Below are 115343 nucleotides of genomic sequence, written 5' to 3'. Positions count from 1 at the left end.
TTGGAGCGCGCCGTCGGAGAGGCCGCAGTCGGCGTAGCCGCCGCCGACGTCGCAGTGCGCGCCGGGGAACCAGAGTTGTTTCACGCGGGCGGGGCCGGCGGGCGTGTCGGGTTCGTTGAGGATGTTGTCGTTGGCATCGGTCCAGAAGGTGGGCGTGAAGCTGGCGCGGACCTCGTCGATGGCGACGGCGTGGCGGGCGAAGCGGACGTGCGCGCCGAGCGTGGTGTCGTGGAATTGCCACTTCTGCGGGTTGTCGAAGAGGTTGAGCACGGCGAGGTCGTCAGGGATGCCGAGCGCGCCGACGGTGTCCCACACGCCGACGAACTGGATCGGCACGCGGCCGGTGGCGGGATCGACGGCGTGGAAGGCCCAGCCGGCGGGGATGCTGCCGGATTTCTCGTAGGCTTTTTCGTAGACCTGCTCGACGCGTTCCCAGGCTTCGGAGTGGGGCAGGCCGGTGAGGTCGAGGAGGCCGCAGCGACCGATGAAGCCGCCGAGGCTGCGCGCCGTGAACGCGCCGCGGCTGAAGCCGAGGAGGTAGATCATGTCGCCGTCGGCGTAGTGGTTCGCGAGCCAGGCGTAGGCGCTCATGATGTTCTTGCTGATGCCGGAGCCGTAGGCGCCGCCGGCGACGCGTTCGAGCTTCGAGCCCTCGGTGCCGACGCCGGTGTGGTAATACTTGCGCTGTTCGTTGCCGGCGGCGTCGGTTTTCGCGAGCGCGTTGTGGAAGCGGACGACGTTGGTGGGTGCGGGGATGTCGTTTTGGCGCTGGTCGGGAGTGTTCCAGGTGCCGTCGCAGCAGACGATGAGTTTTGTCATGGGCGGAGGGGGTTGGCGGAGTGAGCGCGAAACGGAGACAGAAAGGCAGGCGCGACGTGCGGTGCCGGTTTCGCAGGGAGGGGTATCGTGGTGTGGCGTTTGGCCCGGTGACGCCGGACCTGAACATCCTCGTAACGCGGGGAGACGCGAGAAACTTTCGGGAATCCACGCGTCAGCCGTGCGTAAATCGGTCCCGAAGGAATTTCCGTTGACCGAGGCGCGGCCAGTGCACTTAGTCCACCTTCCCTTGGTCACTGGAGAGGTGGCAGAGTGGTCGAATGCGCGCGCTTGGAAAGCGCGTATACCGCAAGGTATCGGGGGTTCGAATCCCCCCCTCTCCGCCACTTTCAATTGTTAGCGAACCAAGCGGCCGATCATTCAAATCGGCGCAAGTCTCTGGAATAGAAAGGGCACGCGAGTAAGTGCGTTTCAGCGGACCTGACCGAGGTTCGGTTTTTCGTGGAAAAACGAGATAGAAAATCGCACGCGCGCGAGCGCAGTGTGCGCTGCCGTTAAAATCCTTCCGTTGATTTTCGCGCAGGCTCTGCGAAGATTTTCCGCAGCAAAACGTCGCTATCAAACCGGATCAGGCCGCCGGTTTCCCGACGAGAAAAGGAGAACCCAATATGCCTGCAATCTCAGCCCCTGTTACGTCCGTTTCCACCGGTTCACTGCCCGTCGGAATCTATGCCCGCGTCTCAACCTTCAACCAAGTCGGTGGGCGCTTTGACTCCTGCGAAAGCCAGGCGGTCATGTGCCGGGATTACCTGAACAAGCACGTCGCCGTCGAAGGCTGGCACGAATTCATCACCCTTACCGACGCCGCCTACTCGGGTGCCAACCTGAACCGCCCAGGGATGCAGGCGCTGATGCAGCACATCGAGAGTGGTGCCATCAAGGTGGTGCTGATCTTCAAGCTCGAACGGGTGCTGCGCAGCACCCACGAGTGGGTGCCCTTCCGGGCCTTCCTCCGCAAGCATGGCTGCCGGCTGGTCAGTGCCACGGAGGACATTTCGGACGAGACGCCCTCGGGCCGGCTCAAGAACAACATCGTGATGAGCGTGAACGAGTATGAGCGCGACAACACCTCCGAGAAAATTCACCTGAAGCTGGTCGAGCAGGCCAAGCGCGGGATGTGGACCGGCGGCAACGTGCCCTACGGCTACACCTACGATGCCGAATTGCAGGGCTTGAGGCCGCTGCCCGAAGAGGCCGCGGTGCTCCGCCGCATCTACGAGCAGGCGGCGCAGCTCGTCTCGCTGACGGACATCGCCAACGCCCTCAATGACCAAGGCCTCCGCACCCGGGCGCGCATCCGCCAGCGCCGGGACGGCACCAAGTATGCCATCGGCGAAAAGCGCTTCCGCACGGACATTCTGCGTCGGCTGATCATGCGCCCGCTTTACGCCGGCCGGGTGCGGATGCACGGCATCGAATACCCCGGACAGCACGAGGCCATCGTGGGCCAGGAGCTGTGGGAGCGGGCCAACGCGGCGATCACCCAGGCGCTCCAGCCGGCCCGCTGCCGGCTGCGCGCGCGGGACAAGAATTTCCATGTGCTCAAGGGCATCGCGGTCTGCGGGGGTTGCGGCCGGGCAATGGTCCCGAATGCCAGCGGCAAGAGGGACCCCTCGGGCCAGCTCTACCGCTACTATACCTGCGGCCACGCCCACAAGGAACGCGGAGACGCCCGCTGCCCGGTGCGGCATGTCTCAGCCTCCGCCCTCGAATCCGCCGTCATCGGCTTTCTTGCGGAGTGCAGCCAGCACCCCGATGTGCTGCGCACGACCTCCCTGCAATCCCAACGTCGGGCCGAGGCGGAGCGCACTCCCCTGCGGGCGAAGCTGACTGAGTTTGATCACTCGCTCGCCGATCTGACCCAGCAGTTGCGGCATTGCGCGCAGGCCATTGCGCGCGGCGGCATTGATTTCCTCGGGGACGAACTGCGGCAGGAAGCCGCGGTCCTGCACCAGAAAAAGCAAACTCTCATGGTGGAGCGCGAACAGGCTCGGCAGGACCTGGCGGCCTGCGAACAGCGCTCCCTCGACCCGGAGCGGGTCCGCCGCTCGCTCGCCCGGTTTGGCGAACTGATGCCGACCTTGTCGCCCGAACAGCAGCGGGATCTCCTCTTGCTCTTCCTGGAGCGAGTCGAGGTGCGGCCGGCGGTCAAGCCCGCGCCGGATGCCTGTGCGCGGCACATCGAGCTGCGGCTCAAGGTGCGCGTGCACCGGCTGATCGAGGGCATGGAGGAGCGGCTGGTCATTGACGCTGGCGACCGCGGGGCCTTGCCGACCGTTGCGGCAACCCGGCCGCTGCTCCTGCAAACCGAGGTGGCGGTGCGGCAGGCCGGCGGCGTGGCACTCCTGAGCCCCTTTGCCCGGACGCTTCTCACGTCCAAACGGGCGGCGGCCCCCAAGCCTGCCCCGTCGCCGGTCCAGCACCCGCTGCACCGCGCTCGGGCGTGGCAACGCCGGTTGGAGGCCGAACCGAAGCTCAAACGGATCGAACTGGCGGCAGCTGAGGGACTGACGCCGGGGGCGATCACCCATTGCATGAAGCTTCTGCAACTGGTGCCCGCCATTCAGGAGCGGCTGCTCAATCTGAGGACTCCCGCGGAAATGCGCCGCTTCAGCCTGAATCAGATGAAGGCCCTGGCGGAGCTTCCCCCGGACGAACAGCTCCTGCGCTTCGCCGTGTTGGAGAACGCCTCTTAATTCGCGCTGAATTCGGACCGCAGCCGGTAACACGCCGGGCGGCTGCGGTCCTCGACCCGGCACAAGCCCGCGGCGCACAACCGAGCGAGCTTTTGGGCGGCGACGGATGTGCTCACTCCAAGGGACGTCGCTGCCTCGCGGGCATTTGTGCTGCCGGCCACGCGCAGGTGCATGATAATCCGCGCCTCCAGCGGATCGGTGACGAGTTGGGTGAGATCAAGAGCCGCGAGGTAGGGATCACGGACCGATGCGCCCTGCGATGTGCTGACCGACACCGCGAGCTGCCGCTGCTGCTGCTCACGGCGGCCGATGGCGATGGCGAGCAATGTGCCGATCCGGTCCAGCACCTCCTCGTCGCTCAGACGGTCAAAGCGTTGGGTGTCGAGATAAGGCACCTTCCGATTGCCACCGTCCGAGTTCACAGGCTCATCCGCGGACCCTGACGCGGTGTTGGAGTGGATGGGGATTGCTCCGGTGCGTGGCCCATCTGGGGCGGCGGAACGGTGATCTTCCGGCCCGTCGTCAGGATTTCTTTTTGGTCAGCGAGAACCGTCTTCACCTCCGCCGCCTTCTCCGCAGAGACGCCCGCTTGCTCGGCATAATACGGCCAGAGCGTGATGGCCTGCGCCACCTGCTCGGTCACGGCGCGGACCACGCGTGCCTCAAGACCGGCATCCTGCGCCACGCTATGCAACTGGGTCCAGCCGGGGGTGCTCCACACGCCCGCGACCGCCATGCCGCGCATCGACTGCCTCTGAGGCGAAACGAAGGTGACATCAAAGGCCGGCGACAGCGTCCACTGGCCGTTCCGATACAGGAAGGCGTGGTTCTTGCCATGGTCGTCGCGGTTGCTGGCCACGACGTTGAACACCATTCGCCGGAAAGCCTCCGTGACCTGCGCCATGTCGCGGGTGAGGGTTTTGGTGATGAGCAGCAATTCGCGGTAGTCTCCCTTGTCGGGGTCGCGGTGGGTCACCCCCGCGTAGGAATGGACATGAATCGCCTCGTCTCCGTCGCGGTCAAAGCGCCTGACCCCGAAATGCCGCCGGAACCCGCCGGCCTGGTCGTAGACGGTGAAGAGTCGGGTTTCCGGCATCGCAATGCCGGCGGCGCGCGCCATGGCGGCATACGCCTGCTCCAATGGCGCGACAATGTTCTGCTCGCTCAGATCGAACTTGATCAGCCAAGGAGTGTAGCCGGCCGGATAGCGGTTGCCCCCGTAGACCACCTCGTTGGCGGCCTGGTCATTGACGCCGACCAGGACCTTGGGGTGCGCCCCGCCGGCCGTGCCGCCGGCCTCGAGCAGATGCGGCAGCACCTTGCCGGCAGCCCCCGCGACCGCCTCGCGGGTCTCGCGTTCGAGCACGAGAAGTTTGGTCTGCTGCACGGCCGGCCGAGGATCCGCCTCGGGCCAGGACGGCTCGTAGGTCAGGGCGCCGATGCCCCGCTGTCCGACGTAAGCCAGACGCATCAACCGGGTGACGTCTTTCGGTTTGATGCCTTTTTCTGCAAAACGCAGCTCCATCAGCCTGGCCCCCCACGAATCAGGCAATGAATCCCAAAAAAGCCCGGGCAGGCCATCGAAGGCCTTGCCGTGATGGTAGAGCGTGCCGGGCTTGCGGGCCAGATGCAGCGGGGAAAGTTCATGACCATTCACGAGCCAAGCGGGGTCATACACGAAGTAGACCCGGCCGTTGCCCTCGTCCAGTTGGCCGACCCGCTGTCCGTGGTAGGATACGTTAAGCATGTTTGGTTTTTCGGGCACGCTGCCGCTTCGGCACATGCAATTCGGCTAGCGTGCGCGGTGCGTCACTCGGCGCGCACACGAGGTCAAAGTCCTGCAGATGATCCAGGATGGAAAGCACGCGCAGCAAGCGGATCAGGGCAATCTGACCAGTCTGTTCAAACAGCCGATAGGTAGCCGGGCGCAGTCCGGCCCGCCGGGCCAGTTCGTTCTGTGACCAGCCCAGTTGCAGCCGCGCATCGCGGATGCGTGCGGCCAGTTCGCGGGCAACCTCCAGCTCTGTTTTTAATGCTAACATATTGGTAGTAGAGTCAAATTAATTGGTATATCAAACAAATAGTTAGCAGTTATTGATTCAATTTGGGTCACCTTGGCCCCGGGGTTAAGGCAGTTGCATATTTTGCCGTTGGATCGGGTTCAGGCGAGCACGCACCGCGAACACTCCAGGCAGGAGTTGTGCGCTAAATCCACCGGAGGTGGCTTGTATCTGGCTCCACCGAGTCCCTCGCCTCAAGGTGGCTCTTGCGCGAGGAGGTATTTCTCCAACGCAACAGCAAGCGGTTGCAATTCCTGCTGGGCGATGTTCCAGACCGTCGGGAAATCGACCCGGCCGTCGGGATGAGCCATGCGGCTGCGGAGGCTCCGAGCCTGCTGGATTGAACCAGCGGGCATGTTCGCCACTGTCGCCGGGGCCAACTTCTGGGCAAAGTCGTCGATCATCGTGAGCCGGAGAACGACCGCATCCTGAGTTCTGGGATCATCCAAGAATTGGACCAGCGTCAGTCCCTGCAAATAGTTGTCGGCCAAGCGGGCCGATTCCAGCAGGTCATGCACATAGGCTCGGTCGTCTTTGGGCGATCTAGCTTTCATAGATGATACGGCGGTCGCGTTGAATCGATGCCTTGCGATAGGGGTTCGTCATTTCTGCTATGGTTTCGTATGTCAGCAGGTGCACCGGAACGCCCAGCAGCTGGGCGCATTCCTCCTCCATGGAAACAATCTCCAGGCCGGGGTGATGGGCGAAAGTGGCGATCAAGTCCACATCGCTGCCCACCGCGGCATCACCGCGGGCCACGGAGCCGAAAATCTCGAGCCGGGTGATGCCATGATTCCGGCAGAATGGTGGCACGTGGCGAATGATCTCTGCCAGTGGTGGGGGTGCGACCTGTCCTCGTGCCTGCGGCGGGACCGGCGGTGGCAATACCAAGTCACCGGCACGTTGGATGCGGGGAGGAGACTCAGGCTTGGGGTTCGAGCGAGGCATGAGCGAAAGGGATGGTCTGCGCTGGCGCTGAAAATCACAGCACCTGCACCGGCCAGCGGCCGGCCCGTTCCGTGACCCACGTCACCGTGCCGGTCGCCGTGTCGATGATGATGTGATTTGGGATCGCGGCCTGTTCGTCAAAGGTAGGGTTGAGCGACCAGGACGGACCGCACCGGCCTCGCCATGATTTCGGTTTGTGCAGGTGTCCCGACAGGACGATCCACGGTGGCCGGGCCGCGGTGGTCAGCGCTCCGGCCAACAGCCGGCAGCCGTTGTCGTTCCCACCGGTCCCACCCATGCCGGTCGCCGCCAAAGCCGGCGGAACATGGTGCAACAGAATCCATTTCCCTTGAGGAGCCTGCGGCCAGACCGGCGGGAACCTGAAGGGATGACAGAAAATGTAGTAGTCGCCGCAATAGGCCCCCTGGCCGTCGACCGTGACCTCAGGCCGCCCCATCTTGTCCAGCCAGCCGCAATGCGCATCCGTGTCCACGATCCCATCCGCGTCCCACCAGTCATGATTGCCGGAGCAGACGAACAACCGGCCGGGAAATTCCCGCAGCCAGTCGCGCACCCAATTGGCCTGGTGCCGCAAAGGGGTTTTCGCGGTGCCGAACATGTCCAGCAAATCACCCGACAGGCAGACGGCATCGTATCCGCAAGCCTGCGCCGCCACCCACTTGAACCAGTGGGTGCGATAATGCAGATCGAGACGTGCAGCAGTTTCATGGGGACGGGGGCAGACCTCGGGCGTCATCAGCCGGTTCCAAGCGGTCAAAATCTCGGGTTACCAAGCTGAGGGTCCAAGACGTTGGCGAGGCGCGGGAGCAAGCGCGTGACTCACTTCCGCCGCCTTGAGTATCGGCACCTGCGCCTGGTCCGCGAATTCCCGCCAACGGGCGACACTGGCCCGGACTTGCTCGATAATGCCCTCGGCCTGGCGCTGGGCGAGGCCTTCGTTTTTGGCCAACGCCAGCAAATGCTCCACCCCGGCGGCCCGGCGCTCGCCTTGGATTGCCATGCCCCGCTCGGGCAGTTGCTGGGCGCTGGAGAAAGTCAGGTCATAGGCGGGTCCGAGCTGCCATTTTTTGCCCCGATACAGAAACCCATGGTTCTTGCCATGATCGTCGCGATTGCTGGCAAGCACATTGAACGCGGCCCGCCGGAACGCGCGCCAGACTTCGCCCTCGTCCTGCGTGAGGCGCCGCGCGACCCGCAGAAAAGTTTCATAATTCAAATCGCCGCCGCCCACCTGCAGCATGGCGGCGAGGGTGTGGTGATGGATGCGCTCCGCGCCCTCGCGGTCGAAACGCTTCACCGTGAAATGCCGCCGCACATTGCCGTCCTGCTTGGTTTCGAGGAGCCGCGTCTCGGGCATCTCGACACCGGCCGCCCGCGCCATCAGGGCATAGGCTTCCTCCATCGGTCCATGCGCATTGTCGGGGCTGGTGTCGAACTTCACGAGCCAGGCGTCATGGGTTGTCGGCACCTCCCCGGCGCCGGCGAGCGTGCGAGCCGAGCCTTTCCGCGACAGTGCGATCAGCGCCTTCGGCCGGGCACCGCCGGCGGACGAGCCCACTCCCGCCAAGACGTTCAGGTCGATTTCTCCGGCCTGCTCCGCCCGCATGGCCGCCGCTTGCAGCGCGTCCAAGGACACGGCGGTCCAGGGATGCTCGGAGGCGTCCCGCGCCGGTTCATAGGTCAACGCCCCCATGCCGTGGGCGCCGACAAAGGCGAGCATCGCGAGTGGCGTCACCTGGTGCTCGGCGGTCCCCTGCTGCCGAAACCACTCCAGCATCACGCGCCGGCCCCACGCATCGGGCAGGGAATCATCAAACAATCCGGGCAACTTCTGGCCGCCCCGGGTTTGGACGCCCGGCCGCAACGGCAGATTGAACGGGGACAGTTCGTGGCCGGTGGCGATGAAGCCGGGATCGTATTCAAACGCCAGGCCAGCCGACGTCTCCGCCAGACGGCCCACTCTTTGCCCGAGATACCTGACAGTGATCTGGCTCATGGGCGTTTCCGGCTGCCCCGTTGCCGCGTCGGTTTCACTAATTCAGCGAGCGTCACGGTGGACAAATCCGGCTCACGCGCGATGCGGTCGAACTCTTCCAGCAGGCCCAGCATGTCGAGCACCTTCAAAAGCCGGAGGAGTGAAATCTTGCCCGTGCGCTCGAACAGGACATAGGTCGCCTCCCTGATCCCCGCCCGCCGGGCCATTTCCGCTTGGGTCCAGGCGCGCTGCAAGCGCCGCGCTCGAACCCGTTGGGCGAGTTCAGCGGCGACTTCCGGAGCGCTTCTTAGCGATAACATAGCAGCGACTATCGTCATATTATGCCGTTAGTCGATATTATATTACCGTTTCTTAATCGCTAGTGAGACCCACTGAATAGAGCCCCGGCCGTGAAATTCAGCTTCCCCGGCCGCCGTATCGATGACGATGTGATTCGGCTCCAGCGCCTGGAAATCCACGCCCGGATTGAAACACCACGCCGGGCCGAGGCGGTGGCACCAGCGCTTGGGATCATGGATGTGTCCCGAAAGAACGAAGCTTCCGGCCGGCAGCTTCATGACGGCCGCAGTCACTTCGGGATCGCCCGCCTCGTGGCCCAAATCGGAGGACAGCGGTGTGCCCAGTGGCGGGGCGTGCACGAGCACCACGGCGGGTTCGGAGCCGGGAACCACCGGAACCCCAAACCAAGGGCAGCAAACGAAACGATACCCTTGGAAGATTTCCGACGTGCCATCGACGCGCACCTTCGGGCCGGCGGCCTTCTTCAGCCAACCGCCCTGCGTATCGTTGTCGCTGACGTGCTCCTGCGGCGGCCACCAATCGTGGTTACCGCTGCACACATACATCCTCCCGGGAAAATTCCCGAGCCAAGTGCGCATCCATTTGCACTGTGCTCGAAGGCCGATGCTCGCGTTCGGGAAGACATCCAGCAGGTCTCCACTGAAGCACACGGCATCGAATTGCGCCGCCTGCGCTGCCACCCACTCGAACCAGTGGACGCGGAAATGCAGATCGGAAACGTGCAGCAGTTTCATGGTCGCCGCCATGACAGTATCCTTTGGGCTCGGGTTCAAATCTATCAGCTGGCGCGAACATACAGTGCGTGGAAAAATAGGCCCGGGGCTGGGGGCGGCCCGAGCCCCCAGATAGGTGTGCCGGCCTCGAGGCCGGACACACCGTAGGCAGCGCATCGGGAGCCGATGCGCGGAGCTCCGGCGACTCCCTGCAACGCCCGCCCACTCCCCGAACCAACCCCGTCCCCAGCAACAAAGAAGCGACGAATACGGCCAAAAGCCGCGACGAATACGGCCAATCTCCGCCAAGTTTATTTTCCGACAGCATTGACCATTATCACTGGCTATTGCTGTCACAAAAATAGGCCACCACGGCTCCTCGTGCGGAGATGAGCATAAACCCGCCACGCTTCATGTCAGGGCGGCTAAGGCGTTTCCGTCGCGGTGACCGCGCTCCATGCTCAGAACAGCCGCAGGCGTTAGGCGGCACAGCAACTCAGTTTTTTCACATCCTTGCCGAAGGAAAGCGCCGCGAGTTTGATGCCTTCGCCGAGCGTCAGATAGGGATGAAACGCCGTGGCGAGCGATTGCACGGTCAGGCCGTGGCGGATCGCCAGGGCGACTTCCATGAGCAGTTCGCCGCCTTCGGGAGCGAGCACCCGTGCCCCGAGGACCTGATCGGTCTCGGGGTTCCGAATCAGTTGGATGAATCCGCGGGTATCGCGCGCGGCGATGGCCCGCGGCACTTGGGCGAGTGGCAGGGTCACCGCCTCGGCCGGAATCCCCTGCTTCCGGGCTTCCGCTTCGTCGAGACCGACGCCCGCGACCTGGGGATCAGTAAAGACCACCCAAGGCAGCGCGGTGTAGTCGCGGGTGCGCCCGGCACCAGTCAGGGCGTTCTCCGCCGCGAGCGCGCCCTCGTAGGCCGCTGTATAGACAAACATGGGTTCGCCGATCACGTCACCGGCAGCGAAGACTCCCTTCGCGGGTGTAGCCAACATGTCGTCTACTTGCACAAATCCGCGCTCGTCGGTGAGGACGCCCACGGCGGGCAGTCCGAGGCTGTCGATGTTGGGCTGGCGGCCCGTCGCCAGGAGGAGCCGTTCGGCGCGAAACTGCTCGGACTTGCCTCCGACGGTCGCCTCGAAAACGACCTCGCCGTTCTGCTCGGCCACCCGTTGCGACTGCACTCCGGTGACAACGCGGATGCCCTCGGCTTCGAGGTAAGCGGTGAGCGCGTTGGTCAACTCCGGCGATTGATCGGGCAGGATCCGCGCAGAGCGTTGCAACACGGTCACCCGGGTGCCGAGCCGGGCGAACAACTGGGCGATTTCCAAGGCGATGTAGCGACCGCCCAGCACGAGCAGTGAAGCCGGCAAAGCCGTCATCTCGAAGGCCGATTCGTTCGTCAAATAGGCGACCTGCGCAAGGCCGGGGATGGCGGGAATGGCGGGCCGCGCGCCGGTTGCGATCAGCACGGCATCGCCGTGGAGGTGCTCGCCATCCACGCTGACCGTGCGGTTATCAACCAGTTTGCCCCGCCCGCGCCGAAAGGTGATATTCGGATCGTCGCCGATCACGTCGGCGTATTTGGCCTGGCGGAGCTGCTCGACCAGCTCGCGCTTCTGCCGCATGACCGCGGAAAAGTCTTCGAGCCGGCCCGACGTGCTGATGCCGGCGAACGGCGGTGGGTGTTGCGCGCGATGCAGCGACTCGGCCGCGCGCAGGAGCGTCTTGGACGGCACGCACCCGACGTTGACGCAGGTGCCGCCCATGGGCAGTCCGTCGTTGATGATCGTGACTCTGGCCCCGAGGCTGGAGGCCTTCAGTGCGGCAGCAAAGGCGGCTCCGCCTCCGCCCACGATTAGCAGGTGTTTGCCCTCGGCGCCCGAGCGGCCGGTGCCGCTTCCCTGCGTCGGGGAGGTTCGTTGGGTTGAGCAGCAGTCGGACATGGTGAGATTATTTGATGGAAGAGCGCTCGGCTTGGAATCCGGTGGCGTCGATCCGGGCGAGCAACTGGTCGCGGCTGGTGACAGCGGGATCGTAAGCTATGACCGCCCGTTTGCTGTCAAAATCAACGGTTGCCCGCTTTACGCCCGGAGCGCGTTGTAGGTTGGCTTCGATCCCGGTGGCGCAAGGCGGGCAATCCATGGACGGAATCGAAACGCTGAAGCTGGCGTCCCCGGCCGCCACCGCCGCCACAGTCGGCCGATGGGCTGCGGGCAGCGCGGGGTAGATCGCCGCCGCCAGGGCAATCAGCGTGCCCAGCCACAGGCTGAGCCGCGCCGCCTTGCCGGGCGGTCGGGCACAGGAACCGTCCGCACAGTCGGTCTTTGGCCGACGGTAGGTCAGATACCAGGCGAGTCCCAGCAGGGCGAAGGTGAGCCCGAGAAATACCGGCCGCCATTGTGCGAACCAGGCCGACGCCGCGAAACTACCCAGCCCCAAGCCGAGCGACACCAGCGGCCCCACGCAGCAGAGGGACGCGGCGAATCCGGCGAGAAGACCGCCGGCTAGGGTCCAGGAAAAACGCGACTTTTGCATGGCGACACTTATACACCCTGTAGTATGGTATAAGGTCAACCGCCCCCTTCATGACCATTGGAGAACTCGCGAAATCCGCCGGAGTGAACGTGCAAACCATCCGTTTTTACGAACGCGAGGGCCTGCTGCCCGATGCGCATCGCTGGCCGGACTCGGGATACCGCGACTTTGACGACGAGGCCCTGCTCCGGCTGCGCTTTATCCGGTCGGCCAAGGAACTCGGGTTCACCCTGCGGGAAATCCGCGAATTGCTTGACCTGCGGATTTTGCCAGGGGAGTCGTGCGCGGAGATGAAGCACCTGCTGGAGTTGAAGCTCACGGACCTCGACCGGCGGATGCAGGAGATGCGCCGCCTGCGGCGGGTGCTGAGCAAACTGGTTGTCGCCTGCCAGCACCGGCAGAAGAGAACAACCTGCCCGGCGCTGTGGGCCATCGAACGATGATTCCGGACGAGGCAAGAGACCTCACAAGGCTTCGAGAATCGCCAGCAGGCAGGAGTCTTGCGCGTCACGTCGAAGTCAGGGCGAAGCAACCTCCTCTAGCTGTCCATATAGATCAGCTGGCTGGCTGTGCATAATGAACCGCGTAGCATAGCGTGGTCGGACCGGTCGGGAAAGCGATGGCGGGTTGCTGGAGGCGGGGTCAACTCCCCGGTAAGGACAAACCGACCGGACGACCCTACACGCCGTTGAACAAGGTCTGAATAGGCACTTTCAGAGCCCGGGCAAATGCGGCCACCTCGAAGTCGCGCAGGGGCCTCTGGCCGCTCTCGATCTTCGCAATCTGTGGCTGGGATAGCTATAGGCCGTGTCGGGCTTGGCGACCTGCCATGTCGTCATGGGTGATCTTGGGCTTGGCCGCCATCCGGATGCGGTGGATATTCTGACCGGTCACGTTCTTCAGACGGCGGGGTGACGTGAAAGGCGCTGATATCTTCGTCACCGATCAATCTATTTCCAGCTCGTTGGCGACTGCGGCCATGAACCGATCCACTGGAACTTCAAAGATTTCACAGAACTGAAACACGGTTTCCAAGCTCGGGCCTCTCTCCCCTCGTTCAAGCATACCGATCATGTTGATATGAAGGTCCGCCTTCTCCGCCAACTGTAGCTGGCTCCATTTTCTGCGCTCCCTGTGGGAACGCAGGACGCGACCGAATGCTCTGGGTATGGTCTGACGCAAGCGTTCATCGTAACGAAAAAGCACATATCTATATACACACTGTGAGTGTGTTTTTGCTTGCGCCACACCTTGTCCCAAACGCATATCACCTCCGCAAATCCGGTGATTTATGATAATGAGTGTTTCAGAACCCCAAAAACGACTGCTCCACATCCTCTGCGCCGAAGACGACCGCTTCTTCCGTGAAGCGGTCACGGGCCTGCTGGAGTCGGCGGGGCACCGGGTGTGCGCGGCGGAGAACGGACACGCAGCCTGGGACATCCTGCTCGAGGAAATGGACCGCATCGACGTCGTCATCACCGACCATCGGATGCCCGGATTCACCGGGCTGGAACTGGTCCAGCTTCTGCGCCAGACGACCTTTCGCGGGCGGATCTACGTCTATACGTCACTGCTGAAACCGGAGGAGGAACATGGCTATCGTGGCCTACGCGTGGACGGCATATTCTCCAAGAACATCGCGCTGGCGGAACTGCTGCGGGCAGTCGAAGATACCCGGCCGGCGGTCCCCTCAAAAATTCTCCAACCGATCTCCCGCACCCAGCCCTAACCTTCCCCTGATCTTCCTCCTTTGCGGTTGATTCCGATTGGTTCAGCCGGAAACTGCCGACACCGCACGCGCCGGGCCAGCGTAGTGTGGTGTTCCCCAAGATTGTCATGGCCCAAAATAATCGTCCCCCAAACCCCTCAACCGGAGATGGCCCTCTACAGGCCATGATCGGGGAACCGCAACCCGCCGTCGGGACCGACGGTAGCGGAGTGCCACCAAGAGCAGCACCGCCCCGGACCCTGTTGGTGGTGGACGATCTATCTTCGGTCTGCATCTCGGTCGCCTATTACCTGGAGGTCTGCGGTTACCGGACCTTCAAGGCCGATTCGGGCCTGGCGGCATTGGAAACTTACCGCCGGGAGCAGATTGATGGTGTCCTGCTGGATATCCAGATGCCGGGGATGAACGGCTTTCAGACCTGCGCCCAATTGCAGGCGGTCGCACGGGAGACGGGCCGACAGCTCCAGGTCTGGTTCATGACCGGCATTCATTACCGGGAACTCGATGAGGACTGCGCCAAAGCGGGCGGGAGGATGGTCTTCCACAAGCCTTTTGAGTGGACGCAACTGTTGGCTGAACTTGAGCAGGGTCTTGCCCTGCTCCCGCCGCGCACGGGACCTGACGCGGAAGCCCGGTCACCCTCGTCCTGATGCCATCGTCTCGCGACGCGCGCACAACGGGCCGGCCGTCCCGGGGAGCGCCCCCGGGGCGGCCACAATTTCCCGGCGTGATCGTGCGGCTGCCTTTCGATCTGTTGTCTCATCTGGAAGGAACGGGAATCGCCACCGGTTTTGGCCTGCGGTCTTGCAGCGTCAAACAGCACACGGTCGTCGAACTGGGGAGGAGCGAGGCGGAGGATCTGCTGATCTTGCTCCAGGCCTTGGCTGACGAGCTTCGGTTGCGGTGCGAGCAATGGCGCAAGCATGCGTCCAAATCGCCGATCCCGATCAAGCGGCGCACCGCCACGGAGCAGAGGATGCAAGGAATCGATGCCGCCGTTCGGTTGATCAGCGTCGCATTGGTGGAATCGCCGCCCCACAAGAAACAGGGCTAACGTGTTCTCCAGTCGGCGGACTCAGGTCGGCGCGGTCCTGCTGGTCCGGCCAGCCTTTTGTGGCTGAGTTTATCGTCGCGTTCACTCCGTCGAGCGTGCGGCAGGTCAAAGGTTTAGTCAGGCGCTCATGCGTTCGCTTCCCGGAGGATTTCGCGTCCACCGTGCAGGACCACCGCGGCAATCGCGGTGCCCACGATGAGGTCCGGCCACCGCGAGTCGGTGACCGCCACCAGCACACCGGCCAGGATGACGCCGGCGTTCGCGATCACGTCGCTGCGGGAGAATATCCAGCTTGCCCGCAGGTGCACTTCGCCGTTCCGATGCTTCGAGAGCAGTTTCAGGCCGTAAGCGTTCGCTGCCAACGCCACCATGGAGACGGCCATCATGAGCGTCGAATTCGGCTCGCTCCCGTAAATGGCCCGCCGCGCCACTTCGACGAGGATGGAACCGGCGAGCACCACTTGGAAGATGCCGCTCCAAAAGGCCGCCCGGTGCTTGGTCATGGCGGACCGCCCGATCGCGTAGAGTCCCGTGCCGTAGACCAAGGCGTCGGCCAGCATGTCCAGTGAGTCAGCCATGACGCCCGTCGAATGGGCCAGCAGTCCGACCACCATTTCCGTCACGAACATCGTGCCGTTGATCGTAAGCAGCCGCATCAGCACTTTCCGTTGCTCCGCGTCGCGTGCCTCGAAACTGCATCCGCAATCGCTCATATTCGAGCGTCTAGCTCCGCTGCTTAATCAACGCTGTCAATGGCCTTATTATCTACCAAATGCAGCCTCGCAGAGCCGTGCGTATGGATGCTCCCACCCGGGCAAACTGCGGGTGGTCGGGGTCGGCCGCGCCCACGCGCCGCAGGTGCGGTGGGCGCGAGCGCCAGCGGGCCGCGCCCCGACCTCCCGCAGTCGTTCCCGGCCATCGCCGGCCGTGAAAGGAACACGCTCCCGGAGGACGGAGAGCGCTCGCGCGGAGTCCGACGGGAGGGTGTTCCCAGTGCCGGCCCGCACCGCCGCTGGCGAAAATCGCCTCCTGTGGTATAATACCGGTCTTTTGCAACCCAAGATGCCCAGAGGATTCAACTCCTGGACCCAAGTCCTTTCGGATTGGGCGGTGAGCCGCGTTTGGCGGGCTACGAAGATTCCGCCCTGCCTTGAAGGCCGTCCGGAGCTGGCGGCACCCTTCGTCACCGAGATCAGCGCGGCAATTCGTCATCGGCAACTCCACCGCTGGGTCGGCCGGCTTGACTTCGCCCAAGAGCGAGTGACTGAACCCGCCTTCGAGAAGGCTGGCGGCCCGGCCTATCAGTCGCTCCGGGACGAAATGGAGTCTGCCCAGCACGCTTATTTCTCAGAACGGCGCGCCCAGTGCCCAGGAGGCGCCGATGAATCGGAAACCGTCGTGACGCTCCGCAACAGGATGGAACAATTACAGGCCGCCTTCGTTGAAACGCAGCGCCAGCACAAATCTCATGTGGAGGATATCCGGCGTAAAACAGCCAAGGCCTTTTGGGCGACACGCGACCCACGCGTGATCACGGACACCTGTTTTGCCGATGAACCCACGCACGCGGTGGCCGCACGTCTGGCGCGCATCCATCCGCCGTGGTGGGGTGCCTTTCACCGTCGGCTGCAACAAATCTTCCTGCACGGTCATCCGGCCGAGGGGTATCTGCTCGACGCGCTGCCCGGCCTTCGCCGCGAGGGCACCAGACGGTCCAAACTGAAGTTGGAAGGAACCGTGGCCCTTTGGTGGGAAACCAACCAACACCGCTGGGGGTGGTATGCCGCGAAGGAGCCACACTACCGGATGCTGGCGAAGCGAAGCCGTAAGAAGATCCGTGAGCTGGTCCGCTGGTTCAACTCGACAGCCCCCGGCTACCTGTCTGACCAATCCGTGCGGGTCTCGCTTCATGCCGCCCTGACGGAACGGCTCCGCGAAGCCGATCCATGGTCCGTGCCGGCCCCGGATGGCCGATCCATGTTCGCCTGGAGCGAACACGGATTGAACTGATGTTCGCTGTGCGCGCTCCTCCTGGGGTTCGTGTCCGTTAGGCTGGTGGGGTGACGATTACCTTTTCCTGTCCGCTCTCCGTTGCTGCGCTCGTGTTACAGGTCCCAGCTCCTGCCTCGGCCTGCCGCCGGCGCCAGGCTTCCAATGGCGTTTCGCCTGGGCGGATAAACCTCGTGCCTTGTGGCACCGGATCATTGGCGCCACCGCGTGCCGGGCCGGGGTGCGGCGTGGGCGTGGCGGCTGGAGATGCCGGGGAGGCAGCGACCCGATCCGCTGGTGCTACCGGGGCCAAAACTGGCCCTGCGGCAACCGGGTTCGTCGGCGTGGAGATGGCCCCGATTCGCGATCCTCTCACCGGCTTTTGCCGCCGGGACCGCTTGGCCGGTCTGCGGCCTAATTCCCGTTGGAGCCACCGCCGCATGGTTTCGCGGCCGATCTCGATACCGATCAACCACAGGCCGCCGACCAGCGACTCGGCCGATTCGCCGGCTTGGGCCAACCGCAGCAATTCCTCGCGATGCGGTTCCAACTGGGCGGTCGCGTGGTTGCGCGGGTGTCGCGCCTGGGCCACGGCTTGGGACAGCGTGGTGGGTCGAGTGGTGGCAAGCGGGGAGTGGATGGGCAGCGACATGGTGGTGAATGGGTCACTGTATGCGTGGTGCTTGGGTAGCGCAAGGGGAGCGCCTCGGGCGCAATCTAAGCGGCAACGCTTGGACGTTGGTGTCATTCCTCATTGTTTTCTTTTGGTTTTGGTCGGTCAGTGGTCTGGTTATTCAGGTTTCGTTGTTGATGTGAGTTTCAGATGGATGAGTTGGTGGAATGTCTTCGTTGCTTCATCGTGTGAGTGTTTTGTCTTCGGTGAGTGTTTGGAGTGGTTGAGTTCAGGTGTTTTGAGCGATATTTGTTCGATCAGTTCGGGTTGGGTTTCCGGAGGTGGGGGATGCTGACGATTCGTATGGTGAAAGGCTTCGGCAAAGCCCTGGGGGAATACCTCCGGCAAGCCGACTACTATGCCCAAGGCATGAAGGTGGAGGGCCACTGCCAGGGGCGGCTCTGCGCCGCCGTGGGGCTCGCCGAAGGAGCGGCGATCACTGATGAGGCGTTCGAGCGTATTGCCGCCAACCGCCACGCTCTGACGGACGAACAGCTCACCGAGCGCATGGCCGCCGGCCGGCGGGCCGGTTACGATGCCGTGTTTAACGCCCCCAAGTCGGTCTCGATCCAAGCCTTCATCGGGGGAGATGACCGGCTGATCGCTGCCCATGAAACCGCGGTCCGGAAGGCTCTCCATGAGCTGGAATCCTTCGCCCGGCACCAGACCGGTCGGGGCCTGAACAAGCGTCATGTCGCCTCCGGTGGCATCGCCGCTGCCGTCTTCCGCCACGGCGAAAGCCGGGCGCTGGACCCGCACCTGCATTCCCACTCCTTCGTCTTCAACGTGACGGCAAGTGAGACAGGCCGACTCATGGCCTTGGAAAGCTCGGCCATCTTTGAAAACACCCGTTACCTGACGGAGGTTTACCGCAATGCCCTTGCTCGGGAAGTCCAACGGCTCGGCTATGCCATCGAACGCAGGGATCACGGCTTCGAACTGGCCGGTGTATCTTCAGATTTACTCGAACGCTTTTCAAAACGGGCGCAGCAGCGCGATGCCGCCATCAAGGTCCGCGAGGTCGAACTTGGCCGCGAACTTTCCCGCGATGAAATTGCCCTCCTTGTTCGAGAAAACCGCGCGGCTAAGCAATATGAGCTGACTCCGGATGAGGTGCGCCAAGGCCAATTGGCCCAAGTGAACGAGGGTGAATTGGCGCAGCTCCAGGCCCTCAAAACCGGAGCCCTTTGCTCCGGGCCGCCCGAGAGGCTTGCCCTGAGCGAAGCGATTGCGCGCGCGGCCGAACATCTGTTCGAGCGCCGCACGGTCGTTTCCGAGCAGGAATTCACGGCCACTGTGCTCCGGGAGGCTTACGGCCAGCACTCATTGGAGGAGGCAAAGGCGGCCATTGCGGTCGATGATCGCCTACTACGGGCGGAGGGGCAGGTTTCCACGCAGGCGGCCTTGGACCTCGAACGCAGCCTCGTGGACCGGCTCAATGCCGGGGTTGGTCGTCATGACAGTGGCTTCGGGTTTGTGGCCTACGCCGAAGGCGGCCATCTCACACGCGAACAGCGGCAAGCCGTGGAGCAGGTGCTTGATTCGAGGGACGTGGTCACAGTCCTCCGAGGCCGGGCCGGCACAGGCAAGACCCAGACTTTGGCCACCCTGATCGAGGGCGTCACCCGGTTTGACTGCAGGATGGCCTGCTTCGCCCCAAGCACCCAGGCCGTGACAATCCTGCACGAGGACGGCCAGCGACAGGGCGCCGCCGGTCATTCCGGCGCGGGCCATGTCTTGGGCGGTGCGCACACCGTTCAGCGATTGTTGGTGGACGAGAGCCTTCAGCAATCACTCAAGCGCAGCGTGTTGGTGGTTGACGAATACGGGCTGCTTTCCGTCCGCCAGTTGAAGCAATTGGTGGACATCGCCGAGAAGCAGCAGGCCCGGTTGCTCCTCGTGGGCGATTCCGCCCAGCACAAGAGTGTCGAGGCTGGGGACGCCGCCCGGATCATCGAGCGGGAAACGAGGGTCCGGGTTGTGACCTTGAGCGAGGTCCACCGACAGGCCGTCAACCCCGCCTACAAGGCCGCGGCGGAGGATCTGGCCGCCGGTCGGGTGGCGGCCGGACTCAAGCGACTGGACCGCATGGGAGCCGTGGTCGAAATCGAAAATCCCGCGCTCCGCCGCGAGCACATGGTTCGCGAATGGTTTCAAGCCACGCTGGAAACGAAGTTGGTGCGCACGGCTACCGGACAGGCTGAGCGCGCCAAGACGGCCTTGATGGTCGCGCCCACCTGGACCGAAATCGACCAACTGAACGTCATCGCCCGGCACCGCCTGCGAACCAATGGACAACTCACGGGCGAGGACCAGAAGTTCGTGGCGCTGCGGGCGAAGGACTGGACCCACGCCCAGCAGAAGAACATTCGCAACTACCGGCCGGGTGACGTGCTGGTGGCGCACAAGGACACCAAGCATTTTTCGCGCGGCGACGAATTGCGCGTGCTTCGCAAAGAAAAACGTCGGATCATTGCGACGCGCGGCACCACTGAGCTGTCGCTATCTCCCTGCCAATCCGGACTCACGTGGACGGTGTGCGAAGAGCGTCCCAATCCTGTCACGGCCGGCGACCGGCTGCGGCTCCGCTCCATCGCCCGCGTTGAATCCCCATCTGGGCAGATTCGTCGGTTGGCGAACGGAGCCGTGGTGATGGTTCAGTCCGTCAATGCCGCCGGTCAGATCGTGCTGCAGGACGGCTCCACCCTGCATACCCGGCAGGTCGCCTACGGCTACGCGCTAACATCGCACGCTTCCCAGGGCGTCACCGTGGATAAGGTCTTCCTCGCCGGCGCCGCTTCCCGTGAGGGTCTTTATGTCGCTGCTACCCGCGGTCGTGAATCGGTCCGAATCTTCGTGCCTGATCGCGAAGATTTTCTCGATGCGGCGGGCCTGCGATCTGAAGCTCGCACGAGCGCGTTGGAATTCACCAGATCATTCCGTCCCGATCTACGGACCCATTTGGCCCGCGCTTGGAATTACCTACAACAGGTGCGTGCGCAAGTCGTCGATTATCTCGTTGCCCAACCGGATGTCCGATTTCTGCCTCCGCCAGAAATCCATCGCATCCCGGTGCGGGCCGTGGAGCGGGTTTGTTCCCATGCGTCGGAGGACTATTCACCGGGTCACCGCCATTCCGAAGCCCCCGACCAAGGCATGCGCATGCGCTTATGAGCGGACTAAAACCCAAATTCCCGGGCGCAGACCAACCCCGCAATCCCGGTTGTCTTGTCACCCAGGATGTCCCCGCCGTTTGCTTGCGCCTGAAGTCCCACCGTCAGCAGATCGCTCTGCCCTATGCGCTCCTGCTTCGCGCCGAATTATCCGAGGACGAGACAAATTGTGTGGTCGTTTTCGCTGCCCACGAAGTCAGGGTGCGCGGCCACCACCTAAATGCGGTCTACCTTGCGGTCAGCCAAGGCCTGGCCGCGCAGATCAGCATCGGAGATTCCGCCAGGTTTGCGGAGGGTGACAAGTTTCTCGGGCCCCTTGTTACCGACGTTCGGGTTGAGCCGACCGATGAGTCGGGCCGTGCTTGCAGATAGCTAGGGGTGTGTTTGCAAAATGGCGGAACCGGTAATGAGGACAGGAGTCAGAGCGGGACCATGTTCTGTTCAGATCGTCGGATGATCCCGGAGCCGCGGTGGGCGCGGCTAAAAAAATTGATCTGATCGCAGTCGTCGCGCGACTGCTACAAAATGTCCCACTCGACGGCGACGACGGGGTCGACCACCGAAGGACGACCGGCTGATGCTCAGCGCTATCCTCTTCGTGTTGCGCACCGGTCTGCCGTGGCGGGATCTGCCTGAGCGTTACGGACCGTGGTCCTCGGTCTATGCGCGTTACCGACGCTGGTGTGCCAGTGGGCTGTTCGCCCGGATGCTCGCGGTGCTGGCCAAAGACGCCGCGGGCGAGTTGCGGCAGAAACCGGTGTTGTTGGAGGAACGCGCCCCACTCGTCATCCAAGAGGACACCGTTGGTCTGAAAGGCGTTCTCGATGGTCTTCCCGTTGGCGTATTGGGCCTGCAGGGCGGTAGCGGTGCGAAAGAAGTCTACTCCGAGCAGCGTCGGTTCGCCGCCCAGCCAGGCGAAGCTGACGACCGGGCCAGGCTGTGCGGCGATGTAATCCCGGACATACGTTTCCAACCCCTCGGGCTTCATGCGCATTCCGCCGACGTCGGTGTAGAGTTTTTCCCTCTCTAGATAGAAACAATAGCTGCAGTCGAGGTTGCCCCGCGACCCAATGGGCTTGGTCATCAGGTGAAAAGGTGCCTTGGCCTTGGGCGGGGGCGGACCGGGCTGCGTTGAAAGTGACATGGGAAGAGGCGACGAGAGACGGTCGTCTACGGAGCGGCAGCGGATCGTTGATAAAAGACTCGGAGGTCGGGTTTGACGCCAATGAGATCTTGGGCGCGCTGAAGGGCCTTTTTGGTGGCCATCGTGGAGTTTTCCTCGGCGGGGAAGAGATTGTCCAACCCGATCTTGGCGTGCAGGCCGCTACGCTTGAGCACGACGGCCACATCGCCGTGGACCCCGGAGATGAGCAGATGCCGGTCCTGCGATTGCAGGTAGTCGAGCAACTGGCCCAGCGCCATGACCGTTGTCGCGTCGAGATGCCGAGCGTTTTTCATCCTCAGGATGAATACGCGGATGTTCGGGTCCTCGGCGAGCCGTCGGACGCCTTCCTGGAAGAGGTCCGCCGCTCCGAAGAACAAATCGCCTTCCACGTGCACAATAGAGACCTGCGGGTGATTGCGCTCGGCAGGAGCGTCGATCTGCGACAGCTGGCCCTGTTCGTCGAAGGCGTGCTCCAGCAAAGTGGGCGCACTGGCCTTTTGCAGGAACAACACCAGGGAGATGCCGATGCCGGTGTAGATGGCGGTGTCGAGTTGCAGGAAGAGGGCGGCGATCAGTGTGACCCAGAAGACCATGGCGTCGGCGCGCGTGGAGCGGCGGACGATGAAGATCTGCGCAGGTTGGAAGAGCCGGATAGCGATGACGATCAGGTAGGCGGCGATGGCGGCAATAGGGATATAGGCCAGTAACGGTGCGAGCAACAGAACGAGCAAGAGCACCACGGCGCTGCCAGTGATCACGGCCCACTGGGTGCGCGCCCCGGCTTGGAGGCCGGCGGCGCTGCGCAGGAAGGAGGCGGAGCCGGGCATGGCGCCGAAACCCGCGCCGATCAGATTACCCAGTCCCATGCCGATGAGTTCCTGATCCGGATCGATGCGCTGGCCCGTTTTGGTTGCGAGGCTCTTGGCGATGGTGACCGACTCGAGCATGCCCAGGACGGCGGCCGCAATCGCGACGCTGGTGATACTTGGCAGCAACGCGAGGCCGTCGGCATTGAGCGGAAAACCGGTGAAGAAAGGCACGCCGCCCGAAATCTCGCCCAAGTCGCGCACGACACCCACACCGTGTTCATCGAGATGCAAGGCCCATGAGGCCAATCCTGCAAGGATCAAGGTGGGCAGGCCGTCGGGCCAGCGGGGCCGCCACCGGCGTAGCCAGATGATGAGAAGCAGGCTGCCGAGGCCAACTACGGCCGTGGCCTCGTTGAAGTTGAACGTGATGACGTTCGCGGCGAGGTGCCTGAGGGTGCCGGGCAGACTTACCTCCGGGCCTCGGGCGATGCCGAAGAGATTGCCCATCTGGCCGATGGCGATGAGGGTGCCGACCGCGGTGGTGTAGCCGACGATGACGGAACGTGAGACAAATTGCGTGATCTTGCCGAAACCGGTGAGGCCGGCGGCCAGTTGCAAGGTGCCCATCAAGAACCCGATGAGGAGCACCTTTTGAAGCGGGTCGAGGGGATTGTCGGCGAGAGTGAGCAGCGCTCCTGCGAGAATCAGGCTGATAGTGTTGGTCGGGCCGAAGACGAGATGGCGCGAAGAGCAATAGAGGGAACAAATCACCGTGCCCACGATCGCGCAGGCGATGACGGCGGGCACGGGGATGCCGATCAGCAGGGCGAAGGCGACAGATTGAGGAATGGTGAGTGCGGCAATCGTCAGGCCGGCTACGAGGTCGGCTCGCCAGGCAGACCGGTCGCTTTCCGGCAGGCTACGCAACAGGGGCGGGACCAGATTATCCCGCAGCCGACCACCCAGTTTGGTGAGCCGTCGCTCTGCGACCTCCGTCAGGTCGTTGAGTTCGTCCATTTGCGCAGACTTGAAAATTTTATTCACCATGGACGAAAGGAATGGAATTTCGCTACTAGCCCCGGCTTGCATCCGGTCCGGCGGCCATAGCCGGTCACAGGGCCAGCGACAAACGACTGGCCGGCTACGTGGACGGGACTGAAGTCTGAATTCACTTGCATGGTCGGCGCCATGTGACGCCGCCAGCGCTGACAAACCTCCGTGCCGGCGACCGCCATGCAGCAACTGGAACTGCGGCGGTAAAATTGCAGAACGTCACGAGCCTGTAGGCGATTAACAGGCGAGCTCTGCATTCCCGCATAGAAGCATCGAAACCAAGCCGATATCTGGAGAGCGTAGCGTTTCAATCGCCCAAAAACACCAGATTACCCACTATTGTTAAAGCCTACGGCATTGTAACTACTGAAGCCGCTGTTGTATATTCCAGACTTTGACGTTCCCTGTTTCGCGAGATCAACGAAGCGTCGATCCTAGCCGGCTATTGAGCCTTCTCTGATTTGGAAACTCTCTCGCGAAAGGCTTGCGGTGTGATGCCGTTGCGTTTCCTAAAAAACTTTGAGAGGTGCGATGCATCATGAAATCCGCACTGCACGGCGATAGAAAGCTGATCGTTGTCCGTGCTTTCAAGAAGGCGCTTAACTTCTGCGTTACGTGCATCCATTTGAAATGCTTTGGGCGAAACCTTAAACCGCCTCCTGAACAAGCGCATGAAGTGCGTTTCAGAAACGCGATAAAATTGAGCGACCTCGGTCACGGCCGACGGCCTGGCAAAATGTTCAGCCAGAAAGTAAGCTGCATTATCCAGATAAGTCGGAAGATTCGCCGAAAGATGCGGGATGACGCGCTCAATCGTTGCAGGATGAACTTCATCCTCTTTTGCGTCCCTCATAAGAGTAAGGACTAGCCGCTGAAGCACCAAGCGTCGCTTTTGCTTCCAATAGAGTAGTGCGTGCTCCTGTTCATTTAATATTTCGTCTAGAAGCTTCTGCGGATGATCGGGGCCCGAAAAGCAACGAAAGGCTCGAAACGCCCTGTTGACCAGAGCGCTCTCCAGCGAGCAGCCCGCCGGCACTGTAAATCCGATCCAGCCTAACAGGGGATCGCGATGATGGGTGAAGAATTCAGCGTGTCTGGTTTTTGGGGGAGTCAGAATCCAGTATCCTTTGGGAAGGGTAACCCTCTTGCGAAGATCCGGAAAGTCCCAAGCAGCCCCGTCTTCGAGCGCGAACGCCAATTCAAAGAACGAATGCTCGTGCACTTTGGTTTTCGGGAAAACGTGAAGCCGTCGGGGGTAAGAGCAAAGAGCCGCTTCGAGGACCGGGAAGGCGATTTCTTCATTCGCGATGTTGCTCATGATTCTGGCGAACTACGGTTTATCTAGCGTGCGAGACAACTAAATCTCACGGACTCCGGCCGCGCGATGCCTTCGTTCGCGAAAAGCCTGTTGGCGGAAGTCATGCGCTAAAAATACAACATCAAGTCAAAATATTACAACCATAAGAAACGCGATTCTGTTAAAGTGTGAGAGTGTCGTTACCCCCTGAACTGCCCGGCAAATTCTATCTGCTGCCCGAGCTGATGAACCTCAACCGCCTGGAAAGCAGGCCGCGCTTGATTGCCCGCGATGGGGTTGAGTTTTCAGATTCAGGCGAGACGTCGCGTTGGTATTTTCCTCTCAATGGGCTGTGGCGGTTTTCTTTCTTACGTTGCCCGGAAGACGCTCCGGATGGATTCGTCCATCCTGACTTCGACGACAGCGGTTGGACAAGCTTACCGGTGCCGAGCAATTGGCAGATGAAAGGTTTTGGGCAGCCGCACTACACAAATGTTAAGATGCCATTTCGGGAGACGCCGCCCGCGGTGCCGTCTTCAAATCCGACAGGGCTTTATCGCAAGGAATTCAGCGTCGCGAAGGATTGGATAAACCGACGCACAGTCCTGCACTTTGGGGGCGCAGAAAGCGTGTTGTGCGTCTGGTTGAACGGGAAATTTATCGGATTGAGCAAGGGCTCACGCCTTCCGGCGGAATTTGAAATCACGTCCGAGTTGCGCGAAGGCAAAAACCTGATTGCGGCCATGGTCGTGCAGTGGTCTGACGCCAGTTACCTGGAAGATCAGGATCACTGGTGGCTTGCTGGCATTTTCCGCGAAGTGTTCCTGCGTTCGACGCCACCGGTTCGGATAGACGACATTTTCGCAGAACCGTTGTTGGAAAGGAATCTCTCGGACGCGAAGTGTCGCTTCCGAATTCGGCTTGGCTTTCCCGATCGTCCGGAAGAGGGGTGGACGGTGACAGTGCGGTTGACGGATCCCAAAGGGAACTCTGTTTGGTCAGAACCTTGGACGCTCAATGTCGATGCGAAGATTAACGACGAGACTCGGAAGTGGTGGCAACTTGAAGGCGTCCGACCTGTAACAGCGCCTTTTTTGTGGTCGCATGAGGATCCCAATCTGTATCTCGCGCGCGTGGAGCTTTGTTTTGGCGAAACGGTCCATGAGCGCCACGCGTTTTACATTGGGTTTCGCCGTCTCGAGATCACCGGACGTTCTCTGCTGATCAATGGCCAGCGCGTGCTGATCAAGGGAGTAAACCTACACGACCATCATGATCGAGAAGGCCGCGCTGTCCCGCGCGATACGATGGAGGCCGATGTGCGTTTGATGAAGCGCCTTAACATGAATGCGATTCGTTGTTCGCATTACCCGGCCGACAGCTATCTCTACGAACTGTGTGATCGTCACGGACTCTACGTCATCGACGAGGCGGACATAGAATGCCATGCTTTTCGGAGCAGTTTGGCGGATGATCCACGCTACACCGCCGCCTGGCTGGATCGCGGGATGCGGATGATTCAACGGGATAAAAATCACGCGTGTATCATTGCCTGGTCACTCGGTAACGAGAGCGGCTACGGGGCCAGTCATGATGCGCTCGCCGGCTGGATCAGGCGTTACGATCCGAATCGACTGATTCACTACGAAGGTGCGACACGTGAAATGAACTGGGCGTGGGGAGCCACCGGCGCGCACCGCCCCGATTATTTCAGTGTGACCGATTTAATCTGTCCAATGTATCCACCGTTGGAGCGGCTTGTTGAGGTCTCTGCGCACACCGAAGAGCCGCGTCCGTGCATTGCCTGTGAGTTCTCCCACGCCATGGGCAATGCGAATGGAAACCTTCGCGAATATTTCGACCTCTTTGAGACCATGCCCGGCTTGCAGGGCGGATTCATTTGGGAGTGGGTCGATCACGGACTGGTTAAAGCGGATCCGGGTGGCCGTGAATTCTGGGCGTATGGCGGGGATTTTGGAGAGACCCCGCATGATGCGAACTTCGTTGCGGACGGCTTGGTGTGGCCGGATCGGACGCCTCACCCGGCAGCATTTGAATTCAAGAAGCTCGCGCAGCCTCTGCGGCTCGAGGCCATCGATGGTGCGAAAGGGATATTTCGCCTGCACAACAAACAGTCCTTCACCTCCCTTGAATGGTTAAAGGGTAGTTGGGTAATCGAGTCGGGTGGTCTTCGGATTGCGAGCGGGCTGCTTCCTGCGCTCGATGTTCATCCAGGAGATTCTTTGGAATTTGCGATTGATTCCGACGTGGTGTCGCTCGCGGCGGCGCAAGCAGCGGAAACGTTCATCCGCTTTTCCTTCTCCGCTTCCAAGGAAGAAACTTTCTGTCCCATTGGCGCAGAAATGGCGTGGGAGCAGTTTCTGCTGTTTCCAGCACGCGGGATGAAGGCAGAATCGCCGGATGGAAAGCCTGGCGTTGCCTTGAAGTGCGAGATGGATGGGACCAGCGGTCTCTGGCGATCGTGGGCGTTTCGTGGACAAGAGCTATTGAAGTCCGCCCCCACGTTGAACCTGTGGCGTTGCCCGACTGATAATGACGGTCTGCGTCTGTTGGGACCGGGCAATGAAACCAAGGCGCTCACGCGGTGGATTGATGCAGGATACGATCAGGTTGTTTTGGAAAAAAGATCTTCCAGTGTGTCTACAAACCTAGCGGACGGTTGCGTCTTCACCACGATTCACGATATTTCGCTCAAGAAGTGTGTCCGTGGCGCCCTTCACCTTGGTTGGCAGGTTTTGCCCGATGCGCGAATGCGCTGTGATGCACGGGTTGAACTGGATACTGCCTTGCCCGATTTACCGCGGGTTGGCCTTACCTTGTCGTTGCCGGCGGACTTCGAGCGCATCGTCTGGTTCGGTCGGGGACCTTGGGAGACGTATTGCGATCGAAAGGCTGGTGGTTGGATCAGCCGTTTCGAATCGACCGTAACCGACCAGTTCGTGCCCTATTTGCTGCCTCAGGAACACGGAAACCACACTGACGTCCGTTGGTTCGAACTTTCGACGCCGGGGGGCAGGAGCGTGCGCTTTGAGTATGACTCTCCGATGGAGTTTTCTGTGAGCCATTTCTCGGCCGCAGACCTGATGCAGGCGCGTCATCCCGGCGAATTGACCCCGCGGACGGAGACCATCGTTAACATCGATTTTGCCCAACGCGGTTTGGGTAATGCGGCGTGCGGCAACGATGCTCTCACGCAATATCGCCTGCCGGCAGGAAACTACAATTTTACGTTCACCATTTCATTCACCTGACACCGATGCGCTCCCCTCCCAATCTCGTTTTCCTGATGCCTGATCAACAACGTCACGATTTCATCGGATGTTATGGGGCCGACTTTGTGCGCACCCCGAATATCGACCGGCTGGCGAAGGAAGGCGTGAGATATGCCCGCGCATACTCGCAATCTCCATTGTGCGTGCCGGCCCGAGCGGGCCTGCTCACCGGACGAAGCGCCTTGGGGAACGGAGTAACTTCAAATGGCGAGTGGCTCCGACCCGATCTCGCGGCGTGTGGAATCATTACCTGGCCGGAGGCCCTTGCGGCGGCGGGCTACGATACCGCCGCGGTCGGGAAAATGCATTTTTATCCGTGGGACGCGTCGTTCGGATTTCGGCATCGTTCGATCTGTGAAGACAAGCGGTGGGTCAAGATTCGGGACGACTATTCTGATCATCTGCAAAAACACGGAACAAGGAAATATGCCGGAAACGAGCATCCCGGATATCTGGAAAACAAAGGGGCAATCCTCGCGCTCAATGCTGGGGAGCATTCCTGGGATCGGTTTGTCGGCGACGAGGCATGTCGCTACCTGAAACAGGAGCGAGTGGCGGGAAAACCGTTTGCCATGATGGTTGGATTTCCGAGTCCGCACTGCCCCTACGATGCAGATCCTGAACGAATCGGGAATGTTGATGAATCGCGCATTCCGAAACCGGTGAGGAGTGTTCCGGGTGATTTAAGTGTCTGGAAGGCGAAGAACATTGCGGCCCATCGTAGAAGTTGGGACGGAATTGACTACGCCGATGTCACTCTGGCCCAGCGGCAACGCGTTAGAGCGCACTATGTCGCACTCGTGGAAGCGGTCGACGAGGAGATCGGGAAAATCATCGCGACGTTGGAGGAAATCGGTGAACTGGAAAACACCGTGATTATTTACTCGAGCGATCATGGCGACTCACTCGGTGATCACTCACTTAATGGAAAGGGCACGTTTTACGAAAGCAGCACGCACATTCCCCTCATTGTTCGTCCTGCTGGAGGTGTGAGGGCTGTCCTCAATGAGGAACTGGCTGAGCTTACCGATATCACTTCGACGATGCTGACCTTTGCCGGCGTTCCTTTGCCGCGTAGCATGAACCATAGTCGTTGCTTGCCCGGGTTGGGATTCGACGGGGAGGTTCGCAAAGAATTATTCGGTTGTCTCGGTAGCGGCTGGATGGCGCTCGGGGGCGACTGGAAGCTCATCAAATCCGAAGGCGACCATCCGTTGCTGTTCAATCTCCGGCAAGACCCGGAGGAACAGCGCAATCGCTTTAACCATCCGGACTGTCTTGAAGTCCAGGCGAAGCTCGACCAAGCGCTCACAACCTGGGTAATGAAAGCGACTCGTGATGGGCATCAGGACAAGCGCATGGATCCTTCATGGGAGGATCTGGATTTCGCCGCGCGCGGCTGGAAACGCCCCTATCCGCACACCTTCACCACGGCTTAGTTCGCAATGATAACCACCGTAGACATCGTGACCATTGTCGCCTACTTCGCGCTGCTACTCGGGGTTGGTTTTGTTTTCAACAGGCTCAATGCAAACGCCGACGACTACTTTCGCAGTGGATGCAAAGGCACGTGGTGGTTGGTCGGAATGAGCGCCTTCATGGGAAGTTTTAGCGCGTGGACCTTTACCGGAGCGGCCGGAGCGGCGTTCTCCGCAGGATGGTCGGTCATGATTATCTTTTGGGCCGTGGCAGCCGGCAGTTTTGTGGCGGTGTGGGTTGCTCCCTGGTTCCGGCAGATGCGGGTCTACGCGATGCCGCAAGTGTTCGAGCAGCGGTGGCACAAGCCTCTCGCTCGTTTGCAATTTTACATTTTCGCGATTTTTGCGGCGATCGCCCCGGCGATCTGGCTCTACGGCCTCGCGACATTCACTTCGGCCATGTTTGGACTGAATTTGGAAATCCTGATTATCTCACTGGGAGCAGTCGTGTTGATCTACTCCATGGTTGGCGGAACATGGGGCGGGCTCGCGACGGATTTCCTTCAAGGCATTATCCTGATGCCAATCACGATTTTGATTACCGTGCTGTGTTTAATCAAAGTCGGCGGGATCGCGGAATTTCTTGCTCTCATTAAGCAACAGGGACTCACCGAAGACTACGCGATGATCAAGCCGGCCGGATGGGCCGCGGATGGTCGCTACACGATCTGGTGGGCCGCCGCGATGGTGATCATCCAGATCAACACCGCCGTCAACATGGGCAACGCGCTGAAGTATAATTCGGTGAAGGACGGCAAGTCCGCTCGCTATGCCGCACTGTTTTCTGGCCTGCTGATGGCCGCCGGCGCATTTATCTGGTTCGTGCCGCCGGTCACCTCCCGCCTGTTGTTTGCCGACCAGGTGAATTTGGCGATGATCGCGAGCCCGGCCGAGTCGGCATACGCGGTTGCCGCGCTTAATGTGCTTCCGGCCGGACTGAAGGGCCTCATGGTGGTGTCCATTTTCGCGGCGACCTTGAGCAGCATGGATTCCGGGCTCACTCGACAGGCGGCCAACTACTTCAACGTTTTTATCCCGGACTTCTGTGCGCTCTTCAAACTTCAGCCCCCACGCTCTGACCGGGCGCAGTTGCTGATCGGTCGGATTATCACACTCGTTCTTGGGGGGGTGATCATCACACTTGCCTTGGTCTTCGCCCGACAGGGTAAAGGGGTGTTCGAACTCCTCCTGCAGCTTCAAAACTTTCTCGTCGGCGTTGGTATCGTGAGTCTGTGGGGCCTTTTCATTCGGCGCGCCCCGTTGATCACGCCCTACGCATGCATGGTCTCAGGTCTGATCTGCGGTGTATTGACTTTATGGAGCGAGCCGCTGCTTGGCCTCAAGCTGAACTTCCAGCAGCAACTGTTGGTCAACTTCGGCATTCCGAGCCTGGCTTATTTTCTCTGTGTCCCGTTTTTCGAGCGCCACAGTTCGCCGGAGTTCAAAGCGCGAGTGGATGTGTTTTTCACAAAGATGAAGACGCCCGTTGATTTTGAGAAGGAGGTCGGGGCGCCTGAGGATGTCACCCAGCTGATCTTGGTCGGGCGCTTCTCCGTCGCGATTGCGGTATTTGTCGCGTGCTTATCAATCACGTCCAAGAGCACCAGCGATCTGGTTTCCATTCTCGCCGTGTCTGCAACAATCGGCGGCCTGGGTGGCTTGCTCTGGTTTGCGGGTGTGCGCTCGAAGAGAAAATTAATCGTGTTCAAACAGTCCTTGGACGCGCTCCCACGGAAAGGAAGCCAATCATGAGCACCGCGCCGACAGCAGTTCTGCGTGTCGCCATCGGGTTCGTGTCGATCAGCTGTGCTTCGTTGCTGTATGCAGGAAGTGCTCCCTCTTCCGGGGGAAGAGAACTCGCTCAGTTCATGCCGAAAACATGGAAGGCGGATAAGTTTGTGAAAACGATCTGGGTTTCTCCCGCCGGCAACGGTGACGGCACCTCTCGAAGCTCTGCGTTGCGCAGCATCCAGGCGGCAATCTCGAAGACCGAACCGGGCACATTGATTTTGGTGACCGCCGGGACCTATGACGAGAACCTCACGATCTCGCGCGACGCGGAAGCCGCAAATGGAAGCGACGAGCATCCCATCTTCCTTGTTTCTGCGGATGGTTGCGGGGCGGCACTCGTTCGCTCCGGCCAGAATTTAACGACGCTGGACGCCAATCGGATTCAAAACTGGGCGGTAATAGGTTTTCAGTTTGTGGCGGCTTCAAGTCTCACCGACGGTGATCAAAGTCCGTTTAAAGTTGGATCCTCTGGTCTGTTGAACGGTGAGCCGTGCCGCAACTGGCTGGTTGCGGGCAATACCTTTTCAGGCACGGGACATGACGGAAGCAAGGCCTACAATGCGCGCAATATTAGCTGGTTGGGAAACCATTACGAGGGAGCGTGGGGTCAGGAAGCGTGCGACAATGTCGCTGTCGGCGTCACCGATGTTTCCGGCGACAGCAATCGATTCGCTTACAACACCGTGGGTGGAGGCTCGGGCTATTCTGCGATCACCGTGAAATACGGCAGCAACCACTTCGACATTTCGCACAACGACTTTAAGATCAATCCCGGGAATCGACTGCCGCGGCGAGGCGCGATGATTCGCGTTGGTGGAAACGGAGAGCTGCAACGTTTTGCCAGTCGGATTCCCTATAAAACGGAAGCCGCCTTTGATCCGCTCACCGCGTCTTACGTGCTGGTCAGCTACAACCGGTTTAGCGGACTGTGCGGGATCAACGTCGAGCTCTACGGCAGCCGGGATTCCGTGGTCAGTTTCAACGACCTCACAAACCCTCAGGCGACAATCGAGCTTACCGCGAGAACGGCGGACCTCGGGAAAGACGCCGAAGGGATGCCCTATCTGTGGGAGCCGGTTAACATTCGGGTGACGGATAACAAAATCACTTCGGCCGAGGAAAACAAAATCAACGGCGAACTTGGCGGCAAAGGATTTCTCGTGAAGGGCAACCGTGCAGACATCCCCTTCGACACGCCGGTGGGCGCTGACGCAATCCGATCCGAGATCGACGCTTTAATCAAAGCGTTGGTCGCAAACGCGCACTGAGCGGAACCGACTATCCGTATGCACGTAAACATTCTCCATCGGCCGAATCTGGGGCCCCTCTACAAATTCTATCGCCTGGAGCAGGACATGGCACACGAAGCCGGGCTGCCTGTCACGATTCTGCTTCACTATCACGATCTGTTTGAAGAGGCCGTATTAAGCGATGCGCGGCACGATGCGGAGAAATTTGGCGACGAGATCGGACTGGCGCTGCACAGGTTTTCCGGACCTGGCATGGAAACGGGCGGCGCGAATCAATTCTGGCTTCTCCCGCTTGATCGCAAACGAGCCATTCTCGAAAAAATTCTGATCAAGTGGCGCGAAGTATTCGGCCGTGGACCGGTATCCGTTGCGGCCTATCTTTTGGATGCGGCCTCCCTGCGTCTGCTGCGCGAATTGGGGCCTGAAATTGAAACAGTCGTCGCAGGCTGCTTCGAAGAGGGCGTGCGCGTGTATCACGGCTGTAATCATTCCTGGTATCTCTTCAGCGAGGGTATGCCCTGGGGACCGTGGTATCCTTCAAAGACGCATTCGCTACGACCGGCTGAAAGCGACGAAGACGCCGTGGGTTTGGTGGCGCTACCGCACCTCGTGCGCGATATGAGTCTTTCGTATGAGGGGCGAAATGACTTCTGGGCCTCACACCCCCCGAACGTCATCCGCGGTATGGGCAATCAGGCGACCTGGTGTCCTTACGATCTCAATTTGATCGACCAGTTCCGTCTGCAGGAACGGTTCAATCCGTGGCCTGGCTACCTGAACACCTTTGTGAGTCCGCCGTGGCTCACCTGGAGCACGAATTTCGAAGACCCGCCGGAGGTCGCGCAAACCCTGTATCGCAATCAACTCCGTTATCTCGCGCAGCTACGCGATTCTGGTGAAGTGCTCGCGAACACGATGAGCGAGTATGGCCGTTGGTTTCGGAAGAATCGTCAGGTTGGCGATCACGAGGTTTATTGGGCGAAGGAAATCCTCTACGGTTCCGGCAAACACTACCTCTGGCATATCGATGCCACCATGCGGGTGCTGATTGACTGCGCCCAAGGAGGCTCGATCGGTGATTTGCGTCCCTATATCGGCAAGGTCGCGATGGACACCGGTCCTGACACGGAGCGCCAATACATCGCGAGCTATCCTTACCTGATCCAATCCCAGCACCGCTCTGGCGCGGCGTTCCACTCATCCGATGGTTCCCGGACGACAGCGATCATACGCCGCAACGGAGAAACGTTCGATCTGGCTTCTTGCAAAACGCATTGTGCCAAATGCGAGCGCACGGATGAGGGCACGCGCTTTCTGCTCGCTCCGACGGAACTCCGTTTCGCGGATGGCAGGTTTATCAAGATTGAGACGGAGTTTTTCCTGCCCGGTGACGGACGTATCCGCATTTCGCGCCGGTTGCTCGAATCCACGTTGCCGGGGACCGACGTGCTGGAACTTACCGAATACCTAAAAGGCTCGTGGGGCTTCACGGAATACCCCGAGCGAATGGATTCGGTCACGCTGCATGCCGGCGACAAATCCCTCGCATTCGCCTATCGCGGCTCTGCGTTGGAGCATCCATCGGCTGGCGCGGTGGCCGCGAGCATTCCGCCGCTGCGCGTCACTGTTTCCCTTGAGGCAGGCGACACGGCCAAGCCGCAGCGCAGCCGGGTCGCCGAAGGCCACCTGTTCAGTCCCTATTTCACCCTGGAGGTGAGCTACTCGTTTAAATCTGAAGAAATCCTGACGTCATGGATCCATTTGAAGCCAATCGCATAAAAAAACGCTGCCCTGTGTGCTTCTCGCGCGAGATCGACGTTGTCATGATCGTCACCGCTCCCGAGCAGCATCGTTGTATCAAGTGCAGTTTTGAAGGTTCGGAGAACGAAGTCTTCTCCATGTATGCCGACATCCGGAAAAAATACCACTGGATGGGGCGTCGGCTCACGATGGAGGACCAGGTTAACCTGTAATACTATGGGAAATCATCGCTTCCTTCCAAAAGTCGCGGCCGTGGGCCTTTTGGGCCTGTTCACGGTGCCCGGCAGCTTTGCCACGCTCTCAGAGCGCGCGCGGCCCAACATTATTCTCATCATAGCTGACGACCTCGGGATGGGCGATTTGGGATGTTACGGCGCAAAGGATATTTCATCCCCGAATATCGACCAAGTCGCGAATAATGGGGTCCGTTTCGATAGAAACTACGCCTATCCTGTTTGCTCGCCTTCACGCGCGTCGATGCTGACAGGAAAATTTCCTGAACAACTAGGCATATCATCCGCATTAATGGGAGAGGGTGGTCTGGCGGTCGGCACTCAAACCATGGCCCATCGCTTCAAGGCCGCAGGATATCGCACGGCACTGATTGGTAAATGGCATCTTGGATATGATTTGGCGCGCGGACCCAATCGGATGGGCTTTGACCGATTCTTCGGGTTTCGCGGAGGCAAGATCGATTATTTCACGCATCGCGACACGGCGCAAAAGGACGACCTAGGAAATCCACTGGGCAAACACGACCTCTGGAGAGACGAACTCGAAGTTCATCGGGATGGGAGTTACACCACCCAGTTGTTCACCTCGGAAGCGGTGAACTTCATCAGGGAACAAATAGGAGATCCGTTTTTTCTTACGCTGGCCTACAATGCTCCCCACTACGCCAGGCCCGGTGTGCTGCAGGCGCCCGACGACTACATCAGGAAATTTGCGGTCAATCCCGCGAAGCCCACCAGCCGCGAGATTTATCGGGCAATGGTGTCGTGTATGGACGATGGCGTGGGAGAAATATTGGCCGCTCTAAAAGAACGGGGATTGACCGAGAAAACGCTGGTAATCTTTGCGTCGGACAATGGTTCCGATCCCAAAAGTGGCGGATCGAACGGCGTGTTGCGCGAAGGCAAGTGGAGCGTCTACGAAGGAGGCATTCGAGTTCCTTTGATGGCTATCTGGCCGGGAAAGATTGCTCCCAGTGTGCAAGATGCCGTCCTGCATTGTGCGGATTTACTGCCGACGCTTTTGAGCGCGGCTGGTATTCCGCATACACGAGGTGAGTTCAGCGGAGTGGACGCGTGGGCGACATTCTTGAACCAAGAACCGACCGCCACGCGAACGCTCATGTTTCAGTTTAGAAACTCGCGCGCAGTAATCGACGGAAAGTGGAAACTGGTTGCTCCTGTCGACGGTCGTATCACGGGAAGGCTTTATGATGTAAGTGCGGATCCTGCGGAAAGCGTTGATCGGTCCTTAGAATATCCCGATGTCGCGGCAAAACTCTCAAAATTGTTACCTCCATGATTTTGTCCGCTTATAACGTACATCGGTCCAACCGCCGCCTCTTGCCATTTTTTTCTGTGGCCGTGGCGCTCCTGCTCTCCTCGGGACAGGCAGCGCTTAAGCTCGCTCCGGTATTTGGGGACCATGCGGTGCTTCAGCGCGATCAAGTGTTGAATATCTGGGGCATCGCCGATCCCGGCGAGGAGGTGAAGGTTGCCTTTGCTGGACAGGAGAAAAGTTGCTTCGCCGACGAGATGGGGCGCTGGCTGGTGCACCTCGATCCGATGGTGGCCAGCCGTGTGGGTCGTGATCTCGTAGCGACTTCGAATGGAAGTTCCTCCGCGATTCGAGACCTATTGATTGGCGATGTCTGGTTTTGCTCCGGCCAGTCCAACATGGCCCGAACCATTGTTGATCGCTATACGGTCGAAGAAACCGGATCTCCCGATCTCCCGTCGCTTCGTCAGTTCACGGTGCCATACGGATCTTCACTGCACCCTCTGTCGGAGACGTCGGGATTTTGGGAGGTTTGCGCCGCGGACACAATCCGGCGTTTTTCCTCCGTCGGATATTTCTTCGCCCGCGAGATCCACGCGCGCACAGGGGTGCCGATCGGATTGATTCAGTCGGCGGTCGGCGGAACTCGGATCGAAGCGTGGATGCCGGCCGAAGCGCTGGCCGCCGACAAATTCATGCCGATCCGCGATGCCTGGTCCAGGCATATCGAACAGCTTCCCGCGTCGCTCGCGGAGTTCGAGATCGCAGCAAATAAATGGGCAGAGACTTCCGAAGCGGCAGCGGCGGAGGGGAAGGCTTATTCCGTGCGCAGACCGCTTCGCCCGGAAGGAAACGAATCGAAGCACGCGCTTTCCTGTCTCTATAATGCGATGGTGAATCCGCTCACAGACTACCGGATTCGCGGCATCTTGTGGTATCAAGGGGAATATAACACCCGGCAGCCCGACGGCTACGCGGAGTTGTTCGCCTCGCTCATTGCCTCCTGGCGACATGCGTTCAAAAGCGAGCTGCCGTTTTACTGGGTGCAGCTTGCCAATCACGAAAGGGAAGGGGATGCGCCTTTTAGCTGGGCTAAAATCAGGGACGCACAGACCCAAGCGTTGTCGCTTCCGCACACCGGCCAGGCGGTGACAATCGACATCGGGGAACCGGATGACATTCATCCACGAAACAAATGGGATGTCGGGGGACGCCTTGCGCGAATCGCCTTGGTGGAGGTCTATGGCGAGTCGTTGGTTTCTCGTGGCCCGAATTTCATGGCGGCCAGGCGGGATGGCGCGGCTATTCGCGTGCTCTTTGCCGACGCCGCAGGGCTGCATGTGCGGGGCGGATCCATCGATGCATTTGAAATTGCCGGAGCAGACGGAATTTTCCATCCGGCAAAGGTGAAGCTGGCGGGTTCGGAAGTGATTGTTTCCAGCCCTCAAGTCACCGCGCCATCGGCCGTTCGCTATGCGTGGAGCAATTCCCCGCGTGCCACTCTCTATAACCAAGCCGGCCTTCCGGCTGTTCCGTTTACCTTCGCATTTTGATCATGCTCACGCCTCAGAATAACGCGCTCCGCCAGGCCATCAACCTTGATGGCATTTGGGAGCTTTCGCTTGATGGCGCGAGCGCAGGGACGACGACTTTCGTGCGCGATCGCTTTGTGGCGGTTCCGGGGAGCTTGGAGGAGCTCTATTGCGAATCGTGGTGGACCGGAGGCGAACGTGACGTGTGCTATCGCACCTTTTTCGAGTTGCCTTCAGCACCTTTGGAAAGGACGTGGAGCGTTTGGTTTGGCGCGGCGAATTATCGTGCGGAGGTTTGGGTCAATGGCATCAAACTGGGCGAACACGCGACGGGCTACACCCCCTTTGAGTTTCCGCTGCCGGCGTCGATTGGTGCCGGTGAACGGGTCGAGATGAGGGTGCGCGTTTCGCAAAAACTGTCCGCTGACACCATCCCCATGGGGAATCTTCGGAACAGTGGCGGCGCGGGGCAGTTCGCCGGGCAGTATCCCGATGTGCCTTTCGACTTCTTTCCGTTCGTCGGGATTCACCGCTCTGTGCAACTTGTGGGAGTCTCTTCACGGGCCGTGCTCAGTTCTGCTCGGTTGGAGCCGACGGTGAGTGTCGGCACGACGGGACTATTGAATGTGCGAGGCAATGTATCCGGCGAATCGACACGGGTAGAATGTGTGATCCCTGAACTCGCGTGGTGCGAAAGTGCCATTGTTTCAAACGGTCAGTTCCAAGTGCAGGCGACATTTCCTTCGGTGGAGCGGTGGGACGTAAACCGACCCCGACTTTATATTGTTCGTTTTACAGTGTTCGATTTAACCAATGGCGCGGTCGATACCTATGTCCGAAAAATCGGGTTCCGTGAAGTGCGCGTCGTAGGCGCTGAACTTCACCTGAACGGTCGTGCGGTGAGACTCAATGGATTCGGCAGGCATGAGGATTTTGCAGTGCTCGGGAAAAGCTACAACACGGCTGTCGCAATCCGTGATTTTGCGTTGATGCGGTGGACCGGGGCAAACTCGTTCCGCACTTCACATTATCCTTACGCCGAGGAAACGCTCGACCTTGCTGATGAGTTGGGCGTCCTCGTCATCGCGGAGACGCCGGCGGTTTCGATCAATTTCGAACACACGACCGAGCAAACATTAGGCACGCATTTGCGCTGCGTGGAAGAACTGATCGCGCGTGACCATCATCATCCTTGCGTTGTCTTATGGTCGGTGGCCAACGAGTCCTTGTCGACACATCCGCGGGCGAGGCCATACTTTGAGCGGGTAACCAAGCGGGCGAGAGAGCTGGATTGCACGCGGCCGTTGATCGGAGTGACGTGTCACGGCGCGGCGGATACCACCCTCGATCTTTATGATATGATCGGGATGAATCTTTATCCCGGTTGGTATGAGTATCCGGGGCAACTGGACGTCGCGGAACGCGAGTTTGTCCGCATCATGGACGAGGTTCACGCAGTGTTTCCGGGCCCGATAATGATCACGGAAACCGGAGCCGATGCCATTGCGGGGTTTCACAGTTTGCCGGCGCGGCAATGGTCCGAGGAATATCAGGCTGAATTGATCGAGCGTTTGCTCAAACGAGGCCGCTCATTGCCCTACCTCGTTGGCGAGCACATCTGGAACTTTGCGGATTTCGCGACGGCCCAGAACTTCCCTCGCGCGCTGGGAAATCGCAAGGGCGTCTTTACCCGTGACCGTCAGCCGAAATTTGCCGCCCACTGGCTCCGCCGTTGGTGGCACGAACAAAGCTAATTGCTCCAACCAATCAACCCCACCTCATGATCCACGCCAACGCTTGCAGTTTCCTTCTCTCTCCAAACACGCTTTCGCACGGGGAGGCCGTGTCATGAGTGAGGCTCAGTGGTTCGTCAGCGAGGTCCAGCCTCACGAGCGAACTCTGCGCACCTATTTGCGTGGATCGTTTCCCTCGGTGCGAGACGTGGATGATGTTGTTCAAGAGTCTTACTTCCGGCTGCTCCGCGCCCGCACGACGAGGCCGATCCCATCGGCCCGGGCCTACTTGTTCCGTGTGGCGCGTAATTACGCCATCGATATCGTGCGGCGCGATCGCATATCCCCGATCGATCCGGTCGATGATCTGGCTACAGTATCGGCGCTCGAGGAACGGACCACCACCGCTGAATTGTTGACGCGTGAGGAAAAGTCCCACCTATTGGGTGAAGCGCTTGCGGCCCTGCCAGGAAAATGCCGCGAAATTGTTTTTCTTCATAAAATCAAAGGATACTCCCAACGAGCAGTAGCGGCACAACTCGGTCTTTCGGAAAAAACGGTGGCCAATCAAATTGGCCACGGGATCAGGCGCTGCGAGCAGTATTTGCGTCGAAAAGGCATCGAGTTTTTCTGACCTATGAATGACGGCCGCCCAGTGTCTTCGAGCGAAGAGCGGGGCGGAAAGAACGCCAAGCTTCACCCGCTTGATTGGCCTGAGATTGCGGGAGCGCAGCTCGAAGTTGAGCGCGCCATGCGGTCCGGTCTGAGCAGACGAAGAATTCGGACGGCGTCTTTTTTAATCATGGCGGCCTTATGCTTCGTGGCAGTGTTATGGATCCATCGCCCTCCTGAACCGGTGTCCACGGTTCCCACAATCAAGATAATGGCCCAGGAGCAGTTGATGGACGATGGCAGTTTGGTGGAACTGGACGAAACCGCGGAAGTGGAGGTCGATTTTACGACTGAAACTCGACGCGTGCTGCTGAAAGGAGGGAAGGCGCATTTCTCCGTCGCCAGGAATCCGAGCCGGCCGTTCATCGTCATCGCCAACGGCGTGGAGGTTCGCGCGGTTGGAACCGCTTTTGTGGTGGAGGCCGGGGGGCGCACCAGGGTTCTTGTGACCGAAGGCAGGGTTTCGGTGACAGCAAAAGGAACGAGCCCGATCGAGCCAGTTTCCTTGGAGAAGGGGCAGAGCATCACGATCACACACTCCGCCGAATCGGTGGTGTTGGGAGAGGTAAGAAATGTTTCGCCGGCTGAACAAAACCTTGAGGCTGTCTGGCGGGTTCCGCTCATCGAGCTTGATCGAACCGCGCTGGCGCGCGTTTTGCCTGTTATCGAGAAATACTCCCGGCTTCGCCTCCTGGTCGAGGATCCCACAATTCTGGAATTAAAACTAAGTGGAAGCATACGTGCGACCAACGTATCGGCGCTCCTGAAAATTCTGCATTCCTCCTACGGAATTCATGCTCGGCCACAGCCCGATGGATCAATGCTTTTGACGCGTGAAAAATAGCATAAGGCGAATGGGAAAATTCCCGTTTTCTTTTGGGTAGTCGAGGCGTGGGGTTCGTCTTGTTTTATGATGCCCCCAATATGCCCCATATCCCGCATGTCCTCACTTCCTGGTCTCAGGCGTTCTGCTGTGTTCGTCTTGGCTCTCGTGACCGGTGTTCTCGCTTTCGCACAGGTCACGCCAGGTGCTAAAAAGAACTTCAATTTGCCCGCTGCTGAAGCGGCGAAGTCCCTCCGCGCATTCTCTGCCCAATCGGGTCGTGAAGTCATCTTCGGCGCTTCGACGACCGAGGGGGTAATACTCAAGTCAGTTTCCGGAAATCTGACCGATGCCGAAGCCTTGAGCCGACTTCTGGCCGGTTCGCCCCTGATTTCAACCGAAGACAGTCAGAGCGGCGCTATTCTCATCAATCGGGATGCCGTAGCTCCTCCGCCCGCGCAGCCGGCTCCGTCTGGAGCCGGTGATAAGGGCGCAAATCCCGAAGCATCGAGTAGAGATAGCACGATCGAATTGTCACCGTTCGTGGTGCGCGCAGATCGCGATACCGGTTATGCGGCATCTCAAACGCTTGCGGGAACGCGCATTTCTTCGGACATCAAGAATGTTGCCTCGCAGGTCACGGTGATGACTGCCGAATTTCTGGACGATATCGCCGCAACCACGCTCGAGGATGCCCAGCTTTACTCACTCAACGTTGAAAACAAGCAGGAGTATAACAGCGATGCGAAAGTGGACAGCCTCGCCGGAAACGAAGATCTCACCGGCGCCCAACGGGTGCGGGGACTGGCAAACGCCACCAATACTCGGGATTTTTTTGGGACTTTTTTCGCACTCGATTCCTATAACAGCGAACGATTCACCTTCAATAGCGGTCCGAATGCCATCCTCTTCGGTCTTGGCTCGCCGGGCGGAATAATCGACCAGAGCCTGAAGCGTGCGCGTTTCGCTGATTCGACTCAGGTAAAAACACGCGTTGATAGCTATGACGGCTATCGCGGTAGTTTGGATGTTAACCGCAATCTTATCCCGGGTGTGTTGGCGCTGCGCGGCAGCTTCGTTTACGACCACCAAGAGTCTTGGCGCAAGCCATCGCGTGATAACCAACGGCGCCAGTATTTGACGGCAACCTATCGCCCTTTCCAGAAGACGATGTTTCGCGCGTCATTTGAGAATATCCGACGCGAAGCTTCAATGCCTCGGAATACCCTGATCCGTGACTACGTGACACCATACCTCGCTTGGCGGGATCAACGTATGAAAGATCTGGGCATCTCTGATCCCTTGGACCCACGTTTGTATTGGGCAACCACCGCGCAATTGAATCCGGGGGAACCCGCATTCACTTTGGGAGGAACTTCGCCTTTCATCAATCACGGCGCAACGCAGGTCTTTTTGACCACCGGCCAGTATGATCCTGCGACCCCGGCTGCTTCGTTGCTTAATCGCATTACTGGCACTGTTTCCGCGTCCAATCCCATTGGCACAGTGGCCCGCGCGCGAGGTCCTCACGAATTCGTTTCGTCGCCGGACAATTTCAACTACAGCCTCACCGACGAATCGATCTTTCCCTACGATATCAATCCTGGTGGCTTGGGCACCGATAACCGTCAGCGTGGAACCATCTATAACCTCGCGCTGGAACAGCAGATCACATCCAACTTATTCGTCGAAGCGGCCTATCAGCATGAACAATACAATCAGCAGTTCATCGATTGGCTGCGGGGCCTTGATCAGAATCTCCGCATTGATGTAAATCGATATCTGCCGAACGTCGTTGATGCCAGCGGCAGGCCGGTGCTTAATCCCAATCGCGGAAAATATTACATCGAGAGCTGGGGACGCGGCAATTTGAGAACCGGCAGCTCGGATCAAGCCCGGCTCACCGCCTCCTATAAACTGGATTTTTCGAAACGCACGGGATGGACGCGATGGATCGGGACGCACAACTTTGCGGCGCTCACCGACTACAGCAATCGCACGGCACGATCGCAGAACCAGCGAACCATGCTGTATTCGAACAGTCCTGATGTAAATATCCGCAATCCAAACACTCGTGCTGATCGCGAAGTTTTGCACCGTGTTTACCTTGATACCCCGGGAACCGGAGGCATTTCCTACTACGACGCCTCCACCGATGTCACCGGTCTCTACCAGCAGTCTTACGGGACCGCGCAAAATGCGACGGTGGAGTTGCGCCCGACAGACCTCGATCTGGGTGTTCGCGCGGCTGGTAGTGTCGAGCGCGTCGAGACCCGTGGAATTGTTTTTGCGCTCCAAAGTCTCTTTTGGAATGATCGCATTATCACAACCTACGGAAGAAGGACCGACGACTATCGCTCGGTCGCCGTTGCCAGCCCTTCCATCGGAGCTGCAAATCCGGCGCTGGCCAGCCAGTGGTATGGCACAAACTTTCTTGATGTTTCGAGGATAGATACGCCTTCGCTCGATGGTCCGCTCAACATCGACAACTCCGGCACGAAAGAAACTCGCGGTCTTGTGTTTCGCCCCTTCAATCTTGTGTCTCTTCACTACAACGAGTCTTCCAATCGTTCAGCCGGTTCACCTGGTCGAAATCCGAATGGTGGGTTCCAAGAGTCATCTGCTGGCGATGGCAAAGACTATGGCTTTACGCTCGATCTCTTTCGTTCACGAATGTTCCTGAAGTTCAATTGGTATGAGAATGCTCAGTCGCGCAATCCCTCGGCTGAATTCGATGCGGTGCGTCTGCGATTTAACACGCTGGAACTTCGGTTGGAGCAACTGGCTCTCGAAAACCCCCAGGTTGGATTTGCACCTTCCTCGACCTGGGATTCCGACGTGTTCCTGTCATCCACTCCCGTTCTTTCCGATTTCAGCGCCGAGGGCCTGGAAATTACGATGACTGCAAACCCGACTCCCAACTGGCGGGTCTCTCTAACGGCTGCAAAATCGGAATCTTCAGAGACGAATATCGCTCAGGAATGGTTCAGCTATTACGATGCGCGGTCGGCCGAGTATGCCAAATTTGCGAACTATGCCTATCAGGTCGGTGGCAATGTCTCGCAAGGAGATGAAACCGTGCAAAGTTGGGTAAATCGGGAAATCTTCTTCAACCTGCTTGATCGGGCGCAACTTCTCGATGGTCGCGCCTCTCTCGGCGTTCGCAAGTGGCGCCTGAACTTCGTTACGAATTATACATTTACGCGGTCATTGCTGAAAAATGTCGGAGTTGGCGGTGCTGTGCGTTGGCGTGACAAGGCCGTTGTTGGCTTCCCTTTGACAACGCGCGCGGACGGATCACGGGTTCAAGACATTGACCGTCCATTTTATGACGACGGCCTGATCGACTACGACGGCTGGATTTCCTACAAGTTCAAATTTGGCTCGAAAATTCGTGCCCGTGTTCAACTGAACGTTCGCAATATTTTTGATTCTCGCGACCTGCTCGTGCAGGCGACGGACACCCAAGGCGTGGATCGGCTATTTACGGTTCAGCCGCCGCGGCAGTTCATCTTCTCGACGACCTTCGATTTCTAAGGTCTCAAAAAGGCTGCAACGTCGGTGAGGGAACAGGCCTCACCGACGTCGAGTTGCATGCCCAAGTATCCGCAAGAGCCGCATGCCCTGCATGCCCGGGCCCGCTGCGCCTGCCACCGGCCGACAGCAACCTGAAAATTATACCCCCCCAACCATGAACACGCTTCTTCATATCTGCCGCACCTGCGCATTGCTGACCGGTCGTCTTCTTTCTGTATTTGGTTTTGCGGTCGTCATTTTGGCAACACCTCTGGCACTTGGCCAGACGCCGCCTCCCGACAAGACCTTTGCCGATCAGACTGCTTGGTGGGCGGACGGTGCCTATCATGTGATCAAGGTTACAAACCTTAACACCGACACCAGTGCGGGCAGTTGGCGTTGGGCCCTCGCTGAGGCAAAGTCCATGCCCGCGGCGGAGAACAAGATCATCCTATTTGAAGTCGGGGGGAAAATCGATTTCAGCAACAACACTGATATTGCTCAGGCTCGCATTCGCATCGCCGATCTCAAGAACACCTACATCGCCGGTGAAAGTGCCCCTTCTCCCGGCATCAGTATCGTAGGTGTTTCGCATAGCTTCCGGCGGTGCGAACAGGTCATCTTTCGGCACATTCGTTTTCGACTGGGTTTGCCTCTAGCCCTGAAAGGCTCCGGCGAATACGGGAACAGTGATCTCCCGGCCTACGGGGATGTAATCTCCATCGAAGGTGAACGGAACTCCAACGGAGCCGACCGCGACACCGCCTCGAGCAATAACCTGGCCAACGATGGAGTCTTGTTCGATCACTGCGAGTTCTCCTGGGGCCTTGATGAGACGATTCAGATTTGGTATCAGCCCAATCGGAACATCTCATTCGTCAATTGTTTCATCTACGACGGCTTTCGCTACGCTCAGTTCGGGTGGCGTCATCCTGATTCTGCGCCAAACGGCGACGACAGCAGCGGGCACTCCATGGGCATGATTCTGGCCACCGGTGCGCATGATGAAAACGGCGTGGTGAACGAGCTCACGGGCGGCAACAAGCGCATCGATATTCAGCACTCAGTCTTCGGAAACTTCCAGCAGCGTGCGCCCTGGCTCAACAAGGGCAATGGCGTGCTTCTCAACGGCAACCTGATGTTCCACGGCAGTCAGTATGCGATTACCCTGCAGGGACCCGCCACAAATGAGTTCAACAGCTACTATAATTTCGTCGATAATTTAGGCATTCGGACGAATTCCGTCCTGGGAGGTGATGTCCTCAAGTTCGGATATTGGTGGGTTACTCCTGGTCCTGGCTCCATGATTTTCAATGACGGCAACTTGGGTCTGGAAAGTCCTGCCACCGCCCCCGGGCGCCTGGACGATCTTGGACCGCGCACCTCGGGTTGGCATCTGCGAGCCACGGTGCCCGAAGTGCCGGAAGATCTCTTCGAAGACTCCCTGGTTTCGCAAATGACTCCGGCGGGCTTCGCTCGTTGGACCGGCATCAACGCCGATCAGAGGCTTGCCTATCTGCACACTCATTCGGGCGCGCGCCCGGCAGACCTGTCCGGAGGGGTGCGGGTTGACCCTGTCTCGCAGGCGTTTGTCACGGAGGTCGCGAACCGGACCGGCACCTTCAAGGATGGGCCGCCGTCCAGCTACCCCTTGTCTTCCAATACGCGAGTGATCGCGGATTCAGAGTGGAATACACCCACTGCGCTTGAGAGTTCCATCGCTCAGTGGCGAGCCTCGGTTGAGGATGTTGTTCCTCCGCCCGGTGGCGGCGACGCCACGCCACCAAGTGTCCCGAGCGGGCTTTCGGATTCCGGCCACGCTCCCTCGTCCTTTGTGGTGTCGTGGAATGCATCCACCGACAACGTGAACACCGTCGGCTACGAAGTTTTCGTTGATGACGCCCCGCGCTACTCAAGCATTTCGCCGACCATAACGGTGAGCGGTCTTTCCCCTGATACGACTTATGCGGTGAAGGTGCGCGCCAGAGATGCGGCCGGCAACTGGTCCGGATTCAGCAGCACACTCAACGTCACCACGCTCGCTGTCTCCACGGTTGGAGCGAATATTATCAGCGTCAGTTTGACCGACGTGGCGAACGCTCTCGTCGGCTCAGATGTTGCAGGCGCGGTGCCGTCGGCGAACTGGAATAATTCCACGGAAGCGAACCAGACGTTGGTAAATGTAAACGCCGGCAATGGGGCTCCGACCACCGCGGACTTTGTGTTTTCGCAGACTGCCTTTTATTACAGCAATGATACGGTGGGAAGCTCCCCGGATGTTAAATTGATGCGCGGACAAAGAGGCTCGCCCGACAATGCGCAGCAAACGGCGACAGTCGCGCAGGTGCCATTTTCTTCCTACGACGTGTATGTTTACTGGGGCGGACGCGCTTCCACGCGGTCCGTTCCCCTCACCATGGCGATCAGCTTCCGCCTTTGGGACGGAAGTGCCTGGGTCACCAATGAGACGAAGTTTATCAGGGATACGAATCGCACTTGGGATGGCAGCTATAATGAGTCGACGGCGACCACCGCGGCTTCCGCCGTCGATGGGCAAGAATATGTGGTATTTCGCAATGTCACGGCCTCAACCTTTCTCATTCATGCCGGAGCCGATATTCGAGCCGGGATCAGCGGCATTCAAATTGTAGAAAGTTCATCCACGACGCCAGCTGACAACACTCCGCCGAGTGCGCCCGGTGGTCTTACCGCGACGGGCGTGACCGCCACATCATTTTCACTTTCTTGGAACGCCTCGATCGACGACACGGGCGTGTCTGGGTATGAGGTGACGGTGAACGGCGTCGCCAGGCCCGTCGTTGCCGGAACCAGCACCACCGTGAGTGGCTTGTCCCCAAGTTCGACCTATAACGTCACTGTTCGCGCTCGCGACGTGGCTGGTAATTGGTCGCCGTTGAGTGCGGCGATCGACGTGACTACCTCGGCGCCACCGAGCGGCGGTGAGAATGGGCGCGTCCTGAGCATCAATATGACAGGCCCCACCGGGGAATTGTCTCCGACGGACATCGCTGGCGTGGTGCCGGCAGCGAATTGGAATAACTCGATTCAGGCAAATCAGGCATTGGCCGACATTATTGATAGCACGGGATCCGCAACCACGGCGGATTTCGCATCAACGCAGACAGACTTCGCCTACGACAACGATACCCAGGGAACGTCGCCAGATGTTAAGATGATGCGCGGCCAGCGCAGCAATCCGAGCCAGAGCAGTCAGACCGCCACGGTTTCTCAAATTCGCTATTCAACCTACGACGTCTATGTCTATTGGGGTGGACGGGCATCCACGCGGTCGGTTCCGCTCACCATGGCGATCAATTTCCGGCTTTGGAATGGAAGCGCTTGGGCCATCAGTGAAACCAAATATCTCCGAGATAACAATCGCGTCTGGGATGGCATTTATAACGAGTCAACCGCATCCACCGCCGCAGAGGCAGTGGATGGCAAGGAGTATGCCGTTTTCCGGAACGTAACCGCTTCCACATTCTCAATTCTTTCTTCCTCGGATATTCGTGCCGGCATCAGTGGCATTCAGATCGTCGAGCAGGTGGAGACCCCGGCGGAGAGTGCACCTGTCTTTACCAGCGCCTCATCGTCGGGCGGAGTTTTTGGAGTTCCGTTCACCTACCTGATAACGGCTGCAGGCAATCCGACGAGCTTTGCGGCCACTGGCCTGCCGCCTGGTCTCAGCCTTGATTCGGTGACGGGAACTATTTCGGGTGTGCCCCTGAGCACGGGGATATTCAATGTTGCACTAAGCGCATCAAATTCGACCGGAACAGGCACGGCGTCCCTTGCAATCCAAGTCGGCAGCGCGGCGCAATCGATCAATTTCCCCAATCCAGGAAACAAAACTTATGGAGCGGCCCCATTCCTTCTTGGAGCCGTGGCGAGCTCCGGACTGCCGGTGGTTTATTCGGTCGTCAGTGGGCCGGGTGTCGTCAATGGTGATATGCTGACGATTATGGGTGCGGGTTCGATTACTGTTCTCGCTTCGCAAGCTGGAGGTTCGAATCATCTGCCCGCGGCTCCAGTTGAGATTTCTTTCGCCGTCAATCAGGCGGAACAGGTTATCACTTTCTCAAGTCCGGGAACAAAGGTTTACGGGACGACTCCATTCGCGCTTGGGGCAGTTTCGAGTTCTGGTTTGCCCGTTTCATATTCGATCGTCAGCGGACCGGCCGAGCTGGCAGGAAGCGTGATAACACTTACCGGAGTTGGCCTCGTGACAGTCGCGGCGACACAATCTGGTGATGCCAACCATCTGGAGGCTGAGCCAGTGTCGGTATCCTTTGATGTCGCGCCAGCCTCCGCGCAGATCGAGCTGACAAACTTATGGCAGCTTTACGACGGACAATCGCGTTCCGTCACGGCCACAACCGTCCCCGAGGGTTTGGCCGTTGACCTCACGTATGACGGCTCTCTCGCTGAGCCGATCTATCCGAAATCGTATGAGGTTGCCGCGGTCGTAGCGGACCCGAACTACAGTGGTTCGGCAAATGCAACCTTGGTGGTCGCCGCGGCCGTAACAGTTCGACACGCCCCGACACTGAACGGCGCGGTCGAAGGCTCCGTCCAAATTCTATCGCCGGAGTCTCTTACCCTTAACGGCAGTGCTGCGGTCGTTGGAGATGTGCTTATACCAGGCACGCCTACGGTGCGCTTGAACGGCCAGCCATTGTTGGGCGCGACAATTGATGGTCCGGGGGCGGCCGATCCCTTGAACCATACGGTCACCCTTAATGGGAGAAGTCGTTTGAGTCAGCTTGTGCGCCGGATAGACCCGTCATCTTTGACCTCCGTTGAGTTGCCTCCGTTGCCGGCGGGAACACGCAACGTTGTGCTCAACAATTCAAGTCAGGACATCGGTGACTTTGCGACCCTGTGCGATCTCACGCTTAATGGTGACTCCGGGCTTCGTGCGATTCCGCCGGGCACTTACGGAGCATTCACGGCGAACGGCCATAACGGCCTGATCTTGGGTGTCGATGGCTCCACCGAGCCCACGCTTTATCATCTGCAAAGTCTCACGCTCAACGGCCAGAGCAGTCTGAAAATCGTCGGCCCAGTGGTGCTTACGCTGGCGAATGGCCCGACGTTGAACGGGAACGTCGGCAAAGAAGGCGCACCCGAGTGGTTGATACTTCGGATAGCATCGGGATCACTCACTTTGAACGGTGGTGTGACCCTGAACGGACTCGTCGATGTCCCCAATGGGACGGTTACGATTAACGGAAACTCCACACTCACAGGAATCGTGCACAGTGACCGCCTTGTCATCAACGGCAACGGCCGACTGATTGCTGAAGGCCTTTGACGCCACAACAGATACGGAACGATAGAAACGCGCATCACGCCCTCCAATTTGTCGGCGCACTCCCAACCCTCTGCAGGAGATTCGAAGGTTTCGTTCCGCGAACGTGTCGGCATTGGCCTCGGCGACGGCGCAGCCATCGCGTCCTCGGGGTCGCTTAATGTTTTGGTGTATCCCATCTACAATGTGGTCCTTGGCGTCAGCCCGTCATTGATCAGCATTGTTGTGTTCATTCAGCGGGCGTTCGATGCGATCACGGATCCGTTGGTCGGACAGTTTTCCGATAAGCTTAGAACGAGGTGGGGACGAAGAAAGCCGCTGATAGCGATGTCTCTGCCGTTTCTCCTGGTGTTTAGCGTAGCCCTCTGGTGGTTCCCCAGAGGTTTGAGTGAAATGGGTTTCTTCTGGTGGCTGCTCATCGTATCGCTGCTTTTTTATACCGCGCACACTTTCTACAGCGTGCCTGTGTGGGCCCTGCGAATGGAAGCGACCGACGACTATCACGAGCGAACGCGGGTGGCCGCCACCGTGCAGATCGTTGCTTATATCGGAAGTCTCGGGTTGCAGTGGTTGTTTCCATTGGTGCAGTCCAGCATTTTTCCCGATGTGGTGACCGGCCTTCGCACCACCACGCTCTTGTGGAGTATTTTCTTCGTGATCGTGGGCCTAGCGCCGCTCTTTTGGGTTAGAGAGCGGATCCTTCCGGTCGATGAAAAAAAGCCTGTAAAGGTTGGTTGGTCTCAAAGTTGGCGCATACTCCGTAGCAATACCGCTTTCATGATCCTGCTCTCGATGAGGTTCATCTGGAGCTTTTGCTACCTCGTGGTCGCGACGTTCAACATCTATATGAACATCTATATGGTCTATGGTGGCGATGTGAAGGCATCGGCGATGATGCAGGGTTGGATTGGTTCTGCTTTTCAGGTGGCGGTCATCGGGTCGGTTTTTATTTACCGCAAGCTTGCAATAACAATCGGCAAGAGGAATTCGCTGTGCGCGGCGGGAGGGGCGCTCATTATTGGGTGCATTTTAAAATTGTTCGTCTACCAGCCATCGATGCCTTGGCTGCAGGTTCTCGTCCCATTTTTCAATGGACTGTCGCTCGGAGGCATAATGTTGGTGGGAAATTCAATGCTAGCCGACGTTGCCGCTTACGATGAATATGTTACCGGACAGAGACGCGCGGCGCTGTTCGCGGGTTTGCTCGCGTGGTGCGACAAGTTCGGCAATTCCATCGGCACTCTGCTCTCCGGGTTTATTTTGGTGTGGATCGGATTCGATGCGAAGATCCTGAACGGGGTTCAATCAACCGGCACGTTGAATCTGATGCAGGGGCTGTATGCGGGGATACCCTGTATCGGAGCCGTCGTTGCCATCTTGCTGGCGCTGCGGTATCCTCTAAGCAAGGAGATGGTTAATGAAGTGAAACTCGAACTGAACCGTCGTAAGCTCGAGGCGACCGCGTAGCTTCCGATCCAGCTGAATCGCGGCAACGGGGCTGCGTTGGTAGCAAGGTGGGCGTAGGGGTGAGCGGCAAAGATTTGCCGACGGACGTTTGGCAGAAGGGGACAGACGCACTTCACGCTAAACAATGTGCAAGTATTCACCACGCATTGTTTCCTTGGGTAGGCCGGGCCAGCCATTCGTCTACTATAGGTAGACGATCGATACCCCCGTTGCCGTGACTGATTGGTTTTGGTCACAGCGACAGTCTTACGGTCCGCTGCGGCAGGGAACTCCTAGCCATTCAAGCCCCCCTGCTAGGCGTAGTCAAACTACCCCATACCCCATGAATACCTCCACGTGCCGGATTACCCCGAGCTTGGTCCAAAGCTGTCGCGCGTTGCAAATTGCGGCGCTTTTCATCCTCGCGTTCATCCCGTCCGTCATTCGTGCCCAGATTGAGCCTCCACCGGCAAAGACATTTGCCGATATTGGCAATTGGTGGGCAGCCGGCACCTACAACGTTATTAAGGTGACCAATCTGAACACCGACACCAGCGCCGGCAGTTGGAGGTGGGCTCTAGCCGAGGCCGCCTCTATGCCCGCGGCCGAGAACAAGATTATACTGTTCGAGGTGGGCGGCTTGATTGATTTCAGCAACAACACTGATTTGGCCCAGGGTCGCATCAGAATTGCTGACCTCGCGAACACTTACATCGCGGGCGAAAGTGCGCCTTCCCCCGGCATCACAATCATGGGTGCCTCCCACAGCTTTCGTCGGACCAATCGATTGCTGTTTCGACATATCCGATTCAGGCTCGGTCTTCCATTGGCGCTCAAGGGCGCCGGTGAATACGGAAATGGCAACTTGGGCGCGTATGGGGATGCGCTTTCCATCGAAGGGCCGCGAAATAACAACGGCACCGACCGTGACGCAGACGTGAGCAACAATATTGCCAACGACGGCCTGGCTTTCGAAAACTGCGAGTTCTCGTGGGGCCTCGATGAGACGATCCAGATCTGGTATCAGCCCAATCGTAATCTTACCTTCTTGCGTTGCATGTTTTACGACGGATTTCGATATGCAGCCTATGGTTGGAGACATCCCGACACCAATCCTGACGGCGACGATCCCTCGGGCCACGCCATGGGCATGATCCTGTCCAATGGCGCGCATGACGAAACCGGTGCAATCAATGACGTGACCGGCGGAATCAAGCGGATTGATATCCAACACTCGATTTTCGGCAATTTTCAGCAACGTGCTCCATGGCTCAGCAAAGGGAATGGAATGCTTTTGAACGGCAATCTCATCTTTCACGGGACGCACTACGGCATTACCGTCGTGGGAGCGAACACCACGGACCACAATAGCTTTCTGAACATCGTGGATAATCTGGGCATGCGCACCAATAACATTGTCGGTGGCCAACTTTACTTCGGCTACTGGTGGCTTTCTCCAGGTCCTGATTCAATGATCTATGCCGACGGCAATGCAGGCATGGAGAGCCCTGCGACATCGCCCAATCAACCTGCCGATTTGGGGCCCCGCACCACGGGATGGTTTCCGCGTGGGTCCATTGTGGTGCCAGATGCATTGTTCGAAAACTCTCTCGTCACACAATCCACTCCGACAGGTTTCACCCGGTGGACAGGTATCACCGCAGACCAACGATTTGATTATCTCAGGGCTAATGCGGGTGCTCGTCCAACCGACCTCGTGGCCGGCGAGCGCGTTGATTCTGTGAGCCAAGCGTTCCTGGTCGAGGTCGCGAATAAAGTTGGCACCTACAAAAGCGGGCCTCCTGCAGGATATTCGCTTTCTCCTGCATCCCGTGCGATCTCCAACTCTGCGTGGAATACGGCTACCGCGCTTCAGAACTCTGTCGCTATGTGGCGGAGTGAGGTTGAGCTGTCGCAAATCATCAGTGTGAATCTCTGCGCATCCATTTCTGATGCTACCCTTGCTGCGGATGAAGTTGCGGGAGCGGTGCCTGCAGCGAACTGGGTGAATGCAACCTCGACGAACCAAAGCCCTGCGAACGTTAAGGACAATCGCGGAACGACGACCACTGCTGATGTCGTCTTCACCAATACGAACTCGGGCTACACATTGGCTCTCGCCGGGACCTCCCCGGATGTGAAACTGATGCGGAGTCAGCGCGGAAAAACGAATGCCACAAGCATGTGGGTGACTGTCGATCAAGTGCCGTATGCAACATATGACGTCTACGTGTATTGGGCGGGTCGCGTTGCGACCGAAGCTGTTCCCGCAACCATGACCGTGAATCTGCAGCTTTGGGATGGAAGTGCCTGGGTCACCAATCAGTCAAAATACATCAAGGACGGTGATCATCTTTGGGATGGAACGTATAGTGAATCCTTGGCCATATCCGCGGGCTCGGCGATCGATGGAGAGGAATATGTGGTGTTTCGCGATATCACTTCGGCATCATTTAGGATCCGTGTGTCAGCCGGGATTAACGCTGGCATAACGGGATTTCAAATCGTTCAGCGATAAGATGCGCTGACTGCCAAGTGGGAGTCGGGTAGCGCAAGTTTTCCCTTGCGCTACCTTGTAGAACGCGCAGCGCCTCTGTGCGTAGAGATTCCACTCCCGCAAGATTCAACGTCGCAACCAGAGACTTCCATCATGCGCGCAAAATTAAAGTTCAGCTCCAAATCAAGAGATCACGCTGTAACAATTGCACTGGTCGTTGGGTGTGCTGTGTTACTGGCAAGCCAATACTTCGTTTCGGGCGCAAAACATAACGAACCCGCTCTGAACGAAGCCGGGGACGTTGTGCAAAACCCTGCATTCGTCGTTTCTTCAATTCACCAATTGCTACTCGCAACACTAATTGATCGTGCCGAGTCATTAGAGGGCGAAGAGGTTTCGACGCCTGACAGACTGTTTGAGAATTGCGTCGAAAAAGGCGGCGCCGAATTTGTCAGTTCTTCCGAGATGGACGTCACCGCTGCCGCGTTGGCCAAACGATCTGCTCTGGATGCTGCCATGTGGTTGGAGGAGATGCCACCGTCTGATGCTCGGGCTAGTGCACTGGCAGCGCTGGCCGTCAACTGGGCCGGTTCGTCTCCGGAACAAGCCGTGACTTGGGCTCAGACGCTACCCGAAGACGAAGGCCGCGAACTGGCGTTGATGCGGGCCTTTGGCCGGTGGCTTGAAATAGACACTGAAGCGGCCATGCATTGGTTGGTTGATCACGAATCAGACCCAGCTGCCGATCAAATGCTGGGGAGCTTTTTGCGAGATACCGGTTTCGGTCTCCGGCAACCTCACATCGCATTTCGATGGGCAGAACTGATATCTGCTCCCGAACAACGGGGAGACCATATGGAAGAAATCTTTCGCGCATGGGCTTTTCGAAATCGCGATGCTGCCACGCAGTATGTTGTAGATAGCCAGCAAGTAAACGAGTCCGAAAGAAAAAGGTTACTCAATTCGATTACCAAAGCAGTGAGGTAGAAAGTGTGATCGGCGTGCTGAGTAGTCGCCTTGACAGCCGTGTGTTGCGCTCGGGGCAGCGATTACAAAGGAATTTCAGCCCCGGAATTTCGTGTTAAAAAACCGGTTGCTCCGCCAGTTTTCTTTCGGGAGCCGAAAGAAAACTGCCACGCCGAAGCCTTCGGCGGAGGCGGGCCAATCGCCGGTCAAGCGCGCGACCGCCAATGACACACGCCTCGTTTCGCGCGCGGCAGAAAGAACCGGAATTCCTCCGCCGCGCGTGACACGCTTATGCAGACCGCGATTTACCAAAACGGCCTTGCCCGTCGAAGGTCGGTTGGTAGGGTGCGGTGCATTTTTTTCTACGCGCTTACCGTCATGGTTTCTCCCAACACAGACCTGAGTTACGACAGCAAGATCGAGGGCAACGTCGTGCCCACGACGCTGGACTCGGCGATCAACTGGATCCGCAACAATTCCATGTGGCCGATGCCCATGGGCCTGGCGTGCTGCGCCATCGAACTCATGGCGTCGGGCGGCAGCCGGTTCGACATCGCGCGCTTCGGTGCGGAGGTCATGCGCTTTTCCCCTCGTCAGGCCGACTGCATGATCGTGGCCGGCACCGTCACCTACAAGATGGCCCCGCAGGTCCGCCGCATTTACGACCAGATGGCCGCTCCGAAGTGGGTCATCGCCATGGGCGCCTGCGCTTCGACCGGCGGCATGTATCGCAGCTATGCGACGCTGCAGGGCGTGGACCGCATCATCCCCGTCGACGTCTATGTCAGCGGCTGCCCGCCGCGCCCGGAGGCGTTGCTCGACGCGTTGATGAAACTCCAAAAGAAGGTCGGACAAGAGCGTTCGGCCTCCCGTCTGCTTACCGCCTGAGCGCCGCGCCCATGACCGCTCCCAACGCCGACGTCATTTCCGCCGTCCAAGCCCAATTTCCGGCCGCCACGCCGCGCCCGAGCGCGGACCATCCCGCGATCAACGTTCCCGCGGCCGACGCGATCGCCGTGTTGCGCTTCCTGCGCGATACGCAGGGCTACGATTACCTGACCGATCTCACGGCCATCGACTGGAGCGCGGAGAAATCCCCGCGGTTCACCGTGGTCTGGCACCTCTATTCCAGCACGAAGCACGTCTGGGTGCGCGTCGCCGCGGATTGCCTCGACGACGCCAATCCCACGATGCCGACGACGTCCGTCCTGTGGGCCGGCGCCAACTGGCACGAGCGCGAGTGCTTCGACCTGATGGGCATCAAGTTCGAGGGCCATCCCGATCTCCGCCGCATCCTGATGTGGGACGGCTATCCTTATCACCCGCTCCGCAAGGAATTCCCGCTCGCCGGCATCCCGACCGATCTCCCCGACGCCGAAATCGCCGCGGAGGTCAAAGTCGGCACGATCGCCGCGCCGATGGCCGGCGGTCCGTTCGTCGCCACGCCCGGCGAGCCCATGAGCGAGGCGGAACCGCGCGCCAAGGACGAGTCCTGGAACGAGCGCCGCGAAAAGCCCGAAAACGCCTAACCCGATGGCCACCGAGCATACTTTCCCCGACGCCACCGCGAAGACCGCCGCGAATCTCCCCAAGGAGTTCGACCCGGAGAAGATGTCCCTCTCGATGGGACCTTCGCATCCGTCCACTCACGGCGTGCTGCGCGTGCAGTTCGAACTCGACGGCGAGACCGTCACGAAGGCCGATCCGGTCATCGGTTACCTGCACCGCGGCGATGAGAAGCTGGCGGAGAACATGACTTACAACCAGTTCGTGCCCTACACGGACCGGTTGGACTACATCGCGCCGCTCGCGAACAACCACACGTTCGCGCACGCCGTCGAGCAGCTCGCCGGCCTGAAGATGCCGGACCGCGTCAACGCCATCCGCGTGCTCACTTCGGAAATGGCGCGCGTCTCCTCGCACCTCCTCGGCCTCGGCGCCTTCGGCATCGATGTCGGCGCGTGGACGGTGTTCATGTATACCTTCAACGAGCGCGAGAAGCTCTACAACCTGTTCGAGAAGCTCACCGGCGCGCGCTTCACCACCAGCTACACTCGCATCGGCGGCGTTTCGCGCGACATCCCGCCGGGCTGGCTCGAGGAAGTCGACGCGTTCTGCGACCAGTTTCTCCCGATCCTCGACGAGGTGCTCGCTCTGCTCTCGCGCAACAAGATCTTCCTCGATCGCACCGTCGGCATCGGCGTCATTTCGAAGGAGGACGCGATGTCCTACGGCCTCTCCGGCCCGAATCTCCGCGGCTCCGGCGTGGCGATGGACCTCCGCAAGGACCGTCCGTATTGGGGCTACGACCAATACGAGTTCGACGTCCCGATCGGCTCGAAGGGCGATTGTTACGACCGTTACCTCGTCCGCGGCGAGGAGATGAAGCAGTCGATCCGCATCATCAAGCAGGTGATCAAGAAATTCCCCGCCGGCGACTACTACGCGCCCGAGGCGCGCCGCATCTTTGCCCCGCGCAAGGACAAGGTGCTCACCTCGATGGAGGAGCTGATCAACAACTTCATGATCGTGACCGAGGGCCCGCAAATGCCGGCCGGCGAAGCTTATTTCGAGCACGAGAATCCGAAGGGCATCCTCGGCTTCTACGTCGTCTCGAAGGGCGGCGGCGTGCCGTATCGCCTGCGCATTCACGGTCCGTCGTTCTCCAGCCTCTCCATCCTTCCGAAAATTTGCGTCGGCTGCCTGATCTCCGACGTCGTCTCCATCCTCGGCTCGCTCGACTTCGTCATGGGCGAGTGCGACCGCTGATTTCCGCGCTGATGAATCTGAAGCCCGAAACTTTCGCCAAGATCGACGAGGTCATCACCCATTACCCGGTGAAGCGCAGCGCCACGCTGCCGCTGTTGCATCTCATCCAGGAGGACGCCGGCTACATCTCCGACGCGGCCATCGAATGGGTTGCCGCCAAGCTCGAGCTGCAGCCGATCAACGTTTACGAAGTCGTCACCTTCTACCCGATGTTCCGCCGCAAGCCGATCGGCCGGCGCCACATCAAGGTCTGCCGCACGCTCTCCTGCGCCATCATGGGCGGCTACAAGGTCTGCGAGCGCTTCGAGAAGGAATTCGACACGCACCGCGGCGAGATTTCGCCCGACGGCGAAGTCACGATCGAGTTCGTCGAGTGCCTCGCTTCCTGCGGCACGGCGCCCGTCGTGATGGTCGACGACCATCTGCACGAGAAAGTCGACGACGCCAAAGTGAAACAACTCGCGGACCAGATCCGCGCGGAGGCCAAGCAGCGCAAATGAAGAAAATCCGCCTCATGCAAGTGCCGCCGATCCGCTTCGGGATCGTCCTCGGACTCATCAATGGAGTCATCGGGATGATCACCGCGCCGATCCTGCTGCTCTCGCTCGGGGCGGCTGCGACGTGGGACACCACGCTGCTCCCGAAATTCATGGGCATCCCGTGGCTCTTCGCCGGCGGCGCGGCGCTGTTCATGCCGTTCATCCACTTGGTCGGCGGCTTCCTCGTCGGCGTGCTGCTGGCGATGATCTACAACCTCGCCGCGCGCTGGACCGGCGGCATCGAGATCGTGATCGACGACAAATGAGCAACACCCGCCCCAAGCTTTTCGTCTACGGCACGCTCCGCTCTGGCGGCGCGCACGAGATGGCGCGCTATCTCCGCGCCAACGCCGAATTCCTCGGCGCTGCCGAACTCCCCAAGGCTTCCCTCTACCTCGTCGGCCAGCATCCCGGCGTCGTCTGCAGCGCCAAGGCCAAGGGCAGCGTGAAGGGCGAGCTCTTCGAGCTGAACGACGAGTCCGTGCTCGGCCGCCTCGATCGCTACGAGGATTGCGACCTCGAGTCGCCCGACGACTCCGAATATCTCCGCCGCCAGCGCCTCGTGCGCCTCGGCAAGTCCCGCAAGGTCCGCGCTTGGGTTTACGAATACAACCGCTCCGTCGACGGCCTCGCGCCGCTCGCCAACGGCGTCTATCGCCCGCACCGCGACTGATTTTCCCGCACCTTTCTCCATGCCCGCTCCGCAACAACGCCGCCTGATTTTCGCTCACATCGACGAGCCCGGCTACACCAACGACCTCGCCTGCTACATGAAGCACGGCGGTTACGAGGTGCTGAAGCGCGCCGTCGCGCGCCAGCCCGCGGAGCTCATCGACGAGGTCAAGAAGTCCGGCCTGCGTGGCCGCGGCGGCGCCGGTTTCCCCTGCGGCGTGAAGTGGACGCTCGTCGACCGCAAGAGCGGCAAGCCCATCTACCTCGTCGTGAACGCCGACGAGTCCGAGCCCGGCACGTTCAAGGACCGCTACATCATCCACCAGGACCCGCACCAGCTGATCGAGGGCATCATGGTCTCCTGCTGGGCGAACAACGTGAAGCAGGCCTACATCTACATTCGCGGCGAGATGCCCCTCGGCGCGCGGATTCTCGAAAAGGCCATCCAGGAAGCGCGCGACGCGAACTTCGTCGGCAAAAACATCCTCGGGACCGGCTACAGCTGCGACATCTTCGTCCACCGCGGCGCCGGCGCCTACATCTGCGGCGAGGAAACCGGCCTCATCGAGTCGCTCGAAGGCAAGCGCCCGTATCCGCGCATCAAGCCCCCGTATTTCCCCGCGGTCCTCGGCCTCTACCAGTGCCCGACGATCGTGAACAACGTCGAGACGCTCTGCCACGTGAAACACATCGTGGACATGGGCGGCGACAACTACGCCAAGATCGGCACGCCCAACAACACCGGCACGCGCATTTTTTGCGTCTCCGGCCACGTGCAGAAACCGGGTTACTACGAATTCGAGACCGGCAAGATCACGATGGGCCAGCTCCTCAATGAGGTCTGCGGTGGCCCGCTGCCCGGGCGCAAGTTCAAGGCCGTCATCCCCGGCGGTTCCTCCGCGAAAGTGCTCCGCTTCGGCGAGAAATTTAAGCTGAAACAGAAGGACGGCTCGTTCCTCGAACTCGCCGTCGAGGATCTCCCGCTCGACTTCGATACGCTCGCCGCCGCCGGCACGATGGGCGGCTCGGGCGGCGTGATCGTGATGGACGACTCCGTCAACATGGTCGAAGCGCTCGGCAATTTGAACGCGTTCTACGCGCACGAGAGCTGCGGCCAGTGCACGCCCTGCCGCGAAGGCTCGCTCTGGATGAAGAAGATCACCGCGCGCATGGTCGACGGCCACGGCCGCACCAACGACGGCGAACTCCTCAAGAACGTCGCCGACCAGATCGCCGGCCGCACCATCTGCGCGATGGGCGAAGCCTGCTCGTGGCCGACCCAGAGCTTCGTCCAGAAGTTCAGCGACGAATTCAAAGCCTATCCCGAAGCGCGCAAGGCCAAGCCCGCCGACGCGCTCCCGATCGTCTAAGCCTTTTCCGAGATGTCTTCCGCTCCCGCCAAACCTGCCGACCTCGTCACCGTCAACATCGACGGCAAGGACATCGCCGTGCCGAAGGGCACGAACGTCATCGAGGCTGCCAAGCTCCTCGGCATCGAGATCCCGCATTACTGCTACCACCCAAAGCTGAGCGTCGTCGGCAATTGCCGCATGTGTCTCATCGAAATGGGCATGCCGGCCGTCGATCCCGCCACGAAGGCGCCGGTCATGGACCCGGCCACCGGCAAGCAGAAGGTCAACTGGATGCCGCGCGCCCAAATCGGTTGCGCGACGAACGCCGCGCCCGGCCTGCACATCCGCACCAACACGCCGATGGTGAAGGAGTGCCGCGAGGGCGTGACCGAGTTCCTCCTCATCAATCACCCGCTCGATTGCCCGATCTGCGACCAAGCCGGTGAGTGCAAACTCCAGGAACACTCCACCGCCTACGGCCGCGGCTACTCGCGCTTCGTCGAGAACAAGAACGTGAAACCGAAGCGCACGCAGCTCGGACCGCGCGTCACGCTCGACGACGAGCGCTGCATCCTCTGCTCGCGCTGCATCCGCTTCTCGAAGGAGGTCGCGAAAGACGACGTCCTCGGCTTCATCGACCGCGGCAGCTACAGCACGCTCACGTGCTACCCGGGCAAGAAGCTCGAGAACAACTACTCGCTCAACACCGTCGACATCTGCCCCGTCGGCGCGCTCACCTCGACCGATTTCCGCTTCAAGATGCGCGTGTGGTTTCTCAAGGAAACCCCGAGCATCGACACCGAGTCGTCCGTCGGCGCCAACACGACCGTGTGGTCGCGCGAAGGCATTCTCTACCGCATCACGCCGCGCCGGAACGACGCCGTGAACGACACCTGGATGACCGACTCCGGCCGCCTCCTCTACAAGCAGGTGCGCAGCGAGGACCGCCTCCTCGTCGCCTCCATCAACGGCGGCACCTCCGCCTACGAGATGGCGATGAAAGCCGCCGCCGATCTGCTCCGCGCCGGCTCCGTCGCCGTCGTCGGCTCCGGTCGCAGCTCCGTCGAAGAACAATTCCTCACCAAGAAACTCGCCGCCGCGCTCAAGGCGTCGGTCGCGCTCATCAGCCGGGTGGGGAAGGGTGACGGCATCCTCCTCTCCGCCGACCGCAACCCGAACGTCCGCGGCGCGCTCGTCACCGGCCTCATCTCCGCGCTCCCGACTGTAGCCGGGCTCGGTGAGCCCGGCCGACCGGGGTCAGCGACCCCGGCTACAACGGATGTCCGTCTCGGTGGTTTGCAGCAGCTCGCGGCCGACATTGACGCCGGCAAGGTGAAGACCGTCGTCGCGGTCAACGAAGACCTCGCCGCCGCCGGTCTCACCGCCGCGCAACTCGCGAAGGTCTCCGTGATCTACCTCGGCTCGCACAAGAACGCCACGAGCGCCGCCGCGAAGGTCGTCCTCCCGACGCTCACCGTTTTCGAAAAGTCCGGCACCTTCGTGAACCAGCAGTTCCGTCTGCAGAAGTTCACCAAGGCCGTCCCCGGTCCCGAAGGCCTCGCCGACGATCTCGTCACGCTCGCCAACCTCGCTGCCGCGGTCGGCGCTGGCGCTCTCTCGTCCGATCTCGCCGGCCTCTGGGCCACGCTCGCCGCGGAAGTTCCGGCGCTCGCCGGCCTCAGCTACGCGAAAATCCCCGCCACCGGCACGCTGCTCGACAGCGCCGCGTGGGCTGGTCTGCCCTTCGTCGAAGGCGAGACGCTCCACTTCAAACCCGCCGCCGTCCCCGCGGCCGCCAACGCCTGATGCGCCATGGTTGAATTCTGGCAAAACCTCCACCCGGCCGTGCAGCTCTTCCTCAAGGGCATCGCGGTGGTGCTCGTGATTTTCCCGCTCGGCGGCATCGGCTCGCTCGCGGAGCGCAAGATCTCCGCCGCGATGCAGGGCCGCCCCGGCCCGAACCGCGCGCTCCCGATCTGGTTCCGCTGGGTGCCCGTGCTCGGACCGTTCCTGCAACGCCTCGGCGTGTTTCACCTCATGGCCGACGGCTTGAAGATGCTCTTCAAGGAGGACGCGCTGCCCGGCCACGTGAACAAGGTCTACTTCGTCGCCGCGCCGATCCTCGCGATGATTCCCGCGCTCACGACCGTCACCGCGGTGCCGTTCGGCGCCTACCTGAACGGTGAGGGCGAACTCGTTCCGCTCGTGCTCGCCAATCTCGACGTCGGCATCCTCGCGGTGTTCGCCGTCTCCTCGCTCGGCGTCTACTCGCTCATCATCGCCGGCTGGGCCTCGAACTCGAAGTATCCCTTCCTCGGCGGTGTCCGTGCTTCGGCGCAGCTCATCTCCTACGAGCTTTCGATGACGCTCTCCGTGCTGCCGGTTTTCCTCTGGATTAACGCTCCCGGCACGAACGGCTCGCTCAGCCTCTTCAACGTCGTCCAATACCAGAGTCAGCCCGGCCTCCTCGGCGGCACGTGGTTCTTCTTCCTGATGCCGGTCTCGGCGGTCGTGTTCCTCGTCTCGCTCTTCGCCGAGACGAACCGCCTGCCGTTCGACATGGCCGAGGGCGAGGCCGACCTCGTCGGCGGCTTCCACACCGAATACGGCGCGTTCAAGTGGGGCCTCTTCTTCGTCGCGGAATACGCGCACATGATCGTCGGCTCCGGCGTGTTCGTGCTGCTGTTCCTCGGCGGCTGGAATCCGCTGCCCTGGCTCCCGCTCGAGAAGGTCCTCGGCTGGATGGGCGTCGCGGGCAACCACCCGATCCTCTTCGGCATCGCCTCGATCGTCGTCTTCCTCGTGAAGGTGCTGTTCTTCATCTTCGTGTTCATGTGGGTCCGCTGGACCGTCCCGCGCTTCCGCTACGATCAGGTGATGAAGCTCGGTTGGCAGAAGCTGCTCCCGCTCGCGATCGGCAACCTGATTTTCTACGCGGCGGCCATCGCCATCATCGAACTCCACCTCGGCGTCGCGGCATGGGTCGCGCTCGCTCTCGCCACGATCGTGGCGCTCTTCGCCATCCTCCGCCCGCAGAGCCGGGCCGCCCTCTGACCCTTTCCGCGCATGGCTTACGTCGTCGAACGCAAACCTCTCTCGCTCTCCGAGCGCCTCTACATCCCGCAGGTCCTCGCGGGCATGAAGACCACGCTCAAGCACTTCTTCGCGCCGAACGTGACGATGGAGTATCCGGAGCAGCGTCCCGCCATCCCGCCCGGTTACCGCGGCGTGCCCACGCTGGTGAAGGATCCGAACGGCCGCGAAAAATGCGTCTCCTGCCAGCTCTGCGAATTCGTCTGCCCGCCCAAGGCCATCCGCATCACGCCCGGTGAGATCCCGCCCGACGCCGCGAACGCGCACGTCGAGAAGGGCCCCAAGGCCTTCGACATCGACATGCTGCGCTGCATCTACTGCGGCCTGTGCCAGGAAGTCTGCCCCGAGGAGGCGATCTGGCTGCAGAACCAATACTCGATGTCCGGCTACACGCGCGAGGAGATGGTCAACAACAAGGAGCGTCTCTACGAACTCGGCGGCACGTTGCCCGACCAACATTTCAAGTGGGACAAGAAGAAGGCCGCCGAACAGCGCGGCAACGCCCACCACTAAGCCATGGCCAACCTGCTCTTCTACATCTTCGCCTTCCTGACCGTCGTCTGCGCGGCGCTCGTGGTGGTGAACAAGAACCCGGTAAACGGTGCGATGTTCCTGCTGCTCTCGCTCGTCGGCATGGCCGGACTCTTCGTCATGCTCGACGCCGCGCTGCTAGCCTTCGTGCTCCTGCTCGTCTACGCGGGCGCGGTCGTGGCGCTGTTCCTCTTCATCATCATGCTGCTCGACACGCGGCCGGAGAGCCTGAAGCCCTTCAAGAAACTCAGCATCCTCGCCTCGACCGTCGGCGGCGCGCTGCTGCTACTCGGCGTCTATTCGCTCTCGCACCGCGTGATGCTCTCGTCCGCTGCGCCGGTCGGCCCGGCGCCGACGCTGAAGAACTACGCCGAACAACTTTTCACCACTTACCTCCTGCCGGTGCAGGTCGTCGGCTTCATGCTCCTGATCGCCATGCTCGGCGTCATCGTGCTCTCGAAGAAATTCGCCCCCGTGGAGGACGCGAAATGAACCAGAACAGTAGCGAGCATCGAGTAGCGAGTAGCGAGCATCCCAAACGCGGATGTTCTGCCTCGCTGCCTTCTACTCGCTACCCGCTACTCACTACCCGCTACTTTCCCGCATGAGCCTCAACGCCTACATCCTGATCAGCCTGCTGCTGTTCGTCATCGGCTTCATCGGCGTGCTGCTCCGCAAGAACACGCTCGTGATCTACATGTGCCTCGAGCTCATGCTGCTTGCCTCGACCCTCGCGCTCGTCGCGTTCTCGCGCTTCAACGGCACGCTCGACGGTTCGGTCTTCGTTTTCTTCATCCTGACGATCGCGGCGGCTGAGGTCGCCGTCGGCCTCGCCATCATCGTCGCCCTCTTCCGCAAGCGCCACACGGTGCAAGTGGAGGAACTGTCCGCGCTCAAGAACTGACATGTCTCCCGTTCAGTCCGCTCTCCTTCTGCTCCTCACGCCGCTCGCGTCCGCGACGCTGATCGCGCTGTTCCTGCGGCGTCAGGGTGCGCTCGCCCAATGGGTCTCCGTCGCTGCCGCCGCCATCATCTGCGCGCTCTCGCTGCAGTTCGTGTTCAACGGCACCGACGTGAACGCCTCGCTCGAGTGGCTGCGCTTCGGCAGTTTCTCCGTCTCGCTCGGCTTCAAGATCGACGCCCTCGCGCGGCTCATGCTCTTCGTCGTCGGGTTCGTCGGGTTCCTCATCCACGTGTTCTCGATGGGCTACATGCACGACGACGCGGCGCGCGCCCGCTTCTTCGGCGGCCTGTCGGTGTTCATGTTCTCGATGCTCGGCATCGTCGTCGCGGACTCGCTGTTCATGATCTTCATTTTCTGGGAGCTCGTCGGTTTCAGCTCCTGGCTGCTGATCAACCACTATCACGAGAAGCAGTCCGCGGCCGACGCCTCGAAGAAGGCCTTCATCGTCAACCGCGTGGGCGACTTCGGTTTCCTGCTCGGCATCGTCGCGACCTACTGGCTCTTCGGCACGACCAACCTCAACGACCTCGCCTTCAAGGCCGGTTCGCACGGCTACGCGATCTCCGCCGCGATCCCGCTGCTCCTGTTCTGCGGCGCGATGGGCAAGTCCGCGCAGATGCCGCTCCACGTGTGGCTCCCGGACGCGATGGAAGGCCCGACGCCCGTCTCCGCGCTCATCCACGCCGCCACGATGGTCGCGGCCGGTATCTACATGCTGTGCCGGATCAATTTCCTGATGGTCCCCGAGGCGCTGAACGCCATCGCGGCCATCGGCACCGTCACGGCGGTCTACGCCGCGCTCTGCGCCGTCGTGCAGCGCGACATCAAGAAGGTCCTCGCTTACTCCACGCTCTCGCAACTCGGCTACATGGTCGCGGCGTTCGGCCTCGGCTCGCTCGTCACGTCGCACGAAATGGGCGGCAAGGTCCACCAGGTCGTGATCGCCGCTGGCGTCGGCGCTGCGATGTTCCACCTGACGACGCACGCCTTCTTCAAGGCGCTGCTCTTCCTCGGCTCCGGCTCTGTCATCCACGGCTGCCATCACGAGCAGGACATCTTTCAGATGGGCGGCCTGCGCAAGAGCATGCCGATCACCTTCCTCACGTTCACCGTCGGCGTGCTGGCGATCATCGGCTTCCCGTTCCTCGCCGGCTTCTTCTCCAAGGACGCGATCCTCTACCTCGCCTTCAAGAAGAACACCGTGATCTTCGCCGCCCTCGCGTTCACCGCGATCCTGACCTCGTTCTACATGGTCCGCATGTGGAAGATCGTCTTCTTCGGCGAAGCCCGCTCCGACCACGCGAAGCACGCGCACGAGAGCAGCCTCGTCATGACCCTGCCGCTGATGCTGCTCGCCGGTCTCGCGATTTCCGGCGGCTACCAAGCCATTTACGGCAAACTCGCCGGCCCGATCGCGCACCTCATTCCCGAAGCGCACGGCACCGACCACACGATCATCTTCGCGGTTTCGCTCGCCGTCATGGTCATCGGCGCCGGCGCGGCGTGGGCTTTCTATCCGACAGCCGCGACCGACGCCCTCGAGGAAAAAGCCGGCGGCGCCTTCCGCGGCCTCGTGGCACTCAAGGAATCCTTCGACAAGGTCTACGATTACTACGTGGCGAAGGTGCAGCAGCGCTTCGCGATGCTGATCAACTTCCTCGAGCAAATCTTCCTCGCTGGCCTGATCATCCGCGGTTGCGCGGGTCTGGTCGGCCTCGTCGGTCTTGGCGTGCGCGCGCTGCACGTCGGCAGCCTGCACGCTTACGTCTACTGGTTCCTGCTCGGCACCGTGCTCCTCTGGGGCTTCGCCGCGGGAATCTTCTAAAATACTTCGATGGACGCCTCCTCCAACGCCCTTCTCCTGCAGCTCGCGATCGCCACGCCGCTTCTCGTCGCGCTGGCCATCGGCCTCGGCCTGCCGAAGCGCTTCGCGACCAAGCTCGCCGCCATCGCCTTCATCTGGCCCGCGATCATCGCCGTCTGGCTCTGGAAACAATTCCCGACCGATGCCGGCAACGCCTACCAATTCCTGAGCAAGGTCGACACCGGCCTGGGCGGCTTCGGCATCGCGCTGAAGCTCGGCCTCAACGGCGTTTCGCTGCCGATGTTCATGCTCGCGGCCATTGTCGGTCTCGCCGCCGGTATCTACGCGCTGCGCTCGAACGCCGAGCGCCTGAAAATCTACCTGATGCTCCTGCTCGTCATGCAGGGCGGCCTCCTCGGCACGTTCGCGTCGGTGGACATCTTCTTCTTCTATTTCTTCCACGAACTCGCGCTGATCCCGACCTTCATCATGGTCGGCATTTGGGGCGGACGTGACCGCAATTACGCGGCGATGAAGATGACGATCTACCTCACCGTCGGCGCGATGCTCTCGCTGATCGGTCTCATCGCCATCTACACCAAGAGCGGCGCGGAATCCTTCGACCTCGTCACCCTGCGCGCCGAACTCGCCGCCAATCCTCTCTCCGTCACGGCGCAGAAATACATCTTCGGCCTCCTGATGTTCGGTTTCGGCACGCTGGTTTCCCTCTGGCCGCTGCACACGTGGGCCCCGCTCGGTTACGGCGCCGCGCCGTCGTCCGCCGCGATGCTGCACGCCGGCGTGCTCAAGAAGTTCGGTCTCTACGGCCTCATCCAGATCGCGCTGCCGCTGCTGCCCGCCGGCGCCCAAGCCTGGGCCTGGCCGCTCGCGGTGCTCGCCGCCGTCGGCAACGTGCTCGTCATCGGCTTCGTCACCATCGCCCAGCGCGATCTCAAGCAGATGCTCGGTTACAGCTCGGTCATGCACATGGGCTACTGCTTCCTCGGCATCGCGACGCTCTCCGTCATCGGCACGGGCGGCGTGGTGCTGCTGATGGTCGCGCACGGCCTGTCCGTCGCGCTGCTGTTCCTCCTCGCGACCAGTGTCCACCACCGCACGCACACCTTCGACATGGCGGAAATGGGCGGCCTCGCGCAAAAGACGCCCGTCCTCGCCGCGTTCTTCGTCGCTGGCACGATGGCCAGCATCGGCCTGCCGGGCTTCGCCAACTTCTGGGGCGAGCTCACCGTCTTCGTCTCGCTCTGGCAGTTCTCGCCCGCGCTCACCGCCGTCGCGATCGCCGGCGTCGTCATCTCCGCCATCTACGGGCTCCGCGCCGCGGCTCGCGTGTTCTTCGGGCCGTCGACGGAGCACCTCAACACGGTCCTCGCGAAGCATCCCGCAGTCGACCTCGCCTGGAGCGAGCGCCTGCCGGCGCTGATCCTCCTCGTCGCGCTCCTCGTCGTAGGCTTCTGGCCGAAGACGATCTCGACCGCCGCCAACGCTGCGCTGACCGCGCCCGCTCCCGCCGTCGTGCGCAACGTTTCCTCCCGCTGATTTTCCGCCGCCATGTCGACCGAACTTCTTCAAGCCGCCGCCGAATCGAATCAGTGGGCGGCGATCTTTCCCGAGCTGATCCTCGCCTGCGCGGCGCTCGGTCTTCTCGCGCTCGAAATCGTGCTCCCGAAGAGCCAGCACCGCTATATCCCGACGACTGCGGCCATGGCGCTGCTGGCGGTCCTGGTCGGGTTGATCCGGAATTTCGACACGGCTTGGATGAACCGGGACACCTTCGCGGGACTTCTGCACCATAATTTGCCCGGCCAGGTCGCGCGCGTGTTCTTCACGGTGTCCAGCCTGCTCGTGTGCTCCATCGCCAGCGTCGTGCTGCCGCGCAGCAAGATGCCTAGGGTGGAATTCTACGCCATCGTGCTGGTCATCACCGCCGCGATGATGCTGCTCGTCCAGAGCAACCACTTCGTGATGTTCTTCGTCGCCCTCGAGACGATCACGATCGGCTTCTACATCCTCGTCTCCTACTTCCGCGATAACGCCCTCACGCTCGAGGCCGGCCTGAAGTATCTCGTCACCGGCGCGCTCAGCTCCGCGATCATGCTCTTCGGCATCGTCATGCTTTACGGCGCCGTCGGTCGCGTCGAGGCGGGCGGCGTGGTCCACACGGGCTTCGAGTTCGATGTCGTGGCCGACTTCCTCGCGAAGAATCCCGACAACTTCCTCGGCATCCTCGGCGCGCTGCTCGTTCTCAGCGGCGTCGGCTTCAAGATCGGCGCATTTCCGTTCCAGATCTGGATCCCGGACGTCTATCAGGGCGCGCCCACGCCGGTCACCGCGTTCCTGGCGGTCGGTTCGAAAGCCGCCGGTTTTGCCGTGCTGCTCACGCTGGTGCACAACGTCTTCGCGCCGCTCCAGAACATCCTCGTGCCGGTGCTCTCAACGCTCGCGGCGGCGACACTTCTTTTCGGCAACATTTCCGCGCTTTCTCAGCGCAACACGAAGCGCCTGATGGGCCTCTCCGGCATCTCACACGCCGGCTTCCTCCTCCTCGGCGTCACGGCGTCGATCACGGTGCCTTGGGCCAGCGGCGCGGTGTGGTTCTATCTCTTCACCTACATGTTCGCCTCGATGGCGGTGTTCGGCGTCATGGCGCACCTCGCGGGCGACGACGACACGCAGCAGGACCTCGACGGCTACGATCGCCTCGCCAAGGACCGGCCGTTCCTCGCCGCCGTGCTCGCGATCGGCGTTGGTTCGCTCGCCGGCATCCCGCCGCTCGCCGGATTCATGGGCAAGCTGCTCGTGTTCATGGCGGCGTTCGAAGCCAAGCTCTACACGCTGCTCGCCATCGCGATCGTCTGCGTCGTGATCTCGATCTATTACTACTTCGGCTGGATCAAGGCCGCGTGGTTCGAGACTTGGCGCCCCGAGGGCGAGACGCCCGCGCCGGTGCCGGCCACGGAGCCGTCACTCATCAACACCGCGCTCCTCGCCAGCCTCGCGCTCGTGACGGTGCTGCTCGGTTTCTTCCAGCAACCGCTGTCGGCGTGGCTGCTGAACCGTTGAGTTGGCGGATCGAATTCTGCGGGTAGGGCGGGACCGCTGGGCCCGCCGAGAACGCGATGCCGCCTGCGCGGCGCGCCCAGCGGTCGCGCCCTACCTTGCGCTGAGCAAGTCGTCCACCGCTGCCGCAAACGCCCTCAAATACTCCTCGCCGCGCGCGTGGTGCGTCATGGCGACGATGATGTAGTGACGCTCCGGTCCGCTGACGACGGCCGTGTCGAGATTCCAGTCCTCCCACCAACCGGCCTTGCGGCGGATTTCCAACCCGGCGCGTCCCGCGAGTCCCGCGACGAATTTGTCGTCCTTGTGCGGGATGTCCGGCGAACGAAAAACCTCCCGCATCGCCGCCGACGCGGCCCCGGAGACGAGTTTGTCCTGCTCGAGCAGCAGGTAGAACCGCAGCAACTGCCGCACGGTCGCTGCGTGTGAGTGGCCACCGACGGGATCGACGACGCGTTCGCCGCCCTTGCCATAGTGCTTGCCGAGCCAGATGCCGCCGCCGGTCTTCGCGTCGTAGAGTCCGTAGCCGTCGAGCACCCCGCGAATGAAGCCCAATCCGAGCTGCTGCGAGAATTTCGCCGCCAGCTCGTTGTCCGACTGCTTGATCATCAGCCCGAGTTCGTGGCGCGTCGTCGCGTCGAGGTCGTTGAGGTTCGGATGTGCGGCAAACCAGCCGAGCAGGATCGCGATCTTCGGCACGCTCGCCGCGTAATCGATGCGATCCGGCCGCACCATCGCGAGGCGCAGCGTGCGCAGGTCGAGCACGCCGACCGACGTTTGCGCTTCTGCCATCTCCCAGCACTTGCGCAGCGCAGTGTCGATCTCCTCGATGCGCCGTTGGAGCGCGGCATCGACCGCAGGGGAACCATCCAAGCTGTAGGCGCGGAAATCGGACATGGCGGCCAGGGTGGGCGCCACGCCAAGGAAGACCGAGAGAGTAGCGACAGCGACCGACCTCATGGATGGGCGGACGCTAGCGCCGCGCCTTTCGTTGCCAAGCCTCGGGGCGCCCAAAGTTTTCCGCTAATTTCCTTCGCCACCGTGCGCGAAACTCTTTCGTGTTTTCTCGCGCATGAAGGTCACTGGCATCGCCGTCGTCCCGCCGCCCTCCGCGGCCGATCTCCCGAAAGTCACGCCCGAGCTGCTGGCGTCCGTGCTCGCGCGCTACTCGCGCAGCAACGACGGCCTCGCGAACATCCTCTCGAAGGTCGACCTCGCGCACCCCGACGAGTCCATCGACCGCATCCTGAAATTCGTCGACTACGGCCACGCCTCGATCGGCGGCCTCACCGGCGGTCTCGCTCTCGCGCTCGATGGCGTCTCGATGTGGCTCGCCTACAAAATTTTCGAGATCGCACAGATGGCCGACGGGCAGGAATCGAGCACGCGCTACATCACGATGGACGCGGCCAACCTGCCGACGCCCGCCGAAGTCGGCGTGCCCGACGATCTCGCCGGCCAGTGGACCAGCGTGATGGCCCGCGCCTTCGCCGCGTATAACGCCGAATACGCCCGCCTCGACCAGCTCGGACAGGAGAAACCGGAACTCATCCGTCTCCCGGCCAACGCCAAACCCGCCGTCGTCACGCGCATTCGCAAGAACTACGCCCTCGACCGCGCGCGCTACTTCATCCCGTTTGCCACCCGCACCAACCTCGGCCTCGTCCAGAGCTCGCGCATGTGGGCCACGACGGTGAAGCACCTCGACTCGCTGCCCCATCCCGAGGCCAAAGCCGCCGCCGCCGCCATCCGCGACGTGCTGCTAAAGATGTCGCCGCGCCTCATGCGTCACAGCGCCGCGGAGAAATCCTACGAAGCGCAGGCTGCGCAGGAACTCGCGACTTCGTGCCGCCTCGGCCTCGAGCGCCTCTCGACCGCGCCGCTCGCCGATCAGGTTTGGGTGAAAGTCGACCGCGACACGCCGCCGTGGCTGCGCGAAGAGCAACCGGTTGCGGAGGCGTTGCGCCACCGGGCCAACCGCTACGGCTACCAAGGCACCGCGACGCGCCGCGCGCGCGTGACCTTTGCCTGGAACAACATGGCCGTGGCCGAGCTTCGCGACCTCAACCGTCACCGCACCGGCCACCGCTACACGCCGCTCATCCAAGCCGGCTTCTACCTGCCGCCGGAGATTGCGCACGCCGCCCACCAGCCGCTGCTCGATGCGCAAGCCGCGCTCACCCGCGAACTCCTGCAACGCGGTTCGCCCGCCTACGTTTATTCGCTGCTGCTCGGCGCGCAGACGCCGTTCGAGCACAGCACGCACGCCGACAAATTCATCTACGAGGCCGAGCTGCGCACCGGCATGGGCGCACATTTCCGCTACGCCGAGCACCTCAGCGCCGCGCTGCGGGAGTTCTTCGCCCAAGTGCCGGAGGCCAAGCCCTGGGTCGTCGAAGGCACCGCCGAGCCCGAGTGACCGCGGCGGGTAAATAGTCTTGCCGCGTCTTCGCGGCGGGCGAACATGCCAGCGACTTGCTGCAGCGTATGGGCCCACGTCTTTTCTCCGGCTTTCGCAGTTTCTCGGCTCGCAGGAGCGAGACTCGCGCAATTGCCCCCCGCTGATGCCGCCGCGCTTCAAAATTCTGCAGTTCAACATGCAGTTTGGTCAGATGTGGAGCGACGCTGACCCCGACCGCGCGCCCGTTCGCCTCAGCCATACCATCGACGAAATTCAGAGCCACGATGCCGACATCATCCTGCTCCAGGAAGTCGAGCGCGCTGAGCCGGGCGGCACGCAGCCGCCGATCCCCCCGAACTACAGCCGCCTGAAGGGCGCGCTCGCCGGCTACGACAGCTTTTTCTCGTTTCCTCGCGAAGATCCGCGCGAGCTGCCATTCGGCATCGGCCTCGCCATCTTTTCCCGCACGCCGCTGCGCGAGTCGTTCCGTCTCGACCTGCCGTCTCCGGCCGTGGAGTTCGATTTCTTCGGGGAAAAAAGGACGCCGACCGACCGCCTGCTGATCGGCGCGACCACCACGATCGGCGGCCGTGAGGTGCGAATCATGAACACGCACCTGCTCGCGCTCTTCATGCTCCGCTCGAGCAGCGAGGTGCACAATGAGCAGCGCCGGCTCGTCGCGGCGCAGCTGGCGAAATCAACCGGCCCGACCGTGCTCGGCGGCGACTTCAACGTCAGCAAGCACCAATCGCTCGTTGAGCAGTTTGCCGAAGTCGGTTTCCGAACGGTGCAGGATGGCGAAGTCACCTGGCGGCGCCGTCCCTACGTGCTCGATCACCTGTTCTACAACGCGTCGCTGCGGCCGGTCGGCCACGTCGTGAAACCGACGGTCGCCTCCGATCATCACGCGCTCGCGGCGGAGTTCGAGTTCACCGACTAATCCCGGCCGAACGCGCCGCGCCCGATGGGCTTTATTGAACCACGGATTGCACGGATGATCACGGATCGAGGCACCGGCTCCGCTGCGTAATCCGTGCTCATCCGTGCAATCCGTGGGCGAAAAACCGCTCGCTCGCGATGTGAGCTGCACTCGCGACAACAACCTGAGCCGGTCTGAGACCGGCTCTACTTCGCGCGCCGCACGCGCTCCTTCTCGTCTTCGCGCTCCTCCTCGAGTCGCGCCTTCTCGCTCGCGATCTGTTTGCGCACCTTGTCGGCCTCATCGAATTCCTGTTTGGCCAGCGCCGCGTCGAGCTGCTGCTTCAGGAAAATCTCGCGCTCCGCGATCTTGCCTTGGAACACGCGATCGATTTCCGCGAGCCGCTGTTTCTGTTCCGCGGTGAGTTTTCCGCTCGACGGATCGGATTTCGCGAGGCGTTCCATGGCGAGTTCGTAGGCGCTTTTCATGGACGGGAAGATTGCCGCGTTCAGGGAAACTTCACGCCGAAAATCAACACGAGCGCCACCGCCGCCACCGGCAGCCAGAAGCCTCCGACCGCTTTTCGCCACCGCGCGCCGGCGCCGACGAACATCGTGCCGAGCACGAAAACCATCGCGGCCGGCGCCATCCACGGCGCGCGAAACTCCGCCGCGAAATACACGCCGGGCAACGGCGTGCCCCGCTGCACCAGCCAGTCCATCGCCACGATCAGCAAGGCCGCCGCGTGATTGAACACCAGCACGAGCACTCCGGCGTGCGCGAGGCCGGCCACCATCGCGACAAATCCGGCGACGATCGCCAGCGACGAAATCGGGATGATCACCAAGTTCGCCACCAGCGCGCCGGGCGACAGCAGGCCGAAATAGCCGATGCTGCTCGGCGTGCTCGCCAGCGTGGCCGCGCACGTGATCGCGAGCGCTCCGAGAATCTCGCGCCCGCCGGCATGCACCCAGCGCTGCCACCGGTTCCAGCTGGCCTCCGGCAGATCGCGCCACGGCTGCCACGCCGCCTGCCAGCGCTCCGCCAGCGGCAACCCCATCGCGATCAGCGCGACCACGACGGAGTAAGACATCTGAAATCCGGTGGAAAACAGCTGGCGCGGGTCGAGCAACAGCGTCGCCAGCGCCGCCGCCGCGAGCGCCGCCAGAGGATTGCCCGGCCAGCGGAATATCCGCGACCCCAGCAGGAAGGCGATCATCAGGAACGACCGGAACGCCGGTGCGCTCGCGCCCGTGACCTCCACGTAGAGCCACAGCACCGCGAGCCCGGCCACGATGGCCGCGCGGCGCGGCACGCGCAGCAGCTGCAACGCGCTTTGGATCGCGACCGCGATCACGCCGACGTGCAGCCCGCTGATGGAGAAAATATGGAAGACCCCGCTGCGCATGAAAGCGCTCTGCTGGTCCGCCGACAGCACCGCCTTTTCCCCGAGCAGCATCGCGAGGTAAAGCGACACGACTTCCGGATGGCTCTCCAGTCCGCGCCGCAGAATCGCGGCGAGCCGATCTTGTGCGCGGTCGCAGAACACGCGGAACACGGCCGGCGCGCGTGTCTCCTCGAGCAAGTGGCCGCGCGCGATGCGGACGCGCACCCCGAGCGTCGCCAAATACGCGCCGAATCCCCGGCCGTCGCCTTCGTCTTCCGGCAGCGCGTCCACCACGCCCGAGAAACGATACTCGCCCGAGATCGACGGCGGCATGCTGATCCGTCGGATGGCGGAGAAATACACGCGTTGCCCCACCAATGCCGCTGCGGGTCCCTCGCCACGGATCACGCGGGCGATGCCGTTGACGGTTTTGCGCTGCGGGGCGGGCGGGAAAACCTGTTCGACGTGCACGACGACCGCCACCTCGCGCGGCGGGCCGGCCCATTCGAGCGGTGCCGGCGCGCGCCACTGCATCCAGCCCGCGCCGATGCCCGTGGCGGCGGTTGCGAGTCCGACACCCCAACTCGCCTGCGCGAAGACGGAACGCCCGCGACTGCCGACGAGTGCCAGTGTCGCACCGGCGAGCGCGAGGAGGACGAGCGCGTGCCCTGAGACGCCCGGTGCGCGATCCGCCCACGCGATGCCCGCGCAGAACGGCAGCAGCAGCCAGAGCAGGGGAGCGCGAAGGGCGTTGGTCATCGTCCGACCCGGGCCCTCGGGCAAGGCCGCGAGCAAAGCAGGCGTCCGCGCGCCTTCAAACTTGTTTCGCGCGCCCGCCGCAACACTGTGTGGGCAACCATGGCACGCGGCGCAGACACCGGCTCACTTTTCGGCGAGGACCCCGTCACACCGGCGTCTTTCGCCGATGCCGCCGCGCCTGCTCCGAAGGACAACTCGCACCAACCGCTCGCGGCGCGCATGCGGCCCCGCTCGCTCGCCGAGGTCGTCGGACAGGACCACATCACGCGCACCGGCAGCCTGCTGCCGCAGCTGATCGCGACGAACCGCTTCGGCAGCCTGCTCTTCTACGGCCCGCCCGGCTGCGGCAAGACGAGCATCGCCGAGGCGATCGCGCGCGAGACCGGCAGCCGCTTCGTGCGCGTGAACGCGGTCATGAGCAACGTCGCCGAGCTCCGCGAAATCCTCGCGCTCGCCCGCCGCCGTCCCGAGGCGCGCACGATTCTCTTCATCGACGAGCTCCACCGCTTCAACAAGTCGCAGCAGGACCTGTTGCTGCCCGATGTCGAGGAGGGCAGCGTGCGCCTCATCGGCGCGACGACGCACAACCCGGGTTTCTACGTCAACCCGCCGCTCCTCAGCCGCAGCCACCTTTTCCGGCTCGAGCCGCACACGCCCGCAACGGTCGCCGGCGTGCTGGGCAAGGCGCTGGCCGACACCGAGCGCGGCCTCGGCGCGCGCGGACACACGGCGGACGCGAAGGTGCTCACCGATCTCGCGGTCTTGTGCGACGGCGATCTGCGCCGCGCGTTGAACTCGCTCGAAGTCCTCGCGCTGTCGTTGCCCGAGAAGGCCGCGATCACGGAGAAGGAACTCGAAGTCTTCGCCCGCGAGCGCCGCATCCGCTACGATGCGGATGAGGACGAGCACTACGATACGATCTCAGCCTTCATCAAGAGCTGCCGCGGCAGCGATCCGGACGCGGCGATGTATTGGCTCGCGAAGATGCTCGCCGGCGGCGAGGACCCGCGCTTCATCGCGCGGCGCCTCGTGATCCTCGCCAGCGAGGACGTCGGTCTCGCCGATCCGCAGGCGCTGCCGCTCACCGTCGCGGCGCACCACGCGTGCGATTTCATCGGCTTGCCCGAGGCGGAGCTGACGCTCGCGCACGCGACGCTCTACATCGCCACCGCGCCGAAGAGCAACTCGGCCACGCTCGCGCTCGGCGAGGCGCACCGCGCGCTGAAGGAGCAGCCGGTGCAACCCGTGCCGATCCACCTCCGCGACAAGGGCGGCCAGGCGAGCAAGCGCGCCGGTCACGGCAAGGGTTACCTCTACTCGCACGATTTTCCCGAGAACGTCTCGGGGCAGAACTATCTCGAGAAACCGCTTTCGCTTTACACGCCGAAGACGGCCGGCTGGGAAACCAAGATCGCCGACCGTCTGGGGCGCTGGCAGGGATTGCGCGAACAAATCCGCCGCGATCAGGGCGCGCGGTAGATCACGGCGCGGATGACTCCGAAGCGCCGGCCGGTGGAGTGCGGATCGGCGTCGCTCCGCGTGAGGATCCGCAGCGTGTGCTCGCCGTCGCTCAGGCCCGGCAGGCGCCAGAGGTCGTTGTCGTGCGTGCGCGTGTCGTCCACGTAGGCGTCGGCCACGAGGTCGCACTTCACGCCGTCGATGAAGACATCGGCCCGGCCGCCGTCGTGGATGAGGCTTCCGATGAGCACGACGCCAGTGCCGCGGAATTTCAACTCGGCCTCCGCGCCGGCTCCGTTCGCTTCACGCGCCACGTATTTGTCGGACCAAAATTGGCCGGGCTTCGCCTCCCACGCGCCGCGCCAAGTCCACGCGGCCTCATCGACGTTGATGAGCTGCACCGGCCGGCCGTAGCCCGACGACTCGAGCGGTGGCGGCGTGACCGTTTGCCGCGGGATGACGACTTGCAGGTCGTCCACCCGCCCGCCGGCGCGCTGGATGACGGCGAGGGCGAGACGTTCGGACGACGCGACGATGTCGCGGAAGGAGTAGTCGGTGTAGTCGAATTTGCGTTCGGCGATGGAGAGCACGGCGGCGCGGTGCTCGGCGGGGATGCGCTCGAAGCCGATCATCGCGCCGAGCACGCCGCAGGCGCTGGAGGGATTGCAGTCGGAGTCCTGGCCGCAGCGTGTGGCGATTTCCATCGTGCGTTGCCAGTCGCCGTTGCCGGCCAGCAGGCCGAGCGCGAGGTAGGCGCCGTTGAGTTTGGCGTCGATGTTGAAGGGGCGATGCGCGCCCTCCGGACAGATGTCGTCGCGGTCCCATTTGTCGGCGAGCAGCTGCCAGATCTTCCGCCAGTCGCCGGGATACGCGGCGTGCCAGTCGAGCAGGTCGCGAATGATGCGACCGTAACCGCTGTCCGCCGGGATGCTCGCGAGGCCGGCCTCGACCACGCGCCGCGGGTCGCTCTCGAAGAACGCGGCCGAATACATGCCGGCGATGAACAGGCCGCCATAGAGGCCGTCGCCGTGGTTCATCACCCGGCCGACGCGCACCCCAAGACGGTTGGCTTCGGCGGGCAGGCCGGGGCAGAGGATGCCGATGAAGTCCGACTCGATTTGGAAATCAATGTCGTCGCAGTGCGCGTTGTAGCGCGGGTCGCCGCTGAGCGCGGCGGACAGGCCGCGTTGGAGATTGCGGCGGGCGGCGGCGTTGGCGTGCCAGAGTTCGTAGCGCGATTGCGCGAATGCCGCGCCGTAGTCGTCGCTGGTCGCGTCGAGGCCGACGGTGTCGAGGACCTTGGAGAACGTCATCTCGACGTAGAGGTCGTCCTGCACGATCGCGTTGGTGATGGCCTCGGGTTTGATCGGCTCGTCGAACGTGCGGCCGAGGGCGTGAAACTCGGTGGGCGCGCCGTAAGTCACGCCGATCATCTGGCCGGCCCAGGCGCCGCGGATTTTGTCGCGTAGTTCGGCGCGCGAGAGGGAGCGAGGGGCGGCGGCGAAAATCGTCGTCGCGGAGACCGTGAAGCAGAGCAGACGGAGGGCGAGTTTCATGGGCGGGGAAACACGGTGCCACGCGGCGAACGCCGCCGCCAGCGTGAATCGAAAGCTAAACCACATGGCGTCGCCACGGGAGCGAGCGCGGGCTTGCGGCGCGGTTGCTCCGGTCTAACGTTCCGCCCATGAAGATGCGTCTCGTTCTGCTGGTGATTCTCGCGTTCGGCTTTGGTCAACTTGTGGCGCAAACCCCGAAACCCAGCAGCGCAACGAAGACGGAAGCGAAGAAGGAAGAACCGAAGATCGCCGGCATCACGATTGCGCGCCCCAATGGCAATTTTCTCGGGCTCACGCTCGAAGGCGGCACGTTCAAGCTCTCCTTCTACGACAAGGACAAGAAACCGATGGCGGCCGATGTCGCGCGCGCGGCGGCGCGGTGGAACCCGAATTACAAGCAAGGCAGCGAGCGCATCATCCTGAACGGCTCCAGTGGCGGGAAGGCGCTGGTGGGCAGCAAGCCCGTGCGGCCGCCCTATGCGTTCAAGCTGTTCCTGACGCTGCTCAAGGGCGACGCGTCGACCGACGGTTCCGAGTCGGAGCAGGCGGTCGAGAACTACACGGTGGATTTCCGCGCCTGAACCGTCGCCATGTCCGGCTCATTGGCCCTGCTTAATATCGCGGGCGGCGTCGCGCTGATGCTGTTTGCGATCCGCTTTCTCCGCAAAGGTCTCGAACGCATGATCGGGCACGCGCTGCACGCGTGGATCGAGCGCATGGGCGCCAACCGCTGGACGGCGACGGTGGCGGGGCTCGCGTTCGGCACGGTCGCGCCGTCGTCGACGGCGCAGACGCTGTTGACGATGCAGCTGCTCAACGCCGGCAAGATGCCGGCGGAGCGCATGCTCGTGTTCCTGCTCGGCGCGAACGTGGGCATCACGGTCATGGTGCAGCTGCTGGCGTTTCGTTTCTTCGACTACAACGGCCTGTTCCTGATCACCGGCGTGATCGGCTATCTCTGGGCGCGCAGCGAAACGGGGCGAGGAGCCGGGCAGGTGTTGCTCGCGCTTGGGTTCATCTTCCTCGGCATGGACATCATCAGCGCGGGCGCGCGCGTGCTCGCGGGCAACGCGGAGTTCGAAACGCTGATGGTGATGTTCAGCAGCCACCGCTGGCTGATGATCGTGTTCGCAGCCGGACTGACGTTTCTCACCCAGAGCTCGACCGCGGTCATCGGCTTGGTGATCGCGATGGCGGGCGCGGGGTCGTTCTCGCTGGCCACGGTGCTGCCGGTCGTGCTCGGCGCCAATCTCGGCCTCGGGCTCACCTCGCTCGCGGCCGGCTGGCCGACGCTCGCCGGAAAACGTCTCGCCGTCGCCAACCTCGTGCTGAAATTCGCCGCGGTCGGCGCGGCGATACTGGCGTTTCCCTGGGTGCAGCGGACGATGGAGGCGATGCCGGGTGGCGTCGCGCGGCAGGCGGCGAATTTCCACACGGGCTTCAACGTCGTCGTGGCTTTCGCCGGCGCGTTGCTGGCCGGCTACGTCGGACGACTCGTCATGCGCGCCGTGCGCGACGATCCGACGCGACCGCCGCTAGGGTCGGTGGCGACGCACCTCGACCCGAGTGCTTTGAGCAGCCCGGTCTTCGCGCTGGCCAACGCTTCACGCGAAACGTTGCGGCTGACGGAGGACATCAAGTCCATGCTCACGAGTGCGTGGCGCGGCCTGCAGACGCAGGACGCGGCGCTCGTGCGCGAGGTGCAGGAACACGACAACCGCGTCGACGAGATGCACGCGGCGATCAAGCACTACCTCAGCCAGATCCCGGTCGACCAAATGACGCCGCGCGACAGCCAGGTGCAGTTCGGGCTGCTGCATTTCGCCAGCCAGCTCGAAGCGGTGGGCGACGTCATCGACAAGAATTTCTGCCACCAAATCCTGAAGCAGCTGGCCAATCCGCTGCCGCTCGCGCCGGAGGACCAGTTCGATCTCGCCGAAATGCACCGCCGCACGCTCCACCGGCTCGACACGGCCATCCTCGTGCTCACGACCCGCGAGCGGGCCATGGCGCAGCAATTCCTGCGCGAAGGCGACGAGCTCAAGAAGTGGTGCATCGAGGCGCAGAAGGCGCACTACCAGCGCCTGATCGGTTGCGACGACGAGCGGCTTGGTGCCAGCACGCGCTACCTGGAATTACTCAACGCGCTCCGCCGGATCAGCGGACAGCTCAACACCATCGGGCACACCTTCGCGGGCGAAAAGGCGCCGACGAGCGAACAGGATTGAGACGCGGCTGGGCGCGCAGACGGGGAGCGCAGGCTGGACACGGCTTCGCGGGCAGGAGCTTGCTTGCAAGCGACCGGGAGCAACGAGGCCGCCTCAACGTTTGGGTCGCCTGCAAGCAGGCTCCTACAAGGCAGCGGCGTGCAGGGCGGGATTTGACAGCGCTCGGGAGCGTGGGAATGCTGCCCGGCCTTTTCACCATGTCGTCCGCTGCCGCCACGCCTTTTGATTCCGTCGAAACTGCGATCCAGACGATCGCCTCGGGCGGCGTCGTCATCGTGACCGACGACGAAGGGCGCGAGAACGAGGGCGATCTGGTGTTCGCCGCCGAGAAGGTCACGCCCGAGCTGATCAACCTGATGATCCGCCACGCGCGCGGCCTGATTTGCGTGCCGATGACGGAGCCGGCCCTGAAGCGGCTCGGCATAAACCCGATGGTGCAGCAGAACCGCGAGGCGATGCGCACGGCGTTCACGGTCTCGGTGGACGCGGCGGAAGGCATCACGACCGGCATCAGCGCCTTCGATCGCGCGCGCACGGTGCAGCTGCTCGCGAATCCTGCCACGCGTCCCGACGAACTGGTGCAGCCCGGCCACATTTTTCCGCTCTGCGCCCGACCGGGCGGCGTGCTCGAGCGGGCGGGCCACACGGAGGCCGCGGTCGATCTCGCGGCGCTGGCCGGCCTCGGGCCGGTCGCGGTGATTTGCGAGGTGTTGAACGAGGACGGCACGATGGCGCGCGTGCCGGAGCTGGAGGAGTTCAAGCAGCGGCACCGGTTGCCGCTGATCTCGATCTCGTCGTTGATCGAATACCGTCATCGCCGCGAAAAGCTCGTCGAGTGCATCAGCACGCGGCCGTTCTCGTCCGAATACGGCGAGTTCATGCTGCACGTCTTCCGCAGCAAGATCGACGGGCGCCACCACCTCGCATTCACGATGGGCCGGCTCGACGGATCGCCGACGCTGGTGCGCGTCCACACGGAGAACCTGCTCAGCGACGTGTTCCACGGACGCGACATGGGCAGTCACCGCTCGCTGCTTTCGTCCCTCGAGGCGGTCGCGAAGACCGGCCACGGCGCGATCGTCTACATGGAGCAGAACGGCCGCATGCAGGAGGCGTTGGCGGCGCTCGACCAGCCGCGCCGGCCGAGTCTGCGCGACTACGGCACCGGCGCGCAGATCCTCACGGCGCTCGGCCTCCAAAAAATCCGGCTGATGACGCACTCGAACCGCCGTGTGGTCGGCCTCGACGGCTACGGGCTGGAAATCGTCGAGGTCGTGCCGGTGTGAGACGCGGATTTCGGGTTGCGCCCCGCCGGACTGCCCCCGCCAATTGACCGCTCCATGAGTCTCGACGCTCCCAGTGACCTGAACATCCGCGGTGCCGGCCTGCGCTTCGGCGTCGTGGCGGCGCGTTTCAACGCCGAACTCGTCGACGGCTTGCGCACGCGCGCCGCGGCGGTGCTCGCGGCGGCCGGCGTGCGGGCGAAGGACATCGTGGAGGTCCGCGTGCCGGGCTCGCACGAGGTGCCGTGGGCCGCGCAGCAACTGGCGGCGACGAAGCGTTTCGACTGCGTCATCGCGCTCGGCGTGCTGATCGGCGGCGACACGAACCACCACGAGATGGTGGGCGAGAGCGTTTCCCACGCATTGCAACAGGTCGCGCTCGGCACCGGGATCCCGGTGATCAACGGCGTGATCGTCACCGACACGCTCGCGCAGGCGCGCGCGCGTTGCCTCGGCAAACTCGACCGCGGCGCGGAGTTCGCGCGCGCCGGGCTTGAAATGGCGGCGCTCCGGCGCACCTTGCGAAAAGGCAAACACTCATGAGCAGCCAATTTTCCCAACGCCGCGAGAGCCGCGCCGCCGCGCTCCAGTTCCTCTACGCGTGGAGCATCAACAAGCCCGCGAACTTCACCGACGACCTCCGGTTGTTTTTCGAGAGCCTCGAAAAGCCGCGCGACCACTACGCCTTCGCCGAAGAGCTGATCGCCGGCGTGATGCAGCACATCGACGAGATCGACGGCCACATCCGCACGCTCGCGCACAATTGGGAGTTCGAGCGCATCGCGCGCATCGATCTCGCGATCCTGCGCCTCGCGATCTTCGAGATGCTCCACCGCAAGGACATCCCGCCGGTCGTCTCGATCAACGAGGCGATCGACCTCTCGAAGAATTTCTCCACCGCCGACTCGAAGCGCTTCATCAACGGCATCCTCGACCGCATGAAGGACAAGGCCGGCCGCGACGCGCGCAAGGCGACCACGGAGTGACGCGCCTGCGCGGGTCCAGGCGCGAGGGCGCGTGATTCGCGGAGATTTCCGGATGTTTTCCCTTTTTAAGAAATTCAAGGACGGCCTGACCAAGACCGTCGCTGCCATCGCGGCGAAGACGCACGGCCTCTTCGGCGGGCGGAAGATCGACGTGGCGTCGCTCGACGAGCTCGAAGAGGCGCTCTACACGGCCGACTTCGGCGTCGAGACGACGACCGAGATTCTCGAGGAAATCAAGACGGCCTATCGCAAGGACCCGACGCTGCAGGGTAAGCAGGCGGCGGAGATCGGCGCGGCGGTGTTGAAGCGCGTCCTCGCCGGCGCCGAAGGCACGCTGTCCGCCCCCGCCGTGAAGCCGACCGTCATCGCGATGATCGGCGTGAACGGCTCGGGCAAGACGACCACGACCGCGAAGCTCGCGCACAAGATGAAAGGCGACGGCCAGACGGTCGTCGTGGCGGCGTGCGACACCTTCCGCGCCGCCGCGGTCGAGCAGCTGAAGAGCTGGGCCACGCGCCTGAACATCGACATCGTGGCCAGCCACACCGGCGCGGACGCGGCGGCGGTGGCGTTCGACGCCTGGCAGGCGGCGAAGTCGCGCGGAGCCGATTGGCTGATCGTGGACACGGCGGGACGGTTGCACACGAAGAGCAACCTGATGGACGAGCTCGCGAAGATCCGGCGCGTCCTGCAGAAGAACGACGCGACCGCGCCGCAGCACCGCTGGCTCGTCGTCGACGGCTCGCTCGGCAGCAACTCGATCGAGCAGGCGAAGGTGTTTCACCAGAGTTTTGGCCTCACCGGCCTGATCGTGACGAAGCTCGACGGCACGAGCCGCGGCGGTGCCATCGTGGGCATCTATCGGCAGCTGAAGATTCCGATCTACTTCATCGGCCTCGGCGAGCAGCCGGACGACTTGCAGCCGTTCTCGATCGAAAACTACAGCCGCGCGGTGTTCGGCTTGGAGTGATGCGCGTCGGCGGGATGATTTTCCTGCTGTTTGTCGCGGGTCTCGTCGTCGCGGGGGCAGGTGAGCCGCCGGTTCTGCGCCTCAGCCCGAAACCGATTCGCGACGCCGTGCGCGCGACGGTTGAAGGGCAGTTGAACGCCATCCGCGCCGGGAAGTTCGACGAGGCCTATCAGTTTGCCGCCAGCGGTGTCCGGCGGCAGGTCGCGCCCGCGGTTTTCGCGGCGATGTTGCGGCGCGGTTATCCGGCGCTGGTGGCGCATCGACGGTTCGAGGCGGGCGTCGTGCGCGATGATCGCGGCTCCGCGGCGCAGGTGGTCTACGTGGTTTTCGACGCGAACGACGCAGGGAAGGCGTTCCGCTACTCGCTCGTCGAAGAGGCCGGACGCTGGCGAATTGCCGGCGTCGTGTTGGGCGTTTCCGGACCCGACCAGAGCCTTTGATCAGGCATTTCGGGGCACCACCTAAATTTAGGTGTTTTTCGGCGTCCGGGATTTCTCCTGCGTAGGATACCCTATCCGCACAGTTTTTCGTGCCCGGCAACGGGTGCGAGAGGTGACCAACAGGGCTCGCGCGTGTTCACTGGCCCGTGACGCGCGCGAGCCCTAACTCTTTTCCGGGGAGGAAATAAAGAAGGCGCGGCTTGGGGGCCGCGCCTGAGAAGGGGAAGGGGACGAGCGGGTTACTTCACTTCGCCCATCAACTTCTTCACCCACGGGGTGAGCGCCACGAGGACGACGAAGGCCAGCGCGACCCAGCCGGCTTGGTGCAGGAAGAAGTTCGAGAGCGCCTTCGAATCGGTGGCGGTGAACTCGCCTGCGACGGTGCCGGCGAGTTTGTTGCCGAGCGCGGCGGCGAGGAACCACACGCCCATCACGAGACCCACGAGATTGCCGGGGGCGAGCTTGGTCATGGTGCTGAGGCCGACCGGACTGAGGCAGAGTTCGCCGACGGTTTGGAGGAAGAACAGGCCGACGATCCAGAACGGACCGACCTTGCCCTCGGCCGTGAGCTGCGCGGCGGGCACCATGAGCACGAAGGAGAGCGCGAGGAAGAACAGGCCGACGGCGAACTTGGCCGGGCTCGACGGCTGCTTGTCTCCGAGCTTGATCCACAGCCACGCGAAGATCGGCGAGAGGAGGATCACGAAGACCGAGTTCACTGACTGGAACCAGGCCGACGGGAACTTGTAGCCAAACACCTCGGTGTTGGTCAGCTGGTCGGCGAAGAGGGAGATCGTCGAGCCGGCCTGCTCAAACACCGCGCAGAAGATCAGGTAGGCGAGCGAGAACACGAACACGGCGGCGAAGCGTTTCAGCGTCATGTCCGGACGCGTGCCGAACCAGATGATCGCGAGCACGGGCAACACGACGTAGCCGTAGCTGATCCACGCGAAACGCGGGTCCGAGTCCGAAAGGCGCACGAGGCCGAAAACGACCGCGGAAATCGCGAGCACGCTGAAGAGCTTGCCCCACGGACGCGGGACATTGGCTGCGGGTGCGTGACCGACGTCGGCGAGGCGGTGCTTTTGCAGCACGTAGATGATCAAGCCGATCACCATGCCCGCGCCCGAAACGGCGAACGCCCAGTGCCAGCTCTTGTTCGGGTCGAAGCCGTTGTTCGCGAGGAGTTCCTTGGCCGCGTCGCTCTGCGCCACCCAGCCGGTGATGAGCGGAGCGAGGAAGGCACCCATGTTGATGCCCATGTAGAAAATCGAGAAACCCGAGTCACGGCGCGGGTCGTCCTTCGAGTAGAGCGAGCCGACCATCGAGCTGATGTTGGGTTTCAGCAGGCCGGTGCCGCACGCGACGAGCGCGAGGCCGAGGTAGAAGAACGTCGTCGAATGCACCGCGAGCGAGAAGTAGCCGAGCGCGATGATCACGCCGCCCCAGAACACCGTGGCGCGCGCGCCGAGGAAGTTGTCCGCGATGTAGCCGCCGGGGATCGAGAGCATGTAGACGCTCATCGTGTAGGTGCCGTAGATGATGCCGGCGGTCTTGTTGTCGAAGCCGAGTCCGCCCCGGGCGAGCGGCGCGACCATGAACAACGTGAGCAGGGCGCGCATGCCGTAGTAGCCGAAGCGCTCCCAGAGTTCCGTGAAGAACAAGTTCGTGAGGCCGCGCGGATGTCCGAAGAGACCGCTTTCATCGCGCGCCGGGGAAGAGGCGGGGTTCTGCATGAGGGGCGATGAGGGCGATTTCACTCGGCGAGCGCAAGCGCGCAGCTCCCGGTAAGCACCGATATTTCGGGCTATCCGGGAGTGGACAACCGCCGCCTCGCCGCCTCAATGGCGCGATGTCCGCGCCCGTCGCCGTGCTCTACGCCACCGTCTCCGGCAATGCCGAGGAGCTCGCGCACGCCACCGCACAGGCGCTCGGGACGCGTGGCGGCGAGTGCGCTGTCGCCAACGTTGCGGATTTTCCTGCGGCGCGACTGCGCGAATTCGACACCGCCTTGTTCATCGTGAGCACATGGGGCGAGGGCGAGGTGCCGCCGGACGCCGCGGAGTTTTTTGCCGCGCTGGCGGCGCCGGCATTGCGGTTGGAAGGTCTGCGCTACGCCGTGCTGGCGCTCGGGTCGTCGTCCTATCGCGATTTTTGCGCGGCGGGACGGAAAATTGACGAGCTTCTGGCGGCGCGCGGGGCACGCCGGCTGCTGCCGCGGCGCGACTGTGACACGAAATTCAAAGCTGACTTTCAGGAATGGCTCGCGCAGGTCGATGAAGCCCTGAACCACGCATGAAGCGCGAACGTCATCTCGCCGCCAAACTCGGACGCATGCTCGTCGGCCTCGGTCTGACCGACGCCAGCGCGGCCGTCGTGCTCGCGCGCGAGGAAACGCTCGCGGTGCAGGCGCCGGATGATCTCGCGGCGGGTGAGGTGCGGATTTTTCTCCCGCCCGGCGGCATCAAGGCGGACACGCCGCTGCTGATTGCGCTCGATGGCCAGAACATGGCGGCGTGGAAACTCGCCGAGACGATCGAGCGGCTCGCCGCTGCGGGAGAAATTGCGCCACCGCTCGTCGTCGCGATTTCCGCGACGTCCGAACGGATTGAGGAATACGGCCTCGCGCGCACGCTCGACTACGCGGGACGCGGGAAGAAAGCCGCGGCCTTCCAGCGCCGCGTGCTGGAGTTCATCCTCCCCGAAGTGCGGCACCGCTACGGCGTCGGTGCGACGCCGATGCGGACGGCCATCATGGGCGCCTCGCTCGGCGGGCTCAGCGCGTTCGATCTCGCGTGGGCGCATCCGGATGTGTTCGGCACGGTCGGCGTTTTCTCCGGTTCGCTCTGGTGGCGCGGCGAGGATGGCGATTGGCGCGCCGCGCAACGCTCGCGTCTCGCCCACAAGATCGTGCGCGACACCGCGACGAAGCCGAAGCTGCGCCTGTGGTTCGAGGCCGGCACGGCGGACGAGACCGACGATCGCGACGGCAACGGCGTGATCGATGCCATCCAGGACACGACGGAGTTGATCGACGAACTCGCCGCGAAAGGTCTTCGCCGCGATGTGGACGTGACTTATCACGAGATTGCCGGCGGCAAGCACCACGAGAGCACGTGGGCCGAGGCGCTGCCGGTGTTTCTCAAGTGGGCTTTCCCCCGGCGCTAATGGCCGGTCGCGTCGTTTAGAAAGTCGACGAGGTGTCGCTCGTAGGCGCGCCCCGCCGCGCCGTAGAGGTCGACGTGGCTCGCATCAGGCACCAGCCAAAGCTGCTTTCTGTCTGGCGCCGCTGAATAAAGCGCACGTGTGTCGGCGGCGGTCGTGTAAGGATCTTTTTCCCCTCCGAGGATTAATACCGGGCACTGCAGCCGGCTGATTAGGCGGCGAGGCTCGATCTCTCGCGCCGAGGCGCCGATTCGCCACTCTGCGAGCGGTTGCATCAAAATCCCGGCGAACCAACCGGGCAGATGAAGCGTGTGTCGGAAACGGCGATCGAGTGCGGTCGTGAGGTCCGGGAAGACGCTCTCGAGCACGACCCAGCGCACAGCTTGCAGATCGTTCGCTGCGAGCGCGATTGTGGCCCCACCCTGCGAGGCGCCGACGCAGCCGATTTCCGAGGCGCCGCGCGAGCGCACGTAGTCCAGTGCGCCGAGCAGGTCGCGGGTTTCAAAAAGGCCGAACGATACACGTTCCCCGTCGCTTTCACCGTGGCCGCGCGCGTCGTAGAGCAACACGGCGTAGCCGTGCGTGCGCAGCAGTCGGGCGCGTGCGATCATTTGGCTGCGAGTCGATCCGTTGCCATGGAGCAGCACGGCGGCGCGGACCGAACCATCGCAGGGAACGAACCAGCCACGGAGCCTGAGGCCATCTCGGGCGGCGAAATTCACTGCTTCGACGGCGAAGCCGAAGTCGGCCGGCAGCGGGCGCACCGAGCGCCGTTGGGGACCGGTGAACTCAAAGGCGAAAAACGCCGACACTGCGAAACTGAGAAGAAAGACCGCCAGCATGATTGCGCCGACGATGCCGAGGCGGTGGCGCGAGCTCATGCGGTCGGTTTGGGCAGCGATCACGAAAGCAGAAACTGACACGTCAGTGCGCGACGCCAAGCGCGGTGAGCGCTGAGGCACCGGCGCGAACTCAACGCTTTGTTGCCGCGCGACGTTGCCACCAGACCGCGAAGCCGGTGAGGGCAAGCGCGCCCGGGGCGAGGCCTCCGAGGACCCAAAGCAGTTTCACGGGCAACCCGCCGAAATCGCCGAAGTGCAGCGGACGGAAGCTGTCGACGATGCGCGCCCACGCACCGGCGCCGCGCAGGTCGTGGGTTGATTGGTGAGCGCCCGTCCGGGCGTCGTAGGCGACCGTGCTGCCGTAGGGGCTCGTGAGCCAGCCGTGCGGCTCGACCGCGCCCCAGAGCGTGACGGTCGGGGCGGCGGGATCACTGGGCAGCGAAATGAAATTGCCCCGAAAACCCGGGAGCCGCTGTGCGGCGTCGCGCGCCACCGCGTCGAGCGAAAGGGTCGGTGCGTAGAGGCGCTGCTCGATTTTCTTTTGCTCGTGTTCGCCGGCGAGCCATTCGCCGAGGACATGGGTGAAATTCCAGTAGGCGCCCGTGAAGCCGAGCACGAGGTTGAATGCGACGGTCGTGATGCCGACGAATTTGTGCAGGTCGGAAAACAGGATCCGCGCGCCGCGACGCCAGCGGAGCGTAAGGAAGTTTTTCCAGAAGTCGCGGTAGAGCCACACGCCGGTGACGCCGAGCGCGAGGAGCAGCAGGCCGAAGACGGCGGCGGCGAGCATGCCGGCGTGGTCGGCGAAGAACGCATAGTGCAGATCGAGCAACCAGCCGGTGAGCGTGGTCGTGCCGAGGCGCGGCGACGCGAGCAGGCGGCCGGTGTAGGGATCGATCGTGGCGACGAGCCATTCCTTGTCGCCGCGTCGGATCACGTAGAGGACGTCGGCCATGGCCGGCGCCTCGTAGCGCGGCAGCCAGCCCGTGATCTCGTGATTGGGCAGCTGCCGCTGGGCGTGTGCGAGCAGCGTGTCGAGTGGCAGGCGTCCGGCAGGCGACGGCTCGACGCGCACCAGCTCCCGGTTGAACAGCGCCTCCAGCTCCTCGTGGAAAACGAGCAGGCTGCCGCTGAGGCCGATGAGCAGCAGGCCGAGGCCGGCGACGAGCCCGAGCCACGAGTGGAGTTGCCAGAGGCGCTTGCGCATCGGTCGGTCAGAATTTCCAGGTTGTGCTCACGCGGATCTGGCGCGGCGTGCCGGGCAGCACGTAGAGCGGATCGTAGGCGCCGGAGTAGTATTCGCGGTCGAGCGCGTTGCTGACGTTGAGCTGCGCGCGGAAGCGGCCGCGGCTGTAGTAGAGCGCCGCGTCAACGAGGCCGTAGGCGGGCAGGTCGAATTCGTGGCCGGGCACGTAGGTGCTGTCGCCCAGCTGGCGCGAGTAGTAGTGCAGGCCGACCCCGGCGCCGAAGCCCTTGAGTGCGCCGTGGGGCACGACGTATTTCGTCCAGACGTTGAAGCCGTGCAGCGGTGCCGCGGGCGTGCGCGCGCCGACCGGCAGGGAGTTGTCGGCGGTGATGCGCGCGTCGGTGTAGGCGTAGGCGAGCGCGAGTTCCCAGCCGGGACGCGGACTGAAGCGGCCGTCGAATTCGACGCCGCGGCTGCGCTGCTCGCCGGTGACGACGTAGTAGCCCGGATGAGCGAGGTCGGCGGTGGCGACGTTTTGGCGGGTGAGTTCGAAGAGCGAAATCGTCGCGGTGAGGCGGCCGTCCGCGGCGGCGGTTTTCAGGCCGATCTCGTAGTTGGTGCCGGTCTCCGGATCGACGGGCGTGCCGGTGGCGGTTGTTTGCCAGCTGCCCTGTGGGTTGAACGAGCCGCTGTAGGTCGCGTAGAGCATCGCGCCGGGGCGAAATTCCCAACTGAGGCCCGCGCGCGGGGTGAAGTCGTCGATCTTGACGTCGTTGCTCTTGGAAGTGTCGTAGCGGCCGCCGAGCGTGAGGGCGACGCCGCGCCCGAGCTTGAGGTGGTCCTGCGCGTAATAGCCCCACATCTCGCCGAGCGTGGCGCCGGCGAGTTTGACGGTGAGCGGTGGCAGCGCGCCGCCGTAGACCGGCGCGTAGAGATCGATCGAGGTGTAGCCGGCGGGGTCGCTGAAATCGATCGTCGCGCCGGTGTAAGAATAGTTGTCGCGGTAGAAATCGACGCCAGCGACGGCGCTGTGCTCGACGGTGCCGGTGGTGAATTTCCCTTCGAGGCGCGTGTCAATCGAGAGCGTGCGCCAGCCTTGGTCGTAGCTGTAGCCGTAGCGCGAGAGCGTGCGGCCGTCGGCGGCGAGGCTGCCGGGATAGAGAATGTAGCCCCAGGTTTGCTGGCCGTCGCTGGAGTTGAGGTTCTGGCGAAGCGTGAGGCGGTCGTTGAGGCGGTGGACGAACTCGTAGCCGCCGCTTTGCGTGGTTTCCTCGACGTGGTTGGTGCGGCCGGGTTCGCCGTTGAAGCGCGTCAGCGGGATCTTGCCGTTCGGGTTGGGCAGGACCGTGCCGGAGGCGGGCAACGGCATGGCATGGTCGTCGTCGCGTTCGCGATAGCGCGTGAGGATCGTCAGCGAAGTGGCGTCGCTGAGCTTCCACGTGAGCGACGGCGCGAGGTAGTAACTCCGTCCGCCGGCGTAGTCGATGAAGAGATCCTCGTCGCGCCAGAGTCCGGTGAGGCGCGCGAGCACGCGGCCGTTCGCGTCGAGGGGCGTGGTGTAGTCGAGCGTGACTTCGCGGGAGTTGTCCGTGCCGAAACCGACGCCGAGTTCGCCGCCGCGCTCGGTGCGCGGGCGCTTGCTGACGAGGTTGACCACGCCGCCGAGCGGGCCCTGGCCGAAGAGCGTGCCGGCGGGGCCTTTGACGATCTCGACCTGCTCGAGGCCGAAGAGTTCTTCGCCCATGCCGCTGTGGTGACGCAGGCCGTCGATGAAGGTGTTGAACGCCGCGTCGAAGCCGCGGATGCGGTAGTAGTCCCAATTCGAGTAGTAGCCGCCCGGCGTGACGCCCGCGACGTTCTTGAGCACGTCGTCGAGTTTCAGCGCGCCTTGATCGGCGAGCAGCGAGCGCGGCACGACCTGGATGTTTTGCGGGTTCTCGAAGATCGAGATCGGAAGCTTGGTCGAGCTGTCCGCGTGGGCGGCGGTGTAGGCTTCCGGGCGTGAACCGCGCACGCCGAACTCGTCGAGTTTGACGGTGTCACCGTCGACGGCGAGCGGCGCGGCGGAGAGCAGCGGCGCGGCGCCGAGCGCGAGCGCGGCGAGCGTGAAGGAAAAGCCGGAGGAGAGGCGGGTGTGTTTTCTCATGGCGAAAAAGGCGAACGGGTCGAAAAGGGACCCGTCCGCACCGGGCGCCGGCGTGGTCGTGATTTTCCGAGTCACGACATGCGCAGGCGGCGGCCCGGCACGGACGGGCAAGGGTCAGCACTCGACCACAAGGTGGAGGCGCGCGCAGTCGGTCGGCCGCGCGGCGCGGCTGGTCGTCGCGCGCACGGCGCGGCGGCTCAGTTCAGAAGCAGAAAAGTGACGGAGACGTTCAGACGATGGGTCTTCGCGGAGGGAAAACATGGAGTGCAGCGGTCTGCACAAGTCGTGACTCGGAAAGTGTTCCATCCGCGGGGCCGGCGACAGCCTCGCAACACAGCGAACCGTGAGGCTTACGAACCAACGAGGCGCCCGGAGAACGACGAGCAGCGGATGGAGGAAAGGCGATCATGCGGCGAGGTGGATGCTGCCGATGAACAGGGCGAGCAACGTGACCGCCACGACCAGCCCGATGACGAAGTGAAGATCGGCGCGGCGTTGCGGAGTCATGGTGGCGCGTTGCATGAGAGCGGGAAAGTCAGGCGGCGGCCGTCGCTGCGGCCGCGCGTTTCGCGGGAAAGAAGCGGCGCCACGCGAGGGCGAAGCCGGTGTAGACGAGGACGCAGCCGCCGAGGCACGCGAGGCCGGCCACGAGCTGGCCGACGAGGCCGAGTGCTTCGCCGGTGTGGAGGAAGCGGGTCCACGTGCGCGCGCGACGACCGGCGGTGAGGTCGTCGAAGGATTCGCGGCGCACGACGGCGCCGGTCTTGGCGTCGAGCGTGAGCGTGGTGTTGGCGGTGCGCGGCCAAGTGTTCGGTTCGCGCACGATAACGGCGGCGGTCGCGGCGCGGGGCGGGGCGTTGAGGCGCAGCGTGTAGGATTCGGCGTTGGGCATTTCCGCGCGGGCGCAAGCGAGCAGCAGATCGAGGTCGGGCACGGGTGCGGCGCGATCGCTGGGTGAGTTGCCCTCGCGTGCAGCGGCGGCGTCGCGCGCGGGACCCTCGTTGTTGGCGGCCGGCGGAGTGTCGCCGAAAAGGCGGAAGACGCCGTTCGAGGCCCAGCGGTAGGAAATCGGGAGTGCGGTGAGCGTGAGCACGATCAGCACCGGTGCGGTCCAGAGGCCGAGGGCGTTGTGCCAGTTGAAGTCGCGGGCCTTGCCGGTGAGGCGCCAGTTTAACACGGCGACGGCGCGGACGCTGCGGCTGCTCAGGCTGCGCGGCCACCAGAGATAGAGGCCGGAGAGCGCGAGGAAGCAGAACGCGACATTGCACGCGCCGTTGATGGCTTTGCCGATCGGACGCTGGTCACCGCTCAGCGCGAGCACGCGGTGGAGTTGCTCGAGGAATTTCAGCGTGTCGCGAACCCGCGTCGACGCGGGCAGGCGGACTTCGCCCGTGTAGGGGTTGGCGTAAACCACGTCACCGCGACCGCGGGCGATCGCGACGGCGGTGTTCGGTTCGGCGGCGATTGTCAGCGTCACGGGCTTGCTCTCGGGCGCGACGGCGCGGGCGCTTTGAACGAGGGCGGTCAACGAGACGGGAGTCGCTGCCGTGGGAACGGCGATCTGGCGGGCGTCGCGCTCGGCCCAGGCGATGATCTGCTTCTCGAATGCGAGCGCGGCACCGGTGAAGCACATGATGCCGATCGCGAGGCCGGCGAGCAGGCCGGCGGCGAGGTGAAGCCAGAAGAGGACGGAGCGGAAAAGTTTCATGGAGCGACTGAGACGCGCGGGAGCCGGGAACGGTATCGCGCGCAGCGCAAGGAGTTCAAAAAAGGAGCGCGCGACCGGGAGAAGGTCGCGCGCTCCGGAGCACTCAGAAAGTGGTGGTGACGCTCACGCGGAAGGCGCGCGGGGAGCCGGGCGTGATGTTCGTGTTGCTGTTGGCGGCGGAGTAGTAGTCGCGGTCGAGGACGTTCTCGACGTTGAGCTGGGCGCGGACGCGGTCGTTGAAGCGGTAGAACGCGGCGGCGTCGAAGCGGACGAAGCTCGGGACGCGGACGGTGTTGTCGGTGGACGCGTAGATTTCGTCGCGGTAGATCGCGCCGAGGCCGAAGCCCCAGTCCTTGTTGAGGTCGTAGCGATTCCAGAGGGAGATCGTGTGGCGCGGGAGTTGCGCGAGGCGCGCGCCGGCTTTCACGGTGGCGGACTGCGTGGAGAGAATCTCGCCGTCTTGATAGGCGTAGCCGCCGGAGATGCTCCAGTTGCGCGCGACGCGGCCGGTGATGCCGAGTTCGAGGCCCTTGGCGCGCTGACCGTCGACGAGGAGGGATTTGGTGGAGTCCGCCGGGTCGGTGATGGCGACGTTGGAGCGGTCGAGGCGATAGAGCGCGGCGGTGACGGAGAGTTCCGGGCGGACGTCCCACTTCACGCCGACCTCGTAGTTTTTGAATTCTTCAGGATCGAGGTTGCGGTTGGTCAGGCTGAGCGAGGCGAGTTGTTCGCCGGCGCGCGGGACGAAGGACATGCTGTAGCTCGTGTAGAGCGAGAGGTTCGCTGCGGGCTTGAAGACGAGGCCGGCGCGCGGGGAGAGCATCTCGTCGGAGGAATCGAGCGAGGTCGCGTTGCGGTGGTTGTCGAAGTCGACTTCGAAGCGGTCGTAGCGGACGCCGACGATGCCGAGGAGGCGCGGGGTGAGCTGGAGCTGGTCTTGCGCGTAGATGCCGACGGTGCGGGCGACGCCGTGGTTGTCGGCGTCGGTGGCGCTCTGGCGGAAGACGGCGGGGATCGTCGTGCGCGGGTTGGAGAGCGGGACTTGGATCGAGGTAGTGCCGACGGCGACGGAGTCGAAGTAGGCGGTGTTACGGAAATTGTCGGTGACTTGGTGGCCGAACTCGACGCCGGTGAGGACTTGGTGTTTCAGGCCGCCGGTGTCGACATCCCAGACGAGGTCGGTCTGGTTGAAGAGATTATCGCGCTGCGTGGCGTTGTTGTAGCCTTGGATCGCGACCGTGGTGCCGGCGGCGTTCACGGCGCCCGGGAAGACATTTTGGTAGAACTTGTCGTAGGTCGAGAAGCGCGTGTGGTTGCGCAGGGTGAGGTTGGCGTTGAAGCGGTGGTCGACGGTGAAGAATGCGGTGTGGACGCTCGCGTCGACATGGCTCTGCGCGGGATCGCCGAAGAAGGTGGACGGATCGACCGCGAGCGGGCGGCCGAGATAGGACGAGACGCCGCGGTCGGCGACGCGTTCGTCGTGGAAGTATTCGTAGCCGAAGCGAAGCGTGGTGGCGGGCGACAACGTGTAGCGGAAGGTCGGGTTGACGCCGTAGCGCTTGACTGTGACGTCGTCGCGGTAGCTGCCGCTGTCTTCGTAGAGGCCGGTCACGCGGTAGGAGAACGCGTCGGTGAGCTTGTCGCCGAAGTCGAGCGTGCCGCGGTATTGCTCCCAGGAACCGATCTGGATCGTGGCTTCGCGGTGGCTGCGGCCGTTGGCGAGCTTGGTGACACGGTTAATGAGGCCGCCGGAGCCGCCACGGCCGAAGATCATCGCGTTTGGACCTTTCAGGACCTCGACGCGGTCGACGTTGTAGAGGTCGCGGAAATATTGGACGTCGTCGCGGACGCCATCGATGAAGAAGTCGGCGGTCGTGCTGTTGCCGCGGAGGACCGGCGTGTCGCGGTTGCCCTCGCCTTGGGCGATGCCGACGCCGGGGACGTAGCGGGTGACGTCGCCGATGTTCTGCATCGCTTGGTCGTCGATCAGCTCGCGCGTGATCACGGAGATCGACTGCGGGACGTCGACGAGTGCGGTGTCGGTCTTGGTCGCGGTGACGCTGCGTTGGACGGTGTAGACGCTCTTTTCCTTTTGGCCGGTGACTTCGAATTGGGCGAGGCGATGGACCTCGTTGGATGGCGGCAAGTAGCTCGGCGTGTCGCCCGCATCGTCGGCGTGGAGGGCGACGGCGCTGAGAAGGGTCAGCGCGGCGCTAGCGGCGGAGCGGCGTGAAGAACGAATGGCGTGGAGGTGCATGGAAGTTGGAAATTGAGAACGGGTCGCACTGCACATGCGACCCAATCTCACGTCAAGCGGGATTTGAGAATTTGTCTCAAAATGACGCAGGAAGCGCACAAAATGCGCATGACCGAAACGCGGTTTGACCGGCGCAACCAATTGCGCTCTAACACTCTCGTGACTCAACCCCTTGAAGTTCAGCTTTCTGAGCACGCTTATCCGATTCACCTGCGCACCGGCGCAGTGCGCGAATCGCTGACCGCCGCGATGGCCGAGCCGAACTGGAAAGCGCGCTCTGCGGTGGTGGTCACGGACGCGTCGGTGGCGAACGTGCTGGGGCTCACGGGCGACGCGTCGATTGGCGGCGTGCCGACGCTGGTGCTGCCGGCCGGCGAGGGGACCAAGAACGCCGCGCAGCTCGCGGAGGTGTGGGAATTTCTCGCGCAGCACCGCGTCGACCGGCGGGGCATCTTGTGGGCCGTGGGCGGCGGCGTTGTGGGCGATCTCGCGGGCTTCGCGGCGGCGAGCTACCTCCGCGGGATCGACTACGTGCAGGTGCCGACGACGCTGCTGGCGATGGTCGACAGCTCCGTCGGCGGCAAAACCGGCCTGAACCTGAAGGCGGGCAAGAATCTCGCGGGCGCGTTTCACCATCCGCGCGCGGTGTATGCGTTCGCCGACTTCCTGCGCACGCTGCCGCCGCGCGAATTTGCGGCGGGTGCGGCCGAGGTCATCAAGTATGGCCTGCTGGCGGACGCCGCGCTCTTCGCGCAGCTGGAGGCGACGCCGTTAACGCTCACGCATCCGGAGCTGCTCGCGATCGTGCGCCGCTGTTGCGAAATCAAGGCGCAGGTCGTGCAAGCCGATCCCCGCGAAACGGCGGCCGAGGGCGGCCGCGCGCTGCTGAATCTCGGACACACGTTCGGCCACGCCGTCGAGAACGTCGCGGGCTACGGCGCGTATTTGCACGGCGAAGCGGTGGCGATCGGGCTCGCGGCGGCGGCACGTCTGTCGCGTGAGCTGGGCCTCGTCGATACCGCCGCGGTCGAGCGTGTGGAGCGTGTGGTCGCTGCGCACGGTTTGCCGGTGCGTCTCCGTGAGCCGTTGCCGATGACCGCGTTGTTCGGTGCAATGGCGCGCGACAAGAAGAACCGCGACGGACGTCTGCGCTTTGTCGTCCTCGAAGCGCTCGGTCGCGCCGCCACTCGCGGCGACGTGCCGGTGGCTCCGGTGGAAAAGGTCTGGCGCGAGGTCGGGGCGGCGGGGTGATTTTTTGACTGCGTTCGTCTTGCCCGGCGCTACGTTGGCTTTCCCATGTCTGCCATCGACGAGGGCATCGTTCGCGAATACTTCGAGCAAGCCGGCTTCTTCGTGCGCCAGGCGCGCAAATACGCGCTCACGGCCCGCAAGGGCGCGGCAGACGAGGTGATCGACCTCGTCGTGTTCAACCCGACCTGGCAGCGCGGCTCGCGCAAGCCCGACTTCTTCCTCTTCGCCAACGAGCTGCCGTTTGTCCACCGCGCCGTCATCAGCATCAAGGGCTGGCACGCCGCCGGTCGCTTCACGCCGAGCACGCTGCGCAATCAGCCGGAAATTTTCCGCTTCCTCGAGCAGAGCGTGCTGAAGGAGGCCTCGCGCCTGTTCCCGACCGAAATCGAGGATCCGGACGGCACTGGCCTCCTGAAGATTCTCGTGTTGCCCGGCCTGCCGACCGCCGAGCCGTATCGCTCCCAAGCCGTCGACATGCTCAAGGAGAAGGGTGTCGACGCCGTGATCTCGTTCCGCGCCATGTTGCTCGACCTGATCGACAAGGTGGATCTCAACCGCAACTACGGCAAAAGCGACACGCTCCAGCTCATCCGCGTGCTGAAGACCTACGACCTGTTGCAGGACCCGCAGCTCGACCTGTTGAGTGATCGCGTCGCCAGCCGCCGCGGCAAGGAGTGAACGCGGTGCGGCCGTCCATTTTCCCTTCTGTCATCGCGAGGTCCGCCTCGGCGGACCGTGGCGATCCAGCTCGCTGGATTGCTTCGTCGCGGTGCTCCTCGCAATGACCGCCACCATTCATCCCACCGCGATCGTCGAACCCGGCGCGCAGCTCGGCGTCAACTGCACCGTCCACGCGCACGCCATCGTCACGAAGCACGCCGCGCTCGGCGACGGCGTGGTCGTGCACCCGTTCGCCGTCGTCGGCGGCGATCCGCAATACCTCAAGTTCGACCCCGCGACCGCGAGCGGCGTCGTGGTCGGCGCGGGCACGGTCATCCGCGAGCACTGCACGCTCAACCGCTCGATCTATGCCGGCAAAAACACCGTCGTCGGCGCGCGCTGCTTCCTGATGGCCAACGCGCACGTCGGCCACGATTGCGAGGTCGCGGACGACGTCGTGCTCGCGAACAACGTCATGCTCGCCGGCCACGTCAGCGTCGGCAGCTTCACGTTCGTCGGCGGCGGCGCGGGCATTCACCAATTCGTCCGCATCGGCGAAGGCGTGATGGTCGGCGGACTCACGCGCCTGACGAAGGACGTCGCACCGTTTCTCATGGTCGCCGAGCGCGACGAGGTGCCGGGCTTCAATCTCGTCGGCCTGAAACGCCGCGGTTTCCCGCGCACCGCGATCCTGGAAATCAAGGCATGTTACGCGCACGTGTTCAGCGGCGGCGATCCGCGCCCGCTCGCGGCGGCAAAACTCGTCGCCGGCGTGCAGAGCGCCGAGGCGCGGCGTTTCCTGGAGTTCTTTGCCGGCGGCAAACGCGGCTTCGCGCGGCCGGGCCAATCGGAGTCGGAGCCGGATGCAGTTTAACCACGAAGTTCACGAAGGTCACGAAGCCGAACCTGGAATCCGGGTTTTGACGGCATTCCCTTCGTCCGCTTCGTGTCCTTCGCGGTGAAAAAAGATCTCTCAAAACCTCTCGCGTTCACCTGCGGCGACCCGGCGGGCGTCGGCCCGGAAATCATCGCGACCTGGCTCGCCGCGCATCCGGCCGAAACGGGCGATGTCGCCGTGATCGGTCCGGCGCGCTGGCTCGAAATGCTGCCCGCGTGCGGCGCGAAGATCGCGGTTGGGCTCGAGGATTTTGTCGCCACACCCGGCCAGCCCGACGGCGATGGCGCGCTCGTCGCCTGGGCGGCGATGGAGCGCGCGGCGGCGGGAACGAAGTCCGGCGAATTCGCCGGCGTGGTCACCGGCCCGATCAGCAAGGAACGCCTCGCCGCCGTTGGCTACGAGTTTCCGGGGCAGACGGAATTCTTCGCCGCGCGCTGGGGCGGCGAGCCGGTGATGTGTTTCTGCGGCGGCAAGCTCCGCGTGGCGCTCGCCACGTGGCACGTGCCGCTGTGTGAGGTGCCGCAACTACTAGGCCCCCAGCTCTTGCATCGCACCATCGCTGCCGCCGACCGTCTCGCGCGCGCCGACGGCATCGCCGCGCCGCGCATCGGCGTCTGCGGCCTGAATCCGCACGCCGGCGAGAACGGCTTGCTCGGCGAGGAGGAGCGCGACCTGCTCAACCCGACGCTGGAAAAATTGCGCGGCGAATTTCCCGGCCTGTCACTCTGCCAGCCCGCCGATACCCTCTTCGCCCGCGCGCTGCGCGGCGAGTTCGATGTCATCGTGGCGCTCTACCACGACCAAGGCCTCGCCCCGCTCAAGGTGATCGACTTCGACGAATCCGTGAACGTCACGCTCGGCCTCCCCTTCGTGCGCACGAGCCCCGACCACGGCACCGCCTTCGGCATCGCAGGGCAGGGGAAAGCCAGCGCGCAGAGTTTCACGAATGCTGTGAGCGTGGCGCGGCGGTTGATTGCGCGGAAGCCGTAAGGTCGTCGAGCGAGTTGGACGATAGAGAGGCCGGCGGGTTTATTGAGGTTCGCGGAACTGAGTCATGCCTTGGGGTGGAACGGATTGACCTCAATCCGCTCTGAGCGCGTTGGGGTCAACGCGCTCCACCGGCGTTGTCGATTTACGTGAAACTCAATCGGCGGAGGGCTTCTCCGAGGCTTCGTCACGTTTTTCCGGCTTCGCTTTCTTTTGGGCGCGGAGTTTTTCCATGGCGGCGCGGACATCGGTTTCCCAAGGGAAGGGTTCGTCTTTCGCGGGATCGTAGGACGGGAGGTTGGGAATAGGCACGCCCAGCTCGTGCAGCAACTCGGTGGTCTTCGTGAGTTCGTAGCGGTGCACATACGGTTCGCCGTCGGCCCAAGCCCATTTGTAGGCGGCGAGGGCGTGGTGCTTCGCTTGCGCGGTGTCGCCGATAGCGATCCAGAGCAGGGCGAGGAGGCGATGCGCGGGGTCTCGGAGTTGGGCCAAACGTTCGGCTTCGCTGCGGGGATTGGCGACCTGGCCGAGGTGGTGCTTGGCCAGGGCGAGGCCGGTCTCGGAGGCTGCATCGGTGAGGCTGCGTTCGCGGGCAAGGCGCACGGCCTCCTGGTAGCTCGCCGCCGCCAACTTCCACTCGCACTGCATGAGCCGCCAGTCGCCGCGCAGGCGATGGAGAGCGCGGATGATGCTGCGGTCTTTGCCCTGGGCCGCCAAGCGCTCGGCCTCGGCCAGATGCGCCTCCTGCAAGCTGCCCTGCCAGAAGCGAAACTCGGCGTAACACCATTCAGCCCCTCCGGGCCGATAGGAGCTGCGCAACCAAGCGCGGCCCATGGGGTCGAGCAGGCTCCAGAGGGCGTCGGCTTCCGCCCACTGGCCCATCCCCGACTGGTCGGCGAACAACTCAAGTCGGCTTATGAAAACCCCTTGCTCGACTTCGCTCAAGGTGGCGACCTCCAAGGCGAGGGAATCCGTGCGGAGCGACTGGGCTAGCCGATTCTGGGCGTCCAGATTGCGCGCGATGTGGAGGAGATCAATCGTCCCGCTGGTCCAATCTTCGGCTTCCAAGTTGGCGCGCAGGCTAGCACCGGAAGCGGCGAGGGCGACAACCGGTTCACCAGAACTACTCAAGGCGATCGTTGCACAAGTTGCCAGATAGGAACGATACCTAGCTTTCACCTCCGTCGGCAGTTCGCCCCAGCCGTCGGGAAAGAAAGGCCTCAGCAAGGACAAGGTTTCGGCAAAGGCATTGAGGTTGAAAAGGAGCGCATTCGCCAAATCACCCCGATAGGCATCCGCCGCCTGCTGGTAGTGTCCGAGCTTGATCAGGGTGCGGACGACATGCAGGCCGCTGCGCACGTGCTCCATGGTCTCGGCTTCCTCGTAGGGACGGTGGGCGATGGCTGAGAAATGATCGGCGACACGTTTCCCGTGTCCTTCCTTCTCTTCGCCTCGCTGTGTCCTTGAAGCGACTCCACGAACCACCGGATGCAGATCATAGCGGCGCATCCGGCCGTCAAATTGCAACAGCCCCCGGCTTTCGAGGTCGGCTACCGTGTCCCATAGCTTGGCGACGACATCTTGAGCGGCTGCCATCACCTTCCACTCGGCGAGGGCCTTGAGGTATTGTTTTCGCCGTTGAACTCCTTCTTTGTATTCCGCTTTTGCCTTCGCTTGAGCCGCATCCGCCTTCTTCTTCTTTTCGGCCGACAAGGCACGGTATGCTTTTTGGTGGGCTTCGCGTTCGCGAGGTGTCCAGGGCCTGCGTCCCTCATCAGGGTCTTTCACGAACGATGGCTCAGCAGGGATATGGGGATTGAATGCCTCCATCATTTCGCAGTCCACAGATTCGTGAACCAAAGAGAGCGTTGTAAGGAGCTGGCGGCTCTCGTTTGAAAGGGCGGATATCGCAGCTTCCAAGATATGGTTCCGCCGTTGGATCAGGTTGAGCTTGCCAAGATCCAGCACGGCACCGCCCTTCGGATCGTCCACCCACTTGTCGAAGTTACCTCGATTGCGGCCCGGCTTATTGATGAGGCCGCCAAGGATACCGATGACGAGCGGGTGGTTGTCGCAGTTGGCGGTGAGGTAGCTCTGGATGGCGTCGCTTTTCCCCTCGATCCCGCAGGAGCGCAGGAGGGCCTCGGCATCCGGCGGGCGCAGGCCGGGGAGGGTGATGCGCTTCGCGCCGGGGATGGGCTGGCCGGAGGGATTCAGCAGGACACGCGGAGTGAGGCGGGAGCTGACGAGGAGCTTCGACGGGGTGGCGGCGGCGAGGGCGCGGAGCAGGTCGTTGTCCTCGTCGCGGATTGCGTCGCAGGGGTTGCGGTTGACGATTTTGTCGGTGGGGCTGTTCGCCTCCTCGTCGGGGACTTCGGCGGCATCAATGCGGTGGTAGGCGACGAGGATGCGCTCGAGTCCATCAAGGATGAGCAGCCAGGGCCGGGCATGGAGCTGGGCGAGGAGTTCGTCTTTCAGCGCGGCGGTTTTTTTTTCGCGAAGTCCTCCAGCGGGCGGCCCGTCATGTAGGCGAGGGCGTGGTGGCAGAAGTCCTCCATGCTCGCGCCGCCCTCGTAGAACGAATACCAGAAGCGCCCGGCCCAAGGCTGGTCCGCCGGGCGCGCGGCGAGGGCGTGGTTTTTCGTCCACTCCCAAGTGAGCATGCTCTTGCCATTGCCGCCGATGGCCTCGAAGAGGAGCAGGTTCGTGGGATCGGCGGGCGCGGCCCAGTCGGAGAGAGCTTGCAGCTCGGCGGCCCTTCCGACGAACTTGTGCGAGCCGAGATAGTCGGGGACGGCGTGGAAGGCGGGGGGCTTGGGGATGGTGTTGCCCTTGTCCTGCGTTGATGTGTCCTCGGCGGTGTCACCTGCACCCGGGTCGAGATGTGGCTTCAGTTCGGATAGCGATGAACCAAGCTTGTCTTTGAACTCTTGGAGGCTGTTGAAGACCGCATAGACGCGATTCACGTTTGAGCCCGGTGCGTGCCGCTTTGCCCGTTCGCGGAAGGCGTTCAGCTTCGTTTCCTTTTCCGGATCCTTCTCGATGTCGGCCTTCTTCAAGGGATGATCATCCCCCATGATGAAGAGTAGGACCGGACGCCCAAGACGCTGCGCTTCGTTGAACTCCAGTTCGGTGATGGACCGCTTGTCGGGATTGCGCGTTGGACACGCGGGCGTCTGGCCGTATTTCAGGCCGATAACACCGATGTAGGCCGCGCTGTCGCGCACCATCTGGAGCGAGGAGTCGATGACGTCGACGAGGCGAGCGGAGTCGTTCTCCATCACGTTCGCATGAAGCTTGTGCGCATGAATGGCGTCGATGAGTGCCGCACGATGCTCCTGCAAATCCGTGAAGGTGCTGGAAACCATCACCTGCGGAACGCTGCGCGGTTTGTTGGGAATAGTTTTGGGCATGGGCGTTCCTACGTTCGTTAGTTGGAGCCTTTGATAGAGGCGTCGTCGAGGCGTGTGAGAAGGACGCGACGCTCCCTGTTCAGCAGATCGTGAAAGCGGAACGTGCCGGACTTCTGCCTTTGCGCAGACGCTTCGGCGAGCGGGCGGACGACTGATTTGTCTTTGGAGCTGTGGCTGAGGAATACGTCGAAGCGGAAATTCTCCATAGTTGGCCCGCGGTCTTGGTAGGCGGGCACGAAGGAGCTGACAAGCTCGGGGTGCCGAATGCTGTCGGCTGGCTGCATCCCGCAGTTGCCACGCGGCGAATTCGCGGCTCTGTGGGGAGCGTCGATGGCTGAAACTGCTCCAGAACAACTCGCTCCACTCGCCGCGCCGCGCGCGTTGCCCGAAGGCGTGCGCGAGGGTAACGAAAACCTCGTTCGCCTCACGGCGGACGCGGGCGCGAAGGTCGCGGCGCTCATCGCACGCGAACAGCAGGGCGATTTTCTCCGCATCGCCATCACCGGCGGCGGCTGCAACGGGCTCAGCTACAAGTTGCGTTTCACGCCGGACGCGAAGCGCGGCGACATCCTCGTCCGCACTGCGGGCGCGCAGGTGCTCGTCGATCCGAAGACGGCGCTCTATCTCAAGGGCACGGTGCTCGACTATTCGCACAAGATGGTCGGCGGCGGCTTCAAGTTCGCCAATCCGAACGCGAAAGCCTCCTGCTCCTGCGGCGAGAGTTTCAGCGTCTAGCGTGCGGCCTCGGTTGCGGTGCCGCGGGCCGAGGCGGGCTGCCGGGACTTGGTCGACAAAGCGGGCTCTTTCCCCTGTGTTATTCGTGCCGCCGCGCGCGGCGTTCTTGTGGAGACAAACCCTCTTTCTTCCGCTTCGGCCGACGCCCGTGAGGCGCTGACTCGTCAGGTGAGCGACGAGCTGGTGCGGGTCGCGTTTCGCGACTCGATCGTCGGTTCGGTGGTGGGCTCGCTGATCGCCGCGTTGCTGGCGGGTATTCTCGCGACCGCGCTTCCGGCGTTTTCGGTGAGCGTGTGGCTCGGCGTGGCGCTGGCGGTCAATTTCGCGCGCGTGGGATTGTGGTTCTGGGTTCGACGGGAGCCGAATCGTGCGGTGACGCGTTGGGACCGCTGGAGCTTTGTCGCGTCGAGCGCGCTGGCGGGTTTGCTGTGGGGAGCGGCGGCGTGGTTTTTCTATCCCGTCGTGCCTCCGGAATATCAGACGGCGATCGTGCTGGTGCTGGCGGGACTCACGACGGGAGCCGCGCGGTTGCTCGTGCCGGTGCCGGCGGCGAACCTCGCCTATCTCTACCTCGCGGTGGTGCCGCTGATGGCGCGGTTCCTCACTGCGAACGCTCCCGCGGCGGTGAATCTCGGGCTCGGTTTCATGTCGGTGCTCTATCTCATCTACATGACGATCGCCGCCATTCAGCAGTATCGGACGCTCGCCGGGACGTTGCGCCTGGGCTACGAAAACGCCGCGCTTGTCCGCTCGCTCGGCAACGAAGTGGCGCGTCGCCAGTTGGTCGAAGTCGACTTGCGCACCGCCAGCGAGAACGCCCAGGCCGCCAACCGCGCCAAGAGCGAGTTCCTCGCGACGATGAGCCATGAGATTCGCACGCCGATGAACGGTTTCATCGGCATGCTGCAGCTGCTCCACGACTCGGCGGACATGACGCCGCGCCAGCTGGAAATGGTGCGCGTGGCCTCGGCCTCGGCCAACGCGCTTCACGATCTCCTCAACGACGTGCTGGATTTCTCGCGCATCGAGGCGGGCCGGCTCGAACTCGAGCGTGTTCCGTTCGAACTGCACGGGCTCGTGGATGCGGTGGCGACGGCGATGCGCCCGCGGACGGAGGCCGCCGGTTTGGCACTGCGGGTCGATGTTCCGGCGAACGCTCCGGCGCTGTTGCTGGGCGATCCCACGCGCGTGCGGCAGGTGCTGCTCAATCTGTTGAGCAACGCGATCAAGTTCACGCCCGAGGGTGAAGTGCGACTGGCGGTGCGGGCGCTCGGAGGTCCGGCACCGGCGCGGCCGGGCGAGTCCTGCACGCTCGAGTTTGCCGTCAGCGACACCGGCATCGGCATGGACGCGGCGACGCAGACGCGGTTGTTCCGGCCGTTCACGCAGGCCGACAGCTCGATGAGCCGTCGCTACGGCGGCACCGGTCTCGGACTCGCCATTTCCCGCAAGCTCGCCGAGGCGATGCGCGGCGACATCGCGGTCGAGAGCGCGCCGAATCGCGGCTCGATCTTCCGGTTTACCGTGCAGCTGGTGGTGGCGGCGGCTCCCGCGCCCAAGGACGAAACCGACGGCCCGCTCCCGCGCTTGGCCGGCAAGATTCTCCTCGTGGAGGACGACGCGACCAACCGCCAAGTCATGGGCCTCTACCTCCGGCGCCTGGGTTTGAGCTTCGAGGTCGCGGAGAACGGCGCGAGCGCCGTGGCCATGGCGGGGGCAGGGGAGTGGGACGTGGTCCTCATGGATTGCCAGCTGCCCGACCTCGACGGGATCGAGGCCACGCGGCTGATCCGCGCGAGGCGTCCGGGTGACAAGCCGCCGATCATCGCCGTCACGGCCAACGTCCGGGCGAGCAACCGCGAGGCCTGTCTCGCGGCCGGCATGAGTCATTTTCTGACCAAGCCGGTGCGGTTGCGCGACCTGGCGGCGGCTTTGCAGGCCTGTTTGCCGCCGCCGCGCTGAGCGTCTGACCGGCCGCCGCCGACGCGGCGCTCCGGCGTTCCCCGATGCAACTCGCTCAAAAAGGGGTTGTCATCACCCTCCTTCACGGCAAAAAGACGGCCCACCTACTCGGTTCAGCAAACCTAATTAATGGCACTTCCTTCCTCCTCTGGCGGCTCGACCCGCCCGCCCTTCAATCGCGGCGCCCCCCGCAACAACGACCCCTACGCTCACATCAAGCGTAACGCGCGCATCAAATCCCCTCAGGTGCGCGTGATCTCCCCCGAAGGCCGCCAGCTCGGCATCCTCGATACGCCGAAGGCTCTCGCCCTCGCGCAGCAGTTCAACCTCGACCTCGTCGAAGTCGCGTCGGCCGCCGTGCCGCCCGTTTGCCGCATCATGGATTTCGGCAAATACATCTACGAGGAGCAGAAGAAGCACGCCCACTCGAAGCCCGCCGGCACCAAGCTCAAGGAAATCGAGTTCACCGTGCGCATCGAGAAACACGATTTTGAAACCAAGGTCCGCCACGCCGAGGAATTCCTCGACGAAGGCAACAAGGTGAAGCTCCGCCTCAAGTTCCGCGGCCGCGAAATGGCCCACACCGAGATGGGCTTCGACGTCATGAATCGCGCCCTCAAGGAACTCGAGACGATGGGCCATCCGGACTCCGCGCCGAAACTCACCGGCAAGCAGATCAACGTCATGTTGACGCCGAACCCGGTGAACAAGCGCAAGCCGAAGTATCACGTCCGCGAGTCCGCACCGGGCCAGTCGGCGAATCACGGCGACGACAGCCTCGCCGCGCCGCAATCCTGACGCGCGCCGCTCCGCGGCGTCGCCGAGCATGATCCGGTTCCTCGCCGCCGCGTTCGCGCTGCTCGCCGCGAGCGCCGGAGTTTTCGCGCGGCAGGCACCTGCACCCGTTCGCGCCGCGCCCACGCGCCCCGGCGCGGTCCTGGGTGTCACCGAATGGCCGAGCGCGCGGCTCTACGGCGACGACTACGTCGACCTCGCGCTCATCGCGAAAAAACTCGGCCTGAAGCTCACGCTCGCCGGCAAGAAAGCCACGCTCGCGGACGCCGGCGGCACGCGCTGCGTCTTCGAGGACGTCGAGCGCGACTTCCATCTCGACGGCATCCGCATCCACATGAGTCGTCCGGTCGTCGCGTCCGCCGACAGCCTGTGGATCACCAAGCTCGATGCGGAGAAAACCGTCCTCCCGCTCTTCCGCCCCGCCGATCTCGCCAGCCAGCTGCCGGCCGTTGCGCCGCGCCTCATCGTCCTCGATCCCGGCCACGGCGGCACCGATCCCGGCACCGACAACCGCAAGGTCGGCATCACCGAGAAAGCCGCCGCGCTCGACGTCGCCAAGCGCGTGGAGAAACTCCTCGAGGCGCGTGGCTACCGCGTGAAACTCACGCGCACCGGCGACACGCGCTTCTCGTCCAACCCCCGCGTCGATCTGCCGCTCCGCGCCGACTTCGCGAACAAGGCGCTCGCCGATCTCTTCGTCAGCATCCACTTCAACCACGCCCCGGAATCCATCCGCGGCGTCGAGACCTACACGTTCACGCCGCGCGGCATGCTCTCGACCGCATCGACCGAACCCGACGACGACACCTCGCGCGCGTTTCCCGGCAACCGCTACGACCACGCGAACCTGCTCCTCGGTTTCGCGGTGCACCGCGCGATGGTGAACGGCGTCGAGACGCCCGACCGCGGCTACAAGCGCGCGCGCTGGGCCGTGCTGCGCACGCTCAATTGTCCCGGCGTGCTCGTCGAGTGCGCGTATCTCTCCAACGACGACGAAGCGCGCCGTGTCGCGAAACCCGAGTTTCGCCAGCAGATCGCCGAGTCGATCGCCGCCGGCATTGTGGCTTACACGGGGCAGGTTTCCGCGCTGCGTCCGAAGCCAGAGCAACCGGCCAAGAAATGAGGCTGGCCAAGCGCGGTGGGGCGTCCTGAAACTCACCGCATGTTGTCACCTGCTCGTTTTGTTGTTGTGGCCGTCGCGCTGTGCGGGGCCTCGTTGGCACAGGCGTGGGACTACGAGGGTCACCGCATCGTCGCCCAACTCGCGCTCGACTCGTTGCCGGCCGATTTTCCGGCCTTTGCGCGCGATGCCGCCGCCACCGACCGCGTCCTCCACATGGCCAACGTCCCCGACCGGCTGCGCAACGTTGATCCCGCGCTCAAGCAGGTCGGCGGCAGCTGGACCGATCACTTCTTCGACCTCGAGCAGGTGCCCGACGCCGGCCTCGATTTGAAAAATCTCTCGAACTACCGCTTGGATTTCGCGCTGGCTTTCGCGGCCGGCCGTGCGGCGCATGCGGACAAGTTCCCGGTCGTCGACCCGGAGAAAAACAGCGGCCACACCAACGAGTGGCCGGGCTTCGCGCCGTGGGCCATCACCGAGAATTTCCACCGCCTGCGCTCTGCGTTCGGCTACCTGAAGGCCTACCAGGAAGTCGGCGGCACGCCGTCGGAAATTGCGAATGCGCAGGCAGACGTGCTCTACGCGATGGGCCTGCTCGCGCACGGCGTCGCCGATTGCGCGCAGCCGCTGCACACCACCGTGCACCACAACGGCTGGGTCGGCCCGAACCCGCACGGCTACACCACTTCCCCGCGGATTCACTCGTGGTGCGACGGCGGCTTCATTGCCAAGGCCGGCCTCAAGGCCGCGGCGCTCAAGGCGCGCGTCACCACCGCCGAGCCGATGCCGCTGCCGGCGCGCGCCGACGGGCGTGATCCGGTCTTCGTCGCGGCGGTGGACTACGTGATCGCGCAACACGCCAAGGTCGAACCGCTCTACCAGCTCGAGAAAGCCAAGCTCCTCGGCAACGGTCCCGAGCTCCCCGTGACTCCCGAAGCGCGGGCGTTTTTCGAAGGCCAGCTCCTCACCGGCGCCGACATGCTTGCGCGCCTCTGGGTCACCGCTTGGAAATCCGCGCCGCTCGACACTTACCTGCGCGAACAACTGGTGCGGCGTCAGGTCGCCGCAGCCAACGCCGCGGCTCCGGCCCCCAAGGCTCCATGAACGCCGGCGCGCTGCTCTGGATTGCCCTCGGCGGTGCGCTCGGTTCGGTGCTTCGCGCGCTCGTCGGTCACGCGTTCTCCGGCGCGCGCTTCCCTTGGGGCACGCTCCTGATCAACGCGGCCGGTTCGCTGCTGATCGGCTGGCTGATGGCCCGGCTCGGCTCGCTCGAACCCGACGCCGCGGCGCGCGTGCAAAGCGCGCTCGTGGTCGGCTTCTGCGGCGGGTTCACGACCTTCTCCACCTTCAGTTGGCAGACGCTCGACCAGATGCTGCGCGGCCAATGGGTGGCGGCGGCGCTGAATATTGTGTTCTCGCTCGCGCTCTGTCTGCTCGCGGTGTGGCTCGGTTTTCGATTCGGCCGGGCATGAAGTTCCTGCGACGCACGCTGGGCCTCCTTCTTTTGCTCGCCGCGGTCGCGCAGGCGGCGACAGACGACCTCGCGGCGCGCACCGTGGTGCTCGTGAACGCGCGCCAGCCGGAGTCGGTGGCGCTTGGCGAATTCTACGCGGCGAAACGCGGCATCCCCGCCACCAACGTCATCGCCTTGCCGATGCCGGCGGAGGAGACGATCACGTGGCGGACGTTCGTGGATTTCATCTGGCAGCCGCTGCAGGACGAGCTGCTGCGCCGCGGCTGGCTCGAAGGCTACATCTCGGGGAAACTCGACTCGCTCGGCCGGCGCCGCTCGGCGCTCACCGGGCACAAGCTGGCGTATCTCGTTCTCTGTCGCGGCACGCCGCTGCGCATCGACAACGATCCGACGACTTTCGACGAACGCATGGCGTCGCGTCTGCAAAAGGAGTTCCGCACCACCGGCGCCGCCGTGGATTCCGAGCTCGCACTGATCGCGCAGAACAATCCGCCGAACCTCGGCCCGTTGCAGAACCCGCTTTTCGGCGCGCAACGTGCGTCGGACGTGAGCGCGGAACTCGTCGTCAAAACCGCCCGCCTCGACGGCCCGAGCGACGCGGTGGCGCGCAACCTCGTCACCTCGGCGCTCGAGGCGGAGAAGCAGGGTTTGATCGGCCGCTACTACGTCGACCTCGGCGGACCGCACGCGAATGGCGACCGCTGGCTCGAGGCGACGCGCGACCAGTTGGTGAATCTCGGCTTTCCCGGCGACGTGCAGAACGGCAGCGGCCGGTTCGATGTGACGGACCGTTTCGATGCGCCCGTGCTGTATTTCGGCTGGTATACGCTCACCGCCGACGGACCGTTCGTCCGTCCGGATTTCCGCTTTCCGCCCGGCGCGATCGCGCTGCACATCCACAGCGTGTCTGCGGCGTCGTTGCGCACGACGACGGATTACTGGTGCGGCCCGCTGCTGGCGCACGGCGTCACCGCGACCTTCGGCAACGTGTTCGAACCCTACCTCGAATTCACGATCCGTCCGCAACTGCTGCTGGCCGAGCTCGCGCGCGGCAAGACGCTCGGCGACGCGGCGTGGTTCGCCACGCCGGCCTTGAGCTGGCAGACGATCATCCTCGGCGATCCGCTCTACCGGCCGTTCAAGGTCGGGCTCGACGAGCAGGTGCGGAACCTCGCAAACGTGCCGCACACGCTCGCCGGTTACGCCATCGCGCGGAAGGTCATCGTGCTCGACCGGCTCGGGCTCGACGACGAGGCGCGCGAATTGCTCGCGCGCGGCATGCGTGAGCAGCCGAGCGTGCCGCTGGCCTTGGCGGCGGCGCGCTACGAGATCGCACACAACCGCCCCGCCGCGGCGATCGCCGAACTCGGCTTCATGCCGAACCTGCCGCCGGTCTCCTCCGGCGAGTGGCCGCTGGTGAAACTGGCCGCCGAACTCGTCGCGGCGCACGGCACGGCGCGCGAGGCGCTGCCGTTTTTCGATTTGCTGGTGCGCTCCACGGCGCCGACGCCCGATGCGCAGCTGCGCGCGTTGCAGGAGGCGCGCCGCGTGGCCGACGCAGCGGGCGACATGACGCGTTCGCTGGAGTTCGCACGACGTGCGGCCGGGCTGCTGGCTCCCACGACGCCCGCCTCGCCGAAGTGAAGCGATGGAGTCCTGTAGCGGCGGTCACAGACCACCGCTACAGGAGACTATTGAGCACTTCCCGACGATGCTCCGAGGGCGGCACAACCGGTAGGGCGCGACCGCTGGGCGCGCCGCGAGTGAGTTTCGGCGGGCCCAGCGGTCCCGCCCTACCGCACGCTTCGTCACTTCTTCGGGAAATCCTCAATAAGAAGCCCGCCATTGCTGGCGGGCTGAATTTTTGCGGATGCGGCGGGCGCTCGCGGTGTCACTCAGACCTTGTCGACGATCTTGTCGGCGAGGCCGTAGGCGATGGCTTCCTCGGCGTTCAGGTAGAAGTCGCGGTCGGAGTCCTTGTTGATCTTCTCGATCGGCTGACCGGACGCGGCGGCGAGGATGTGGTTCAGCTCGATGCGGATTTTCTCCATTTCCTTCGCCTGAATGTTGATGTCGGTCGCGGGGCCGATGAAGCGGCCGGAGATGAGCGGCTGGTGAATGAGCACGCGCGCGTGGGGGTAGAGGTGGCGGCGGCCCTTCTTGGCGGCGCTGAGCAGGATGGAACCCATCGAGGCGGCCATGCCGGTGACGATGACGTTCACCGGGGAGGTGATGAGCTGCATGGTGTCGTAGACGGCCATGCCGGCGGTGATGGAGCCGCCCGGGCTGTTGATGTAGAAATTGATCTCTTTGCCCGGGGCCACGGACTCGAGGTAGAGGAGCTTCTCGGTCAGGTCCTTGGCGGTCTCGTCGGTGACGGCGCCCCAGAGGAAGATTTTCCGCTGCTCGAGGAACTTGCGCTGGATTTGCGCGCCCACCGGCGTCGGCGTCTTGCTGGCGCCGCCGCACTCGTGGTCATCGTCGTCGTCGTCGAGGCGCGGAGTGATTGGGTTCCGGTAATCGCTGGTGAGGTTGTGAGCGGACATGGCCTCGAAACGTGCACCGGTGCGCCGGTTTTGCGAGTTGTTTTTCCCCGTAACCGCTCGCGTCCCGGGGCGCGTTCAGTCAATGCGCAAGGCTTCCAGCGGATCGAGGCGCGAGGCCCGCCAGGCCGGCAGAAGGATGGCGCCGATGGCTGCGAGCAGGACGACTCCCGTCGCGAGCAGCAGCGGCGAAGCGCTCAGGCCGTCCATGCCGTAGACGAGGCTCTTGAGCACGCCGGTCAGCGCGAGCGTGCCGGCGAGTCCCAGCGCCACACCGAGCGTGACCCAGCGGAGACCCTGCGCGAGGACGAGCCGGAGGATGTTGCCGCCCAGCGCGCCGAGCGCGAGCCGCACGCCGATCTCGCGCGTGCGTTGGGCGATGTAGTAGCTGAGCGTGCCGTAGAGGCCGACGGCGACGAGCCCGAGCGCGGTGCCCATGAAGAAATTCACGACGCTGGCGACGGCGCGTTCGCCGGCGGTCACCTCGCGCACGACTTGGTTCATGGTGCGGACGTTGTTCAGCGGGAGTTCGCGGTCGAGCTCGGCGACGGCGCGGCGGAGCAGCGGCGCGAGCGCGGAGGCGGGCTGGCTCGAGCGGAGATTGATGTGGACCGTGCTGCCCCAATGCCGCGGCGGCGTGGTGAACATCTCGGGCTGCACCTCCTCCGTCGCGCCCCATTGACGGACGTTTTCCACGACGCCCACGACGGTGGCGGTATACCACGGCTTGGTGGGCATGTTGGCGCGGAACACCTGGCCGATCGGGTCCTTGTTGGGCCAGGCCTTGTCAACCATGGCGCGATTGACCACGACGCCGAGGATGCCATCGGCGTTCATGTCGTCCGCCGCGGTGAGGTTCCGGCCGCGCACGAGCTGCATGCCGAGCGTCTCGAAATAGTGCGGCGAGATCGAGGAGCGCTCCACGTTCATGCGGCGCTGCGCGGGGTCGTAGACCTCGTCGTTGACCAGCGCGTTCGTGTTGCTCCCGCCTTCGAGCGGCAGCTTCGACGTGAGGCCGACGGAGGTGACGCCCGGGAGCGCCGAGAGCTTCTCCTCGAGGCGCTGCCAGAAACGCACGCGCGCCTCGTTTTCCTTGTAGGCCTCGCCGCGCAGGCTCAACTGCGCCGTGAGCACGTGCTCGGTGGTGAGCAGGCGGTTTTGGTCGAGGATCTTGAAATAGCTCGCGGAGAAGAGCGCCGCGCCGTTCGCGAGCACGAAGGCGACGGCGATCTGCGCGACCAGCAGCGCGCGCAGCATCGTGTGGCGCGTGCCGGTGGAGCCGCGGGCGTCGCTGCGGATGATGCCGGCGAGCGAGGTGCGCGCGGCGGCCAGCGCCGGCGGCAAGCCCGCCAGCAACGCGGTCAAGCCCACCGCGCCAAACGCGAACGCCACGGCGGCCCAATCGAGCGTGATCGCCGCGCGGCGTGCCTCGCTGGCAGGCGCGATGACCTTGAGCACCGCGATGCCGCCGTAGGCCAATGCGAGGCCGGCCGCCGCGCCGAGCAGCGCGAGCATGAGGCTCTCGGCGAGCGCGAGACGCATCAGGCGACCGCGCGTGGCGCCGAGCGCGATGCGCACGCCGAATTCGCCCTGCCGGCGCGCGCTCCGCGCGAGCAGCATGGAAGCGACGTTGGCGCAGGCGACGAGCAGCACGAGCACGACAGCGGCGGAGAGCAGCCAGACACGTTGGCCGATTTGGTGCGTCATCTCGAAGTGCAGCGTGCGCACGAGGAAATGTTTCCGGGTGTTCGAGTCGGGGTGGAGCGCCGAGAGGCGTTTGCCGATCGCCTTGATGTCGCTGTCCGCCGCGGCGACGGTGACGCCGTCGCGCAGCCGGGCGACGCCGCACAGGTAGTGGCTGTCGCGTTGCTGGAGTTCCTTCTCGTCGAACGAGCGGGGCAGCCAGACCTGGCAATCCTCCGTCCGCATCCACGGCGCGGCGAATTCGAAGCTCGCCGGCATGATACCGATGACGGTGGCGTCGGCGCCGTTGACGCGAATCGCGCGACCGATGAGGCCGGGATCGCCGCCGAAGGTCTGCTGCCAGAGGTTGTGGCTGATGATCGCAACCCGCGGCGCGCCCGGCACGCAATCGCTCGCTTCGATCAGGCGGCCGCGTTGCGGCGCGATCCCGAAGGCCTCGAGCACGCCCGGCGTCGCGCGGACGCCCGCCACGGCCTGTGCGTTTTCGAGCCCGACGTTCGCCGTGGACGGATCGTAAACGCCGAAGTGCTGGAATGAGCGATTCTGCTCGTGCAGGTCGTGGAAGTCGGCCGGCGACAGCGGCCAGCCGTCGCCCGACCAGACGTGCACGATGCGGTCGGATTGCGGGTAGTTGAACGGCTGTATCACCAACGCCCGCAGCGCGCTGAACATGGCGGTGGAGGCGCCGATGCCGACGGCGAGCGTCAGGGCGGCGACGGCGGCGAAACCGCGGGCTTTGGCGAGTTGACGAAAGGCGAGACGCAGGTCGGTGAGCATGGAGGGCAGCGCGGCGGGAAGGACCGTGCCGTGAGGGAAAACCCGTCGCGCCGCCCACGGTTACAGCAAATCGCGCACGGAAGCCGGCATTGCGCTGCCGGGCGACGGTTGCCTGAATGCCGCGCATGAAGCCGCGTCCTCAGCGCCTCGCCGGGCAAATCGTCGACCTGCACGCGCGCCGGGTTTTCCCCGGCGTCGTCGAATGGTGTGAAGGCCGCGTGACCGTCGTGCGGGAGGACGCGCGCGTGCGGGAGACGCGGTTGATTATGCCGGGCTTCGTCGACGCGCACATCCACATCGAGAGTTCGCTGCTGCCCCCGTCGGAATTCGCGCGCCTCGCGGTGGCGCACGGCACGGTCGCGACGATTTCCGATCCGCACGAGATCGCCAACGTCCTTGGCGAGCGCGGCGTGGACTACATGATCCGCGATGGTGTGCGCACGCCTCTCAAGTTCCATTTCGGCGCGCCGTCGTGCGTGCCGGCGACGACCTTCGAGACGGCGGGCGCCACACTCGATGCCAAGGCGGTCGCGCGCCTGCTCAAGCGCCGCGATGTGCACTACCTTGCCGAGGTGATGAATTTCCCCGGCGTGCTGGGCGGCGATCCGGCGCTCGCGGCGATGATCGCCACGGCGAAGAAACTCGGCAAACCCATCGACGGCCACGCGCCTGGCCTGCGCGGCGAGCAGGCGCGCGCCTACGCGGCCGCGGGGCCGTCGACGGATCACGAGTGTTTCACGCTCGAGGAGGCGCAGGACAAGTTGGCGGCGGGAATGAAGATCCTCATCCGCGAGGGCTCGGCCGCGCGGAACTTCGCCGCGCTGGCTCCGCTGCTGAAATCCGCGCCGGAGCGCGCGATGCTTTGTTGTGACGATCTCCATCCGGACCTGCTCGTGCAGCACCACCTCGACGCACACGTGCGCCGCGCGCTCGCGACCGGCGCGGACCGGTTCGACGTGTTGCGCGCCGCGAGCCTGAATCCGGTGGAGCATTACCGCATGAAGGTTGGGCTGCTGCGCGCGGGCGATCCGGCGGATTTCGTCGTCGTCGACGGCTGGAAGAATTTCCGCGTGGAGCGCACCTACATCGACGGCGAACTCGTCGCGGCGAACGGGCGTTCGCGGTTGAAGCGGCTGCGGGCGAAGACGCCGAACCAGTTCCGCGCCCAGCCGCGCGTCGCGGCGGATTTCGTCGCGCGGCCGACGGGCGGCGCGAAGCTGAACGTGATCGAGGCGCTCAACGGCCAGCTCATCACGCGCCAGCTGCGCGAGGAGCCGGTGGTGCGGGAGCGCGTGTTCGTCGCCGAGCCGAAGCGTGATTTGCTGAAGATCGCAGTCGTGAACCGCTACGTGCCGCGCGCGCCGGTCGCGGTGGGATTCATTCGCGGGTTCGGATTGAAAGGCGGCGCGCTGGCGTCGTCGGTCGCGCACGATTCGCACAATATCGTGACGGTCGGCGTGGACGACGCGGCGCTCGCGCGGGCGGTGAATCTCGTGATCAAGAATCGCGGCGGCTTGAGCGTGGTGGACCGCGCGGGGCGCGGGCGCGTGCTGCCGTTGCCGATCGCGGGCCTGATGTCGGATCGCGACGGGCGCTGGGTGGCGAAGCGCTACACGGAGCTCGATCGCGCGGCGAAGAAGCTCGGGTCGAAGCTCGACGCGCCGTTCATGACGCTGTCGTTCATGGCGCTGCTGGTGATTCCGGATCTGAAGCTGAGCGATCGCGGCCTGTTCTCCGCGGCGCAGTGGAGCTTCGTGCCGCTGAACCAGTAGCGTAGGCCTCCAGCCTGCTGCGATGTTTCTTGCCGGCTAAGAGCTGACGCACCGTTCGAGGCGAAGTCGGCGCGGGCGGGGCTGGGCGCGTCGCGAG

General features: G+C 63.0%; 92 protein-coding genes, 1 tRNA gene and 1 pseudogene (1 of these 94 only partly in view). 64 read left to right on the top strand and 30 right to left on the bottom strand.

Features of this window, described 5'->3' with window-relative positions; genetic code table 11:
• Nucleotides 1–819, bottom strand: partial view of a DUF2235 domain-containing protein gene (locus tag HZA32_20565; protein MBI5426476.1) — the 5' portion only. It extends 768 nt beyond the left edge of the window; 819 of the gene's 1587 nt are visible here — the first part of the coding sequence; its start codon is at nucleotides 817–819; its stop codon lies beyond the left edge, outside the window.
• Between the two features lie 256 nt (nucleotides 820–1075).
• On the opposite strand from HZA32_20565, the gene HZA32_20560 reads away from it, so the two are divergent.
• Together HZA32_20560 and HZA32_20555 are read left to right on the top strand one after the other, a co-directional pair.
• Nucleotides 1076–1163: transfer RNA gene (locus tag HZA32_20560), tRNA-Ser, on the top strand.
• Nucleotides 1164–1445: 282 nt separating this feature from the next.
• Complete coding sequence (locus tag HZA32_20555; protein MBI5426475.1) at nucleotides 1446–3533, top strand: recombinase family protein; 2088 nt, start codon at nucleotides 1446–1448, stop codon at nucleotides 3531–3533.
• Here HZA32_20555 and HZA32_20550 read toward each other — a convergent pair.
• From HZA32_20550 to HZA32_20500, 11 genes are all read right to left on the bottom strand, one after another.
• Entirely contained in the window at nucleotides 3530–3928 is a 399-nt protein-coding gene (locus tag HZA32_20550) for a hypothetical protein (protein ID MBI5426474.1), read from the bottom strand. The genes HZA32_20555 and HZA32_20550 overlap by 4 nt on opposite strands.
• A 23-nt stretch (nucleotides 3929–3951) precedes the next feature.
• On the bottom strand, nucleotides 3952–5280 hold the full coding sequence (locus tag HZA32_20545; protein MBI5426473.1) for a type II toxin-antitoxin system HipA family toxin: 1329 nt from the start codon (nucleotides 5278–5280) through the stop codon (nucleotides 3952–3954).
• Nucleotides 5273–5575: a helix-turn-helix domain-containing protein gene (locus HZA32_20540; GenBank protein ID MBI5426472.1), complete on the bottom strand. Its 303-nt coding sequence runs from the start codon at nucleotides 5573–5575 to the stop codon at nucleotides 5273–5275. Before HZA32_20540 ends, HZA32_20545 begins: the two co-directional genes overlap by 8 nt.
• A 212-nt stretch (nucleotides 5576–5787) precedes the next feature.
• Nucleotides 5788–6147, bottom strand: coding sequence for a DUF86 domain-containing protein (locus tag HZA32_20535; GenBank protein MBI5426471.1), 360 nt, complete (start codon nucleotides 6145–6147; stop codon nucleotides 5788–5790).
• Entirely contained in the window at nucleotides 6137–6541 is a 405-nt protein-coding gene (locus tag HZA32_20530; GenBank protein MBI5426470.1) for a nucleotidyltransferase domain-containing protein, read from the bottom strand. Before HZA32_20530 ends, HZA32_20535 begins: the two co-directional genes overlap by 11 nt.
• Nucleotides 6542–6575: 34 nt before the next feature.
• Nucleotides 6576–7298: a metallophosphoesterase gene (locus HZA32_20525; protein MBI5426469.1), complete on the bottom strand. Its 723-nt coding sequence runs from the start codon at nucleotides 7296–7298 to the stop codon at nucleotides 6576–6578.
• A 30-nt stretch (nucleotides 7299–7328) separates the two neighbouring features.
• Complete coding sequence (locus HZA32_20520; protein MBI5426468.1) at nucleotides 7329–8558, bottom strand: type II toxin-antitoxin system HipA family toxin; 1230 nt, start codon at nucleotides 8556–8558, stop codon at nucleotides 7329–7331.
• Complete coding sequence (locus HZA32_20515) at nucleotides 8555–8875, bottom strand: helix-turn-helix domain-containing protein (GenBank protein MBI5426467.1); 321 nt, start codon at nucleotides 8873–8875, stop codon at nucleotides 8555–8557. The genes HZA32_20520 and HZA32_20515 overlap by 4 nt, the downstream gene beginning before the upstream one ends.
• A 24-nt stretch (nucleotides 8876–8899) precedes the next feature.
• Complete coding sequence (locus tag HZA32_20510; protein ID MBI5426466.1) at nucleotides 8900–9592, bottom strand: metallophosphoesterase; 693 nt, start codon at nucleotides 9590–9592, stop codon at nucleotides 8900–8902.
• Between the two features lie 458 nt (nucleotides 9593–10050).
• A complete protein-coding gene (gene merA, locus HZA32_20505; protein ID MBI5426465.1) occupies nucleotides 10051–11523 on the bottom strand; it encodes a mercury(II) reductase in 1473 nt (490 codons plus the stop codon).
• Between the two features lie 7 nt (nucleotides 11524–11530).
• Complete coding sequence (locus HZA32_20500; protein ID MBI5426464.1) at nucleotides 11531–12115, bottom strand: cation transporter; 585 nt, start codon at nucleotides 12113–12115, stop codon at nucleotides 11531–11533.
• A gap of 50 nt (nucleotides 12116–12165) precedes the next feature.
• Between HZA32_20500 and HZA32_20495 the strand changes: the two genes are divergently transcribed.
• Nucleotides 12166–12558 (top strand): heavy metal-responsive transcriptional regulator, encoded by a 393-nt coding sequence (locus HZA32_20495; protein MBI5426463.1) that lies wholly within the window; start codon nucleotides 12166–12168, stop codon nucleotides 12556–12558.
• 502 nt (nucleotides 12559–13060) lie between these two features.
• On the opposite strand, the gene HZA32_20490 is transcribed toward HZA32_20495, so the two are convergent.
• The gene (locus HZA32_20490; protein MBI5426462.1) at nucleotides 13061–13381 is read right to left on the bottom strand and encodes a helix-turn-helix transcriptional regulator; all 321 of its coding nucleotides are present in this window, start codon (nucleotides 13379–13381) and stop codon (nucleotides 13061–13063) included.
• 31 nt (nucleotides 13382–13412) lie between these two features.
• Here HZA32_20490 and HZA32_20485 point away from each other — a divergent pair, with 31 nt between their 5' ends.
• The 3 genes from HZA32_20485 to HZA32_20475 all read left to right on the top strand — a co-directional run bounded on the left by HZA32_20485 (nucleotide 13413) and on the right by HZA32_20475 (nucleotide 14901).
• Nucleotides 13413–13847 (top strand): response regulator, encoded by a 435-nt coding sequence (locus HZA32_20485; GenBank protein ID MBI5426461.1) that lies wholly within the window; start codon nucleotides 13413–13415, stop codon nucleotides 13845–13847.
• A 248-nt stretch (nucleotides 13848–14095) separates the two neighbouring features.
• Nucleotides 14096–14497: a response regulator gene (locus tag HZA32_20480; protein MBI5426460.1), complete on the top strand. Its 402-nt coding sequence runs from the start codon at nucleotides 14096–14098 to the stop codon at nucleotides 14495–14497.
• A 77-nt stretch (nucleotides 14498–14574) separates the two neighbouring features.
• A complete protein-coding gene (locus HZA32_20475; protein ID MBI5426459.1) occupies nucleotides 14575–14901 on the top strand; it encodes a hypothetical protein in 327 nt (108 codons plus the stop codon).
• A 125-nt stretch (nucleotides 14902–15026) separates the two neighbouring features.
• Here HZA32_20475 and HZA32_20470 read toward each other — a convergent pair whose 3' ends face one another.
• Nucleotides 15027–15614, bottom strand: a complete 588-nt coding sequence (locus HZA32_20470) for a cation transporter (protein ID MBI5426458.1) — start codon at nucleotides 15612–15614, stop codon at nucleotides 15027–15029.
• Between the two features lie 397 nt (nucleotides 15615–16011).
• Here HZA32_20470 and HZA32_20465 point away from each other — a divergent pair, with 397 nt between their 5' ends.
• The 3 genes and pseudogenes from HZA32_20465 (at nucleotide 16012) to HZA32_20455 (ending at nucleotide 21445) form a co-directional block, all read left to right on the top strand.
• Nucleotides 16012–16911: a hypothetical protein gene (locus HZA32_20465; protein MBI5426457.1), complete on the top strand. Its 900-nt coding sequence runs from the start codon at nucleotides 16012–16014 to the stop codon at nucleotides 16909–16911.
• 940 nt (nucleotides 16912–17851) lie between these two features.
• Entirely contained in the window at nucleotides 17852–20737 is a 2886-nt protein-coding gene (locus HZA32_20460) for a relaxase domain-containing protein (GenBank protein ID MBI5426456.1), read from the top strand.
• 573 nt (nucleotides 20738–21310) lie between these two features.
• A pseudogene (locus tag HZA32_20455) lies at nucleotides 21311–21445 on the top strand (transposase).
• A gap of 461 nt (nucleotides 21446–21906) precedes the next feature.
• On the opposite strand, the gene HZA32_20450 reads toward HZA32_20455, so the two are convergent.
• Together HZA32_20450 and HZA32_20445 are read right to left on the bottom strand one after the other, a co-directional pair.
• Entirely contained in the window at nucleotides 21907–23757 is a 1851-nt protein-coding gene (locus HZA32_20450) for a SulP family inorganic anion transporter (GenBank protein ID MBI5426455.1), read from the bottom strand.
• Nucleotides 23758–24205: 448 nt separating this feature from the next.
• Complete coding sequence (locus HZA32_20445) at nucleotides 24206–25081, bottom strand: helix-turn-helix transcriptional regulator (GenBank protein MBI5426454.1); 876 nt, start codon at nucleotides 25079–25081, stop codon at nucleotides 24206–24208.
• Nucleotides 25082–25254: 173 nt separating this feature from the next.
• Between HZA32_20445 and HZA32_20440 the strand changes: the two genes are divergently transcribed.
• The 31 genes from HZA32_20440 to HZA32_20290 all read left to right on the top strand — a co-directional run bounded on the left by HZA32_20440 (nucleotide 25255) and on the right by HZA32_20290 (nucleotide 69464).
• On the top strand, nucleotides 25255–28332 hold the full coding sequence (locus tag HZA32_20440) for a DUF4981 domain-containing protein (GenBank protein MBI5426453.1): 3078 nt from the start codon (nucleotides 25255–25257) through the stop codon (nucleotides 28330–28332).
• A gap of 35 nt (nucleotides 28333–28367) precedes the next feature.
• Nucleotides 28368–29792: a sulfatase-like hydrolase/transferase gene (locus HZA32_20435; GenBank protein MBI5426452.1), complete on the top strand. Its 1425-nt coding sequence runs from the start codon at nucleotides 28368–28370 to the stop codon at nucleotides 29790–29792.
• Between the two features lie 6 nt (nucleotides 29793–29798).
• Complete coding sequence (locus HZA32_20430) at nucleotides 29799–31583, top strand: hypothetical protein (GenBank protein ID MBI5426451.1); 1785 nt, start codon at nucleotides 29799–29801, stop codon at nucleotides 31581–31583.
• Nucleotides 31580–32890, top strand: coding sequence for a hypothetical protein (locus HZA32_20425; GenBank protein MBI5426450.1), 1311 nt, complete (start codon nucleotides 31580–31582; stop codon nucleotides 32888–32890). The genes HZA32_20430 and HZA32_20425 overlap by 4 nt, the downstream gene beginning before the upstream one ends.
• A gap of 87 nt (nucleotides 32891–32977) precedes the next feature.
• Entirely contained in the window at nucleotides 32978–34651 is a 1674-nt protein-coding gene (locus tag HZA32_20420; GenBank protein MBI5426449.1) for a hypothetical protein, read from the top strand.
• Nucleotides 34624–34845: a hypothetical protein gene (locus HZA32_20415; GenBank protein ID MBI5426448.1), complete on the top strand. Its 222-nt coding sequence runs from the start codon at nucleotides 34624–34626 to the stop codon at nucleotides 34843–34845. Before HZA32_20420 ends, HZA32_20415 begins: the two co-directional genes overlap by 28 nt.
• 4 nt (nucleotides 34846–34849) lie before the next feature.
• The gene (locus HZA32_20410; GenBank protein MBI5426447.1) at nucleotides 34850–36166 is read left to right on the top strand and encodes a sulfatase-like hydrolase/transferase; all 1317 of its coding nucleotides are present in this window, start codon (nucleotides 34850–34852) and stop codon (nucleotides 36164–36166) included.
• On the top strand, nucleotides 36163–37695 hold the full coding sequence (locus HZA32_20405) for a sialate O-acetylesterase (protein MBI5426446.1): 1533 nt from the start codon (nucleotides 36163–36165) through the stop codon (nucleotides 37693–37695). Before HZA32_20410 ends, HZA32_20405 begins: the two co-directional genes overlap by 4 nt.
• A 2-nt stretch (nucleotides 37696–37697) precedes the next feature.
• Entirely contained in the window at nucleotides 37698–39428 is a 1731-nt protein-coding gene (locus HZA32_20400) for a hypothetical protein (protein MBI5426445.1), read from the top strand.
• Nucleotides 39429–39522: 94 nt separating this feature from the next.
• Nucleotides 39523–40041, top strand: coding sequence for an RNA polymerase sigma factor (locus HZA32_20395; GenBank protein MBI5426444.1), 519 nt, complete (start codon nucleotides 39523–39525; stop codon nucleotides 40039–40041).
• Nucleotides 40042–40044: 3 nt separating this feature from the next.
• Nucleotides 40045–40923, top strand: a complete 879-nt coding sequence (locus HZA32_20390; GenBank protein ID MBI5426443.1) for a FecR domain-containing protein — start codon at nucleotides 40045–40047, stop codon at nucleotides 40921–40923.
• A 96-nt stretch (nucleotides 40924–41019) separates the two neighbouring features.
• Nucleotides 41020–44439, top strand: coding sequence for a hypothetical protein (locus HZA32_20385; protein ID MBI5426442.1), 3420 nt, complete (start codon nucleotides 41020–41022; stop codon nucleotides 44437–44439).
• Between the two features lie 154 nt (nucleotides 44440–44593).
• Nucleotides 44594–49753 carry a fibronectin type III domain-containing protein gene (locus tag HZA32_20380; protein ID MBI5426441.1) on the top strand — a complete coding sequence of 1720 codons (5160 nt, stop codon included), beginning with the start codon at nucleotides 44594–44596 and terminating at the stop codon, nucleotides 49751–49753.
• A gap of 48 nt (nucleotides 49754–49801) precedes the next feature.
• Nucleotides 49802–51217, top strand: a complete 1416-nt coding sequence (locus tag HZA32_20375; protein MBI5426440.1) for an MFS transporter — start codon at nucleotides 49802–49804, stop codon at nucleotides 51215–51217.
• Between the two features lie 322 nt (nucleotides 51218–51539).
• Nucleotides 51540–53714 carry a hypothetical protein gene (locus tag HZA32_20370; protein ID MBI5426439.1) on the top strand — a complete coding sequence of 725 codons (2175 nt, stop codon included), beginning with the start codon at nucleotides 51540–51542 and terminating at the stop codon, nucleotides 53712–53714.
• 132 nt (nucleotides 53715–53846) lie between these two features.
• Complete coding sequence (locus HZA32_20365) at nucleotides 53847–54680, top strand: hypothetical protein (protein MBI5426438.1); 834 nt, start codon at nucleotides 53847–53849, stop codon at nucleotides 54678–54680.
• 357 nt (nucleotides 54681–55037) lie between these two features.
• The gene (gene nuoB, locus HZA32_20360) at nucleotides 55038–55547 is read left to right on the top strand and encodes an NADH-quinone oxidoreductase subunit NuoB (protein MBI5426437.1); all 510 of its coding nucleotides are present in this window, start codon (nucleotides 55038–55040) and stop codon (nucleotides 55545–55547) included.
• A gap of 11 nt (nucleotides 55548–55558) precedes the next feature.
• Nucleotides 55559–56188: an NADH-quinone oxidoreductase subunit C gene (locus tag HZA32_20355; GenBank protein MBI5426436.1), complete on the top strand. Its 630-nt coding sequence runs from the start codon at nucleotides 55559–55561 to the stop codon at nucleotides 56186–56188.
• 4 nt (nucleotides 56189–56192) lie between these two features.
• Complete coding sequence (nuoD, locus tag HZA32_20350; protein ID MBI5426435.1) at nucleotides 56193–57428, top strand: NADH dehydrogenase (quinone) subunit D; 1236 nt, start codon at nucleotides 56193–56195, stop codon at nucleotides 57426–57428.
• Nucleotides 57429–57439: 11 nt separating this feature from the next.
• Nucleotides 57440–57928, top strand: coding sequence for an NAD(P)H-dependent oxidoreductase subunit E (locus HZA32_20345; protein ID MBI5426434.1), 489 nt, complete (start codon nucleotides 57440–57442; stop codon nucleotides 57926–57928).
• Nucleotides 57925–58233: a hypothetical protein gene (locus tag HZA32_20340; GenBank protein ID MBI5426433.1), complete on the top strand. Its 309-nt coding sequence runs from the start codon at nucleotides 57925–57927 to the stop codon at nucleotides 58231–58233. Before HZA32_20345 ends, HZA32_20340 begins: the two co-directional genes overlap by 4 nt.
• Nucleotides 58230–58640: a gamma-glutamylcyclotransferase gene (locus HZA32_20335; protein MBI5426432.1), complete on the top strand. Its 411-nt coding sequence runs from the start codon at nucleotides 58230–58232 to the stop codon at nucleotides 58638–58640. The genes HZA32_20340 and HZA32_20335 overlap by 4 nt, the downstream gene beginning before the upstream one ends.
• A 19-nt stretch (nucleotides 58641–58659) precedes the next feature.
• Nucleotides 58660–60009: an NADH-quinone oxidoreductase subunit NuoF gene (gene nuoF, locus HZA32_20330; protein MBI5426431.1), complete on the top strand. Its 1350-nt coding sequence runs from the start codon at nucleotides 58660–58662 to the stop codon at nucleotides 60007–60009.
• Between the two features lie 12 nt (nucleotides 60010–60021).
• Complete coding sequence (locus tag HZA32_20325; GenBank protein ID MBI5426430.1) at nucleotides 60022–61797, top strand: (2Fe-2S)-binding protein; 1776 nt, start codon at nucleotides 60022–60024, stop codon at nucleotides 61795–61797.
• A gap of 6 nt (nucleotides 61798–61803) precedes the next feature.
• A complete protein-coding gene (locus HZA32_20320; protein MBI5426429.1) occupies nucleotides 61804–63045 on the top strand; it encodes an NADH-quinone oxidoreductase subunit H in 1242 nt (413 codons plus the stop codon).
• A 12-nt stretch (nucleotides 63046–63057) separates the two neighbouring features.
• Complete coding sequence (locus HZA32_20315; GenBank protein ID MBI5426428.1) at nucleotides 63058–63597, top strand: NADH-quinone oxidoreductase subunit I; 540 nt, start codon at nucleotides 63058–63060, stop codon at nucleotides 63595–63597.
• 60 nt (nucleotides 63598–63657) lie between these two features.
• Nucleotides 63658–64107, top strand: a complete 450-nt coding sequence (locus HZA32_20310; protein MBI5426427.1) for an NADH-quinone oxidoreductase subunit J — start codon at nucleotides 63658–63660, stop codon at nucleotides 64105–64107.
• A gap of 112 nt (nucleotides 64108–64219) precedes the next feature.
• The gene (gene nuoK / locus HZA32_20305; GenBank protein MBI5426426.1) at nucleotides 64220–64519 is read left to right on the top strand and encodes an NADH-quinone oxidoreductase subunit NuoK; all 300 of its coding nucleotides are present in this window, start codon (nucleotides 64220–64222) and stop codon (nucleotides 64517–64519) included.
• Nucleotide 64520: 1 nt separating this feature from the next.
• The gene (locus HZA32_20300) at nucleotides 64521–66404 is read left to right on the top strand and encodes an NADH-quinone oxidoreductase subunit L (GenBank protein ID MBI5426425.1); all 1884 of its coding nucleotides are present in this window, start codon (nucleotides 64521–64523) and stop codon (nucleotides 66402–66404) included.
• Nucleotides 66405–66413: 9 nt separating this feature from the next.
• On the top strand, nucleotides 66414–67940 hold the full coding sequence (locus HZA32_20295; GenBank protein MBI5426424.1) for an NADH-quinone oxidoreductase subunit M: 1527 nt from the start codon (nucleotides 66414–66416) through the stop codon (nucleotides 67938–67940).
• 12 nt (nucleotides 67941–67952) lie between these two features.
• Nucleotides 67953–69464 (top strand): NADH-quinone oxidoreductase subunit N, encoded by a 1512-nt coding sequence (locus tag HZA32_20290; GenBank protein MBI5426423.1) that lies wholly within the window; start codon nucleotides 67953–67955, stop codon nucleotides 69462–69464.
• Between the two features lie 90 nt (nucleotides 69465–69554).
• Here HZA32_20290 and HZA32_20285 read toward each other — a convergent pair whose 3' ends face one another.
• Nucleotides 69555–70358, bottom strand: a complete 804-nt coding sequence (locus HZA32_20285; GenBank protein ID MBI5426422.1) for a serine hydrolase — start codon at nucleotides 70356–70358, stop codon at nucleotides 69555–69557.
• A gap of 175 nt (nucleotides 70359–70533) precedes the next feature.
• Here HZA32_20285 and HZA32_20280 point away from each other — a divergent pair, with 175 nt between their 5' ends.
• Together HZA32_20280 and HZA32_20275 are read left to right on the top strand one after the other, a co-directional pair.
• Nucleotides 70534–71880, top strand: coding sequence for an FAD-dependent thymidylate synthase (locus tag HZA32_20280; protein MBI5426421.1), 1347 nt, complete (start codon nucleotides 70534–70536; stop codon nucleotides 71878–71880).
• 145 nt (nucleotides 71881–72025) lie between these two features.
• On the top strand, nucleotides 72026–72802 hold the full coding sequence (locus HZA32_20275; protein ID MBI5426420.1) for an endonuclease/exonuclease/phosphatase family protein: 777 nt from the start codon (nucleotides 72026–72028) through the stop codon (nucleotides 72800–72802).
• A 185-nt stretch (nucleotides 72803–72987) separates the two neighbouring features.
• Here HZA32_20275 and HZA32_20270 read toward each other — a convergent pair whose 3' ends face one another.
• Both HZA32_20270 and HZA32_20265 read right to left on the bottom strand, forming a co-directional pair.
• Nucleotides 72988–73269 carry a hypothetical protein gene (locus HZA32_20270; GenBank protein MBI5426419.1) on the bottom strand — a complete coding sequence of 94 codons (282 nt, stop codon included), beginning with the start codon at nucleotides 73267–73269 and terminating at the stop codon, nucleotides 72988–72990.
• Nucleotides 73270–73289: 20 nt separating this feature from the next.
• A complete protein-coding gene (locus HZA32_20265; GenBank protein MBI5426418.1) occupies nucleotides 73290–74927 on the bottom strand; it encodes a ComEC/Rec2 family competence protein in 1638 nt (545 codons plus the stop codon).
• A 99-nt stretch (nucleotides 74928–75026) separates the two neighbouring features.
• Here HZA32_20265 and HZA32_20260 point away from each other — a divergent pair, with 99 nt between their 5' ends.
• Nucleotides 75027–76406 (top strand): replication-associated recombination protein A, encoded by a 1380-nt coding sequence (locus HZA32_20260; GenBank protein MBI5426417.1) that lies wholly within the window; start codon nucleotides 75027–75029, stop codon nucleotides 76404–76406.
• Here HZA32_20260 and HZA32_20255 read toward each other — a convergent pair.
• Nucleotides 76391–77941, bottom strand: coding sequence for an ADP-ribosylglycohydrolase family protein (locus HZA32_20255; protein ID MBI5426416.1), 1551 nt, complete (start codon nucleotides 77939–77941; stop codon nucleotides 76391–76393). The two genes, HZA32_20260 and HZA32_20255, sit on opposite strands and share 16 nt — an antisense overlap.
• Before the next feature lie 128 nt (nucleotides 77942–78069).
• On the opposite strand from HZA32_20255, the gene HZA32_20250 reads away from it, so the two are divergent.
• The 7 genes from HZA32_20250 (at nucleotide 78070) to HZA32_20220 (ending at nucleotide 83848) form a co-directional block, all read left to right on the top strand.
• Nucleotides 78070–78522: a hypothetical protein gene (locus HZA32_20250; protein ID MBI5426415.1), complete on the top strand. Its 453-nt coding sequence runs from the start codon at nucleotides 78070–78072 to the stop codon at nucleotides 78520–78522.
• A 9-nt stretch (nucleotides 78523–78531) separates the two neighbouring features.
• A complete protein-coding gene (locus HZA32_20245) occupies nucleotides 78532–80169 on the top strand; it encodes a Na/Pi cotransporter family protein (protein ID MBI5426414.1) in 1638 nt (545 codons plus the stop codon).
• A gap of 197 nt (nucleotides 80170–80366) precedes the next feature.
• The gene (gene ribB / locus HZA32_20240; GenBank protein ID MBI5426413.1) at nucleotides 80367–81455 is read left to right on the top strand and encodes a 3,4-dihydroxy-2-butanone-4-phosphate synthase; all 1089 of its coding nucleotides are present in this window, start codon (nucleotides 80367–80369) and stop codon (nucleotides 81453–81455) included.
• Nucleotides 81456–81509: 54 nt separating this feature from the next.
• Nucleotides 81510–81995: a 6,7-dimethyl-8-ribityllumazine synthase gene (locus HZA32_20235; GenBank protein MBI5426412.1), complete on the top strand. Its 486-nt coding sequence runs from the start codon at nucleotides 81510–81512 to the stop codon at nucleotides 81993–81995.
• Complete coding sequence (nusB, locus tag HZA32_20230; protein ID MBI5426411.1) at nucleotides 81992–82438, top strand: transcription antitermination factor NusB; 447 nt, start codon at nucleotides 81992–81994, stop codon at nucleotides 82436–82438. The genes HZA32_20235 and nusB overlap by 4 nt, the downstream gene beginning before the upstream one ends.
• A gap of 52 nt (nucleotides 82439–82490) precedes the next feature.
• Nucleotides 82491–83408, top strand: a complete 918-nt coding sequence (gene ftsY, locus HZA32_20225; GenBank protein MBI5426410.1) for a signal recognition particle-docking protein FtsY — start codon at nucleotides 82491–82493, stop codon at nucleotides 83406–83408.
• The gene (locus HZA32_20220) at nucleotides 83405–83848 is read left to right on the top strand and encodes a DUF4864 domain-containing protein (protein ID MBI5426409.1); all 444 of its coding nucleotides are present in this window, start codon (nucleotides 83405–83407) and stop codon (nucleotides 83846–83848) included. Before ftsY ends, HZA32_20220 begins: the two co-directional genes overlap by 4 nt.
• 239 nt (nucleotides 83849–84087) lie before the next feature.
• Here HZA32_20220 and HZA32_20215 read toward each other — a convergent pair whose 3' ends face one another.
• Nucleotides 84088–85584, bottom strand: a complete 1497-nt coding sequence (locus HZA32_20215; GenBank protein MBI5426408.1) for a peptide MFS transporter — start codon at nucleotides 85582–85584, stop codon at nucleotides 84088–84090.
• Nucleotides 85585–85718: 134 nt separating this feature from the next.
• Between HZA32_20215 and HZA32_20210 the strand changes: the two genes are divergently transcribed.
• Nucleotides 85719–86147, top strand: a complete 429-nt coding sequence (locus HZA32_20210) for a flavodoxin domain-containing protein (protein ID MBI5426407.1) — start codon at nucleotides 85719–85721, stop codon at nucleotides 86145–86147.
• A complete protein-coding gene (locus HZA32_20205) occupies nucleotides 86144–87016 on the top strand; it encodes an esterase family protein (protein MBI5426406.1) in 873 nt (290 codons plus the stop codon). The genes HZA32_20210 and HZA32_20205 overlap by 4 nt, the downstream gene beginning before the upstream one ends.
• On the opposite strand, the gene HZA32_20200 is transcribed toward HZA32_20205, so the two are convergent.
• From HZA32_20200 to HZA32_20180, 5 genes are all read right to left on the bottom strand, one after another.
• Nucleotides 87013–87918 (bottom strand): alpha/beta fold hydrolase, encoded by a 906-nt coding sequence (locus HZA32_20200; protein MBI5426405.1) that lies wholly within the window; start codon nucleotides 87916–87918, stop codon nucleotides 87013–87015. The genes HZA32_20205 and HZA32_20200 overlap by 4 nt on opposite strands.
• A gap of 67 nt (nucleotides 87919–87985) precedes the next feature.
• Nucleotides 87986–89062, bottom strand: a complete 1077-nt coding sequence (locus tag HZA32_20195) for a PepSY domain-containing protein (protein MBI5426404.1) — start codon at nucleotides 89060–89062, stop codon at nucleotides 87986–87988.
• A gap of 7 nt (nucleotides 89063–89069) precedes the next feature.
• Nucleotides 89070–91187 carry a TonB-dependent siderophore receptor gene (locus HZA32_20190; protein MBI5426403.1) on the bottom strand — a complete coding sequence of 706 codons (2118 nt, stop codon included), beginning with the start codon at nucleotides 91185–91187 and terminating at the stop codon, nucleotides 89070–89072.
• Nucleotides 91188–91722: 535 nt separating this feature from the next.
• Nucleotides 91723–92895, bottom strand: a complete 1173-nt coding sequence (locus tag HZA32_20185; GenBank protein MBI5426402.1) for a PepSY domain-containing protein — start codon at nucleotides 92893–92895, stop codon at nucleotides 91723–91725.
• Between the two features lie 103 nt (nucleotides 92896–92998).
• Complete coding sequence (locus HZA32_20180; protein ID MBI5426401.1) at nucleotides 92999–95152, bottom strand: TonB-dependent siderophore receptor; 2154 nt, start codon at nucleotides 95150–95152, stop codon at nucleotides 92999–93001.
• 159 nt (nucleotides 95153–95311) lie between these two features.
• Here HZA32_20180 and aroB point away from each other — a divergent pair, with 159 nt between their 5' ends.
• The 4 genes from aroB to pdxA all read left to right on the top strand — a co-directional run bounded on the left by aroB (nucleotide 95312) and on the right by pdxA (nucleotide 98951).
• Entirely contained in the window at nucleotides 95312–96403 is a 1092-nt protein-coding gene (gene aroB, locus HZA32_20175; GenBank protein MBI5426400.1) for a 3-dehydroquinate synthase, read from the top strand.
• Nucleotides 96404–96448: 45 nt separating this feature from the next.
• The gene (locus tag HZA32_20170; GenBank protein MBI5426399.1) at nucleotides 96449–97081 is read left to right on the top strand and encodes a hypothetical protein; all 633 of its coding nucleotides are present in this window, start codon (nucleotides 96449–96451) and stop codon (nucleotides 97079–97081) included.
• Between the two features lie 103 nt (nucleotides 97082–97184).
• Nucleotides 97185–97937 carry an acyl-ACP--UDP-N-acetylglucosamine O-acyltransferase gene (gene lpxA / locus HZA32_20165; protein MBI5426398.1) on the top strand — a complete coding sequence of 251 codons (753 nt, stop codon included), beginning with the start codon at nucleotides 97185–97187 and terminating at the stop codon, nucleotides 97935–97937.
• Between the two features lie 84 nt (nucleotides 97938–98021).
• On the top strand, nucleotides 98022–98951 hold the full coding sequence (gene pdxA / locus HZA32_20160) for a 4-hydroxythreonine-4-phosphate dehydrogenase PdxA (protein ID MBI5426397.1): 930 nt from the start codon (nucleotides 98022–98024) through the stop codon (nucleotides 98949–98951).
• A 2471-nt stretch (nucleotides 98952–101422) separates the two neighbouring features.
• On the opposite strand, the gene HZA32_20155 is transcribed toward pdxA, so the two are convergent.
• Together HZA32_20155 and HZA32_20150 are read right to left on the bottom strand one after the other, a co-directional pair.
• Nucleotides 101423–102361: a DUF4062 domain-containing protein gene (locus HZA32_20155; protein ID MBI5426396.1), complete on the bottom strand. Its 939-nt coding sequence runs from the start codon at nucleotides 102359–102361 to the stop codon at nucleotides 101423–101425.
• Between the two features lie 17 nt (nucleotides 102362–102378).
• The gene (locus HZA32_20150) at nucleotides 102379–102645 is read right to left on the bottom strand and encodes a hypothetical protein (protein MBI5426395.1); all 267 of its coding nucleotides are present in this window, start codon (nucleotides 102643–102645) and stop codon (nucleotides 102379–102381) included.
• A 46-nt stretch (nucleotides 102646–102691) separates the two neighbouring features.
• Here HZA32_20150 and HZA32_20145 point away from each other — a divergent pair, with 46 nt between their 5' ends.
• The 7 genes from HZA32_20145 (at nucleotide 102692) to HZA32_20115 (ending at nucleotide 110094) form a co-directional block, all read left to right on the top strand.
• The gene (locus HZA32_20145) at nucleotides 102692–103096 is read left to right on the top strand and encodes an iron-sulfur cluster assembly accessory protein (protein ID MBI5426394.1); all 405 of its coding nucleotides are present in this window, start codon (nucleotides 102692–102694) and stop codon (nucleotides 103094–103096) included.
• A 168-nt stretch (nucleotides 103097–103264) separates the two neighbouring features.
• Nucleotides 103265–105058: a response regulator gene (locus tag HZA32_20140; protein MBI5426393.1), complete on the top strand. Its 1794-nt coding sequence runs from the start codon at nucleotides 103265–103267 to the stop codon at nucleotides 105056–105058.
• A gap of 129 nt (nucleotides 105059–105187) precedes the next feature.
• Nucleotides 105188–105856: a translation initiation factor IF-3 gene (locus HZA32_20135; GenBank protein MBI5426392.1), complete on the top strand. Its 669-nt coding sequence runs from the start codon at nucleotides 105188–105190 to the stop codon at nucleotides 105854–105856.
• Between the two features lie 28 nt (nucleotides 105857–105884).
• A complete protein-coding gene (locus HZA32_20130; protein MBI5426391.1) occupies nucleotides 105885–106976 on the top strand; it encodes an N-acetylmuramoyl-L-alanine amidase in 1092 nt (363 codons plus the stop codon).
• Nucleotides 106977–107015: 39 nt separating this feature from the next.
• Nucleotides 107016–108080, top strand: coding sequence for a hypothetical protein (locus HZA32_20125; GenBank protein MBI5426390.1), 1065 nt, complete (start codon nucleotides 107016–107018; stop codon nucleotides 108078–108080).
• Entirely contained in the window at nucleotides 108077–108448 is a 372-nt protein-coding gene (gene crcB / locus HZA32_20120; GenBank protein MBI5426389.1) for a fluoride efflux transporter CrcB, read from the top strand. Before HZA32_20125 ends, crcB begins: the two co-directional genes overlap by 4 nt.
• Nucleotides 108445–110094, top strand: coding sequence for a TIGR03790 family protein (locus HZA32_20115; GenBank protein MBI5426388.1), 1650 nt, complete (start codon nucleotides 108445–108447; stop codon nucleotides 110092–110094). Before crcB ends, HZA32_20115 begins: the two co-directional genes overlap by 4 nt.
• Before the next feature lie 251 nt (nucleotides 110095–110345).
• Here the strand turns inward: HZA32_20115 and HZA32_20110 are convergent, their stop codons facing one another.
• Together HZA32_20110 and HZA32_20105 are read right to left on the bottom strand one after the other, a co-directional pair.
• The gene (locus tag HZA32_20110; GenBank protein MBI5426387.1) at nucleotides 110346–110996 is read right to left on the bottom strand and encodes an ATP-dependent Clp protease proteolytic subunit; all 651 of its coding nucleotides are present in this window, start codon (nucleotides 110994–110996) and stop codon (nucleotides 110346–110348) included.
• Between the two features lie 75 nt (nucleotides 110997–111071).
• Nucleotides 111072–113474 (bottom strand): ABC transporter permease, encoded by a 2403-nt coding sequence (locus HZA32_20105; protein ID MBI5426386.1) that lies wholly within the window; start codon nucleotides 113472–113474, stop codon nucleotides 111072–111074.
• A gap of 125 nt (nucleotides 113475–113599) precedes the next feature.
• Between HZA32_20105 and ade the strand changes: the two genes are divergently transcribed.
• A complete protein-coding gene (gene ade, locus HZA32_20100) occupies nucleotides 113600–115246 on the top strand; it encodes an adenine deaminase (protein MBI5426385.1) in 1647 nt (548 codons plus the stop codon).
• The last annotated feature ends 97 nt before the right edge of the window (nucleotides 115247–115343 follow it).

It is taken from the genome of Opitutia bacterium, from assembly GCA_016217545.1.
Classification (GTDB): Bacteria; Verrucomicrobiota; Verrucomicrobiia; order Opitutales; family Opitutaceae; genus Didemnitutus.
Note: the sequence above shows the minus strand (reverse complement) of the source record. Positions and strands in the feature narration are given on the sequence as shown.

Bases quoted from the DNA above. Each gene is read 5' to 3' on its own strand.
- HZA32_20555 (MBI5426475.1), top strand. From the start codon at position 1,446: ATGCCTGCAATCTCAGCCCCTGTTACGTCCGTTTCCACCGGTTCACTG.
- HZA32_20545 (MBI5426473.1), bottom strand. From the start codon at position 5,280: ATGCTTAACGTATCCTACCACGGACAGCGGGTCGGCCAACTGGACGAG.
- HZA32_20540 (MBI5426472.1), bottom strand. From the start codon at position 5,575: ATGTTAGCATTAAAAACAGAGCTGGAGGTTGCCCGCGAACTGGCCGCA.
- HZA32_20535 (MBI5426471.1), bottom strand. From the start codon at position 6,147: ATGAAAGCTAGATCGCCCAAAGACGACCGAGCCTATGTGCATGACCTG.
- HZA32_20530 (MBI5426470.1), bottom strand. From the start codon at position 6,541: ATGCCTCGCTCGAACCCCAAGCCTGAGTCTCCTCCCCGCATCCAACGT.
- HZA32_20525 (MBI5426469.1), bottom strand. From the start codon at position 7,298: ATGACGCCCGAGGTCTGCCCCCGTCCCCATGAAACTGCTGCACGTCTC.
- HZA32_20520 (MBI5426468.1), bottom strand. From the start codon at position 8,558: ATGAGCCAGATCACTGTCAGGTATCTCGGGCAAAGAGTGGGCCGTCTG.
- HZA32_20515 (MBI5426467.1), bottom strand. From the start codon at position 8,875: ATGACGATAGTCGCTGCTATGTTATCGCTAAGAAGCGCTCCGGAAGTC.
- HZA32_20510 (MBI5426466.1), bottom strand. From the start codon at position 9,592: ATGAAACTGCTGCACGTTTCCGATCTGCATTTCCGCGTCCACTGGTTC.
- merA (MBI5426465.1), bottom strand. From the start codon at position 11,523: ATGTCCGACTGCTGCTCAACCCAACGAACCTCCCCGACGCAGGGAAGC.
- HZA32_20500 (MBI5426464.1), bottom strand. From the start codon at position 12,115: ATGCAAAAGTCGCGTTTTTCCTGGACCCTAGCCGGCGGTCTTCTCGCC.
- HZA32_20495 (MBI5426463.1), top strand. From the start codon at position 12,166: ATGACCATTGGAGAACTCGCGAAATCCGCCGGAGTGAACGTGCAAACC.
- HZA32_20490 (MBI5426462.1), bottom strand. From the start codon at position 13,381: ATGCGTTTGGGACAAGGTGTGGCGCAAGCAAAAACACACTCACAGTGT.
- HZA32_20485 (MBI5426461.1), top strand. From the start codon at position 13,413: ATGAGTGTTTCAGAACCCCAAAAACGACTGCTCCACATCCTCTGCGCC.
- HZA32_20470 (MBI5426458.1), bottom strand. From the start codon at position 15,614: ATGAGCGATTGCGGATGCAGTTTCGAGGCACGCGACGCGGAGCAACGG.
- HZA32_20460 (MBI5426456.1), top strand. From the start codon at position 17,852: ATGCTGACGATTCGTATGGTGAAAGGCTTCGGCAAAGCCCTGGGGGAA.
- HZA32_20450 (MBI5426455.1), bottom strand. From the start codon at position 23,757: ATGGTGAATAAAATTTTCAAGTCTGCGCAAATGGACGAACTCAACGAC.
- HZA32_20445 (MBI5426454.1), bottom strand. From the start codon at position 25,081: ATGAGCAACATCGCGAATGAAGAAATCGCCTTCCCGGTCCTCGAAGCG.
- HZA32_20435 (MBI5426452.1), top strand. From the start codon at position 28,368: ATGCCTGATCAACAACGTCACGATTTCATCGGATGTTATGGGGCCGAC.
- HZA32_20430 (MBI5426451.1), top strand. From the start codon at position 29,799: ATGATAACCACCGTAGACATCGTGACCATTGTCGCCTACTTCGCGCTG.
- HZA32_20425 (MBI5426450.1), top strand. From the start codon at position 31,580: ATGAGCACCGCGCCGACAGCAGTTCTGCGTGTCGCCATCGGGTTCGTG.
- HZA32_20420 (MBI5426449.1), top strand. From the start codon at position 32,978: ATGGCACACGAAGCCGGGCTGCCTGTCACGATTCTGCTTCACTATCAC.
- HZA32_20415 (MBI5426448.1), top strand. From the start codon at position 34,624: ATGGATCCATTTGAAGCCAATCGCATAAAAAAACGCTGCCCTGTGTGC.
- HZA32_20410 (MBI5426447.1), top strand. From the start codon at position 34,850: ATGGGAAATCATCGCTTCCTTCCAAAAGTCGCGGCCGTGGGCCTTTTG.
- HZA32_20405 (MBI5426446.1), top strand. From the start codon at position 36,163: ATGATTTTGTCCGCTTATAACGTACATCGGTCCAACCGCCGCCTCTTG.
- HZA32_20400 (MBI5426445.1), top strand. From the start codon at position 37,698: ATGCTCACGCCTCAGAATAACGCGCTCCGCCAGGCCATCAACCTTGAT.
- HZA32_20395 (MBI5426444.1), top strand. From the start codon at position 39,523: ATGAGTGAGGCTCAGTGGTTCGTCAGCGAGGTCCAGCCTCACGAGCGA.
- HZA32_20390 (MBI5426443.1), top strand. From the start codon at position 40,045: ATGAATGACGGCCGCCCAGTGTCTTCGAGCGAAGAGCGGGGCGGAAAG.
- HZA32_20385 (MBI5426442.1), top strand. From the start codon at position 41,020: ATGTCCTCACTTCCTGGTCTCAGGCGTTCTGCTGTGTTCGTCTTGGCT.
- HZA32_20380 (MBI5426441.1), top strand. From the start codon at position 44,594: ATGAACACGCTTCTTCATATCTGCCGCACCTGCGCATTGCTGACCGGT.
- HZA32_20370 (MBI5426439.1), top strand. From the start codon at position 51,540: ATGAATACCTCCACGTGCCGGATTACCCCGAGCTTGGTCCAAAGCTGT.
- HZA32_20365 (MBI5426438.1), top strand. From the start codon at position 53,847: ATGCGCGCAAAATTAAAGTTCAGCTCCAAATCAAGAGATCACGCTGTA.
- nuoB (MBI5426437.1), top strand. From the start codon at position 55,038: ATGGTTTCTCCCAACACAGACCTGAGTTACGACAGCAAGATCGAGGGC.
- HZA32_20355 (MBI5426436.1), top strand. From the start codon at position 55,559: ATGACCGCTCCCAACGCCGACGTCATTTCCGCCGTCCAAGCCCAATTT.
- nuoD (MBI5426435.1), top strand. From the start codon at position 56,193: ATGGCCACCGAGCATACTTTCCCCGACGCCACCGCGAAGACCGCCGCG.
- HZA32_20345 (MBI5426434.1), top strand. From the start codon at position 57,440: ATGAATCTGAAGCCCGAAACTTTCGCCAAGATCGACGAGGTCATCACC.
- HZA32_20340 (MBI5426433.1), top strand. From the start codon at position 57,925: ATGAAGAAAATCCGCCTCATGCAAGTGCCGCCGATCCGCTTCGGGATC.
- HZA32_20335 (MBI5426432.1), top strand. From the start codon at position 58,230: ATGAGCAACACCCGCCCCAAGCTTTTCGTCTACGGCACGCTCCGCTCT.
- nuoF (MBI5426431.1), top strand. From the start codon at position 58,660: ATGCCCGCTCCGCAACAACGCCGCCTGATTTTCGCTCACATCGACGAG.
- HZA32_20325 (MBI5426430.1), top strand. From the start codon at position 60,022: ATGTCTTCCGCTCCCGCCAAACCTGCCGACCTCGTCACCGTCAACATC.
- HZA32_20320 (MBI5426429.1), top strand. From the start codon at position 61,804: ATGGTTGAATTCTGGCAAAACCTCCACCCGGCCGTGCAGCTCTTCCTC.
- HZA32_20315 (MBI5426428.1), top strand. From the start codon at position 63,058: ATGGCTTACGTCGTCGAACGCAAACCTCTCTCGCTCTCCGAGCGCCTC.
- nuoK (MBI5426426.1), top strand. From the start codon at position 64,220: ATGAGCCTCAACGCCTACATCCTGATCAGCCTGCTGCTGTTCGTCATC.
- HZA32_20300 (MBI5426425.1), top strand. From the start codon at position 64,521: ATGTCTCCCGTTCAGTCCGCTCTCCTTCTGCTCCTCACGCCGCTCGCG.
- HZA32_20295 (MBI5426424.1), top strand. From the start codon at position 66,414: ATGGACGCCTCCTCCAACGCCCTTCTCCTGCAGCTCGCGATCGCCACG.
- HZA32_20290 (MBI5426423.1), top strand. From the start codon at position 67,953: ATGTCGACCGAACTTCTTCAAGCCGCCGCCGAATCGAATCAGTGGGCG.
- HZA32_20285 (MBI5426422.1), bottom strand. From the start codon at position 70,358: ATGTCCGATTTCCGCGCCTACAGCTTGGATGGTTCCCCTGCGGTCGAT.
- HZA32_20280 (MBI5426421.1), top strand. From the start codon at position 70,534: ATGAAGGTCACTGGCATCGCCGTCGTCCCGCCGCCCTCCGCGGCCGAT.
- HZA32_20275 (MBI5426420.1), top strand. From the start codon at position 72,026: ATGCCGCCGCGCTTCAAAATTCTGCAGTTCAACATGCAGTTTGGTCAG.
- HZA32_20270 (MBI5426419.1), bottom strand. From the start codon at position 73,269: ATGAAAAGCGCCTACGAACTCGCCATGGAACGCCTCGCGAAATCCGAT.
- HZA32_20265 (MBI5426418.1), bottom strand. From the start codon at position 74,927: ATGACCAACGCCCTTCGCGCTCCCCTGCTCTGGCTGCTGCTGCCGTTC.
- HZA32_20260 (MBI5426417.1), top strand. From the start codon at position 75,027: ATGGCACGCGGCGCAGACACCGGCTCACTTTTCGGCGAGGACCCCGTC.
- HZA32_20255 (MBI5426416.1), bottom strand. From the start codon at position 77,941: ATGAAACTCGCCCTCCGTCTGCTCTGCTTCACGGTCTCCGCGACGACG.
- HZA32_20250 (MBI5426415.1), top strand. From the start codon at position 78,070: ATGAAGATGCGTCTCGTTCTGCTGGTGATTCTCGCGTTCGGCTTTGGT.
- HZA32_20245 (MBI5426414.1), top strand. From the start codon at position 78,532: ATGTCCGGCTCATTGGCCCTGCTTAATATCGCGGGCGGCGTCGCGCTG.
- ribB (MBI5426413.1), top strand. From the start codon at position 80,367: ATGTCGTCCGCTGCCGCCACGCCTTTTGATTCCGTCGAAACTGCGATC.
- HZA32_20235 (MBI5426412.1), top strand. From the start codon at position 81,510: ATGAGTCTCGACGCTCCCAGTGACCTGAACATCCGCGGTGCCGGCCTG.
- nusB (MBI5426411.1), top strand. From the start codon at position 81,992: ATGAGCAGCCAATTTTCCCAACGCCGCGAGAGCCGCGCCGCCGCGCTC.
- ftsY (MBI5426410.1), top strand. From the start codon at position 82,491: ATGTTTTCCCTTTTTAAGAAATTCAAGGACGGCCTGACCAAGACCGTC.
- HZA32_20215 (MBI5426408.1), bottom strand. From the start codon at position 85,584: ATGCAGAACCCCGCCTCTTCCCCGGCGCGCGATGAAAGCGGTCTCTTC.
- HZA32_20205 (MBI5426406.1), top strand. From the start codon at position 86,144: ATGAAGCGCGAACGTCATCTCGCCGCCAAACTCGGACGCATGCTCGTC.
- HZA32_20195 (MBI5426404.1), bottom strand. From the start codon at position 89,062: ATGCGCAAGCGCCTCTGGCAACTCCACTCGTGGCTCGGGCTCGTCGCC.
- HZA32_20190 (MBI5426403.1), bottom strand. From the start codon at position 91,187: ATGAGAAAACACACCCGCCTCTCCTCCGGCTTTTCCTTCACGCTCGCC.
- HZA32_20185 (MBI5426402.1), bottom strand. From the start codon at position 92,895: ATGAAACTTTTCCGCTCCGTCCTCTTCTGGCTTCACCTCGCCGCCGGC.
- HZA32_20180 (MBI5426401.1), bottom strand. From the start codon at position 95,152: ATGCACCTCCACGCCATTCGTTCTTCACGCCGCTCCGCCGCTAGCGCC.
- HZA32_20170 (MBI5426399.1), top strand. From the start codon at position 96,449: ATGTCTGCCATCGACGAGGGCATCGTTCGCGAATACTTCGAGCAAGCC.
- lpxA (MBI5426398.1), top strand. From the start codon at position 97,185: ATGACCGCCACCATTCATCCCACCGCGATCGTCGAACCCGGCGCGCAG.
- HZA32_20155 (MBI5426396.1), bottom strand. From the start codon at position 102,361: ATGCCCAAAACTATTCCCAACAAACCGCGCAGCGTTCCGCAGGTGATG.
- HZA32_20150 (MBI5426395.1), bottom strand. From the start codon at position 102,645: ATGCAGCCAGCCGACAGCATTCGGCACCCCGAGCTTGTCAGCTCCTTC.
- HZA32_20145 (MBI5426394.1), top strand. From the start codon at position 102,692: ATGGCTGAAACTGCTCCAGAACAACTCGCTCCACTCGCCGCGCCGCGC.
- HZA32_20135 (MBI5426392.1), top strand. From the start codon at position 105,188: ATGGCACTTCCTTCCTCCTCTGGCGGCTCGACCCGCCCGCCCTTCAAT.
- HZA32_20130 (MBI5426391.1), top strand. From the start codon at position 105,885: ATGATCCGGTTCCTCGCCGCCGCGTTCGCGCTGCTCGCCGCGAGCGCC.
- HZA32_20125 (MBI5426390.1), top strand. From the start codon at position 107,016: ATGTTGTCACCTGCTCGTTTTGTTGTTGTGGCCGTCGCGCTGTGCGGG.
- crcB (MBI5426389.1), top strand. From the start codon at position 108,077: ATGAACGCCGGCGCGCTGCTCTGGATTGCCCTCGGCGGTGCGCTCGGT.
- HZA32_20115 (MBI5426388.1), top strand. From the start codon at position 108,445: ATGAAGTTCCTGCGACGCACGCTGGGCCTCCTTCTTTTGCTCGCCGCG.
- HZA32_20110 (MBI5426387.1), bottom strand. From the start codon at position 110,996: ATGTCCGCTCACAACCTCACCAGCGATTACCGGAACCCAATCACTCCG.
- HZA32_20105 (MBI5426386.1), bottom strand. From the start codon at position 113,474: ATGCTCACCGACCTGCGTCTCGCCTTTCGTCAACTCGCCAAAGCCCGC.
- ade (MBI5426385.1), top strand. From the start codon at position 113,600: ATGAAGCCGCGTCCTCAGCGCCTCGCCGGGCAAATCGTCGACCTGCAC.